Annotated in this window: 101 protein-coding genes (2 of these 101 only partly in view); 48 read left to right on the forward strand and 53 right to left on the reverse strand. The window is 74.3% G+C overall.

Annotated elements, in window-relative coordinates; translation table 11 throughout:
* The 3 genes in view from ACY34I_RS04255 to ACY34I_RS04265 are tightly spaced (at most 14 nt apart) and all read right to left on the reverse strand, a layout consistent with a single transcriptional unit that may run on beyond the window.
* Positions 1 to 196, reverse strand: partial view of an alkaline phosphatase family protein gene (locus ACY34I_RS04255; RefSeq protein ID WP_462752636.1) — the 5' end (the start) only. It extends 968 nt beyond the left edge of the window; only the first 196 of its 1,164 coding nucleotides appear in the window; its start codon is at positions 194 to 196; its stop codon lies beyond the left edge, outside the window.
* On the reverse strand, positions 193 to 942 hold the full coding sequence (locus tag ACY34I_RS04260) for a methyltransferase domain-containing protein (protein WP_462752638.1): 750 nt from the start codon (positions 940 to 942) through the stop codon (positions 193 to 195). The genes ACY34I_RS04255 and ACY34I_RS04260 overlap by 4 nt, the downstream gene beginning before the upstream one ends.
* A 14-nt stretch (positions 943 to 956) precedes the next feature.
* Positions 957 to 1,133 carry a hypothetical protein gene (locus tag ACY34I_RS04265; RefSeq protein ID WP_187413461.1) on the reverse strand — a complete coding sequence of 59 codons (177 nt, stop codon included), beginning with the start codon at positions 1,131 to 1,133 and terminating at the stop codon, positions 957 to 959.
* A 179-nt stretch (positions 1,134 to 1,312) separates the two neighbouring features.
* Here ACY34I_RS04265 and ACY34I_RS04270 point away from each other — a divergent pair, with 179 nt between their 5' ends.
* The gene (locus tag ACY34I_RS04270) at positions 1,313 to 2,032 is read left to right on the forward strand and encodes a sulfite exporter TauE/SafE family protein (protein ID WP_187413460.1); all 720 of its coding nucleotides are present in this window, start codon (positions 1,313 to 1,315) and stop codon (positions 2,030 to 2,032) included.
* Positions 2,033 to 2,083: 51 nt separating this feature from the next.
* Here the strand turns inward: ACY34I_RS04270 and ACY34I_RS04275 are convergent, their stop codons facing one another.
* From ACY34I_RS04275 to ACY34I_RS04290, 4 genes are all read right to left on the reverse strand, one after another.
* Positions 2,084 to 5,485 carry an error-prone DNA polymerase gene (locus ACY34I_RS04275; protein WP_462752641.1) on the reverse strand — a complete coding sequence of 1,134 codons (3,402 nt, stop codon included), beginning with the start codon at positions 5,483 to 5,485 and terminating at the stop codon, positions 2,084 to 2,086.
* Positions 5,486 to 5,836: 351 nt separating this feature from the next.
* The gene (locus tag ACY34I_RS04280) at positions 5,837 to 7,507 is read right to left on the reverse strand and encodes a DNA polymerase Y family protein (RefSeq protein ID WP_462752643.1); all 1,671 of its coding nucleotides are present in this window, start codon (positions 7,505 to 7,507) and stop codon (positions 5,837 to 5,839) included.
* A 22-nt stretch (positions 7,508 to 7,529) separates the two neighbouring features.
* Positions 7,530 to 8,294: a hypothetical protein gene (locus ACY34I_RS04285; protein WP_462752645.1), complete on the reverse strand. Its 765-nt coding sequence runs from the start codon at positions 8,292 to 8,294 to the stop codon at positions 7,530 to 7,532.
* Positions 8,295 to 8,437: 143 nt separating this feature from the next.
* Positions 8,438 to 8,941: an SAV_6107 family HEPN domain-containing protein gene (locus ACY34I_RS04290; RefSeq protein ID WP_462752647.1), complete on the reverse strand. Its 504-nt coding sequence runs from the start codon at positions 8,939 to 8,941 to the stop codon at positions 8,438 to 8,440.
* A gap of 546 nt (positions 8,942 to 9,487) precedes the next feature.
* On the opposite strand from ACY34I_RS04290, the gene ACY34I_RS04295 reads away from it, so the two are divergent.
* The 3 genes from ACY34I_RS04295 to ACY34I_RS04305 are packed head-to-tail and all read left to right on the forward strand — an operon-like array spanning position 9,488 to position 12,260.
* Positions 9,488 to 10,885 (forward strand): ferredoxin reductase family protein, encoded by a 1,398-nt coding sequence (locus ACY34I_RS04295; protein ID WP_462752649.1) that lies wholly within the window; start codon positions 9,488 to 9,490, stop codon positions 10,883 to 10,885.
* A 20-nt stretch (positions 10,886 to 10,905) separates the two neighbouring features.
* The gene (locus ACY34I_RS04300; RefSeq protein ID WP_462752651.1) at positions 10,906 to 11,433 is read left to right on the forward strand and encodes an FMN-binding protein; all 528 of its coding nucleotides are present in this window, start codon (positions 10,906 to 10,908) and stop codon (positions 11,431 to 11,433) included.
* 14 nt (positions 11,434 to 11,447) lie between these two features.
* Positions 11,448 to 12,260, forward strand: a complete 813-nt coding sequence (locus ACY34I_RS04305) for an FAD:protein FMN transferase (protein ID WP_462752653.1) — start codon at positions 11,448 to 11,450, stop codon at positions 12,258 to 12,260.
* Here ACY34I_RS04305 and ACY34I_RS04310 read toward each other — a convergent pair.
* Entirely contained in the window at positions 12,242 to 13,468 is a 1,227-nt protein-coding gene (locus tag ACY34I_RS04310; RefSeq protein WP_462752655.1) for an FAD-dependent monooxygenase, read from the reverse strand. The two genes, ACY34I_RS04305 and ACY34I_RS04310, sit on opposite strands and share 19 nt — an antisense overlap.
* Before the next feature lie 63 nt (positions 13,469 to 13,531).
* On the opposite strand from ACY34I_RS04310, the gene ACY34I_RS04315 reads away from it, so the two are divergent.
* The 7 genes from ACY34I_RS04315 (at position 13,532) to ACY34I_RS04345 (ending at position 19,846) form a co-directional block, all read left to right on the forward strand.
* A complete protein-coding gene (locus ACY34I_RS04315) occupies positions 13,532 to 14,254 on the forward strand; it encodes a TetR/AcrR family transcriptional regulator C-terminal domain-containing protein (RefSeq protein ID WP_462752657.1) in 723 nt (240 codons plus the stop codon).
* Positions 14,255 to 14,364: 110 nt separating this feature from the next.
* The gene (locus ACY34I_RS04320; protein ID WP_148796505.1) at positions 14,365 to 14,853 is read left to right on the forward strand and encodes a YbaK/EbsC family protein; all 489 of its coding nucleotides are present in this window, start codon (positions 14,365 to 14,367) and stop codon (positions 14,851 to 14,853) included.
* Between the two features lie 85 nt (positions 14,854 to 14,938).
* On the forward strand, positions 14,939 to 15,670 hold the full coding sequence (locus ACY34I_RS04325) for a monooxygenase (RefSeq protein WP_462752659.1): 732 nt from the start codon (positions 14,939 to 14,941) through the stop codon (positions 15,668 to 15,670).
* Positions 15,667 to 16,245 carry a GNAT family N-acetyltransferase gene (locus ACY34I_RS04330; protein WP_462752661.1) on the forward strand — a complete coding sequence of 193 codons (579 nt, stop codon included), beginning with the start codon at positions 15,667 to 15,669 and terminating at the stop codon, positions 16,243 to 16,245. The genes ACY34I_RS04325 and ACY34I_RS04330 overlap by 4 nt, the downstream gene beginning before the upstream one ends.
* Positions 16,242 to 17,060: a carotenoid biosynthesis protein gene (locus tag ACY34I_RS04335; protein ID WP_462752663.1), complete on the forward strand. Its 819-nt coding sequence runs from the start codon at positions 16,242 to 16,244 to the stop codon at positions 17,058 to 17,060. The genes ACY34I_RS04330 and ACY34I_RS04335 overlap by 4 nt, the downstream gene beginning before the upstream one ends.
* A gap of 156 nt (positions 17,061 to 17,216) precedes the next feature.
* A complete protein-coding gene (locus ACY34I_RS04340) occupies positions 17,217 to 18,350 on the forward strand; it encodes a glycosyltransferase family 2 protein (protein WP_462752665.1) in 1,134 nt (377 codons plus the stop codon).
* Positions 18,351 to 18,361: 11 nt separating this feature from the next.
* On the forward strand, positions 18,362 to 19,846 hold the full coding sequence (locus ACY34I_RS04345) for a phytoene desaturase family protein (protein WP_462752667.1): 1,485 nt from the start codon (positions 18,362 to 18,364) through the stop codon (positions 19,844 to 19,846).
* Positions 19,847 to 20,083: 237 nt separating this feature from the next.
* On the opposite strand, the gene ACY34I_RS04350 is transcribed toward ACY34I_RS04345, so the two are convergent.
* The 3 genes from ACY34I_RS04350 to ACY34I_RS04360 all read right to left on the reverse strand — a co-directional run bounded on the left by ACY34I_RS04350 (position 20,084) and on the right by ACY34I_RS04360 (position 22,877).
* Positions 20,084 to 20,773 carry a CDP-alcohol phosphatidyltransferase family protein gene (locus tag ACY34I_RS04350; protein WP_462752669.1) on the reverse strand — a complete coding sequence of 230 codons (690 nt, stop codon included), beginning with the start codon at positions 20,771 to 20,773 and terminating at the stop codon, positions 20,084 to 20,086.
* Between the two features lie 45 nt (positions 20,774 to 20,818).
* Positions 20,819 to 21,736, reverse strand: a complete 918-nt coding sequence (gene metF, locus ACY34I_RS04355; protein ID WP_148801382.1) for a methylenetetrahydrofolate reductase [NAD(P)H] — start codon at positions 21,734 to 21,736, stop codon at positions 20,819 to 20,821.
* Positions 21,737 to 22,019: 283 nt separating this feature from the next.
* Positions 22,020 to 22,877 carry a hypothetical protein gene (locus tag ACY34I_RS04360; protein ID WP_462752672.1) on the reverse strand — a complete coding sequence of 286 codons (858 nt, stop codon included), beginning with the start codon at positions 22,875 to 22,877 and terminating at the stop codon, positions 22,020 to 22,022.
* A gap of 307 nt (positions 22,878 to 23,184) precedes the next feature.
* On the opposite strand from ACY34I_RS04360, the gene ACY34I_RS04365 reads away from it, so the two are divergent.
* Positions 23,185 to 24,267, forward strand: a complete 1,083-nt coding sequence (locus tag ACY34I_RS04365; protein WP_462752674.1) for a polyprenyl synthetase family protein — start codon at positions 23,185 to 23,187, stop codon at positions 24,265 to 24,267.
* A gap of 140 nt (positions 24,268 to 24,407) precedes the next feature.
* Here ACY34I_RS04365 and ACY34I_RS04370 read toward each other — a convergent pair whose 3' ends face one another.
* A complete protein-coding gene (locus ACY34I_RS04370; protein ID WP_148801379.1) occupies positions 24,408 to 24,788 on the reverse strand; it encodes an Rv2175c family DNA-binding protein in 381 nt (126 codons plus the stop codon).
* Positions 24,789 to 24,953: 165 nt separating this feature from the next.
* Between ACY34I_RS04370 and pknB the strand changes: the two genes are divergently transcribed.
* Both pknB and ACY34I_RS04380 read left to right on the forward strand, forming a co-directional pair.
* Positions 24,954 to 26,936 carry a Stk1 family PASTA domain-containing Ser/Thr kinase gene (gene pknB, locus ACY34I_RS04375; protein ID WP_462752677.1) on the forward strand — a complete coding sequence of 661 codons (1,983 nt, stop codon included), beginning with the start codon at positions 24,954 to 24,956 and terminating at the stop codon, positions 26,934 to 26,936.
* Positions 26,937 to 27,052: 116 nt separating this feature from the next.
* A complete protein-coding gene (locus ACY34I_RS04380; RefSeq protein ID WP_462752679.1) occupies positions 27,053 to 27,913 on the forward strand; it encodes a deoxyribonuclease IV in 861 nt (286 codons plus the stop codon).
* 109 nt (positions 27,914 to 28,022) lie between these two features.
* On the opposite strand, the gene ACY34I_RS04385 is transcribed toward ACY34I_RS04380, so the two are convergent.
* From ACY34I_RS04385 to ACY34I_RS04395, 3 genes are all read right to left on the reverse strand, one after another.
* The gene (locus ACY34I_RS04385) at positions 28,023 to 29,051 is read right to left on the reverse strand and encodes a threonine aldolase family protein (protein WP_462752681.1); all 1,029 of its coding nucleotides are present in this window, start codon (positions 29,049 to 29,051) and stop codon (positions 28,023 to 28,025) included.
* Positions 29,052 to 29,101: 50 nt separating this feature from the next.
* Complete coding sequence (locus tag ACY34I_RS04390; RefSeq protein ID WP_462752683.1) at positions 29,102 to 30,508, reverse strand: class II 3-deoxy-7-phosphoheptulonate synthase; 1,407 nt, start codon at positions 30,506 to 30,508, stop codon at positions 29,102 to 29,104.
* A gap of 114 nt (positions 30,509 to 30,622) precedes the next feature.
* Positions 30,623 to 31,117 (reverse strand): hypothetical protein, encoded by a 495-nt coding sequence (locus tag ACY34I_RS04395; protein ID WP_462752685.1) that lies wholly within the window; start codon positions 31,115 to 31,117, stop codon positions 30,623 to 30,625.
* A gap of 260 nt (positions 31,118 to 31,377) precedes the next feature.
* Here ACY34I_RS04395 and ACY34I_RS04400 point away from each other — a divergent pair, with 260 nt between their 5' ends.
* Positions 31,378 to 32,352: an AraC-like ligand-binding domain-containing protein gene (locus ACY34I_RS04400; RefSeq protein ID WP_462752687.1), complete on the forward strand. Its 975-nt coding sequence runs from the start codon at positions 31,378 to 31,380 to the stop codon at positions 32,350 to 32,352.
* Between the two features lie 66 nt (positions 32,353 to 32,418).
* On the opposite strand, the gene ACY34I_RS04405 is transcribed toward ACY34I_RS04400, so the two are convergent.
* Entirely contained in the window at positions 32,419 to 34,044 is a 1,626-nt protein-coding gene (locus ACY34I_RS04405) for a glycosyl hydrolase family 18 protein (RefSeq protein WP_462752689.1), read from the reverse strand.
* Positions 34,045 to 34,185: 141 nt separating this feature from the next.
* Here ACY34I_RS04405 and ACY34I_RS04410 point away from each other — a divergent pair, with 141 nt between their 5' ends.
* On the forward strand, positions 34,186 to 34,674 hold the full coding sequence (locus ACY34I_RS04410) for a glutathione peroxidase (RefSeq protein ID WP_462752691.1): 489 nt from the start codon (positions 34,186 to 34,188) through the stop codon (positions 34,672 to 34,674).
* A gap of 215 nt (positions 34,675 to 34,889) precedes the next feature.
* On the opposite strand, the gene ACY34I_RS04415 is transcribed toward ACY34I_RS04410, so the two are convergent.
* A complete protein-coding gene (locus ACY34I_RS04415; protein WP_462752693.1) occupies positions 34,890 to 35,693 on the reverse strand; it encodes an SGNH/GDSL hydrolase family protein in 804 nt (267 codons plus the stop codon).
* A 246-nt stretch (positions 35,694 to 35,939) separates the two neighbouring features.
* Here ACY34I_RS04415 and ACY34I_RS04420 point away from each other — a divergent pair, with 246 nt between their 5' ends.
* Positions 35,940 to 36,629, forward strand: a complete 690-nt coding sequence (locus ACY34I_RS04420; protein ID WP_462752695.1) for an NADPH-dependent F420 reductase — start codon at positions 35,940 to 35,942, stop codon at positions 36,627 to 36,629.
* Between the two features lie 76 nt (positions 36,630 to 36,705).
* Here ACY34I_RS04420 and ACY34I_RS04425 read toward each other — a convergent pair whose 3' ends face one another.
* From ACY34I_RS04425 to ACY34I_RS04440, 4 genes are all read right to left on the reverse strand, one after another.
* Entirely contained in the window at positions 36,706 to 37,188 is a 483-nt protein-coding gene (locus ACY34I_RS04425; protein WP_462752697.1) for a GNAT family N-acetyltransferase, read from the reverse strand.
* Between the two features lie 186 nt (positions 37,189 to 37,374).
* Positions 37,375 to 38,193, reverse strand: coding sequence for a pyrroline-5-carboxylate reductase (gene proC, locus ACY34I_RS04430; protein ID WP_462752699.1), 819 nt, complete (start codon positions 38,191 to 38,193; stop codon positions 37,375 to 37,377).
* A gap of 72 nt (positions 38,194 to 38,265) precedes the next feature.
* Complete coding sequence (locus ACY34I_RS04435; protein ID WP_148803288.1) at positions 38,266 to 39,294, reverse strand: 6-phosphofructokinase; 1,029 nt, start codon at positions 39,292 to 39,294, stop codon at positions 38,266 to 38,268.
* 247 nt (positions 39,295 to 39,541) lie between these two features.
* Positions 39,542 to 40,039, reverse strand: coding sequence for a polyadenylate-specific 3'-exoribonuclease AS (locus ACY34I_RS04440; RefSeq protein WP_462752988.1), 498 nt, complete (start codon positions 40,037 to 40,039; stop codon positions 39,542 to 39,544).
* A gap of 247 nt (positions 40,040 to 40,286) precedes the next feature.
* Here ACY34I_RS04440 and ACY34I_RS04445 point away from each other — a divergent pair, with 247 nt between their 5' ends.
* Positions 40,287 to 40,979: a Crp/Fnr family transcriptional regulator gene (locus ACY34I_RS04445; protein WP_148803276.1), complete on the forward strand. Its 693-nt coding sequence runs from the start codon at positions 40,287 to 40,289 to the stop codon at positions 40,977 to 40,979.
* A 390-nt stretch (positions 40,980 to 41,369) separates the two neighbouring features.
* Here the strand turns inward: ACY34I_RS04445 and ACY34I_RS04450 are convergent, their stop codons facing one another.
* Positions 41,370 to 41,531 (reverse strand): hypothetical protein, encoded by a 162-nt coding sequence (locus tag ACY34I_RS04450; RefSeq protein ID WP_187413879.1) that lies wholly within the window; start codon positions 41,529 to 41,531, stop codon positions 41,370 to 41,372.
* A 201-nt stretch (positions 41,532 to 41,732) separates the two neighbouring features.
* On the opposite strand from ACY34I_RS04450, the gene ACY34I_RS04455 reads away from it, so the two are divergent.
* Together ACY34I_RS04455 and ACY34I_RS04460 are read left to right on the forward strand one after the other, a co-directional pair.
* Positions 41,733 to 42,947 (forward strand): MFS transporter, encoded by a 1,215-nt coding sequence (locus ACY34I_RS04455; RefSeq protein WP_462752701.1) that lies wholly within the window; start codon positions 41,733 to 41,735, stop codon positions 42,945 to 42,947.
* Positions 42,948 to 43,344: 397 nt separating this feature from the next.
* Positions 43,345 to 46,851, forward strand: coding sequence for an ATP-binding protein (locus ACY34I_RS04460; protein WP_462752703.1), 3,507 nt, complete (start codon positions 43,345 to 43,347; stop codon positions 46,849 to 46,851).
* A 92-nt stretch (positions 46,852 to 46,943) separates the two neighbouring features.
* Here ACY34I_RS04460 and ACY34I_RS04465 read toward each other — a convergent pair whose 3' ends face one another.
* Positions 46,944 to 47,636 carry a lysophospholipid acyltransferase family protein gene (locus tag ACY34I_RS04465; protein ID WP_148803270.1) on the reverse strand — a complete coding sequence of 231 codons (693 nt, stop codon included), beginning with the start codon at positions 47,634 to 47,636 and terminating at the stop codon, positions 46,944 to 46,946.
* Between the two features lie 357 nt (positions 47,637 to 47,993).
* On the opposite strand from ACY34I_RS04465, the gene ACY34I_RS04470 reads away from it, so the two are divergent.
* A complete protein-coding gene (locus ACY34I_RS04470) occupies positions 47,994 to 48,836 on the forward strand; it encodes a DUF308 domain-containing protein (protein WP_462752705.1) in 843 nt (280 codons plus the stop codon).
* A gap of 173 nt (positions 48,837 to 49,009) precedes the next feature.
* The gene (locus tag ACY34I_RS04475; RefSeq protein WP_462752707.1) at positions 49,010 to 50,428 is read left to right on the forward strand and encodes an alpha,alpha-trehalose-phosphate synthase (UDP-forming); all 1,419 of its coding nucleotides are present in this window, start codon (positions 49,010 to 49,012) and stop codon (positions 50,426 to 50,428) included.
* 12 nt (positions 50,429 to 50,440) lie between these two features.
* Here ACY34I_RS04475 and ACY34I_RS04480 read toward each other — a convergent pair whose 3' ends face one another.
* The 6 genes from ACY34I_RS04480 to ACY34I_RS04505 all read right to left on the reverse strand — a co-directional run bounded on the left by ACY34I_RS04480 (position 50,441) and on the right by ACY34I_RS04505 (position 55,719).
* The gene (locus ACY34I_RS04480) at positions 50,441 to 51,262 is read right to left on the reverse strand and encodes an alpha/beta hydrolase (RefSeq protein WP_148803264.1); all 822 of its coding nucleotides are present in this window, start codon (positions 51,260 to 51,262) and stop codon (positions 50,441 to 50,443) included.
* Positions 51,263 to 51,338: 76 nt separating this feature from the next.
* Positions 51,339 to 52,742, reverse strand: a complete 1,404-nt coding sequence (locus ACY34I_RS04485; protein WP_462752710.1) for a flavin-containing monooxygenase — start codon at positions 52,740 to 52,742, stop codon at positions 51,339 to 51,341.
* A gap of 104 nt (positions 52,743 to 52,846) precedes the next feature.
* Entirely contained in the window at positions 52,847 to 53,518 is a 672-nt protein-coding gene (locus tag ACY34I_RS04490) for an endonuclease/exonuclease/phosphatase family protein (RefSeq protein ID WP_462752990.1), read from the reverse strand.
* A gap of 31 nt (positions 53,519 to 53,549) precedes the next feature.
* Entirely contained in the window at positions 53,550 to 54,506 is a 957-nt protein-coding gene (locus ACY34I_RS04495; RefSeq protein ID WP_462752712.1) for an ROK family glucokinase, read from the reverse strand.
* 63 nt (positions 54,507 to 54,569) lie between these two features.
* Entirely contained in the window at positions 54,570 to 55,223 is a 654-nt protein-coding gene (locus ACY34I_RS04500) for a hypothetical protein (protein WP_462752714.1), read from the reverse strand.
* A 40-nt stretch (positions 55,224 to 55,263) separates the two neighbouring features.
* Complete coding sequence (locus ACY34I_RS04505; protein WP_148803254.1) at positions 55,264 to 55,719, reverse strand: SRPBCC family protein; 456 nt, start codon at positions 55,717 to 55,719, stop codon at positions 55,264 to 55,266.
* 190 nt (positions 55,720 to 55,909) lie between these two features.
* Here ACY34I_RS04505 and ACY34I_RS04510 point away from each other — a divergent pair, with 190 nt between their 5' ends.
* The 5 genes from ACY34I_RS04510 (at position 55,910) to ACY34I_RS04530 (ending at position 62,866) form a co-directional block, all read left to right on the forward strand.
* Entirely contained in the window at positions 55,910 to 57,712 is a 1,803-nt protein-coding gene (locus ACY34I_RS04510; RefSeq protein WP_462752717.1) for an AMP-dependent synthetase/ligase, read from the forward strand.
* Between the two features lie 14 nt (positions 57,713 to 57,726).
* Entirely contained in the window at positions 57,727 to 59,418 is a 1,692-nt protein-coding gene (locus ACY34I_RS04515) for a GAF domain-containing sensor histidine kinase (protein WP_462752719.1), read from the forward strand.
* Between the two features lie 7 nt (positions 59,419 to 59,425).
* A complete protein-coding gene (locus ACY34I_RS04520) occupies positions 59,426 to 60,094 on the forward strand; it encodes a response regulator transcription factor (RefSeq protein ID WP_007072219.1) in 669 nt (222 codons plus the stop codon).
* 206 nt (positions 60,095 to 60,300) lie between these two features.
* Positions 60,301 to 61,113 (forward strand): SAM-dependent methyltransferase, encoded by an 813-nt coding sequence (locus tag ACY34I_RS04525; RefSeq protein WP_462752721.1) that lies wholly within the window; start codon positions 60,301 to 60,303, stop codon positions 61,111 to 61,113.
* Positions 61,114 to 61,198: 85 nt separating this feature from the next.
* The gene (locus ACY34I_RS04530) at positions 61,199 to 62,866 is read left to right on the forward strand and encodes a putative bifunctional diguanylate cyclase/phosphodiesterase (RefSeq protein ID WP_462752992.1); all 1,668 of its coding nucleotides are present in this window, start codon (positions 61,199 to 61,201) and stop codon (positions 62,864 to 62,866) included.
* 556 nt (positions 62,867 to 63,422) lie between these two features.
* Here ACY34I_RS04530 and ACY34I_RS04535 read toward each other — a convergent pair.
* The 5 genes from ACY34I_RS04535 to ACY34I_RS04555 form a co-directional block, all read right to left on the reverse strand.
* Entirely contained in the window at positions 63,423 to 64,547 is a 1,125-nt protein-coding gene (locus tag ACY34I_RS04535; RefSeq protein WP_462752723.1) for a glycosyltransferase family 4 protein, read from the reverse strand.
* Positions 64,544 to 65,803 (reverse strand): M48 family metallopeptidase, encoded by a 1,260-nt coding sequence (locus ACY34I_RS04540; RefSeq protein WP_462752725.1) that lies wholly within the window; start codon positions 65,801 to 65,803, stop codon positions 64,544 to 64,546. The genes ACY34I_RS04535 and ACY34I_RS04540 overlap by 4 nt, the downstream gene beginning before the upstream one ends.
* A 348-nt stretch (positions 65,804 to 66,151) precedes the next feature.
* On the reverse strand, positions 66,152 to 67,471 hold the full coding sequence (locus ACY34I_RS04545) for a hypothetical protein (protein WP_462752727.1): 1,320 nt from the start codon (positions 67,469 to 67,471) through the stop codon (positions 66,152 to 66,154).
* A gap of 131 nt (positions 67,472 to 67,602) precedes the next feature.
* Positions 67,603 to 67,815: a hypothetical protein gene (locus ACY34I_RS04550; protein WP_462752729.1), complete on the reverse strand. Its 213-nt coding sequence runs from the start codon at positions 67,813 to 67,815 to the stop codon at positions 67,603 to 67,605.
* Between the two features lie 145 nt (positions 67,816 to 67,960).
* Positions 67,961 to 69,412, reverse strand: coding sequence for an NYN domain-containing protein (locus ACY34I_RS04555; RefSeq protein WP_462752731.1), 1,452 nt, complete (start codon positions 69,410 to 69,412; stop codon positions 67,961 to 67,963).
* Between the two features lie 128 nt (positions 69,413 to 69,540).
* Here ACY34I_RS04555 and ACY34I_RS04560 point away from each other — a divergent pair, with 128 nt between their 5' ends.
* The 5 genes from ACY34I_RS04560 to ACY34I_RS04580 all read left to right on the forward strand — a co-directional run bounded on the left by ACY34I_RS04560 (position 69,541) and on the right by ACY34I_RS04580 (position 75,076).
* Positions 69,541 to 71,298 carry a DEDD exonuclease domain-containing protein gene (locus tag ACY34I_RS04560; protein ID WP_462752733.1) on the forward strand — a complete coding sequence of 586 codons (1,758 nt, stop codon included), beginning with the start codon at positions 69,541 to 69,543 and terminating at the stop codon, positions 71,296 to 71,298.
* Positions 71,299 to 71,425: 127 nt separating this feature from the next.
* Entirely contained in the window at positions 71,426 to 73,216 is a 1,791-nt protein-coding gene (locus tag ACY34I_RS04565) for a RelA/SpoT family protein (RefSeq protein ID WP_462752735.1), read from the forward strand.
* Between the two features lie 48 nt (positions 73,217 to 73,264).
* Positions 73,265 to 73,804: an NUDIX hydrolase gene (locus tag ACY34I_RS04570; protein WP_462752737.1), complete on the forward strand. Its 540-nt coding sequence runs from the start codon at positions 73,265 to 73,267 to the stop codon at positions 73,802 to 73,804.
* 71 nt (positions 73,805 to 73,875) lie between these two features.
* Entirely contained in the window at positions 73,876 to 74,736 is an 861-nt protein-coding gene (locus tag ACY34I_RS04575; RefSeq protein WP_462752994.1) for a nucleotidyltransferase family protein, read from the forward strand.
* Positions 74,737 to 74,788: 52 nt separating this feature from the next.
* The gene (locus ACY34I_RS04580; RefSeq protein WP_091122500.1) at positions 74,789 to 75,076 is read left to right on the forward strand and encodes an Lrp/AsnC family transcriptional regulator; all 288 of its coding nucleotides are present in this window, start codon (positions 74,789 to 74,791) and stop codon (positions 75,074 to 75,076) included.
* Between the two features lie 64 nt (positions 75,077 to 75,140).
* Here ACY34I_RS04580 and ACY34I_RS04585 read toward each other — a convergent pair whose 3' ends face one another.
* The 5 genes from ACY34I_RS04585 to ctaE form a co-directional block, all read right to left on the reverse strand.
* Positions 75,141 to 75,839: a DUF4142 domain-containing protein gene (locus ACY34I_RS04585; protein WP_462752739.1), complete on the reverse strand. Its 699-nt coding sequence runs from the start codon at positions 75,837 to 75,839 to the stop codon at positions 75,141 to 75,143.
* Positions 75,840 to 76,046: 207 nt separating this feature from the next.
* The gene (qcrB, locus tag ACY34I_RS04590; RefSeq protein WP_462752741.1) at positions 76,047 to 77,672 is read right to left on the reverse strand and encodes a cytochrome bc1 complex cytochrome b subunit; all 1,626 of its coding nucleotides are present in this window, start codon (positions 77,670 to 77,672) and stop codon (positions 76,047 to 76,049) included.
* Complete coding sequence (qcrA, locus tag ACY34I_RS04595) at positions 77,669 to 78,754, reverse strand: cytochrome bc1 complex Rieske iron-sulfur subunit (RefSeq protein WP_462752743.1); 1,086 nt, start codon at positions 78,752 to 78,754, stop codon at positions 77,669 to 77,671. Before qcrA ends, qcrB begins: the two co-directional genes overlap by 4 nt.
* Positions 78,755 to 78,821: 67 nt before the next feature.
* The gene (gene qcrC, locus ACY34I_RS04600) at positions 78,822 to 79,655 is read right to left on the reverse strand and encodes a cytochrome bc1 complex diheme cytochrome c subunit (protein ID WP_462752745.1); all 834 of its coding nucleotides are present in this window, start codon (positions 79,653 to 79,655) and stop codon (positions 78,822 to 78,824) included.
* A 72-nt stretch (positions 79,656 to 79,727) separates the two neighbouring features.
* Positions 79,728 to 80,327, reverse strand: coding sequence for an aa3-type cytochrome oxidase subunit III (ctaE, locus tag ACY34I_RS04605; protein ID WP_148802134.1), 600 nt, complete (start codon positions 80,325 to 80,327; stop codon positions 79,728 to 79,730).
* 108 nt (positions 80,328 to 80,435) lie between these two features.
* Between ctaE and ACY34I_RS04610 the strand changes: the two genes are divergently transcribed.
* From ACY34I_RS04610 to ACY34I_RS04625, 4 genes are all read left to right on the forward strand, one after another.
* Positions 80,436 to 81,389 (forward strand): cytochrome c oxidase assembly protein, encoded by a 954-nt coding sequence (locus ACY34I_RS04610; protein WP_462752748.1) that lies wholly within the window; start codon positions 80,436 to 80,438, stop codon positions 81,387 to 81,389.
* Between the two features lie 200 nt (positions 81,390 to 81,589).
* Entirely contained in the window at positions 81,590 to 81,988 is a 399-nt protein-coding gene (locus tag ACY34I_RS04615) for a hypothetical protein (protein ID WP_462752750.1), read from the forward strand.
* A gap of 76 nt (positions 81,989 to 82,064) precedes the next feature.
* On the forward strand, positions 82,065 to 83,111 hold the full coding sequence (gene trpD, locus ACY34I_RS04620) for an anthranilate phosphoribosyltransferase (RefSeq protein WP_462752752.1): 1,047 nt from the start codon (positions 82,065 to 82,067) through the stop codon (positions 83,109 to 83,111).
* Positions 83,112 to 83,296: 185 nt separating this feature from the next.
* Positions 83,297 to 83,506 (forward strand): hypothetical protein, encoded by a 210-nt coding sequence (locus ACY34I_RS04625; protein ID WP_462752754.1) that lies wholly within the window; start codon positions 83,297 to 83,299, stop codon positions 83,504 to 83,506.
* A gap of 292 nt (positions 83,507 to 83,798) precedes the next feature.
* Here ACY34I_RS04625 and ACY34I_RS04630 read toward each other — a convergent pair whose 3' ends face one another.
* Complete coding sequence (locus tag ACY34I_RS04630; RefSeq protein WP_462752756.1) at positions 83,799 to 84,224, reverse strand: cytochrome c oxidase subunit 4; 426 nt, start codon at positions 84,222 to 84,224, stop codon at positions 83,799 to 83,801.
* A 10-nt stretch (positions 84,225 to 84,234) separates the two neighbouring features.
* Positions 84,235 to 85,206 (reverse strand): aa3-type cytochrome oxidase subunit II, encoded by a 972-nt coding sequence (ctaC, locus tag ACY34I_RS04635; protein WP_264998388.1) that lies wholly within the window; start codon positions 85,204 to 85,206, stop codon positions 84,235 to 84,237.
* Positions 85,207 to 85,449: 243 nt separating this feature from the next.
* Between ctaC and ACY34I_RS04640 the strand changes: the two genes are divergently transcribed.
* Positions 85,450 to 86,601 (forward strand): cysteine desulfurase family protein, encoded by a 1,152-nt coding sequence (locus ACY34I_RS04640; RefSeq protein WP_462752758.1) that lies wholly within the window; start codon positions 85,450 to 85,452, stop codon positions 86,599 to 86,601.
* The gene (locus ACY34I_RS04645) at positions 86,598 to 86,834 is read left to right on the forward strand and encodes a sulfurtransferase TusA family protein (RefSeq protein WP_462752760.1); all 237 of its coding nucleotides are present in this window, start codon (positions 86,598 to 86,600) and stop codon (positions 86,832 to 86,834) included. Before ACY34I_RS04640 ends, ACY34I_RS04645 begins: the two co-directional genes overlap by 4 nt.
* A 72-nt stretch (positions 86,835 to 86,906) precedes the next feature.
* Here the strand turns inward: ACY34I_RS04645 and ACY34I_RS04650 are convergent, their stop codons facing one another.
* On the reverse strand, positions 86,907 to 87,779 hold the full coding sequence (locus tag ACY34I_RS04650) for a M23 family metallopeptidase (RefSeq protein WP_148802152.1): 873 nt from the start codon (positions 87,777 to 87,779) through the stop codon (positions 86,907 to 86,909).
* Positions 87,780 to 87,865: 86 nt separating this feature from the next.
* Here ACY34I_RS04650 and ACY34I_RS04655 point away from each other — a divergent pair, with 86 nt between their 5' ends.
* Complete coding sequence (locus ACY34I_RS04655; RefSeq protein WP_462752762.1) at positions 87,866 to 89,920, forward strand: AfsR/SARP family transcriptional regulator; 2,055 nt, start codon at positions 87,866 to 87,868, stop codon at positions 89,918 to 89,920.
* Between the two features lie 60 nt (positions 89,921 to 89,980).
* On the opposite strand, the gene ACY34I_RS04660 is transcribed toward ACY34I_RS04655, so the two are convergent.
* The 4 genes from ACY34I_RS04660 to ACY34I_RS04675 form a co-directional block, all read right to left on the reverse strand.
* Positions 89,981 to 90,541 (reverse strand): P-loop nucleotide/nucleoside kinase family protein, encoded by a 561-nt coding sequence (locus ACY34I_RS04660; protein ID WP_462752764.1) that lies wholly within the window; start codon positions 90,539 to 90,541, stop codon positions 89,981 to 89,983.
* Positions 90,538 to 91,515, reverse strand: a complete 978-nt coding sequence (locus ACY34I_RS04665; protein WP_462752766.1) for a carbohydrate kinase family protein — start codon at positions 91,513 to 91,515, stop codon at positions 90,538 to 90,540. Before ACY34I_RS04665 ends, ACY34I_RS04660 begins: the two co-directional genes overlap by 4 nt.
* Positions 91,516 to 91,735: 220 nt before the next feature.
* Positions 91,736 to 92,104 carry an iron-sulfur cluster insertion protein ErpA gene (erpA, locus tag ACY34I_RS04670; protein ID WP_265008005.1) on the reverse strand — a complete coding sequence of 123 codons (369 nt, stop codon included), beginning with the start codon at positions 92,102 to 92,104 and terminating at the stop codon, positions 91,736 to 91,738.
* Positions 92,105 to 92,269: 165 nt separating this feature from the next.
* Positions 92,270 to 93,406, reverse strand: a complete 1,137-nt coding sequence (locus tag ACY34I_RS04675) for a glycerate kinase family protein (protein WP_462752768.1) — start codon at positions 93,404 to 93,406, stop codon at positions 92,270 to 92,272.
* Between the two features lie 68 nt (positions 93,407 to 93,474).
* Between ACY34I_RS04675 and nadA the strand changes: the two genes are divergently transcribed.
* The 3 genes from nadA (at position 93,475) to ACY34I_RS04690 (ending at position 96,904) form a co-directional block, all read left to right on the forward strand.
* A complete protein-coding gene (nadA, locus tag ACY34I_RS04680; protein ID WP_462752770.1) occupies positions 93,475 to 94,650 on the forward strand; it encodes a quinolinate synthase NadA in 1,176 nt (391 codons plus the stop codon).
* Positions 94,651 to 94,807: 157 nt separating this feature from the next.
* Positions 94,808 to 96,220: a UDP-N-acetylglucosamine 1-carboxyvinyltransferase gene (gene murA / locus ACY34I_RS04685; RefSeq protein ID WP_255472519.1), complete on the forward strand. Its 1,413-nt coding sequence runs from the start codon at positions 94,808 to 94,810 to the stop codon at positions 96,218 to 96,220.
* A 75-nt stretch (positions 96,221 to 96,295) separates the two neighbouring features.
* Complete coding sequence (locus ACY34I_RS04690) at positions 96,296 to 96,904, forward strand: DUF3043 domain-containing protein (protein ID WP_148802164.1); 609 nt, start codon at positions 96,296 to 96,298, stop codon at positions 96,902 to 96,904.
* A 42-nt stretch (positions 96,905 to 96,946) separates the two neighbouring features.
* Here the strand turns inward: ACY34I_RS04690 and ACY34I_RS04695 are convergent, their stop codons facing one another.
* Both ACY34I_RS04695 and ACY34I_RS04700 read right to left on the reverse strand, forming a co-directional pair.
* On the reverse strand, positions 96,947 to 97,255 hold the full coding sequence (locus ACY34I_RS04695) for an AzlD domain-containing protein (RefSeq protein WP_148802166.1): 309 nt from the start codon (positions 97,253 to 97,255) through the stop codon (positions 96,947 to 96,949).
* Positions 97,249 to 98,040, reverse strand: coding sequence for an AzlC family ABC transporter permease (locus ACY34I_RS04700; protein ID WP_462752773.1), 792 nt, complete (start codon positions 98,038 to 98,040; stop codon positions 97,249 to 97,251). The genes ACY34I_RS04695 and ACY34I_RS04700 overlap by 7 nt, the downstream gene beginning before the upstream one ends.
* A 66-nt stretch (positions 98,041 to 98,106) precedes the next feature.
* Here ACY34I_RS04700 and ACY34I_RS04705 point away from each other — a divergent pair, with 66 nt between their 5' ends.
* Positions 98,107 to 98,667: a helix-turn-helix domain-containing protein gene (locus tag ACY34I_RS04705; RefSeq protein WP_462752775.1), complete on the forward strand. Its 561-nt coding sequence runs from the start codon at positions 98,107 to 98,109 to the stop codon at positions 98,665 to 98,667.
* A gap of 28 nt (positions 98,668 to 98,695) precedes the next feature.
* Here the strand turns inward: ACY34I_RS04705 and ACY34I_RS04710 are convergent, their stop codons facing one another.
* Positions 98,696 to 99,664, reverse strand: a complete 969-nt coding sequence (locus ACY34I_RS04710; RefSeq protein WP_462752777.1) for an ABC transporter ATP-binding protein — start codon at positions 99,662 to 99,664, stop codon at positions 98,696 to 98,698.
* A gap of 98 nt (positions 99,665 to 99,762) precedes the next feature.
* Between ACY34I_RS04710 and ACY34I_RS04715 the strand changes: the two genes are divergently transcribed.
* Entirely contained in the window at positions 99,763 to 100,917 is a 1,155-nt protein-coding gene (locus ACY34I_RS04715; RefSeq protein ID WP_462752779.1) for an RNA-guided endonuclease InsQ/TnpB family protein, read from the forward strand.
* Between the two features lie 98 nt (positions 100,918 to 101,015).
* Here the strand turns inward: ACY34I_RS04715 and ACY34I_RS04720 are convergent, their stop codons facing one another.
* Positions 101,016 to 101,828 carry an ABC transporter permease gene (locus ACY34I_RS04720; protein ID WP_462752781.1) on the reverse strand — a complete coding sequence of 271 codons (813 nt, stop codon included), beginning with the start codon at positions 101,826 to 101,828 and terminating at the stop codon, positions 101,016 to 101,018.
* Positions 101,821 to 102,672, reverse strand: a complete 852-nt coding sequence (locus ACY34I_RS04725) for an ABC transporter permease (RefSeq protein WP_462752783.1) — start codon at positions 102,670 to 102,672, stop codon at positions 101,821 to 101,823. Before ACY34I_RS04725 ends, ACY34I_RS04720 begins: the two co-directional genes overlap by 8 nt.
* Before the next feature lie 161 nt (positions 102,673 to 102,833).
* On the opposite strand from ACY34I_RS04725, the gene ACY34I_RS04730 reads away from it, so the two are divergent.
* Together ACY34I_RS04730 and ACY34I_RS04735 are read left to right on the forward strand one after the other, a co-directional pair.
* Complete coding sequence (locus ACY34I_RS04730) at positions 102,834 to 107,873, forward strand: WG repeat-containing protein (RefSeq protein WP_462752785.1); 5,040 nt, start codon at positions 102,834 to 102,836, stop codon at positions 107,871 to 107,873.
* Between the two features lie 127 nt (positions 107,874 to 108,000).
* A complete protein-coding gene (locus ACY34I_RS04735) occupies positions 108,001 to 108,999 on the forward strand; it encodes an aldo/keto reductase family protein (RefSeq protein WP_462752787.1) in 999 nt (332 codons plus the stop codon).
* Positions 109,000 to 109,102: 103 nt separating this feature from the next.
* On the opposite strand, the gene ACY34I_RS04740 is transcribed toward ACY34I_RS04735, so the two are convergent.
* Positions 109,103 to 109,900, reverse strand: a complete 798-nt coding sequence (locus ACY34I_RS04740) for a site-2 protease family protein (RefSeq protein ID WP_462752789.1) — start codon at positions 109,898 to 109,900, stop codon at positions 109,103 to 109,105.
* Entirely contained in the window at positions 109,897 to 110,097 is a 201-nt protein-coding gene (locus tag ACY34I_RS04745) for a hypothetical protein (RefSeq protein WP_462752791.1), read from the reverse strand. The genes ACY34I_RS04740 and ACY34I_RS04745 overlap by 4 nt, the downstream gene beginning before the upstream one ends.
* Before the next feature lie 146 nt (positions 110,098 to 110,243).
* Here ACY34I_RS04745 and ACY34I_RS04750 point away from each other — a divergent pair, with 146 nt between their 5' ends.
* Both ACY34I_RS04750 and ACY34I_RS04755 read left to right on the forward strand, forming a co-directional pair.
* On the forward strand, positions 110,244 to 112,442 hold the full coding sequence (locus ACY34I_RS04750; RefSeq protein ID WP_462752793.1) for a serine/threonine-protein kinase: 2,199 nt from the start codon (positions 110,244 to 110,246) through the stop codon (positions 112,440 to 112,442).
* Positions 112,443 to 112,525: 83 nt separating this feature from the next.
* Positions 112,526 to 113,515 carry the 5' portion of a bifunctional adenosylcobinamide kinase/adenosylcobinamide-phosphate guanylyltransferase gene (locus ACY34I_RS04755; protein WP_462752795.1) on the forward strand. 972 nt of this gene lie beyond the right edge of the window, so 990 of the gene's 1,962 nt are visible here — the first part of the coding sequence; the start codon lies at positions 112,526 to 112,528; its stop codon lies off the right edge, out of view.

The raw sequence follows: 113,515 nt of genomic DNA on the forward strand, positions 1-113,515 counted from the left end.
GCTGGTGCCAGCCGAGCCCGTCGACGAGCAGGACGGCGATCCGGCGTACCCCGGCCAGCCGGGACGTCAGTCCGAGCAGGTCGGCCGCGCCGGGCACGCCGAGCACCGCGAGCGCGCTGGGCAGCACGTCGGCGAGGCTGCCGCCGCCGTAGCGGGGGGCGACCGGGGCGAGCGGATCCACCGCCGGGTCGGTCATGCCGGGCGGCGGGCGAACAGGTGCAGCTGGGCGGCGATGTCCCGGTACGGCGGCCGGGCCGCCAGGGCCCGCTCCAGCTCGACCAGCGCGGCCGGCCCACCGTCCGCCACGGCGGCGGGCAGCAGGTCGGCCAGGACGCGTACGCCGTGGATCTCCTCGACGGTGAGGCCGGCGGCCGTGAGCAGGGCGGCCGCCCCGTCGGCGTCGTACCGCCGGTGCAGGGTGTCCCGCGGGCCGGCGCTGCCGTCCGGGTCGGCGGCGAGCGCGGCGGCGACGTCGAGGTGGCCGTTCATCGCGCGGCCGAGCACGGCGGCGGCCCGTCCGGCGACCAGGACGCTGGCGGCGCCGCCCCGGCGCAGCGCGCCCACCAGCGCCGACATCACCGACGCCGGTTCGTCGACGACCTCCAGCACGGAGTGGCAGAGCACCAGGTCCATGCTGGCCGGCGGGACCAACGCCGAGAGCGCGTCGCCGTCGCCCTGCACCGCGCGTACCCGATCGGCGACCCCGGCCTCGGCGGCCCGGCGGGTCAGCGCGGCGAGCGCGTCGGGGCTGGCGTCGACCACCGTGACGTGGTGGCCGGCCTCGGCGAGCGGGACGGCGAAGCCGCCGGTGCCGCCGCCGACGTCGAGCACGGTGAGCCGCTCGCCGGCGCGGCGGTCCAGCTCGGCCCGGAGCACCGCCCAGATCACGGCGGTACGGGGGGTCTGGGTTCGGGTCTGCTCCACCCCGCCGAGCCTAGTCACCCGCGCCAGCGGGGTCAGGACTCGCCGCCTCCGGCCGGGTCCTCCTCGGCGCGGGAGCGGTGGGCGTTGGCCACCGGCCCGTCGGTCACCGGGTATTCGTGCACCTCGGTGTCGTGCGCCGGGACCCAGTCCGCGCCGAGTCGGGTCCGTCGGGCGTTCGCGACGCCGCGGTAGGAGTTGCTCCCCGTCATCGTTCTCCACCTTTCCTGCGTGGGCCGCTCTGCCCACGCCGGCGGACCGTATCTCCGGCCCGTCGGTCCATGAAACGGGGTTGTGGCCGACGCCATGCCCGCTGCCGGGCCGGTGTGGCGAAGATCTCCACGGCGTGGGCCTGTTGCCGACCCACCGTCGACCGGATCAGGCTGACCAGATGGTCGTCCTGCTCTGCGCCTTCGGCATCGTGCTGCTCGGGGCGTTCGCGCAGGCGGTGAGCGGCTTCGGGTACGCGCTGCTGACCGTGCCGCTGCTGGCTGCCGCGATCGACCCCCGCAGCGCGGTCGTGCTCTCCGCGTTGACCGGCATCGGGCTGACCCTCACGGTGGCGGTCCGGGAGCGCGGGTACGCCCGGTGGCGGGTGGCGGCGGCGCTCAACGCGACCGCCCTGCTCGGTCTGCCGGCCGGCCTGCTGGTGCTCGCGTACGCGCCGGACCGGCTGCTCAACGGGCTGATCGCGGTGGTGGTGCTCGGCTGCGTCGCGCTGGTCGCCCGCGGTGCCCGGATCCGCACCGGCCGGGTCGGGCTCGGCGCGATCGGCGTGCTGGTCGGCGTGCTCACGGCGGCCACCGGCACCAACGGGCCGCCGCTGGTCGCCGCGTTCCACTCGCTCGGCTACGACCCGCGTACCTTCCGGGCGACGCTCGCCGCGACCTTCTCCGGCACCGGGCTCGTCGGGCTGGTGGGGTTCCTGCTCGCCGGTCAGGTGCACGCCGACCTGGTGCGGATCGCCCTCGTGGCGCTCCCCGCCGTGCCGCTCGGCTGGTGGCTGGGCAACCGGCTGTTCCACCGGATCGACCCGGTGGTGTTCCGGCGGATCGTGCTGGTCGGGCTGCTCGGCAGCGCTGGCGCCGCCCTCGCCGCCCTCGCCGGCTGAGCCGGTCGTCCGCCGGCCGCGCCCGGCATCCTCCAGGTCCTCGCCGGCCCGTCAGCGGAAGTCGCGGGAGGCCGGGGTGACCGGCGGGTCGATCGCGTCCAGCCGGTCCGCGGTGAGGCTGGTGACGCCCTCGTGCCGCTGCAGCCGGCCCCGCACCACCAGCGCCCCGCTGGTGCGGGCGATCCGCCGGTAGCGCTGCCAGAGCCCGGGCGAGCAGGTGACGTTGAGCATCCCGGTCTCGTCCTCGAGGTTGAGGAAGGTGACCCCGCCCGCGGTCGCCGGCCGCTGCCGGTGGGTGACGATCCCGCCGACCCGGATCCGCTGGCCGGGCTCCACCCGGCCGAGCCGGGCGATCGGCACCGCGCCCAGGGCGTCCAGCCGATCCCGGATGAACCGGGCCGGGTGGCTCTCCGGGGACAGGCCGGTGGCCCAGACGTCGGCGACCAGCCGGTCCACCGCCTCCATCCCGGGCAGGGTGGGCGGGGTCGCGCCGGTCACCGTGCCGGGCAGCCGGCCCGGCCGGTCCTGGGCCGCCGCGCCGGCGGCCCAGAGGGCCTGCCGCCGGGTCAGCCCGAAACAGGCGAAGGCGTCCGCGGTGGCCAGCGCCTCCAGCTGCGCGGCGGTGAGCCCGACCCGGCGGGCCAGGTCGGGCATGTCCCGGTACGGCCCGTGCGCCGCCCGCTCCGCCTCGATCCGCTCGGCCACGTCGTCACCGAGGGTGCGTACGCTGCCCAGCCCGAGCCGGACCACCGGGCCGCCCAGCCCCCAGGCGTGCGGCGGCTCCCCCGGCTGGCTCCCCCACCGGGTCTCCGGCGTGGACTCCAGCACCGCCTTGGCGCCGCTGGCGTTGATGTCCGGCCGGCGCACCTCGACGCCGTGCCGGCGGGCGTCGTCGACCAGGGTCTGCGGCGAGTAGAAGCCCATCGGCTGGGCGTTGAGCAGGGCGGCCAGGAACGGGCCCGGGTGGTAGCGCTTGAGCCAGGAGCTGGCGTACACCAGGTAGGCGAAGCTCATCGCGTGGCTCTCCGGGAAGCCGTAGCTGGCGAAGGCGGTGAGCTTGCGGTAGACGTCGTCGGCCAGCTCCCCCGTGATGCCCCGCTCGGCCATTCCGGCGTACAGCCGGTCGGCGATCTGCGCCATCCGTTCCACCGAGCGCTTCGCCCCCATTGCCCGGCGCAGCTGGTCGGCCCCGGCCGCGTCGAAGCCGGCCAGGTCGATGGCGAGCTGCATGAGCTGCTCCTGGAACAGCGGCACGCCGAGGGTCTTCTCCAGCGCGTTGCGCATCAGCGGATGCGGGAACGTCACCGGCTCCTGGCCGTTCTTGCGCCGGATGTACGGGTGCACCGAGCCGCCCTGGATCGGGCCGGGCCGGATCAGCGCCACCTCCACCACCAGGTCGTAGAAGGCGCGGGGCTTGAGCCGGGGCAGGGTGGCCATCTGGGCCCGGCTCTCCACCTGGAACACCCCGACCGAGTCGGCCCGGCAGAGCATGTCGTAGACCTCGGGGTCGTCCAGGGTCATGTCGCCCAGGTCGAGGCTCATCCCGATCATGTCGTAGCCGTAGTGCAGCGCGGAGAGCATGCCGAGGCCCAGCAGGTCGAACTTGACCAGGCTGACCGAGGCGCAGTCGTCCTTGTCCCACTGCAGGACGCTGCGGCCGGGCATCCGCCCCCACTCCACCGGGCAGACCTCGATCACCGGCCGGTCGCAGATCACCATGCCGCCGGAGTGGATGCCCAGGTGCCGGGGAAAGGTCTGCAGCTCGTTGGCGTACTCGATGACCTGCTCGGGGATGTCCGCCACGTCGACCGCGGCGACCGAGCCCCACCGGTCGATCTGCTTGCTCCAGGCGTCCTGCTGCCCGGGCGAGAAGCCGAACGCCTTGGCCACGTCCCGCACCGCCGACCGGGGCCGGTACGAGATGACGTTGGCGACCTGGGCGGTGTGCTCCCGGCCGTACCGGGCGTAGACGTGCTGGATCACCTCCTCCCGGCGGTCGGACTCGATGTCCACGTCGATGTCGGGCGGGCCGTCGCGTTCCGGGGCGAGGAAGCGCTCGAAGAGCAGCCGGTGCCGCACCGCGTCCACGTTGGTGATCCGCAGCGCGTAGCAGACCGCCGAGTTGGCCGCCGAGCCCCGGCCCTGGCAGTAGATGTCCTGCTCGCGGCAGAACGCGACGATGTCGTAGACCACCAGGAAGTAGCCGGGGAAGCCCAGGTCCTCGATCATCCGCAGCTCGTGCTCCAGCTGCGCGTACGCCTCCGGGTGCGCCTCGGGCGGGCCGTAGCGTTCCCGGGCGCCGTCCATGGTCAGCCGGCGCAGCCAGCTCATCTCGGTGTGCCCGGGCGGCACCGGGTATGCCGGCAGCTTCGGCGCGACCAGTTGCAGGTCGAAGGCGAGTTCCGCGCCGAACTCGGCGGCCCGGGCCACCGCGCCCGGGTACGCGGCGAACCGCGCGGCCATCTCGGCGCCGCTGCGCAGGTGGGCGGTGGCGGCGGCGGGCAGCCAGCCGTCGATCTCGTCCAGGCTGCGCCGGGCGCGCACCGCGGCCAGGGTGGTGGCCAGCCGACGCCGTCCCGGGGTGGCGTAGTGCACGTTGTTCGTGGCGACCGTGGGCAGCCCCGCTGCGGCGGCCAGCTCGGCCAGGGCGTCGTTGCGGTCGGCGTCGACCGGGTGGCCGTGGTCGGTCAGCTCCACCGCCACCGTCTCGGGGCCGAAGAGCTGGGTGAGCCGGTCCAGCTCCCGGGCGGCGGCGTCGACGCCCTCGGTGAGCAGGGCGCCGGGCACGTGCCCCTTGCGGCAGCCGGTGAGCACCAGCACGTGGTCGCGCAGTTCCGCCGCGACCTCCTCCAGCTCGCCGTAGACCGGGCGGCCCTTCTCGCCGCCGCGCAGCTGGGCGCGGGAGATGACGGTCGCCAGCCGGGCGTACCCCTCGTGGCCGTGGGCGAGCACCAGCAGGTGCGACCCGTGCGGGTCGGGCTCGCCGTTCTGCGGGCCGGGCAGCCCGAGGGAGAGTTCCGCGCCGAAGACCGTCGGCAGGTGCAGCGCGCGGGCCGCCTCGGCGAACCGCACCACGCCGTAGAAACCGTCGTGGTCGGTGACGGCGAGCGCGGTGAGCCCCAGCCGGGCGGCCTCCTCGGCCAGCTCCTCGGGGTGGCTCGCGCCGTCGAGGAAGCTGAAGTTGGAGTGCGCGTGCAGCTCCGCGTAGGGCACCGGATCGTCCGGGCGGGGCAGCTCGGGCGGCTCGTACTGCTGCCGCTTGCGGCTCCACGCTGGGGAGTCGCCGCCGTCGGCGTCGACCGCCAGGGGGTCCACCACGTGCAGGTGCCGCTCGTCCCGGGACCGTCCGTCCCGGGACCGTCCCCTGCCGGACCGCCCGCCACCGTCGCCGGGCCGCCCGGAGAGCACCTGTTCCAGCTCCGACCAGGGCATCTTCGGGTTGTGGAAGCTCACCGCTCCACCCCTCGCTCGCTCCCTCGTCGGTGCCAGGAGGGCGCCGAGATCTTGGCAGGATCGGGCCCCTCCAGGGGCCGCAATCTTCCAAGATCCGATCCGACCCTGGCCGTTCGAACCGCAGGGCGAATGGCCAGTGGGCGCCTACGAACTTGATGACGCAGATGAATCAGGTGGCCGGGGCCGGGGCCGGGGCCGAGCGGCGATTCGTTCACGTCATCAAGTTCGTAGCGTCCGAGGAGTCGGGCCCGGGACGGCACAGCCACGCGGCACCCGACGAGCCGGGCCCGGGACGGCACAGCCACACGGCGCCCGACCAGCCAGGCCCGGGACGGCACAGCCACGCGGCGCTCAGTCATAGATCGCCTCCACCAGCCACTGGCCGCCCTCGACCGCGAGCAGCAGGGCGCCACCGTCGGCCAGGCAGACCTGGAACCGAGCCCGGCGTCGGGCCTCGGCCGGCGCCCACCAGCGCTCGTCCACCGGCCACGGACCGGCCCAGCCGACGATCTCGGCCGGCCGGCCGGTGCCGACGACCAGCCGGGCCGGCGCGGCGCTCACCGCCAGCCGGGCGCTGACCACGACCGGCTCCCCGGCGGCGTCGTACACGGTGGCGAGGAGCGGGGTAGGCAGCACCACGGCCGGCGCGGGCGGCGGCAGCCGTCCCGGCCACGGCGGGACCGCCACCCCACCCGACCGCGCCACCCCGCCGGATTGCCCCGCCCCACCAGAGCGCGCCGCCCCGGTCGGCGGCGGCCCGCCCGCCGGGTCGGCCGGCAGGGGTGGCTCGCCGGGGCGGGCGGGCAGTCGTTCGTCGCCCCACGGGACCAGGCGTACCTGGTCGGCCGGGGAGCGCCCGCCGCCGAGCACCGGGGTGACCACCGCCTCGGGGCCGAGGATGCCCTGCACCCGGCTCAGCGCGCGGTGCGCCCGCTCCCGCTCCTCGCCGGTCTCCCCCCACAGCCCGGGCTGCAGGCCGGCCTGGGCGAGCACCCCGTCCGGCACCAGCCGCAGCCGGATGATGCCGGCGGTGGGGCGGGCCGGACGGGCCCCGCCCCGCCCGTTGCTGCCAGAGAGCCAGCCGTCCAACTGCCAGCGGACCCGATCGGCGATGGCTGCGGCGGTGAGCAGCCCGTCGTGCCGCCAGACCCGGTGCAGCTCCTGGCCGTGCGCGGTGACCGCCTCGATGCCGAGCCGGGTGCAGGCCAGCCCGTACGCCGCGAGCCGCTCGTGCAGCTGCTCGGCCAGCATCCGGGCGGCGAACGCCGCGGCGTCGACCCGGTCGATCGGCTCGTCGTACTCGGCGGTGACGGCCAGGTCGGCCGGCGGCTGCCGGACCGCGAGCGGCCGGTGGTCCCGGCCGGCGGCGAGCCGGTGGGCCAGCGCCCCGTCTAAGCCGAACCGGGCCAGCACGTCACCGGCGGGCAGCGCGGCAAAGTCCCCGAGGGTACGCACTCCCAGCCGGCGCAGCAGATCGGTCAGGGCCGGCCGGCCGAGCGCCTCGACGGGCAGGGCGGCCAGGAACTCCGGGGTCCCGCCGGGCGGCACGATGCGCCCGTCCCGGGCGGCCAGCCCGGCGGCGAAGACCCCGTCGGCGATGCCGACCTGGCTCTCCACCGCGCAGGTCTGGGCGACGTGCTCGACGATCCGCTCGGCCGCCGCCTCCTCCCCGCCGAGGTAGCGGCTCGGCCCCCGGGCGGCCAGCGCGCAGGCCCCGGGGCGGGTCACCTCGACCCCGGCGGCCACTTCCTCGACGGCGGCCACCACCGACTCGAACGCCCGGGCGTCCCGGCCGGGATCGTGCTCGACGACGGTGAGCTGCGGGCAGCGCCCCTGCGCCTCCCGCTTGCGCAGCCCCCGGCGTACGCCCTCGGCGCGGGCCCGCTCGGAGCAGGCGACCACCCGGTTGGCGTGCAGCACCGCGACCGGGTCGGTGGCGGGCACCCCGTCGACGATCTCGGCGGCGAGGACCGGCCAGTCCGGGCACCAGAGCAGCAGGGTCCGCACCGGCGCAACGCTCATGCGGCCGCCTCGCTGCGCTCGCTCATGCCGACCCGACCACGGTGAGGGACCGGGCGGTCGGGGCGGGCGGCGCCACCACGCGGAGCCGGGGCGGGACGGTGCGGGCGGCGACACCGGTCGCCCGCGGGATGACCCGGGTCAGCTCGTCGCCGGGCAGCCAGACCTTGATCTCCTTGGGGCGGGCGGCCGCACCCCGCCCACGGGCCGAGACGGTCACCTCCCGGCGGCGCAGCCGCCCCCGGCCCGGGCCGAGCCCCTCCCAGACCCCCCGGACCACCTGGAGCGTGACGTCCGCGCCGTCCCACCGGCCGTACGGGACGAGCACGCTGCCGCGCTGCCGGGCCCGGGCGGCCAGCCGGTTGGCGACGGAGGCGGAGACCGTGGCCGGCACGGCGGTGACCACCACGTCGACCCCGTCGATGAGCGCGGCGACCACGGTGGGCCACTCGGGCCCGGGGTGCGGCACCAGGGCGAGCCGGTCCAGGGCGATCCCGGCCTCGGCCGCCGCGCCGGCCCCGAAGGTGGGCACGCCGACCACGGCGCACCACGAGCCGGCCCGGGACGCCTCGGCCAGCAGGGCGAGGATCAGCGACGTCCCGCCGCTGCGCCGGGGCTGCCCAACGCCGATCGCGATGGTGCTGCCGCGGCGCAGCCCACGGTTGGGCAGCAGCCCGGTGAGTTCGGGCCGGACGGGCAGCACCCGGTGGCCGCCCGCCGGGTCGGGGGCGCTCGCCGGGCGCACCAGCTCGGCCAGCGCGGCGGAACCGACCACCATGCGGCCCGCCATCGGCCCTACCCCCTGTCATGTGTCGCCCACGGATAGGACCCGTGGTGGTGCTGCTGGATCTCCCACTGCGGCCGACGCCGCCGGACCGGGCACGGCGACGTCCGGCCACCCGCCTCCCCGTCGGGTGGCCGGACGTCGCCTGGTCAGGCGGCGGCTGCTCCGGGTCGCGGCGCGGCGTCGGACACGCCGAGCCGGAGTGGCCGGTGCGGATCGTCGAGCGCCGGCTGGTGCGCCAGGCCGAGCGCGGTCTCCACCACGGCCACGAACTCCTCGGCGGCGCGGAGCAGGTCGTCGGCCTCCCGGGCGGTGACCACCCGGGGGATGCCGGCCTCGGCGGCGGCCCGCTTGCTCGCCCCGGCGGCGAAGTAGCCGGCCCACTCGTCGAGCTCGGGGGCGACGGTGGAGAGCAGGATCCAGACGCTGGTGATCCGGTTGCGCCGGGTGGGCGCGGGACGGGCGCGGGCGGCCAGCAGCGCGGCGGCGGCGCGCAGCGCCGCGAGGTGGGCGGCGGCGTACCGGAGGCCGTCGGGGCGGGTCCGGGCGGCCTCGGCCAGCCCGTGGCGGGCCACCGCGAGCAACTGGGCGGGGGTGCGGTGCGGCAGCACGTGCGCGGGCACCGTCGGGGCCTGGGCCGGACTGGTCGGCATGGTCTCTCCTCCGCGTGGACCGGGGCGGGCGGGCGCGCGACGGATCGGATCCGCCGGCGGGGACGCCCGGAGCGGGCGGTGCGGAGGAAGACGCACCAGGTGGGGGCCGGCCGGGTGTGGACGCTTCCCCACACCACACCCGGCCGGCGTACCGGCGGGTCCGTCGCCCGCCGCCCGGGGGTCGTGGGCGGCGGGCGACGATCCTGCCTGACGGGTCCGGACTCGCGACTGTCCGGAGCCCGGTGCGGTCCGCGGAACCGCACCTCCCGGGAGCCGGCGCCGCGAAACACCTCTCCCAGGCGTTGGAACGAGCGTACGAGCGAATCGAACATTCGTTCTAACTGCTCTGACAGTACACCCCCCCTCCGACAAAAATGCAACGTGTGCGCGCCCGGCGTGCCGATCGCCTCCCGGCCCGGCGCGTCGCCCGGGACACGCGGAGGCGAGCCGGATTCTCAGCCGGCCCACAGCATCGGCAAAGGGCGCGCCGAGTTCCCCGGCCCAGAGTTGACTCATGAACGTGAGCCGGACCGAAGAAACTCACTCGTGACCGCCGCCGTCGCCGACCGGCGGAGCGTGCGCCGTACCCTGCCGGCGGTCCCCGCCTGGTGGGCCGACGTCGCCGGCACCGCCGCGGTGCTCAGCCTGCTGGTCGTCACCGCCCTCTGGACCGCCGACCGCGGGGTGCAGGAGCTGCTCGGCGGCCTCGCCACCGGTCTTACCTCGCTCGGCCGGCTCGCCGGTCTGGTCAGCGCCGACCTGATGCTCATTCAGGTGGTGCTGATGGCCCGGGTACCGCTGATCGAGCGGCGCTTCGGTCAGGACCGGATCGCCCGCTGGCACCGGCTCGCCGGCTTCACCTCCTTCCACCTGCTGCTCGCCCACATGGTGCTGACCACCCTGGGGTACGCCGGCACCGCCCGGCGGGGCGTGCTGGCCGAGACCTGGGAGCTGGTCGTCACGTACCCGGGGATGCTGCTGGCCACCGCGGCGCTGGCCCTGCTGGTGCTGGTGGTGGTGACCTCGGTCCGGGCGGCCCGGCGCCGGCTGCGCTACGAGTCCTGGCACCTGCTGCACCTGTACGCGTACCTCGGCGTCGCGCTGGCGCTGCCGCACCAGCTCTGGGCCGGCGCCGACTTCGTCGGCTCGGCGGCGGCCCGCGGCTACTGGTGGACGGTCTACCTGCTGGCGCTGGCCAGCGTGCTGGTCTACCGGCTCGGGCTGCCCGCCTGGCGCTCGCTGCGGCACCGGATCGAGGTGGCCGCGGTGGTCCCCGAGGCGCCCGGGGTCACCTCGGTCTGGCTGCGCGGACGCGAGTTGCACCGGCTGCCCGTCCGGGCCGGGCAGTTCCTCCTCTGGCGGTTCCTGGACGGTCCCGGCTGGTCCCGGGCGCACCCGTACTCACTGTCGGCGCCGCCGAACGGGGACCTGATGCGGATCACCGTCAAGGACCTGGGTGACGACACCGCCCGGGTGGCCACCCTGCGCCCCGGCACCAGGGTGCTGGTCGAGGGGCCGTACGGGCGGCTGACCGGGGAGCACTGGCGCGGCGGCGGGATCACCATGTTCGCCTGCGGGGTCGGGATCACCCCGCTGCTGGCGCTGCTCTGGGAGCTGCCGTACGCCCCCGGCGAGGCGGTGCTGCTCTACCGCGCGCGTACCCCGGACGACCTGGCCTTCCGGGCGGAGCTGGAGCAACTCGCCACCGAGCGCGGGTTGGTGGTGCACTACCTGATCGGCCCGCGGGCGCCGCGCCCGGCGTGGCTGCCCGGGTACGCCGAGGGGCTGTCCGACGCGGAGGCGCTGCGCCGGCTCTCCCCCGGCATCGCCGGTCACGACGTCTTCCTCTGCGGACCGGACGGCTGGGTCGACGCCGCCCGCGCCGCGACCCGTGCGGCGGGGGTCCCCGACGCGCACACCCATCACGAACGTTTCGCCTGGTGACAGGCGCGAAAGGAGGATCCGTGCGACGGATCACCCTCTGGCTGCTCGCCACGGTGGCCACCGTGGTGCTGCTGATCAGCTACAAGACCAGCACCATGGGCGCGGGCGGGGACACCAGCGCGATCGCCTCCGGCTCGGACGGCTCGGCCGGCAGTTCCTGGACCGGCACGGACGACGGCTCCACCGGATCCGGTTCGTCGAGCGGCGACACGTCGGGCGGCAGCGGCGGCACGTCGAGCGGCGGGGGTGGCACGTCGGGCGGCGGCGGCAACGGCACGGCCACCGGGGCGGTGGCCCAGACCCGGTGGGGGCCGGTGCAGGTCCGGATCACCGTCTCCGGCGGGAAGATCACCGACGTCACCGCGGTGCAGGTGCCGGACGGCAACCACCGGGACCAGGAGATCAACGACTACGCGGTGCCGGTCCTGCGGCAGGAGGCCCTGGCCGCGCAGAGCGCCCGGATCGACAGCGTCTCCGGGGCCACCGTCACCAGCAACGGCTACCGCGAGTCCCTCCAGTCCGCGATCGACGCGGCGCACCTGAAGTGAACGGGGTGGCGACGATGAACCTGACGACGGAACTGGACCGACGGGCCTGGGTGGTGCAGGTGATGGGGCTGCCGGTCAGCGTCCACCTGCGCGGGCCGGAGGTGCACACCGACGCGGTGGCGGAGCGGGTGGAGCGGGTCTTCGCCGAACTGGGCGAGATGGACGTGGTGTTCAGCACGTACCGGCCGGAGAGCGTGCTGGGCCGGCTCGGCGGCGCCGTGCCCGACCCGGCCACCGCCGCGCCCGTGGTGCGCGAGGTGGTGGAGCTCTGCGAGCTGGCCCGCGCCCGCACCGGCGGGTGGTTCGACGCCCGGCGCCTGCCGCTGCCCGGCGGCGGCACCGGCTTCGACCCCTCCGGCCTGGTCAAGGGGTGGGCGGTGGAGCGGGCCGCGCGCCACCTCGCCGACCTGCCCGAGCACGACCTCTGCCTCAACGCCGGCGGGGACGTGCTGCTGCGCACCGCGCCGGGCCGGCCGGCCTGGCGGGTCGGGATCGAGGACCCCGACCGCCCCGAACGGATGCTCGACGTGGTCGAGCGGGCGGGCGGCGCGGTCGCCACCTCGGGCACCGCGCGGCGCGGGGCGCACCTCCTGGACCCGCACACCGGCCGGCCCGCCGAGGTCGTCCGGTCGGTCACCGTGGTCGGCCCCGAGCTGCTCTGGGCCGACGTGTACGCGACCGCGGCCGCCGCCCGGGGCGCGGACGCGCTCGACTGGCTGGCCACGCTGGACGGCTACGCGGCCCTGGTGGTGGACGCCGCCGGCCGGGTCCGGGCCACCTCGAACTGGCCCGGCACCCGGGCGGGGACTCAGACCCGCGCCGCGTAGTCGGGCAGGCCCGCGTCGGTGGCCAGCGAGCCGGTGCTGCGGACCAGCATCGCCTGGACCGGGCGGGCGGAGAGCAGCCGGTCGCGCAGCCACAGTCCCCACCCGGTGGCCGGGGCGAGAAAGTGGCCGGGGCTGGCGCCGCGCTGCCAGCGGGAGGCGTACCCGCGCATCTGCCGCTCGTACGCGGGCAGGGCCACCCGGGGATCCCCGCCGGCCAGGGCCAGCTCGCCGGCGAGCACGTACGCCCCGACCACGCCGGTGCCGACCCCCATCCCGCCGAGGGTGACCCCCCACGCCGCGTCGCCGAGCAGCACGGTCCGGTCGGTGTGCCAGCGGGGTACGCGTACCTTGGCGATGGCGTCGAAGTAGAGCTCCGGCGCGGCGCGCAGGCTGGCCAGCAGGTGCGGCACGTGCCAGCCCAATCCGGCGAAGGCGTCGGCGATCACCGCCTTCTGCCGGCCGAGGTCGAGCCGGTCCTGGTCCAGCCGGGGCGAGGCGAAGACGACGAAGGCGCCCGCCCGGTGCGGGTCGCGCTGGTCGGCGGCGACGCTGGCCATCCGCCCAGGCACGTTGTAGTGCCGGGGTACGGCATCGAAGCCGCGGTCGTTGGGCAGATCCCAGCCGGCCAGGTGGTAGCCGAGGTGGGTGACGTACGCCGACTCCGGGCCGAGGACGAGCCGGCGTACGCCCGAGTGCAGCCCGTCGGCGCCGACCACCAGGTCGACGGTGCGGGAGCCGGCCCGGGCGAGTTCGACGTGCACTCCGTCGGCGGTCTCAGTGAGCGCGGTGATCCGGTCGCCGAACAGGTACTCCACCCGGTCGGCGCCGTGTTCGAACAGGATCCGGGACAGGTCCCGGCGGAGCACCTCCAGCTCGCCGCCCGCGAACTCGGCCGGCAGCCGGAAGATCTCCCGGCCCTGCTCGTCCACCCGGCTCATCGCGCCGGCGTGGGTCTGCACCGCGCGCAGTTCTTCGAGCACGCCCATGGCGGCCAGCACGCCCAGGTGGGTCGGCCCGCGGAAGTCGACCGCGAAGCCGCTGGTCCGCAGCGCCGGGGCGGCCTCGACGACGGTGACCTCGGCCCCGTAGCGGGCCAGCCACCAGGCCACGGCCGGGCCGGCCACTCCGGCGCCGGAGACGAGCACGCGCGAACCGCGCAACGGAAGGGTGTGGGACATGGGTTCCCCCGCATTCAAAACTGTGTCCATCGGATACAGAGTATCGTAGACACAGTTTTCGGTCCCGGACAAGGCCGCTCGGAGGGATGCCCCGTGGAAACCGGTACCGCCGACATGCGGCGGCTGTACGAGCTGCTCTGGGTCACGCCCAGCGGGCCCCGGCGCGGGCCCCGCCCCACCCTCACGCTGGCCGCGATCGCCCGGGCCGGCATCGCCATCGCCGACGCCGACGGGCTCGACGGGCTGACCATGCAGCGGGTCGCCGAGTCGCTGGACGTCACCAAGATGGCGCTCTACCGGTACGTGCCCGGCAAGGCGGAGCTGGTCGCCCTGATGCTGGAGGCGGCGATGGGCGAGCCGCCCCCGCCCCGGGCGGGCGCGGACTGGCGCGGCCAGCTCGACGACTGGACCCGGCAGATGTTCGACCGGTTCCGCCACCACCCCTGGGCCAACGCGGCGACCATCGGCCCCCGGCTGCCCGGCCCCAACGAGCTGGCCTGGCTGGAACGGGTGGTCGCCGCCCTGACCGGCACCGGGCTGACCGGCGGCGAACAGCTCGACGTCGCGGTGCTCCTGATCGGACACGCCCGCAACCTGGCCCAGCACTCGGCGGCGAGCACCGCCGAGACGCCCGGACAGGCGTGGGAGGCCGGGTTCGCCACGCTGCTGCGGGGCCGGGAGGAACGCTTCCCGGCGCTGGACGTCGCGCTCCGCTCGGCCGCCGCCGAGGCCGCCGGCGACCAGGCCCTCGACTTCGGCCTCGCCCGCATCCTCGACGGCATTGAGGCCCTCATCACCACCCGCACCGCTCGTTGATCATGAAGTTGTTGTCGCGACACGCCGAGGACGAGGGCAACAACTTCATGATCGACGCGCCAGGGTGGGGCGAGGGCAGCTGAGGGGACGCGGCAGGGAGAATGACCGGCATGCAGCCACACCCGAACGTGCAGACGGTGCAGCGGACGCTCGACGACGCGGGCGCCCGCGACGGCTCCGGCGGACCGAGCCAGGTCCGCCTGCTCCCCGAGGCGGTGCACACCGCTGCGGCGGCGGCCGAGGCGCTCGGCGTCGGCGTCGGCGCCATCGCCAACTCGCTCATCTTCGACGCGGACGAAGAGCCGCTGCTGGTGCTCACCTCGGGCGCGCACCGGGTGGACACCGCCGGGCTGGCCGCGTCCCTCGGGGTCACCCGGCTGCGCCGGGCCACCCCGGAGTTCGTCAAGCGGCACACCGGTCAGGTGATCGGCGGGGTCGCCCCGGTCGGCCACCCCCGGCCGCTGCGCACCCTGGTCGACACCGCCCTGCAGGCGTACGACGAGGTGTGGGCGGCCGGCGGCGTGCCGCAGGCGGTCTTCCCCACCACGTACGCGGAGCTGCTGCGGATCACCTCCGGCGCCCCCGCCGACGTGGCGTGAGCGAGCGAAGCGAGCGAAGCGAGCGAACCATCAAGCTCAGCGGCGCGGCGGCTCACGCCGGCGCGGCGCGAAGCGGAGCGGTGGCGTGAGCCCGCCCGAACTCGTCACGCTGCACGTGTGGCGGATCCCTCGGGCCGCGGTGCCCGGCGCGCTGGTCCGGATGGCCGTCCACCCGCCGCGGCTGCGCCGGACCGCTGGCGTCCGGTTCGCCAAGCTGCTCGGCACCGGGACCGGCACGGGCTTCGGCCCCGGCGACGCCGACCCGACGCGGTGGGCCGCGCTGGTGGCCTGGGACTCCCCGGCCGCGGCGGCCGGCTTCGACGCCTCCCCGGTCGGCCGGTCCTGGGCCCGGATCGCCCGCTCCTCGGTCCGGCTGGAGCTGCGCCCGTTGACCAGCCGGGGCGCGTGGTCCGGCCGGCGGCCGTTCGGCGAGCCGTCCGGCGGCCCGGTCGGTGGGCCGGTGCTGGCGCTGACCCGGGCCCGGCTGCGGACCCGCCGGGCGGTCGCCTTCTGGCGGGCGGTCCCGCCGGTCGCCGCCGCGCTGCACGCCGCGCCCGGGCTGCTCGTGCGGTTCGGCGTCGGCGAGGCCCCGCTGGGCTGGCAGGGCACGGTGAGTGTGTGGCGCGACGCGGCGGACCTGGTCGCGTTCGCGTACCGTCAGCCCGAGCACCGGGCCGCGATCACGCGTACCCCGACCGAGGGCTGGTACGCGGAGGAGCTGTTCGCCCGGTTCGCGGTGGGCGACGTGGTCGGCGACCGGGCGGTGCTGGGGTGGGCCGCCGAGGGCGACCCGGAAACGGCGAGAGGACGCGCATGAGGTTGGTGCGGTGGACGCCGGACGATCTGGTCCGGCGGCTGGACGACGTGGTGGCCGTCTACGGCGAGGCGATGGGCTACCGCGCCGACCTGCTGGAGGCCCGGCGCGGCTACATCGCCACCCACGTCCGCCGCCCCGGCTTCCGCGCCGTCGCCAGCCTCACCAGCGAGGGGCACCTGGCCGGCTTCGGGTACGGCTACCTCGGCGCCGCCGGCCAGTGGTGGCACGACCAGGTGCACCGGGCGCTGGACACCGAGGCCCGGCAGCGCTGGCTGACCCACTGCTTCGAGGTGGTGGAACTGCACGTCCGCCCGCCCGCGCAGGGGCACGGCCTCGGCGCCGGCCAGCTGCGCGCCCTGCTCACCATGGCGGAGGGGACGACCACCCTGCTGTCCACGCCCGAGGCCGACGAGCAGCAGTCCCGGGCCTGGCGGCTGTACCGGCGGTTCGGCTTCGTCGACATCCTGCGCAACTTCCACTTTCCCGGCGACGAGCGACCGTTCGGCGTGCTCGGCCGGGACCTGCCGCTGGCCTCGCCGGCCCCCGGCGGCGGCCCCGCCCCCGCCGCGCCGTGATCCGGAGCCGGCTGCCCTGGGCGCTGCTGGCCGGCCTGGTCCTCGCCCAGATCGGCTACCCGCTCACCGCCGGCACCACCCGGGCGGGGCTGACCGTGGCCACGGTCGGACTCGGGTACCTGCTCTCCGTCGGGCACGCGCTGCTCACCCGGGGTACGCGTACCGGGGTCGCGCTGGTCGCGGTGGCCACCGGCGGCGGGTTCGCCGTGGAGGCGCTCGGGGTGGCGACGGGCTTCCCGTTCGGCAGCTACGACTACTCCGGGGAGCTGGGCCCGAAGCTGGCCGGGGTGCCGCTGATCATCCCCCTGGCCTGGACCTGGATGGCCTGGCCGGCCTGGCTCACCGCGGTCCGGCTCACCGCGTCCCGGCCCGGCCGGATCGCGCTGGCCGCGGTCGGGCTGGCGGCCTGGGACCTCTTCCTCGACCCGCAGATGGTGGCCGAGGGCTACTGGGTCTGGCGGGACCCCACCCCGGCCCTGCCCGGCCTGCCCGGCGTCCCGGCCGGCAACTACCTCGGCTGGCTGCTCTTCGCGGTGCTGCTGACGAGTGCGCTGCGCCCGCTCGCCGGGCCGGCCGTCGACCGCACCGACCGGCGGGACGCGCCGATGTTCGCGCTCTACCTGTGGACCTACGGCTCCAGCGTGCTGGCGCACGCGGTCTTCCTCCGCCTGCCCGCCTCGGCGGCCTGGGGTGCGCTCGGCATGGCGGTGGCCGCCGTGCCGCTGGCGGTGACGCTGCTCCGCGCCCGCCGCCCCGCCGCCGACCGCCGGGAGGTGGACGCGGCCGCCCGCCCCGGCGTCGACGCGCCAGCATGAGCGAGCGTCAGCGAGCGAATCATCAGCACAGCGCCGTGGTGCCTCATGACGGCACGGAGCGAAGCGGAGTGCTGTCATGAGCGAGCGTCAGCGAGCGAATCATCAGTGCAGCGCCGTGGTGCCTCATGACGGCACGAAGCGCAGCGGAGTGCCGGCATGAGCGCAGTCCTCGTCCTCGCCCTGGTCGTCGCGGTCGCCGCGCTCACCGCACACACCTGGGTCAACGCCACCCGCTGGCTGCGCCGCCCCGCCGCTGGCCCGGTCGAGGTGACCGAGGCGGTGGCGGTGCTGCTGCCGCTGCGCGACGAGGCCGACCGGGTAGGCCCCTCCCTGCGCGCGCTGCTCGCCCAGCGCGGCGTGCCCGACCTGCGCATCGTGGTACTCGATGACGGCTCCACCGACGGCACCGCCGACGTGGTCCGCGCGGTGGCCGGCGACGACCCGCGGCTCACCCTGCTCACCGGGGCCGCCCCGCCGCCGGGTTGGCTGGGCAAGCCGCACGCCTGCTGGCAACTCGCCACCCGGACCGGACCGGCCCCGACCGTGCTGGCCTTCGTCGACGCGGACGTGGTGCTCACCCCGTACGCCGTCGCGGCGGCGGTGACCGAGCTGCGCGCGGCGGGCGCGACGCTGCTGTCGCCGTACCCCCGGATCGTGGTGCGGACGGCGGCCGACCGCCTGGTGCAGCCGCTGCTGCAGTGGTTGTGGCTGACCTTCCTGCCGCTGCGCGCGATGGAACGCTCGCCGCGGCCGTCGCTGGCCGCGGCGGGCGGGCAGTTCCTGGTGGTGGACCGGGCCGGCTACCTGCGGGCCGGCGGGCACGCCGCGGTCGCCGGCCGGGTCCTGGAGGACATCGAGATGGCCCGGGCGGTGAAGCGCGCGGGCGGCCGGATCGCCCTGGCAGACGGCTCCCGGCTGGCCGCCTGCCGGATGTACGAGACCTGGCCGCAGCTGCGCGACGGCTACACCAAGTCGCTCTGGGCCTCGTTCGGGCACCCGTCCGCGGCCGCGCTGGTGGTGGCGCTGCTGCTCCTGCTCTGGACCGCGCCCCCGCTGCTCGCGGTGGGTGCGCTGGCGGCCGGCGCGCCGGCGGTGGCCGGGCTCGCGTTCCTGGCCTATCTGCTGGGCGTCGCCGGGCGGGTGCTCAGCGCCCGGGCCACCGGCGGGCGGGCCTGGCCCGACGCGCTGACACACCCCGTGTCGGTCGTGGTCCTCGGTTGGCTGACCCTGCGGTCGTACCATCTGCGGAAGCGACGCCGGCTCACCTGGCGGGGTCGCCCGGTCGGCTAGGGGGGCGGGGCATGGCGCGGATCGTGGTCATCGGCGCCGGGGTCGGCGGGCTGGCCGCCGCCGCTCGGCTGGCGGTCACCGGGCACGAGGTCACCGTCTTCGAGCGCGCCGACACGGTCGGCGGCAAGCTCGGCCGGTACGTCCACGGCACGCCCGAGGGGTCGTACCGCTTCGACACCGGGCCGAGCCTGGTCACCCTGCCGCAGGTCTTCCACGACCTGTTCGAGGCGACCGGCGCGAAGCTCGACGAGTATCTCGACCTGGTGCCGCTGGACCCGATCGTCCGGCACGTGTTCCCCGACGGCGGCACCCTGGACTCCTGCGCCGACCCGGCCGAGTTCGCCGCCCGGATCGGCGCGGCGTTCGGGGACCGGGCCGCCGCCGACTGGCAGCGCCTCTGGCGGCGGGCCACCCGAGTCTGGGCGGCGTCGCACCGGGACGTCCTGCGCCGCGCCATCGACTCTCCCCGGGACCTGGCCGCGCTGGCCTGGCGGCTCGGCGACCTCGCCGCGATCGCCCCCGGCCGCAGCCTGCGCGGGCTCGGCCGCCGCCACCTGTCCGACCTGCGGCTGCGGATGCTGCTCGACCGGTACGCCACCTACACCGGCGCCGACCCGCGCCACGCCCCGGCCGCGCTGGTCGCCGTCCCCTACGCCGAGCTGGCGTACGGCGGCTGGTACCTGCGGGGCGGGCTGGGCAGCCTCGCCGACGCGCTGCTGTCCCGCTGCCTGGACCTGGGCGTGGTGGTGCAGACCGGGACCGCGGTCACCCGGATCGACGCGGCCGGCGGCCGGGTGCACGGGGTACGCCTCGCCGGGGTGGCCGCCCCGGTCCCCGCCGACGTGGTGGTGGCCAACGTGGACGCGCTCACCCTCTACCGGGACCTGCTGCCCACCCCGCGCCGGCTGGCCGGGCTCACCGACCGCAGCCTGGCCGGCTTCGTGCTGCTGCTCGGCGTACGCGGCGACTCCGGGCTGGCGCACCACACCGTCTTCTTCCCCCGCGACCACGACGCCGAGTTCGACGCGGTCTTCGGCGACCCGGGGCGGGGGATCCGGGCCCGGCCGGCGCTCGACCCGACGGTCTTCGTCACCGTGGCCGACGACCCGACCGTCCGCCCGGACCGGCACGAGGCGTGGTTCGTTCTGGTCAACGCCGCCCGCCACGGCACCGCCGCGGGCGCGGTCGACTGGCGGCGGCCGGGGCTGGCCGAGGCGTACGCCGACCGGATCCTCGACGTGCTCGCCGAGCGGGGCGTGGACGTCCGGGACCGGCTGGTGTTCCGCGAGATCCGTACGCCGGCCGACCTGGACGCGGCGACCGGCGCGCCGGGCGGGTCGATCTACGGCACCGCGGGTGGCCTGCTGCGTCCGGCCAACCGGGGTCCGGCGGCCGGGTTGTGGCTGGTCGGCGGCTCCACCCACCCCGGCGGTGGCCTCCCGATGGTCACCCTGTCGGCCCAGATCGTCGCCGACGAGATCGGCCCGGCCTGGTAGCCCGCCGCTCGCCGGCCCCTGGCGGGCCGTTCCCGCCACCTCGGCTATCTCGCGGGCCGTTCCCGCCACCTCGCCGACCTGGCGGGCGTTCCCGCCACCTCGCCGACCTGGCGGGAACGCGGCGGGCGGAGACCGCCGGATCGGCGATCTCGCGCGAAACGGGACGGGCGGATACCGCCGGATCGGCGATCCCGCGGCGCGCGACCGGCGGCGGACCGAGCGGGGCCGAGGCGGCGGTCAGCCGGCGTCGACGAGGGCGCGGCGGACGGCGGCGAGGAGCTGCCCGAGGCCGTAGCCGGCCAGCAGCACCCAGACCGTGGCGGCCATGGTGATGGTGCCGGCGGCCACGTCGGCGTCGATCAGCCCGGTGAGCCCGGCGACCAGCAGCCCGACCAGGGCCACGCAGACCCGGGTGGGTCGCTCCCCCACGGTCACCACGCCGATCTCCCGCATCCCGGCGGCGACCGCCCGGGCCCGGACGTACTCGTGCAGCCAGGAGAGGCCACCGGCCGCGGCGACCAGCGCGCCCGGCGCACCGAGCAGCCAGAACGCGGTCAGCCAGGCGGCCTCACCGAGCCGGTCGGCGACGGAGTCGTAGACGTAGCCGAGCCGGGTGGTGCGGTTGGTGGTCACCGCGACGGCACCGTCGACGCTGTCCGCCACCGCGGCGAGCAGCACGAACAGCGCGCCGAGGAACGGCCCGTCACCCGGCCGCCCGACCAGCAGCGGTACGCAGGCGCAGAGCAGCACCCCGACCACGGTCACCGGGGTCGGGCCGACCCGCAGCCGGCCCAGCACGTATCCCAGGTGGTAGGCGAACCGCAGCCAGGCACGGACCACCGGCGCGGCGACGCGGGGGTCGAAGCCGCCGTGCAGCCGCGCCCACGCGGTCGCGTACTGGTCCCAGTTCAGCTGCGTGCCCGCCACGGGATCAACCGTAGAAGGGCGGGGCGGCTGACGTGGGTCGGCCGGTCAGACCCGTGCCGCGGCCTGGAGCTGCTGCCAGACCTCGCGGGTGGCGGTGGACCGGTTGAGGGTGATGAAGTGGATCCCCGGCACGCCCTCGTCCAGCAGCTTCGCGCACATCTCGCTGGCCTGCTCGATGCCGAGCCGACGGACCGCCTCCGGATCGTCGGCCACCCGGGCGAACCGCTCGGCCAGGGCCGGCGGGAACGGCGCGCCGGAGAGCTGCACGGAGCGCTCGATGGTGCCCATCTGGGTCACCGGCATCACGCCGGCCAGGATCGGGGTGTCGCAGCCGGCGGCCGCCACCCGGTCCCGCAGCCGCAGGTAGTCGTCGGCGTCGAAGAACATCTGGGTGATGGCGAACTCGGCCCCCGCCCGGCACTTGCGGACGAAGTACTTCGTGTCGCTGGCCACGTCGGATGAGCGCGGGTGCTTGTACGGGAAGGCCGCCACCCCGACGCTGAAGTCGCCCGCGTCGCGGACCAGCCGGACCAGCTCCTCGGCGTACTCCACGCCCTCCGGGTGCCGGACCCACTCGCCGCCCGGGTTGCCCGGCGGGTCGCCCCGCACGGCCAGCACGTTGCGGACGCCGACGGAGGCCAGCCGGCCGATGACGTGCCGCAGCTCGGCGACCGAGTGGTTCACCGCGGTCAGGTGCGCCATCGGCAGCAGGGTGGTCTCGGTGGCGATCCGCTCGGTCACCGCGACGGTGGTGTCCCGGGTCGAGCCGCCCGCGCCGTAGGTGATCGAGACGAACGACGGGCGCAGCGACTCCAGCTCGCGGATGGCCTGCCAGAGCAGGCGCTCGCCCTGCGGGGTCTTCGGCGGGAAGAACTCGAACGAGAAGGTCGGCTGGCCGTCGCGGATCAGCTCCCCGATGGCCGGCTGAGGGTTCGGGAAGACCGAGGGAAGACCGAGCGCCACGTCCCGACTGTAACCGGCGCGTCCCGTCGTACCCAGGTCTTCCCACCCCGCGAACAGCGCCGGACAAAGCGTCGCACCCACGGAGTAGGAAAGGGCAAGCGCGGTGGGCGCCGGCCGGTGGCCGGCCCCGGGGGCCCGCGTGGGGGTCAGCACGCCCGGCGACCCGCCGGTCCGGCACCGCCGGTCCGCGTCGCCATCCGCGCCGACGCCCTCCGGAGGACCGATGATCCCGATCCCGCCACCCGGTCCGCACCTGTTCGGGCCGCTCTTGGCCGAGCTGCGGTCAGCGCGCGGCTGGAGCCAGCAGCGGATGGCCGCCGAGCTCTGTGCCGCCGCCGGCGTGCCGACCCTGACCCGGCACGAGGTCTCCCGGTGGGAACGGCAGCGCCGCCTGCCCGGCGACTTCTGGCTGGGTTGGCTGGCCGTGGTCCTCGGGGCGCCGGGCGAGCTGCTCGCCGAGGCCGCAGCGCGCAGCAGTCGGCTCGGCGCCGTGCCGGCGGCGGTCGACCGGGCCGGCTCCCGGGCCCGGCTGGCCCTGCTCACCCTGGCGCGCCGCTGGTCGGCCGACCCGTCCAGGGTGTCGTTGGGCGGTCCGCTCGCCGGCCCCGTCCTGACCGGGCCGTCCGGCGGGGCGGCGGGCCCGGGCCGGGAGACCGGGCCGGTCCCGGTGCCGGGCGGGCCGGCGGACCCGGTGACCAGCGGGCCGGCGGACCCGGTGGCGGGCGGGCCGGCGGCCCCCGGCGGCGACCTGGCCGAGCTGCGGCGCTGGGACGACCTGCTGGGCGGGGCCGACCTGGCCGGCCACGGCGCCCACCGGCTGCGCCGCGCGGCCCGGGCGCTCACCGTCGCCGGGCCGGCCGGCCGCCGCCGGCTGCTGCCCGTGCTGGCCGAGTCGGCCCAGCTCGCCGGCTGGCTCGCGGCCGATGCCGGGGACCTGACCGGCGGCCTGGACGCCTACCGGCTGGCGCTGCGCGCGGCGGTGGCCGCCGGCGACCCGGCGCTCGCCGGGCACGTCCTCGGGTCGGCCAGCCACCTGCTGGCCGGGGCCGGGGACCCGGTGGGCGCGCTGACGCTGGCCCGGATCGGCTATTCCGGCGCCCGCGACGCCGCCTCCCCCGGGCTGCGGGCGCTGCTGCTGCACCGGGTGGCGTTCGCCGCCGCGCTGGCCGGCCGGTCGCGCGCCGCTCGGCCGGCCCTCGATGCCGCCGAGCGGACCGGCGGGCCCGAACCGGGTCGGGAGCCACCGTGGCTGTACTGGCTCGACGAGACCGAACTGGCCGCGTTGACCGGCCGCACCCTGGTGGCGCTGGGTCGCCCGGGGCCCGCCGTGCCGCTGCTCGGGCCGGTGGCGCGGGGGCGGGACCGGCGCGGCGGGATCCCGTCGACCACCGTCGAAACCTCGCCATGGCGGCACGACGCGACCGCCGGGGACCGGCTAGCGTTCTGGCGTGACTCACGCTGCTCCCGTATCCCCCGTCGACCGCGCCGGCCTGCGTCAGCGGATCGACAAGGCCCTCACCGAGTTCCTCGCCGGCCAGCGCGGCTGGCTGACCGCCGTCGACGACGGCCTGGTGCCGGTCGCCGAGGCGATCGAGGCGTTCGTGCTGGGAGGCGGGAAGCGGCTGCGCCCGGCCTTCGCGTACTGGGGCTACCGGGGTGCCGGCGGGCTCGACTCCGACCAGGTGGTGGCCGCCCTGGCCGCGCTGGAGTTCGTGCAGGCCAGCGCCCTGATCCACGACGACCTGATGGACCGCTCCGACACCCGCCGCGGGGAGCCGGCTGTGCACCGGCGGTTCGCGGCCCGGCACCGGGCGGCCAGCTGGAGCGGCGACCCGGACGGCTTCGGGGACGCCGCCGCGATCCTGCTGGGCGACCTCTGCCTGGTCTGGTCGGACGAGCTGCTGCACTCCGCCGGCCTCGAGCCGCGCACGGTGGCCCGGGCCCGGCCGGTCTTCGACGAGATGCGCACCGAGGTGACCGTCGGGCAGTACCTCGACGTGCTGACCCAGGCCACCGGGGACACCTCGCGGGAGCGGGCGGGCAAGGTGGCCCGCTACAAGTCGGCGAAGTACACGGTCGAGCGGCCGCTGCTGCTGGGCGCCGCGCTGGCCGACGCCCCGGCCGAGGTGCACGCGGCGTACTCGGCGTACGGGCTGCCGCTGGGCGAGGCGTTCCAGCTGCGCGACGACGTGCTGGGGGTCTTCGGGGACCCGGAGCGCACCGGCAAGCCGGCCGGCGACGACCTGCGCGAGGGCAAGCGGACGTACCTGGTGGCGGCGGCCCTGGAGGCGGTCGACGACGCCGGCCGGGAGCTGCTGCTCGGCGGGCTCGGCGACCCGGGGCTGGACGCCGCCGGGGTGACCCGGCTGCGTGAGCTGATCACGGCGAGCGGGGCGCTGGAGCGTACCGAGGGGCGGATCGCCGCGCTGACCGAGAGCGCGCTGGCCGCCCTCACCACGGTCGACCTGGACACCGAGGCCCGGCAGGCCCTGGTCGACCTGGCCATCGCCGCCACCCGCCGCACCGACTAACCCACCCCACCCCGCCCCCACCCCCACCCAGGGCCCTGGTTGATCATGAAGTTATTGCCGCGCTCCTCGGCGTGTCATGGCAACAACTTCATGGTCAACAGGGAGACGGGGTGGGTGGACGGGTGGGGTGGGTGGGTGGGTCAGAAGCCGAGGGCTTGGGCGCGGCGTTTGACCTCGCGGGCCTGGTCGCCGCCGAGGGCGGCGGCCGGCGTGCCGGGGAGGGTGGGGTCCTCCTCGTAGAGCCAGCGCAGCGCCTCCTCGTCGTCGTACCCCGCGTCGGCGAGCAGGTTGAGCACGCCGGGCAGGTGCTTGAGCACGGTGCGGTTGGCCACCAGGTCGGCCGGTACGCGGCGGACGCCGTCGCGGCGTACCGCGATCAGCTCCCGGTCGCGGATCATCTGGTGCACCTTGCTGATCGACAGGTCGAGACGCTCGGCCACGTCCGGCAGGGTCAGCCAGGCGGCCGGGTCGGCCGGTCCGGGCAGGTCGGCGCCGGTGGCGGCGGGTACGGATTCGGTCACCCGACCACCCTGCCACGGGCCGGGACGGCCCGGGCCGGCGGCACCCCGTCGGGCACCTCCGGATGCGGCACGACCAGCCCGGACGCGCGTGGCGGGAGCGTTGTCGGCCCCCGGCTGTAGCATCCTGTTCAACCTTCACCCTCCCGACACATAGACTGCCTGCCGATGGACACACAGGTCGCCGACACGTTGCTGGGCTCGCTGATCGACGGGCGCTACCGCATTCGCGGTCGCGTGGCCCGTGGCGGCATGGCGACCGTGTACACCGCCACCGACGAGCGCCTGGAGCGCACCGTGGCGGTCAAGATCATTCACCCGACCCAGGCTCCCGAGGCCCGGGCCCGGATGGCCGGCTTCGTGGAGCGGTTCACCGACGAGGCGAAGACCATCGCCCGGCTGACCCACCCGAACGTGGTGGCGGTCTACGACCAGGGCACCCACGCCGGCCTCCCCTACCTGGTGATGGAGTACGTCCGGGGCCGCACCCTGCGCGATGTCCTCGCCGAACGGCGCCGGCTCAACCCGGACGAGGCCCTGGCGATCGCCGAGCAGATGCTCGCGGCGATCGCCGCCGCGCACCGCGCCGGCCTGGTGCACCGCGACGTCAAGCCGGAGAACGTGCTGGTCGCCGAGGCGCCCACCGGCGGCACCGCCAACCTGGTGGACAGCGTGGTCAAGGTGGCCGACTTCGGGCTGGCCCGCGCGGTCGAGGCGAGCGCCGAGGAGAACGGCAACCAGCTCATGGCCACCGTGGCGTACGTCGCGCCGGAGCTGGTCACCGAGGGCCACGCGGATCCGCGCACCGACGTCTACTCCGCCGGCATCGTGCTGTTCGAGATGCTCACCGGCCGGGTGCCATACGACGGCGACCGCCCGGTGGACGTCGCCTGGCAGCACGTCGACCGGGACGTGCCGCCCCCGTCGACCCTGGTCCCGAGCCTGCCGAAGGTCCTCGACGACCTGGTCGGCCGGGCCACCCGGCGCGATCCGGGCGCCCGCCCCACCGACGCCGGCGCCCTGCTGGCCGAGGTGCAGGTGGCCCGGGACGACCTGGGCAACGCCAACTCGCACACCACGGTGCTGCGGCAGCTGTCCGACGGGAACAGCCCGATGGCCCAGCCGACCATGGTGGTGGCGGCGGTCCGCCCGGCCGAGCGTCCCGCCTGGGCCCGGCTGCCCGAGGGTGGCGGGCAGCGCCCGCACCGCCGCCGGGCCGCCGCTGAGGGCGGCAACCTGGGCGGTCGGCTGACCGAGCTGCGTACCCGGGTGATGGGCTCGCCCCGGGGCCGGCTGGCGGTCGCCGCGGCGGCCGTGGTGCTCGGCCTGGTGGCCGCGGTCGGCGGCTGGTGGTTCGGGGTGGGGCGCTACACGGTCGCCCCACAGCTGGTGAGCCTCACCAAGGCCGACGCGGAGGCGCAGGCCACCCGGGGCGGCTTCACCGTGAAGTACGCCGATCCCCGCTATGACGAGAAGGTGCCGAAGGACAGCGTGCTGGGGCAGAACCCGGCCTCCGCGGCCCGGATCCTCAAGGGCGGCACAATCACGCTGACCCTGTCGCTCGGTCCGGAGCAGTTGCCGGTGCCGGACGTGGTGGGCAAGGACTTCGAGCTGGCCCAGGCCGAGCTGACCGACGCCAAGCTGGTGGTGGTCAAGGGCTCCGCCCGGTACGACGACGAACTGCCCGCCGGGGTGGTGGTGGCCACCGACCCGAAGGTGGGCACGGTGGTCAAGCCGGGCACGAAGGTGACGGTGATGCTGAGCAAGGGCCGTGCCCCGGTCAGCGTGCCGAACCTGGTGGGCAAGAACCTCAACGACGCCCGGGGCATCCTCGCCCAGCTCGGGCTGACCCCGGTGGAGTCGTACAAGGACTCGGACAAGCCGAAGGACGAGATCCTCGGCCAGAGCCCGGCCGACGGCACCGGGGTGGAGAAGGGCGCCCAGGTCAAGCTGGAGATCAGCAAGGGGCCGCCGCAGGTGCCCGTGCCCCGGGTGATCGACCTGCCCTGCCAGCAGGCGAAGCAGGTGCTGGAGAGCCAGGGCTTCCCGGCCAACCTCCAGCTCAACCCCAACGGCGTGGCCCGCTTCCAGAACCCGCCAGAGAACACACCGGTGCCGCCGGGCACCACCGTCACGGTGACGTGCCTGTGAGCGCGCGGAGTGAGTCGGGCATGCGAGCCCCGCAGCCGCGAACGAAAGACGTGCCGGTGAGCGCGCGGAGTGAGTCGGGCCGGCGAGCCCCGCAGTCGCGAACGAAGGATGGTCCGGTGAGCGTGCGGCGGCCGGTCGGCTCGCACACCCCCACCTCAGGTGGCCTGGCGAGGGCGGCGCTGCCGTACGTCGACGCGGCCGCCGCCGAGGTGGTGCAGGTCTACGTCTCCAACTCTCGGGGCTGGGCCCTGCCGGCGGGCGACCCGGCGCAGGACGCGCTGTTCCGGGACGGCTGCGGCGAGCGGGGCGTGCCGGTCTTCATCCACGCGTCGCTGCTGGTCAACCTGGGCTCCCCTACCCCGGCCACGGTCGAACGGTCGGCGCAGACCTTGGCGCACGCGCTGCGCCGGGGCCGGGCGATCGGCGCCGAGGGTGTGGTGTTCCACGCCGGCAGCGCGGTGGACGCGGGGCACGCCGAGGCGGCGATGCGCCAGGTACGCGAGGCCCTGCTGCCGCTGCTGGACGAGGCGGCGACCAGCGGCGGGCCGATGCTGCTGGTGGAGCCGAGCGCCGGGGGCGGCCGGTCGTTGGCCTCCCGGGTGGAGCACCTGGGCCCCTACCTGGACGCGGTGGACCACCACCCGATGATGGGGGTCTGCTTCGACACCTGCCATGCCTGGGCGGCGGGGCACGACCTGGCCGCCGAGGGCGGGATGACCGCGACGCTGGACGCCCTGGTCGTCGCCGTCGGGGCGGACCGGCTGAAGCTGGTGCACGCGAACGACTCGAAGGACCTGTGCGGCTCGACCCGGGACCGGCACGAGAACATCGGCAAGGGCACCATCGGCGAGCCGGCGTTCGCCGAGCTGATGCGGCACCCGGCCACCGCGGGCATCCCGGTGGTGGTGGAGACCCCGACGGAGAAGCACGTCGGTCACGCCGCCGACATCGCCACCCTCAAACGCCTCCACCCCTGAACGCCCCCCCCGCGCGGCCCCTGCCCGACCCCCGGCCGGCGTTGACCAAGAAGTTTGCGTCGGAAAACGCCCGGCGGACGCAAACTCCTTGATCAACAAGGCGGGGCGGTCAGGCGCGGAGGATGCGGGTGAAGATCTCCGCGGCGCGGTCGATGGCGGCGTCGGCGACGTCCAGGTGGGTGACCAGGCGGGCGGTACGCGGGCCGAGCACCGAGACCAGCACGCCCTCCGCCCGGGCGGCGGCCGCGAGGGCCTTCGCGTCGAGCGGGTGCTTGGTCAGGTCGAGCGGGACGATGTTGGTCCGCACCGGCATGGCGAGCACGCCGTAGGGGGCGATGGCCTCGGCCAGCCGCGCCGCCTTGGCGTGGTCCTCGGCGAGCCGCTCGACGTGGTGGGCCAGGGCGTACCGGCCGGCGGCGGCCAGGATGCCGACCTGCCGCATGCCGCCACCCATCCGCTTGCGGATCCACCGGGCCCGTTCGATCTTCTCGGCGCTGCCCAACACCAGCGAGCCGACCGGCGCGCCGAGGCCCTTGGAAAGGCAGACGGACATGGTGTCGAAAAGGGCACCGTAATCCGCCAGCGGCACCTGGTCGGCGACGTGCGCGTGCCAGATCCGGGCGCCGTCGCAGTGCAGGGCGAGCCCGTGGTCGTCGGCGACCCGGCGCAGCTCACGCAGGGTGGCGAGCGGGATCACCCCGCCGCCGCCCCGGTTGTGGGTCTGCTCGACGGCGATCGCCCGGGTCGGCACCGCGAAGTAACCGTCGGGCCGGACCATCCCGGCCACCACGTCCGGGTCGATCTCCGCGCCGACCGCCGGCCAGGTCCGCGACGAGATTCCGCCGTACGCGGCCGCCGCGCCGATCTCGTACGTGACGACGTGCGCGTCGGCGTCGCAGAGCAGCTCCTCGCCGTGCGGCACGACGAGCTGGAGCGCGATCTGGTTGGCCATCGAGCCGCTCGGGGCGAACAGCGCCGCCTCGTGCCCGAAGCGGGCGGCGACCTCGGCCTCCAGCGCGGCGACGGTGGGGTCCTCGCCGTACACGTCGTCGCCGACCTCGGCGGAGGCCATCGCCTCCCGCATCCCGGCGGTGGGCCGGGTCACCGTGTCGGAACGAAGATCAATGAAGTCAGCCACAGTGATCCTTTCGGCTGCCGGCTGCGGGGCTCGTAAGCTCACTCCTCGCGTCAGCCACGCAGCATCTCCGCCACCAGGAAGGCCAGCTCCAGCGACTGCTGGGTGTTCAGTCGCGGGTCGCAGGCGGTCTCGTACCGATCGGGCAGGTCGAGGTCCTCGATGCCCTGAGCGCCGCCGAGGCACTCGGTGACATCCTCGCCGGTCAGCTCGACGTGCAGGCCGCCCGGGTGGGTGTCCAGGCCGCGGTGCACCTCGAAGTAGCCGAGCACCTCGTCGACGATCCGGTCGAAGTGCCGGGTCTTGTAGCCGTTCGAGGACTCGTGGGTGTTGCCGTGCATCGGGTCGCACTGCCAGACCACCTTGGCGCCGGCCGCGGTGACCTTGGCGACGATCGGCGGCAGGGCGTCCCGGACCCGGTGGTTGCCCATCCGGCTGATCAGGGTGAGCCGGCCGGGGATGTTGTCCGGGTTGAGCTTCTCGCAGAGCTCGATGGCCTCGTCCGGGGTGGTGGTCGGGCCGAGCTTGACGCCGATCGGGTTGGCGATCCGGGAGATGAAGTCGAGGTGCGCCCCGTCGAGCTGCCGGGTCCGCTCGCCGACCCACAGGAAGTGCCCGGACAGTCCGTACGCCCGGCTGCCGGAGATCCGGGTGAGCGCCCGGTCGTACTCCAGCGCCAGCGCCTCGTGGGAGCAGTAGAGGGTGACCGTGCGCAGTGCTTCGTCGTCGGTCATCCCGCAGGCCCGGATGAAGGCCAGCGCCCGGTCGATCTCGCGGGCGATCGCCTCGTAGCGCTCGCCGGCCGGCGACTGCTTGACGAAGTCCTTGTTCCAGTCGTGCACCGCGTGCAGGTCGGCGAGCCCGCCGGCCAGGTACGCCCGGAGCATGTTCATCGCGGCGGCCGAGTTGGCGTACGCCCGGATCATGCGCTGCGGGTCGGCGACCCGCGCCTCCGGCGTGGCCTCCAGCGAGTTGATCATGTCCCCGCGGTACGCCGGCAGGCCTCGGGCGTCCGTCGGCAGCGACCGGGGCTTGGTGTACTGCCCGGCGACCCGGGCCACCTTGACCACCGGCAGCGATGCGCCGTACGTCAGCACGATCGCCATCTGGAGCAGGGTGCGGGCGTTGGCCAGCAGGTGGCTCTCGGTGTTGTCGGCGAAGGTCTCCGCGCAGTCGCCGCCCTGGAGCAGGAACGCCTTGCCCTCGCAGACCAGCGCGAGGCGCTGCCGGAGTTGGTCGACCTCGTACGGCGCGACCACCGAGGGCACCGTGTCGAGCACCTTGCAGACCTCGGCGACCCGGGCCGGGTCCGGCCACGGCGGGGTCTGCGCGCGGGGAAGCTCCCGCCAGCGGTCCAGGCCGAGGGCCGCGTCCTCGGCGGAGTCGGCGGTCGGGCGACTGGTCTGGAGTCCCGGGCTGCCCACCGCGGGGTGGGTCAACTGGTGCCACTCATGGCGCATGACAGAAAGCGTACGGCGACCGCCGGGGCGACCCGCCGGCGAGGGGGACGGTTCCGGCAGTTGGGAGATCAGCGCCACACCCCGGCCGACCGCAGGTCAGCCCGGCTGGACGGGTCAGGGGGTGATCGACGGTTCGGGGGTGTGGCCGCCGGGCGCCTCGCTCGAGATGCACCAGTCCGCGCCGCTGCGGGTGACCGTGAACAGCAGCGGCCGGGTGGCCTTGCGCGAGCCGACGGCGACGGTGACGGAGGTGCTGACCTCCTGGCCGTTCGGGCCGGACCGGACGTCGGTGATGGTGGCCTGGGGCACCGTGAAGTGGTCGGCGAAGTCGCCGTTGGGGCCGGTGGCGGCGGCGTCGAAGGCGGCCTGCACGGGGGCGCAGAACTGGCTGCGGCCCGCGTCGACGTCCTTGCCGGCCATCGCGTCGAGGTACGCCTGGACCCGCTCGCGGCTCTTGGCCGCCGCCTCCTCGGCCGGTGCCCGCTGCGCCCCGCCGTCGGGGGCGTCCTGGGCCTCGTCGTCCCCGCCGAGACCGCAGCCGGCCAGGCTCAGCGGCAGGAGCGCGAGCAGCACCACCCCGGTCGCCACCCTCGGGTGCGTCAGGCCCATCGGTCCCTCCCATCGGCGCGGGCATCGAGACATGCCGAGCGGCGAGTCTGTCACATCGGCGTTCGCGCACACCCGTCGCGGTCGCGCGCCGCCCGGCGGACCGCGGATGCGGACCCGGACCGGCGGCCGCACCCATCCTCGCCTCTCCCGGCCCGGGCGGCCAGGTCGGCACGCGGCGTGCGGCCGATCCGGGCGGCTGGTTAGATCCGGGAAGCGCGGCGCCGGGCCGCGCGCTCAGGAGGTGACCGGTCATCCTCGACGTGGCGTCGATCGACACCGCGTGGCTGCCTGAGGCGGAGCGGTTCGACTTCTGGCAGGACCTGGTCGCCCGCGAGTCGGCGGCGGCCCGGATCAGCAGTGCTCACGCGGACGACTTCATCGCCTCGGCGCGGGCGATCGACCTCGGCGTGGTACGGCTCGGGTCGTGGCGCTACCCGTCGCTGGAGCTGGCCCGTACGCCACGGCTGATCCGCAGCTCCGACCCGGAGCTCTACCAGCTCGCCCTGCCTCTCTCCGGGCACGGCACGATGTTCCAGCAGCGCCGGGCGGGGCCGCTCGATCCGTCCAGCTTCGCCTTGATCGACACGGTCCGCCCGCACGGGTCCCGGCACGCGCCGGACCCGACGGAGGCCGCACCGCTGGAGACGCTGACCGTCCTGGTGCCGCACGGGGCGCTGCCGCTGCCCGCACGCCGGGTGGAGGCGCTGCTCGCCGCCGACATCCCGGCCGACCGCGGGATGGGCGCGCTGCTCGCCGCCTTCCTGCGGCAAGTCGTGGCGCACCCGGAGGAGTACGCGGCGGACGACGCGCCCCAGCTGGGCCGGATCGCCCTGGACCTGATCTCGGGCACCCTGGCCGGCCGGCTCGACGTCGAGCGGGAGCTGCCCGTCGAGGTCCGGGAGACCGGCCTGCGAGCCCGGGTCGAGGTGTTCGTCCGGCGGCATCTGTCCGACCCGGCGCTCACCCCGGCGACCGTGGCGGCGGCGCACCACATGTCGCTGCGGTCGCTGCACCGGCTCTTCGAGGGCACCGGCACGACCGTCGGGGCCATGATCCGCACCGAGCGGTTGGCCGGCTGCTTCCGGGATCTGGCCGACCCGCGCCTGCGCCACCAGGCCGTCCACCAGGTGGCCGCCCGCTGGGGCTTCCGGGACCGGGCACACTTCAGCCGGGCGTTCCGGTCCGCGTACGGGCTCTCGCCCCGGGAGCACCGCGAGCGCGGCCCACTGGGCTGAGCAACCGAACGGGGAGGGGCCGGTGTGGCCCCTCCCCGCCGGGTGGGTGACGCGTCGGCCGTCGGCTCAGCCGAGACCGCCCTTGATGGCGCCGATCAGCTCGCCGTTGCTGGTGTCACCGGAGAGCTCCCAGAAGAACGCGCCACCGAGGCCCTGGTTCTTCACGTAGGTCATCTTGCCGCCGATGGTGGCCGGGGTGTCGTAGCTCCACCAGTTGCTGCCGCACTTGGCGTACGCCGTGCCACCCACGGTGCCGGTCGCCGGGCAGCTGTTCTTGAGCACCTTGTAGTCCTCGATGCCCTGCTCGTAGGTGCCGGGCGCCGGGCCGGTGGCGGTGCCGCCGGGGGCGGACTGGGTGACCCCGGTCCAGCCGCGCCCGTAGAAGCCGATGCCGAGCAGCAGCTTGTCGGACGGGATGCCCTTGCCCTTGAGCTTCTGGATCGCCGCGTCCGACCAGAAGCCCTGCTGCGGGATGCCGGTGTACGAGGTGAGCGGCGAGTGCGGCGCGGTCGGGCCCTGGGCCGCCCAGGCGCCGAAGTAGTCGTACGTCATCGGCATGATCCAGTTGAGGTACGGCGCAGCGCCGGCGTAGTCGGCCGCGTCGATCTTGCCGCCGCTGCTGCCGTCGGCGGTGATCGCCGCGGTGATCAGGAAGCTGGAGCCGAACTTGCCGCGCAGGGCGCTCACCACGTTCTTGAAGGCGTTCGGGCCGCTGCTGTCGCACTGGAGACCGCAGGCGTTCGGGTACTCCCAGTCGATGTCGATGCCGTCGAAGACGTCCGCCCAACGCGGGTCCTTCACCAGCGCGTAGCAGGAGTCGGCGAACGCGGCCGGGTTCTGCGCGGCCTGGGTGAAGCCGGCCGACCAGGTCCAGCCGCCGAAGGACCAGAGCACCTTGAGGTTCGGGTACATCCGCTTGAGCTTGCGGAGCTGATTGAAGTTGCCGCGCAGCGGCTGGTCCCAGGTGTCCGCCACGCCGTCGACACTGTCCGCGGCGGTGTACGCCTTGTCGTAGTCGGCGTAGCTGTCACCGATGCTGCACCGGCCGCCGCTGGTGTTGCCGAAGGCGTACAGGATGTGGGTGAGCTTGGCCGCGGACCCGCTGGTGTGGACGTTCTTGACGTGGTAGTTGCGGGCGTAGACGCCCCACTCGGCGAAGTAGCCGACGACCTTCTTGCCTCCGGTCGGCGGCGGCGTCGTGGGCGGTGGGGTGGTCGGCGGCGGCGTGGTCGGCGGAGCCGTGGTGGGCGGGGTCGTCGTCGGCGGGGTCGTGGTGGGCGGCGGGGTGCCGCCGGAGCAGGAGGCGCCGTTGACGGTGCAGTTCAGCGGGGCTTTGTACCCCCCGGTGCCGTTGTAGCCCCAGCTGAAGCTGGCACCCGGGGCGAGCGGGCCGGCCCAGCTCTTCTTCACCGCGACGTAGTGGTTGCCGCTGCTGGTGACGTCGGCGTCCCAGAACGTGCTGATCGTGGTGCCCGCGGGCAGGTCGAACTCGATGCGCCAGGTGTCCACGCTGGCACTGGTGCCGTTGGTGACGGTCACCTTCGTCTCGTGACCGGTCCCCCAGTCCTGCACCTTGGCGAAGGTGGCGGTCACGCTGCCCGCGGCGGACGCGGTCGCCATCGGTACCGCCGCGACCGCCAGCGCGACCACGGCACCGGTGGCCCAGAGGGCCCGGCGGAGCGATCTCTCCATACGGCGTCTCCCTAAACAGTTAGGAAACTTTCCAGATTGATGCTGAGACGCTACTCACGCGCCAACACTTCGTCAAGATGTAGATGCATCGATTTATCGTGTCCGCGTCGACCGGCCCCCGCGGACGCGTAGCCTCGCCCCATGACGGTTTTCGACGTGCAGATCGACGCCCTCACCGGCGGCTCCGCCGACCTCGCGCGGTATCACGGCCGCGCGCTGCTGGTGGTCAACGTGGCCTCGCGGTGCGGCCTCACCCCGCAGTACGCCGGCCTCCAGTCCCTCGCCGACGAGTACGCCGACCGGGGCCTGACCGTGCTCGGCGTGCCCTGCAACCAGTTCGCCGGCCAGGAGCCCGGCACGGCCGTGGAGATCGAAGAGTTCTGCCAGGTCAACTACGGCGTGACCTTCCCGCTGACGGAGAAGGTCGACGTCAACGGGCCGGACCGGCACCCGCTCTACGCCGCGCTGGTGTCCACCCCGGACGCCGAGGGGCACACCGGCGACGTGCGGTGGAACTTCGAGAAGTTCCTGGTCGCCCCGGACGGCACGGTGGCCGCCCGATTCGCCCCGCAGGTCACCCCGGACTCCCCCGAACTGCGGGCCGCGATCGAGAAGGTGCTGCCGGCCTGACCCGACAGCGGCGGGCCCGGGGCGCACCGCGCCCCGGGCCCGCCGTTGGGACCGGTCAGCTCAGCCCGCGGGCCCCGCGGGTCGGCGGCCAGGTTGCTGGCGCCGGTGCGGACGGTGCCGCGGGTCGCCGCGTTCCCGCAGCACCCGCGACCCGGCAGCCGGATGTGGCGGGCCGCGCCGACCCTCGGGATCAGGATCGGCGCGGCGCTGGACGGTCAGCCCGCGACGGAGCGGAAGACCGGGTAGTAGCCGCCGGACTGCCCCGCGGCGGTGGGGTGGTACGAGACGGTCAGGTTGAGGTAGTTCAACGCGTGCAGCCACTTCTCGCCGTAGCTGCACAACTGGTGGCCGACGAAGATCGACCGGACGTCGGCGAACTTGAAGCCGGCCGAGGTCGCCGCCGTCCTGGTGATGTCGTCGAGAAGGTTGATGCCCTCGTTGATCTTCGCTCGGGAGGTCGCGCTGAGCCCGACGCAGACGGTGCCGAGCTGATAGAAGACCGGGTAGCCGACGACCACCACGCGGGCCGAGGGCGCCCGGCTCTTGATGCCGTTGTAGACGTTGGCGAGCTTGCCGGGCAGCTCGGTCCGGGCCTTGTCCTCGGCCGCCTGCACGGCCGCCACGCACTGGCTCTCCCCCTGCAGGACACAGGTGGTCATGATGTTGGCGAAGCCGACGTCGTTGCCGCCGACGGTGATGCTGACCAGCGTGGTGGTCGACGACAGCGCCGAGAGCTGGCTGTTGATGACGTCCGTCGTGGTCGCGCCCGAGCAGGCCACCGAGCGGTACGCGGCCGGCCTGATGTTGGTGTTGTAGAGCGCGGGATAGGCGTTGGTGCTGCGCATGCAGGACCCGCTCTCGGACGTGTAGCTGTCGGCGCCGACGCCGGAGGCGTACGAGTCGCCGAGCGCGACGTACCGGTCGGTGGCGGCGGCCTGGGCGGGGGTGCCCAGCGCCAGCGTGACACCGAGCGTCGACGCCAGGGTCAGGGCGAGGGTGGCAAGACGGGATCTCCGCACGTCGCACTCCTGGGGTTGGAAGTGGTGGTGGGAGATAGATATCAATAGATCGGACCCGGGCGGAAGGTCAAGGATTCGCACCCGCAGCCGATAGACCCTTATAGATACAAATCATTACCAAACCGATCTTCATCACTGAAGGTTTTCGCCGGGTCGACGCGTGGACACCGACCGGATGGCGGGCTGCCAAATAACCGACCACCTTGGTCGGGAATGCCGGCCCCCAGCGAGTGGTTGGCAACGGACATGACAACTGTGGGACTGATCGGCAGCGGCAACATCGGCGGCACCGTGGCCCGGCTGGCGATGGCCGCCGGTCACGACGTGGTACTCAGCAACTCCCGCGGCCCGGAGACGCTCAAGGAGCTGGTGGACGAGTTGGGCCCTCGGGCCCGCGCCGCCACCCCGGCCGAGGCGGCGGCGGCCGGCGACCTCGTGGTGATCACCATCCCGCTGCGGGCCTACCGGTCGGTGCCGGCCGAACCGCTCGCCGGCAAGATCGTGATCGACACCAACAACTACTACCCGGAGCGGGACGGGCGGTTCCCGGAGCTGGACGACGAGTCGACCACCACCAGCGAACTTCTCCAGCGGCACCTGCCCCAGTCGCGGGTGGTCAAGGGCTTCAACAACATCTACTTCAAGCACCTGCTCGCTCTGGCCCGGCCAGCCGGCGCGGCGGACCGCACCGCCCTGCCGATCGCCGGCGACGACCCGGCCGCCAAGAGCACCGTCGTCGCGTTCCTCGACTCCCTCGGCTACGACGCGGTCGACGTGGGCCCGCTCGCCGAGGGCTGGCGGTTCCAGCGCGACACCACCGCGTACGCGGCCCTCTACTCGGCCGACCCGGCCAACGACTGGGAGCGGCCGGCGCCGGTCGATGCGGACAAGCTGCGCACCGCCCTCGCCGCCGCCCGCCGCTACGCCGACAGCTGACCCTCACGTCCGTCCGGAGGGTGGGGAGCTCCCCGCCCTCCGGGCACCGTCGGCGCCACCCCGATTTCCGGGTGCGTCAGACCGCCTGCGGCGGGAGGCTGAGGCGCATGGCCGGGTCGCGGGTCTCCTGGAAGCCGAGCGAGCGGTAGAGCGGCTGCCCCGCCGCGGAGGCCCGCAGGTCGATCCGCCGCACGCCCCGCTCGCGGAACCAGCCCAGCAGCGCCACCAGGCAGGCACGAGAATGGCCGCGCCGGCGGTGGGCGGGATCGGTGCTGACGTTGAAGACGTACCCGACCAGGCCGTTCGGGTTGTCCGGGCCGCCGAGCCGGCGCTCGATCGTGCCGACCGCGCAGGCGGCCAGCGTCCCGTCCGGCCCGTCGACCACGAAGGCCGCCAGCGACGGCTCCGGCTCGGCCAGCCACTCCCGCAGCTGCGCCCGCGCGACGTCCTGCCACGGGCCCGGCTGCGGATCCGTGCCGCGCACCGCGGCGAGCATCAGCCCACGCAACCGGACCAGCTCGGCGGCGTCATCCGGCGTCGCCGGGCGTGCGTCGACCATGAACGGCACCGTACCCGGCCAGCGCCGGCAGGGGGCGCCCGGTCCGGGCGGGTGGCCGGCCGCAGCGGGCCGGTCCGCTGCCAGGTCGCCGACGTGGGGGTGTCCCCGCCGCCGGACACCCCGACATCGACGACCTGGAGTGGATCAACCGGCCGGCCCGAGCCCGGGCGGCCATGGGTCCGCGCCTCAGTCGGCCTGGGCGGCCAGTTCCCGGGCGCGGTCGCGGGCGGCCTCCAGCGCCGCCAGCATGGCCGCGCGTACGCCGTGGTTCTCCAGCTCACGGATGGCGGAGATGGTGGTGCCGGCCGGCGAGGTGACCGCCTCGCGGAGCTTGACCGGGTGCTCCCCGGAGTCGCGGAGCATCACCGCCGAGCCGATGGCGGTCTGCACGATCAGCTCGTGCGCCACCTGCCGGGGCAGGCCGAGCAGGATGCCGGCGTCGATCATGGCCTCGACCAGCAGGTAGAAGTAGGCGGGACCGGAGCCGGAGAGGGCGGTCACCGCGTCCTGCTGGGACTCGGGCACCCGGATGGTGGCGCCGAGCGGCTTGAACATCTCCTCGGCGAGGGCCAGGTGCGCGCCGTTGGCGTGCTCGCCGGCGGAGATGGCGCTCATCGCCTCGTCCACCAGCGCCGGGGTGTTCGTCATCACCCGGATCACCGGGGTGCCCTCCGGCAGCCGGCGGCTGAAGAACGTGGTGGGCAGGCCGGCGCAGAGCGAGATGACCAGCTTGTCGGCCGGCACCTTCGGGCCGATCTCGTCGAGCAGCGCCGCCGCGTCCTGCGGCTTGACCGAGATGGCGAGCACCTCCGCCTCGTCCACCGCGACGAGGTTGTCCACCACCCGTACGCCGTACCGGGCGGTCAGCTCCTGGGCGCGGCTGGGTCGCCGGGCGGTGGCGAGCAGCCGTTCGACCGGCCAGCCGGAGCGGAGCAGGCCGGAGAGCATCAGCTCGCCGATCTTGCCGGCGCCGATCACGGCGACGGTGTGCACCTTGGGTGCCATGGGCCGTACCCCTCTCGGTCGAGGCGGGGCGCGGCGGACCCGGCCCGGGCCCGCCGCGCCGCACCGCGTCGATCAGCTGCCGAAGAAGACCTCGGCCTCGGCGTACCGCTCCAGCGGCACGGTCTTCAGCTCCCGGGTGGCCTCGGCCAGCGGGACGCGGATGATGTCCGTGCTCTTCATCGCGACCATCTTGCCCCAGTCGCCCTCGTGCGCCGCGTCGATCGCGTGCAGGCCGAGCCGGGTGGCGAGCACCCGGTCGAAGGCGGTCGGGGTGCCGCCACGCTGGATGTGGCCGAGCACCACGGTGCGGGCCTCCTTGCCGGTCTTCGCCTCCAACTGCTCGGCGAGCCACTGGCCGATGCCGCCGAGCCGGACGTGACCGAACGAGTCCAGCTCCTTGTTGTGCAGGACCATCTGGCCCTCCAGCGGGTGCGCGCCCTCGGCCACCACGACGATCGGGGCGTACTGGTGCTGGAAGCGCTTCTCGACGTACCCGGCGACCTGGTCCACGTCGAACTGCCGCTCGGGCAGCAGGATCACGTTGGCGCCGCCGGCGAGGCCGGCGTGCAGGGCGATCCAGCCGGCGTGCCGGCCCATCACCTCGACGACCAGGGTGCGGTGGTGGCTCTCCGCGGTGGTGTGCAGCCGGTCGATCGCCTCCATGGCGATGTTGACGGCGGTGTCGAAGCCGAAGGTGTAGTCGGTGGCACCCAGGTCGTTGTCGATGGTCTTCGGCACGCCGACGACCTTGACGTCCAGTTCGTGCAGCTTGGTGGCGACGCCGAGGGTGTCCTCACCGCCGATGGCGATCAGCGCGTCCACGCCCTGGGCGGCGAGGTTCTCCTTGATCCGCTCGACGCCGTTCTCGATCTTGAACGGGTTGGTCCGGGACGAGCCGAGGATGGTGCCGCCGCGCGGCAGGATGCCGCGGACCTCCGCGATGCCCAGCGGCCTGGACAGGCCCTCCAGCGGGCCCTTCCAGCCGTCCCGGAAGCCCACGAACTCGTGACCGTAGGTGGCGACGCCCTTGCGGACCACCGCCCGAATCACCGCGTTGAGACCAGGGCAGTCGCCGCCGCCGGTGAGCACGCCGATACGCATGATCTGCTCATCCTCCTGGAGCATCAGGTGAAGCCCGGATAAGCCCCAGGATAGGTGTCAGATCAGACCATCGGCGCCGTTGCCGGCCCGGGGCGGGCCGTCAGTGCGCACTGTAGTCGGCGTGGGGGTGCGGCGACACCGCGCCCCGGCCCCTACCCGCCCGCCGGACGGGCTACGGGCCATCCGGCTCACGCGAACCGCGCCCCGGACAGAACTGGTCAAACCTCCACCACGCCGCCCGCGCCGGTCACCGCCGCGTCATCGCCCGCCAGCGCGCCAGGTTGTGCCGGGCGTCGACCAGGGCGTCGTGCCGGTCCGCGTCGGCGTCCGGCAGCCTCGGCCGGCCCCGCTCGTCCCAGAGCTGGCGCAGCTCCTTGGTGAACCGCGGGATCTCCCGGGGCAGCGCCGGCATCGCGCCCCACAACTGGGCCAGGACCACGTGGTCGTACGCCGCGTACCAGGCCCAGAGCTCCAACTGCTCGCCCGGGCGGTCCCGGACCGGCTCCAGCAGGAACTCGTAGAGGTCGTCCCGGATCCGCTCCCGGGACCGCCACGCCCGGTCGGCGGGCGAGGGGAGCTTGTCCAGCACGTTGCGGCGCACCCAGGGCACCGCCCGGGAGTCGTCGAACTCGGTGGAGACCGCGTAGAACTCGCGGCCGTACTCGTCGACGACGCCGATCGACACCAGGTCGACGACCCGGCCGTCCTCGATGAACTCGCAGTCGTAGAAGTAGCGGTAGACCATCCCCGCCATCCTCGCCCACCGCCGCGGCCGGCCCGTCGCCGGGGCGTCCGCCGAGGTCGGCGCCGTTTCGGACAGGCAGGTCAGGAGTGTCACGGAAGTGTCTCCAGGGGTGTACACCGCGCGACCGGAGCGTCATGATCTGATGTGTACCGCTACCGGACGCCGAACCGGTTCAGATGCCTCGTACCGGGATGTCAGGGCCACCCGGTGAGCGAGTTGTGGTCCTTGACCGGGGAGGGGTTGGGCCGTGGAGGTTCGCCTGCCGGAGCCGGGTGACGCGCTCACTGGCGTGGAGATGTTCGCCGGGCTCGAGCCGGAGGTGCGGCAGCGGGTCATCGCCGCTGCGGTGCCGCGCACCTACCGCAAGGGTCAGTTGCTCTTCGTGGAGAACGATCCGGGTGAGTCGCTGATCGTGCTGCGCAGGGGGGCGGTGGCGGTGTTCCGCACCGCGCCGACGGGCGAGCGCGCCGTGCTGTCGGTGATCCGTCCGCCGGACGTGCTGGGCGAGGTCTCCCTGCTGGACGCCTCCACCCGGTCCGCCTCGGCCGAGGCGATCGAGGACTGCACCGCGCTGGCGCTGTCCCGGCCGGCCTTCATGGAGCTGGTGCACTCCAACCCGCGCATCCTCGACGCGGTGATGCGCTCCCTCGGCGGGCTGATCCGCCGGCTCACCGAGCAGAACGCCGACCACGTCTTCCTCGACCTGCCCGGCCGGGTGGCCAAGACGCTGGTCCGGCTGGCCGGCGAGAGCCAGGCGCCGATGATCACCATCGAGCTCAACCAGAGCCAGCTCGCCGAGATGGCCGGCGGCTCCCGGCAGAGCGTCAACCAGGCGATCGGCTCGTTCGCCAGCCGGGGCTGGCTGCGCACTGAGGGACGCCGGATCGTGGTGACGGATGTGGCCGCGCTGCGCCGCCGCGCCGGGATGAACGATCGTTGAGCCATCCCGGCCGGTGACCGCAGCGGCCCCAGCCCGGCCGGCAACGGCGGGCGGTGCCCCCGTGGGGCGGCGATCCGCCCACTCCGGGCGATGGCCCGGTCCTGCCGAGCGGCGACCGGCGACGAAGCGTCGGTCGAGCTGAATCGCCGGTGACCTCGCGACCCGCCGCGCCGAGGCCCGCGCGGAGCAGGGGTGCCGGGGCGGCGGGGCGTCGGGGCGGGGCGTCCATGAGGTCAGCTCCACGGCGGGCCGGCGTCGGCCCGCGGCCGCGCCACAAGGACGCGTATCCGACCGGGGCTGCGGTGGTGGCGCGGGCGCGCCGTCCCGCCCCGGTCTCCGCACACGGGTAGGCCGGCTGCCGAGGCAGCCGGCCTACCCGTGATGCGCGGTTCAGCGGGTCGGACCCACCCAGTAGCCGGGACCGGCCCAGCGGCGGGTCGGGCCCATCCAGCCACGGCCCGGGCCCGCCCAGTAGCCCGGGCCCGCCCAGTAGCCCGGCCCGGCCCAACCGGTGGTCGTCGTACCGGCCGTGGTGTTCGTCGAGGTGGACATCATGCCTCCTGGCTGTCGTCGTGGTTGCTGGCGCAGAACAGACGCTACGAGAAGGAGGGTCAGGGCAAAATAGACATATCTCCATAAATCACTGCCTGAAGGGCCCTTGTCCTGCCCCCTCGCCCACCGCCAAGGTTGCTCGGCACGCCCCTGCCGTGGGGCCCCACCGGACAGACCTGCCGAAGCAAGGAGTTGACGGGCATGTCACTGATCCGCGGCAATATGGCCTTTCGTCGTTACTGGTCCGCACGGCTGGTCTCGTACGCCGGAGACCAGCTGGCGCGTACCGCCCTGCTGATCGCCACGTTCGACGCGCACGGCGGGACAGCCGTCGCCCTGCTGCTGTTGGCCACCACCGCGCCGAGGCTGCTCGGCCCCCTGCTGGGCGCGCTCGCCGACCGCTTCGACCAGCGCCGGCTGATCGTCTGCTGCGACGTCGCCCAGGCGCTGCTCTACCTGGCGGTGGCGCTGCTCATGCCGCCGCTGCCGGTGCTGCTCGCGGCGGTCACCGCGGCGACGGTGGCGGCCACCGCCTTCACCCCGGCCGGTCGCAGCCTGCTGCCCCGCCTCGTCGACCCCGACCGGCTGCCGGCGGCGAACGCACAACTCGCGGTCGGCATGAACATCGGCTTCGCGGCCGGTCCCGCCATCGGCGGCGTGCTCCTGGCCACCACCGGGCTATCCACGACGCTGCTGCTCGACGCGGCCACCTTCGTCCTGTCCGCGCTGCTGATCGGCGGGGTACGGCCGCTGTCCGCACCGGCGACGTCCCGGACCGAACCGCTCCGTCAGGTGCTCGGCGCCGGGCTGCGCGTCGTGCGCGGCAACGGGGTGGTGCGTGCGGTGTCGGTCGGGTTCCTGGTGCTGGTGACGTTCGCGGCCCTGGACAACCTCGCGGTGGTGCCCCTGGGCCGGACCGAACTCGCCGCCAACGAGGTCATGATCGGCCTGCTCGGCACCGCCTACGGCGTCGGCATGGTGCTGGGGCCGGCGCTGCTGACCCGGACCGGCCGACGGACCAGGATGGATCTGGTGCTCTACGCGGCCCTGCTCGCCCTCGGTGTGGGGACGCTGGCCACCGGCGTGGGCCCGGTGATCGGGGTCGTCCTGCTCGGGCAGGCGCTGGCCGGGGCGGGAGCCGGTTGGCACCATGTGGCGGCGGACACGCTCATCCAGCAGAACGTGCCGACCGAACGGTTGGGTGTGGTCTTCGGGACCGTCTACATGTTCCCGTACGCGGCCGAGGTGCTGGCCTACCTCGCCGGGGCCTCGTTGCTCGGCGCGCTCGGCCCGCGCTGGCTGCTGGTCGTCTCCGCGGTCGGCATCCTGGGCACCCTGGCGGTGGTCGCACCCCTGCTCTCCCGGGCTCTCGGCCTCCGCGCGCGGCGCCGGGCCGACGTTGCGGCGGTCGGCTGAGACGGACTCCGGACGTCCGGTGGGGCCGGCGGGACAACCGCCGGCCCCACCGGACGGTCACTTCTCGGTGTCGTCGGCCGGGGGCGACGTCGGGCCCGGGCCGATCTTCTGCGGGTCGGTGGTCGTGGTCGTCGTGGTCGAGCTGCTGCTCTTGCCCCCGGACTGCTCTGCCATGCCCCTAATCCTCCCGTTTCGACGGGCGAGGGCGGCGACGCCCGCCCGGACCCGGACCGTCCCTGATGGCCGGACCGGCACGTCCGGCGGCCGCACCTCGCGGCCCTCTCCCTGCCAGTGAATCTCTCTGGTACGGAAGACTAGACCCGGCCGGTCGGCGGTAAGGGCCGCCCGCCCGTCGGGTACCCGACTGTCCGGCCGGGCGGGACACTGGGGACACCTCATGCGTACGGAGCTGGACATCGACCTCACCTGTGGACACTGCTCCCGGGCAGCCGGGCCGGACGACCGCTTCTGCGGCGGATGCGGGCGCCCCCTGGCGGCGATCTGCCCGGGCTGCGGCCATGCCAACAGCGCCGAACAGAACTTCTGCACCAAGTGCGGGCAGCCGCTGCGCGACCACGGCGTCGCGGTGCAGGAGGACCGCCGCCAGGTCAGCGTGCTCTTCATCGACATGGTGGACTTCACCGCCTACGCCGAGCGCGCCGACCCGGAGCAGGCCCGCAACCTCCAGCAGGCGTACTTCGCCACGGTCCGCCGGCTGGTGCACCAGTACGGCGGGGTGGTCGAGAAGTACATCGGCGACGCGGTGATGGCGCTGTTCGGGGCGCCGGTGGCCACCGACAACGACGCACTGCGCTGCGTGCGGGCGGGGCTCGAACTCCAGCGCAGCCTGGCCCGGCAGCCGAGCGGTCCGCACCCGCCGCTGGGCTTCCGGGTGGGCATCGCCACCGGCGAAGCCCTGGTCGACCTCTCCGCCGCCCGCGACGGCGGGCAGGCGTTCGTCACCGGCGACGTGGTCAACACCGCCGCCCGGTTGCAGGCGCTGGCCCCGTCCGGCGGCGTGGTGGTGGACGAGAGCACCTGGGCCGCCACCCGGCACGAGCTGGAGTACGCCGACCAGCCACCGGTGACCCTGCGCGGACGCTCAGCGGTCAGCCGGATCTGGCTCGCGCTGCGTGCCCGGCCCGCCCGGGACGCGCACGCGGCCGAACTGACCCCGATGATCAATCGCGACCACGAGCGCGGGCTGCTGGTCAGCGCGCTGCACCGCACCGTCACCGAGCGCACCTCGCAGCTGCTGACCGTGTTCGGGCCAGCCGGGGTGGGCAAGAGCCGGCTGCTGCGCGAGCTGGCCCGGCACGCGGCAAACCTGCCGGGCGCCCGGGTCACCTGGCTGACCGGCCACTGCCCACCGTTCGGCGAGAACGTCACCTACGCGGCGCTGGCCGACATCGTGAAGGCGTGGACGGGCCCGCCGGACTCCGGCGACCCGGCCGCGATGCGCGAGCACCTGCGGGACCGGCTGGGCCGGCTCGCCGACCCGCACGCCGTGCGGCTGGCCGAGGCGCTCGGCCCGCTGGTCGGCGTGCCCGGCGAGCGGCTCACCTCGGCCGAGACCGAGGCGGCGTGGCGACGTTTCCTGATCGCCCTGGCCGCCACCGGCCCGACGGTCCTGGTCTTCGAGGACATGCACTGGGCCGACGCCGCCATGCTCTCCTTCGTCGAGCAGCTCGGGGCCGCCGCCCGGGGCGTGCCGCTGCTGGTCCTCGCGACCGCCCGCCCTGAACTACGCGAGCGGCACCCGGCCTGGACCGGCACGATCAGCGGCGCCATGTCGATCTCGGTGCCGCCGATGCACGACACCGACATCGACGCCCTCTACTCGCTGCTGCTCGGGCAGGCCACCCTGCCCGCGGCGGCCCGGGAGCCGCTGATCGAGTTCGCCGACGGCAACCCGCTCTACGCCCAGGAGTACGCCCGGATGCTGCTCGACGGCGGGCTCGCCGACGCGGCGGCCAGCGCACTGCGGTTCGACGCGGCCACCGGGCCCGGGATGCCCCGCACCGTGCAGGCGGTGATCGCCAATCGGCTCGACCTGCTCGACCCGGCCGACCGTGCGGTCCTGCAGGCCGCCTCGGTGGTGGGGGTGCAGTTCTGGCCGGCGCCGGTGGCTCTGGCGCTGGGCCGGCCGACGGAGTGGGTCGAGCGCGCGCTGAACCGGCTCCAGCGCCGGGACCTGGTCTACGAGCTGGCCACCTCGACCATGCCGGGCCAGCCCGAGTACCGGTTCCGGCACGTGCTGGTCCGCGACGTGTGCTACCGGCGGCTGCCCCGGGCGGAGCGGGTGGCGCGGCACCAGGGCACCGCGGACTGGCTGGAGCAGGTCGCCGGCGGCCGGCACCACGACCTGGCCGAGGTGCTGGCCAACCACCGGTGGACGGCGTACGAACTCGCCCGCGGCGTGGGCCTGGACCCGACCCCGTACGCCTCGGCCACCCGCGCCGCGCTGCACCGCGCCGCGCGCCGGGCGTACGAGCTGCACGCCCTGGCGACCGCCGCCACGCTGGTCGAGCGGGCGCTCGCCGTGGACTGCGGGCCGGACCCGACGCTGGAGCTGTTCGAGGCGGAGCTGGCGTTCTACCGGGACAGCGACGGATTCCTGGTGGGCGGCGGTACGGAGACGCTCACCGGGCTGGCGGAGCGGCTGACCGAGGCGGGCGACCAGGCGGGCGCGGCCAAGGCGTGGACCCTGCTGTCCACCGCTGCCTGGAGCCGTGCCGACCGGGCGGAGACGCTGCGTTGCCTGGACCAGGCGATCCGGCTGCACGCCGCGCTGCCGGACAGCCAGGACAAGGCGGGCGCGCTGCTCGAACTGGGCCGGGTGCACATGCTCAACGCGGAGACCGAGCCGGCCTGCACGGCAGCCCAGGCGGCGGCCGAGCTCGCCGAGCGGCTGGAGCTGCGCGAGGTGCGAGCGAACGCCCGGATCACCCTGGCGGTGGCCCGCTACATGGCCGGTGTCGAGGCGGCGTACGCGGAGCTGGCCGAGGTCACCGAGGACTGCCGGGTGGAGCGGCTGAGCTGCCGCCGTCGCGCCGTGGGCAACCTGGCCTGGGTGCTCCAGGAGGAGGGCGACCTGACCGGCTCGGCCCGCCTGGTCGACGAGCAGCACTCGCTGGACCTGGCCGGCGAGCACGGGCTGACGATCAGCTTCGCCGACCAGTGGAGCCGCTCGTACTACGCCGGCGACTGGCCGGCGGCGCTGGCCATGGCCGAGGGCTCGACCCGACAGCCGACCGCCGAGTGGGACCTGCACATCGTGGCGGTGTCCGGCTGGATCCGCGTGCTGGGCGAGCCGGCGACGCCGGACGACGGGCGCGGCGGGGCGGACGGCGGTGGGCCGGACCTGGTGGACCAGGCGCTGGCCGCGGCCCGGCGCAGCGGGTTCCACCGGGTGCTGCGCTCGACGGTGGCGCACGCCGCGCTGTGCCGGGCGGTGGAGGGCCGCCGGGACGAGGCGCTGGCCCTCCTGGCCGAGCTGGACGAGGACTGGCGGCAGACCCGGATGATCCCGTTCGCCGAGTGGGTGCCGGCGGTCGGGCACGTCGCCGGGATCCTCGGCGAGGAGGGGGCCCGGCTGGTCCGGGACTTGCTCGCGTACTCCCCTAGGACGACCCGGTGGGCGGAGGCGGCCGGGTGCTCCGCGGACGCGGCGCTGGCCTGGCGGGACGGCGACGCCCGGCGCGCTGCCGACCTGTTCGCCGCGGCGGCCCGCAGCTACGCCGGGATGGCCGACGTCACCGATCAGATGATCGCGTCGGCCCTGCTGGTCGGACCGCTGGCCGAGGTGGATCCGCCCGCCGCGGCCGAGGCCCTGGACCGGGTCCGCACGTTCGCCGCCCGGAGCGGGGCGCCGGGCCTGCTCCGCCTGGCCGCCCCGCGCTGACGGCACTCGTGCCGCCGGCTCGCTCCGGCCGGCCGACGGCGCGGGGCGCCGGGGCGAGGCGCCGGGGCGGCTGCGCCGGATGATTCGCACGCTCAGGCCGGGACCGGCTCGGGGGACTGGTTCTTGGCCTTCTGCGCGTACATGTCGACGTACTCGCGGCCGGAGAGTTCCATCACCTCGTACATGATCTCGTCGGTGATCGCCCGCTCGACGAACCGGTCGCCGGCCATCCCGGCGTAGCGGGAGAAGTCCAGCGGCGTGCCGAAGCGGATCCGGACCCGCTTGATCGTGGGGATGAGCTGGCCGGGCGGCTGGATCTCGTCGGCGTTGAGCATCGCCATCGGGACCACCGGGGCGCCGCTCTCCAGGGCGAGCCGGGCCACCCCGGTCTTGCCCCGGTAGAGCCGCCCGTCGGGCGAGCGGGTCCCCTCGGGATAGATGCCGGCGATCCCGCCCGCCCGCAGCACCTTGAGCTGAGTGTCCAGCGCGGCCCGGGCCGCCTGGCCGCCGGACCGGTCGACCGGGATGGTGCCGGAGCCGACGAAGAACATCTTCGTCAGCCAGCCCTTGATCCCCTTACCGGTGAAGTACTCCGCTTTGGCGATGAATGTGACTTTTCGCTTGACGATGAGCGGCGTGAAGATCGAGTCCGAGAAGGAGAGGTGGTTGCTCGCCAGGATGACCGGCCCGGTCTCCGGGACGTGCTCGAGCCCTTCCACCTGCGGGCGGAAGATCAGCCTCAGCAGCGGGCCGAGGACGATGTACTTCAACAGCCAGTACAGCACCGGGGTCCTTCCAGGCGGGGGTGGCGGCACCCTACGACGGCTCCAGCTCGGCTGGCGGCCACAGTTCGACCCCCACGCCGCCAGGCGGCGCTCCGGACCGAAGGAGGGCCGGTTCGACGCCGCGCAGCGACCTGGAGCCGTCGTCGCCGGGGAGCCCGGAACGGGCCGCCGGGACGCCGCCCGGGACCGCGCCCGGGGCGCCGTCGGCGAGCGGGACTGTCCGGGAAGAGCCTACGAACCGGGAGCGGCACGCCACAACGCACTCCCGGAACCGGGTCCCGACGTGTCACGATTCAGGGCACGGCGTACGGGGCGCCGGGTCGGGACGCACCGAGGTGCGGCGAGGAGGGGTGTCCGGTGTCAGCGGGTGGGCCCCGCCGGGGACGGCGGGACAACGGGCTCGACGCGGCCGAGTACGCGGTCGCGGGCGACGTCGATCCGCGGATCGGGGAACATCTGCTCGACGTGCTCGCCGCCGGCGGGATCGCCGCCTACCTCCAGCCCTCCGCCGACCTCAACCCGATCACCCGCACCACCACGGTCCCGTCCCGCCCGGTCGACCGGCTCTACGTCGACCGGTCGCACCTGACCACCGCCCGGGACTACCTCACCCAGCTCACCGACGAGGGGGGCCGTGAGCCGGCCCGGGGCGACGAGCCGGACATCGAGGCGGAGTGGGCGAAGATCGTCGCCGGGTTCGACGCCCCGACCGCGGGCAGCCACCCGTGGCCCGCCGCCGAGGACGTGGACGACGACTCCGTCGACCCGTCCGGGCCGGCCGGGGGCGCCGGGGGGCGGGCCGAGGAGACCGGCGGTCCGACCGCCACCGACGTCCGGCGCCTGCCGTACGCGGCGGACGTCTCCGGCATCTCGGTGAGCCGGGACCGGCCCGACGAGCCGTCGCTGCTGGACGGCCTGGACACCTTCGGCGCCGACCTGCCCGACGACCAGGACGAGCACTACACCCCGCCCCCGCCGCCCCCGCTGCCGCGCTTCTCCAAGTACGCGGTGATCGGCGTGCTCTGCATCGTGGCCGGGTTCGTGCTCTTCCTGTCCCCCACCGTGCTCCCGGTCACCGACCCGTCCGTGGTGACGCTGCTCGGCTTCACCGGGATCCTGGCCGGTTTCGTGATGCTGATCTGGCGGCTGCGGCCCGGCGACTCCGACGAGCAGGACCCGGACGACGGCGCGGTGGTCTGACCGCTCCGCCCCGGCCGTCGCCCGGATACCGGGACGCCTGTCGCCCCGGCCGCACTCGCGTAACAAGGGTGTAACTTACGGTCAGTAGGAATACCGTACGTCACGTCCCGCACCGGCTGTCCGGTTTGTTCCTCGCTCCGGTCGCCGGCCCTCTGCTGAGCGGATTGCCCGAGATGCGACCGAGTCCCCTCGTGGTGGTGGCCAACCGCCTTCCCGTCGACGACAGCGTGGCGCCGGACGGCGCCTGCGAGTGGCGCCGCAGCCCCGGCGGCCTGGTGAGCGCCCTGCACCCCCTGCTCCGGCACACCCCGGCCACCTGGGTCGGCTGGGCCGGCGGCACCGGCCCGGCGCCGCACCTGCCCGAGGTGGACGGCGTCCGGATGCACACCGTCCCGCTGACCGCCGACGACCTGCGCGACCACTACGAGGGCTTCGCCAACGCGACCCTCTGGCCGCTCTACCACGACGCCGTCGAGCAGCCCGAGTACCACCGCCGCTGGTGGGAGGCGTACCAGCGGGTCAACCAGCGGTTCGCCGACGCCGCGGCCGAGGTGGCGGAGCCGGGCGGCCTGGTCTGGGTGCAGGACTACCACCTCCAGCTCGTCCCGGGGCTGCTCCGGCGGCTCCGCCCCGACCTGCGGATCGGCTTCTTCCTGCACGTCCCGTTCCCGCCGCCGGAGCTGTTCATGCAGCTCCCCCGCCGGGCCGAACTGCTGCGCGGCATGCTCGGCGCCGACCTGATCGGCTTCCAGCGGGCGCACGCCGCGCACAACTTCGCCCAACTGGTGGCCAGGGTGCTCGACCTGCCCGCCACCGACCGGCGGGTCGAGGTCGGCGACCGGACGGTCCGGGTCGGCGCCTTCCCCGTCTCCATCGACACTGCCGAGATGGCCGCGCTCGCCGCCCGGCCCGAGGTCGCCGACCGGGCCCACCGGCTGCGCAAGGACCTCGGTGACCCGGAGCAGGTCATCCTCAGCGTGGACCGGATGGACTACACCAAGGGCATCGAGCAGCGGCTCAAGGCGTACCGCGAGCTGCTGGCCAGCGGGGACGTCAAGGTCCGGGACACGGTGCTGATCCAGGTCGCGGTGCCCAGCCGGGAACGCGTCGCCCAGTACCAGATCCTCCGCGACCGGGTGGAGCACCAGGTCGGCCGGATCAACGGCGAGTTCGGCCGGGTCGGCGAGCCGGCGATCCACTACCTGAGCCAGCCCTTCGACCGCACCGAACTGGTCGCCCTCTACCGGATCGCCGACGTGATGGCGGTGACCCCGCTGCGCGACGGGATGAACCTGGTCGCCAAGGAGTACGTGGCCGCCCGGGTGGACGGCACCGGCGCGCTGCTGCTCAGCGAGTTCGCCGGCGCCGCCGAGGAGCTGACCCAGGCGTACCTGGTCAACCCGCACGACCTGGACGGGCTCAAACAGGCGCTGCGCAGCGCGCTGCGGGCCGGACCCGATGACGTCTCGGCCCGGATGCGCGCGATGCGGGCGCACCTGCGCCGCAACGACATCCACGCCTGGGCCCAGTCGTACCTGAGCGCCCTGGACGAGAGCGGCTCGCTGCTGCGCCGGCTCGCCGCGACCGACTGACCGGTGCCGGTGTCACCCGCGGGCGGGCGCCGGGTCCTTCTCCAGCCAGTCGAGGATCGCGTCGAGCGGCTCCCGCCAGCGGGCGTCGAGCATCAGGTCGTGGCCCATGCCCGGGAAGAGCAGCGGGGCCGAGGCGTACCGGCGCGCGGCCCGGGCCAGCGCGGCCGACGGCACCACCCGGTCGTCCGGACTGCCCAGCACCAGCACCGGCGGGCGGCCCACCGCCGGCTCCGGCTGCCGGCCGGTGAGCAGCTGCCACTGCGCCCGCCGGCCGGCCCGGCCGAGCCGCGCGACGTGCCGGCGGGCCTCGCCGTCCGGCAGCTCCCGGCTGAACAGCTGCCGGCGGTTGAGTCGCAGGCGGCCACCGAAGACCGCCGGCAGGGTGCCCACCGGGTTGCGCCGCAACGCCGTACCGAACGTCCCCCAGCCGCCGAACACCGGCGCCACCAGCACCGCCGCCCGAGCCGGGTAGCGGGCCAGCGCGTGCGCCACCACCCGGGCACCGGCGCCGTGCCCCACCAGCACCGCCTGCCGCGGCAGGCCCGCCGCCGCCTGGACCACGTCATGGGTGTACGACCGCAGCGTCGCCGCCGGCGCCGGCTCGCTGCCCCCGTGCCCGCGCAAGCTCAGCGCGTACGCGGGGAAGCCGCGGGACGCGGCGTGCGACAGCCAGTGCTCGGCGAACGCCCACGCCCCGTGCCCGAACCCGGGTACGAACAGCAGCGGCGGCTTCCCCTCCTCCAACTCCGGCACCACGGACAGCACCTCCCGGCGGGCCGGGCGCTCCGGGCGGGCCCACTCCCAGGCCCGGACGATCCGCACCCGCTCGCTCACGCCGCCGCCTCGCTTCGCTCCCCGGCGGCGCGAGGCGCCACGCTGCTGAACCGAATGGTTCGCTCGCTCCGCTCGCTCACTTGCCCTCCAGCTCGTCCAGGGCGCGCTGGAGCGCCCGCAGGTAGTCGGCGTGCCCGACCTCGAACCAGTGCCGGCTGCTGTCCTTGACCTTCGGCGAGTACCGCTCGCCGAGGCCGGCGGCGACCTTACGGCCGAACGCGGCGGCCCGGTCCGGCCGGGCGGTACGCAGGGCGAGCAGCCGGGCGAACAGCACGCTCTGCCAGTGCGCGATGGTGAACACGCCGGAGTCCGGCTGCACCAGGCCGACCACGGCCAGCGTGGGGTGCCCGGCGGCGAAGGCGTTCAGCCACAGGCGCGGCCGGCCCGACCCGTCGGCGTCGCCGAGCACCGCGCCGTCGAGGAACTCGAAGCGCGGCAGGTAGCCGGTGGCGAAGATGACCAGCTCCGGGTCGATCTCCCGCTCGTCGCTGAGCGCCACCGTGCGGTCGTGGAACCGGGTCAGGTCCGGCACCGGGGTGACCTCTCCGTGGCCCACGTAGTAGATCAGCTGGCTGTTGGCGATCGGGTGGGTCTCGTAGACCCGGTGGTCCGGTCTGGGCAGGCCGAACCGGGTCAGGTCGCCGACGGTCAGCCGCAGCGTCCGGTGGTAGAGCCACTGGCGTACCCGCAGCGGCACCCGCAGCGCGAGCAGGGTGTCGTTGACCTGGTCGGCGGGGCGGCCGAAGACGTACTTCGGGGCGTACCAGTAGCCGCGGCGGGTGGAGTGCCAGCAGTGGGAGGCCTGCTGGGCCGCCTCGACCGCGATGTCGCAACCGGTGTTGCCGCCGCCCACCACCAGCACCCGCTTGCCGCGCAGCTGCGCCGGGTCCTTGTAGGACGAGGCGTGCATGACCTCGCCCCGGAACTGCTCCAGGCCCTCGTAGCGGGGCAGCTTCGGCGACCAGTTGTGCCCGTTGGCGAGCACCACGGCGGCGTACCGGGAGGTGCGCTCCGGGCCGTAGCCGCCGGTGCTGCGGGTGGTGACGTCCCACCGGTCTCCCTCGACCGGCTCCACCCGGACCACCTCGGTGCCGAACCAGATGTGCTGGCGCAGGTCGAAGTGGTCGGCGTAGCGCTCGAAATAGGACAGCAGCTGGGCGTGGTGCGGGTAGTCCGGCCAGTCGTCCGGCATCGGGAAGTCGGGGAACTGGGTGAACGGCCGGGACGAGATGAGGTGGGTGCTGGCGTACACCGGGCTGCGGTCGTGCCGCCAGTTCCACGCTCCGCCGATGCCGGTCTCCCGCTCGTAGCAGTCGACGCCGAAGCCGTGCTCGCGGAGGTTCTTCACGGCGGTGAGGCCGCTGGCCCCGGAGCCGATGACGCAGACGGTGTCGCCGCGGTCGGAGACCGGGCGGCCGTCCCGGGTCAGGGCGATCGTCGGGTCCGGATCGGGGCGGCCGAGGTCGGTGGAGGAGGGCACCGGGGAATTCTCCTTTGTGCGGCACGAGTGCCGGTCGGTGCGAAATCCTGCCGACAATGCCCGCGGTTGTCCAGCCCGCCCGATGTTCCCGGCGGGCCGCCGGTTCAGCCGTCGGCGGGCAGCAGCAGGTCGACCAGCAGGGGGAAGTGGTCGCTGGCCCGGCGGGTGCGCGGGGTGTCCACCACGTCGTAGTCCACCACGGTGATCCGCGGGTCGACGAAGAGGGCGTCGATCCGCCGGTGCGGGTGGGCGCAGGAGAACGTGTGCCGGTCCGCCCGGTCCGCGGCCACCGCGGCGTCGGTCAGGCCCGCCGCCACCGTCCGCCACGCCGGCCCGTCCGGCTCCTCGTTGAGGTCGGCGCCGGCCACCACCGGCAGCGTCGCGGCGGCCAGTTCCCGCTTGAACGCGGCCGCCTGCGCCGGCCGCTCCGCCGGGTCGGTGGCGAGGTGGGATCCGGCCAGCAGGAACCGGCTCCCACCCACCAGGCACTCGGCGTACGCGGCGCCGCGCAGGTGCCGTCCGGGGGTCAGCGGGTAGCGCTGGCAGCGGGTGGCCAGCACCCGCACCCGCAGGCTGGTCAGCAGCAGGTTGCCCAGCGCCGGCAGGCCGCCGGCCGCCACGACCAGGCCGAACGAGTCGGCCAGCGAGGCGCACTTCTGCCGCCACCGGAACCGGCGCGGCCCCTCCTGGACGATCACCACGTCCGGCGCGGCCGCCCGGACCACCTCGGCCAGCGCGGCGGTGTCGTCCCGCTGGCTGTGCACGTTGTACGACATCACCCGCAGCGGCACGCCCGGGCCGGGCACCTCAGATCCGCCGGGCCAGGTCGGCGGCGCCGATGACGCCGGCGGTGTTGCCCAGCTCGGCCGGGCGGATCTCGGCCACCGGCAGCCGGCTGCGCTGGGCGAGGGCCTGGCTGTACGACCGGCGGGTCGGGCCCATCAGCAGGTCACCGGCCTCGACCACGCCGCCCCCGACGACCAGCACCTGCGGGTCGAGGATCTGTGCCATGTCGGCGAGGCTGGTGCCCAGCCACCGGCCGACCTGGGCGAACGCCTCGGCGGAGACCGGGTCGCCGCCCTGCGCGGCGGCGGTCACCATCGGCCCGGTGATCGCGTCGGCCTCGCCACCGGCCAGCTCCAGCAGGGCGGCGGCCCGGTGCGGTTCCTGGCGGGCGGCGGCGCGGGCGAAGCGGACCAGGGCGCTGCCGCTGGCGTACTGCTCGATGCAGCCCAGCCGGCCGCAGCCGCACTGGTGACCGTCCGGCACGGTGAGCATGTGCCCTAGCTCGGCCGCGATGCCGTTGGCGCCGCGGAGCAGCTCGCCGCCGAGCACGATGCCGCCGCCGACGCCGGTGCCGATGGTGAACATGACCATCGAGTCGTCGGCGGCCCGGGCCGCGCCGTAGCGGAACTCCGCCCAGGCGGCCACGTTCCCGTCGTTCTCCACGATCACCGGCACCCCGATGGCGTTGCTGACGTACTCGCGCAGCGGCTCGTCCCGCCAGGCCAGGTTGGGGGCGAAGAGCACGGTGGAGCGGGAGGCGTCGATCCAGCCGGCCGCGCCGATGCCGACCGCCTCGACCGGGTAGCCGGTGGCCAGCTCGGTGACCACCTCGATGATGGTGTCCCGGGTCTTGGCCACGTCCTCGGCGGGGGTGTCCCGTCGGGCCTGCACGAGAACCTTGCCGGTGTCGTCCACGACACCGCCGGCCACCTTGGTGCCACCGACGTCGACTCCGATGGTCAGCGTCACCGCCGCCACTCCCCTCTGCTGTGCTCCCTGACCTCGTCCGGCGCGGCCGGGTGAGGTCGGGATGTCCGGTGGTCAGGCCCCGTCGCCTGGTGCCTCCTCGGCCACCTCGCCGGACGCCCGGGCGACGGGCACCACGGGACGGCCGGCCGGCGGCCGGTGGGACACCGGCACGTCCGGCCCGGCGGCGTCGGCGGGCGGCACGGCGGCACCCGGGTCGGCCACGCCCTCCCCCCGGGTCGCGGCGGACCAGACGTCCTGCTCGGGTGCCGGCTGAGAATCATGCCCGGTGCGGGTGGCCGCGCGCCAGACGTGATCTCCGGTCGGGCTCCCGGCGGCCGGCTCGTCGGCCCCGGCGGGGCGGGCCGGCTCGGCCGGGGCGAACGCGCGCAGCAGGCTGGCCACGCCGGCGGCCAGGTCGCCGGCGCCGGTGGCGAGCCGCTCGGCGAATTCCGGGCTCGGGTCCCGCAGCGCGGCGATACCTCGACAGATCGGGCAGACACTGCACTCCGGCGAGCCGGTGGCGAAACCGCCGCCACCGGCCGAGGCGGTCCGGTCGCCGGAGCTGGCGCCGTCCGAGGTGTGACCGAGGACACCCGACAGGATCCCGCCGAGCGGGCCCCACTGGCCGCCCCCGGGCGTGGCGGCGGCCAGCCGGGCGGCGGCCAGGAACATGGCGACGAGGCGTTCCGCCTCCTCCCGGGCCGAACCGGGATCAGTGGTGGCCATGGGTCGGCTCCTCTACCGTGACGACCGGACGCCGGTCGGGTCAGTGGGCCGCACCGAGTGCTTCTACCCGGCGCTTGAGTTGCTTCAACGCCGCATCCATGATCATTTTCTCGGCCTTGCGGCGAAACATGCCGAGCATGGCCACGGAGAGCTCCACCTCGAGCGTGTAGGTCACCGTGGTGGTCCCGTCCGGGTTACCGGTCACGTCGTACGACCCCCGCTGGGCCTTCTGCATCTTCGAGGGCGCCACCAGGTGCCACTCGATCCGGGAGACGTCCTCGGCGTACTCGTAGGCCAGCACGTACTCGTCGGCCATCACGCCGGCGTCGATGGTGAACCGGACCTGGCTGGCGTAACCGTCCTCGTACTCCTCGATCACCTCCGCCCGCCGTACCGCCTCGGCCCATTCCGGGTAGCGGGGGAAGTCGCAGATGACCGCCGCCACCCGGTCCGGTGACGCGCCGACGAGGATCGACTGGGTGGAGGAGTCCGCCATGGGGGGAGGCTACCCGGCGGCGGGTCCGGGCGCGCCGCTCCACCCCGGCGGGCGCGGCACGGTGGGCCCGAACCGGGTGTGTCCGGCCCGCCGGGCGGGCAACCTCCCCACCTCACCTTCGCGAACGGGCGGGTAGGTTTCGACAGAGCCGACCCGGTCGGTCGGCCGGTGTGAGCACGAGGGAGTGCCTGTGCGCGAGTTCTCCGTACCGCCGATCGTCACCGTCGGCGACGCGGCCAACCTGACCGACCCGGTCTGGGACAACGCCGAGGTCGCCCCCGACGCGGTGCAGTTCGTCCGGCGTGCCGGCGCCGACGGCCGCTGGACGGACGTGACCTGCCGGCAGTTCCGCGACGAGGTCGTGGCGGTGGCCCGGGGCCTGGTCGCCGCCGGCATCTCCCCCGGTGACCGGGTCGCGCTGATGAGCCGCACCCGCTACGAGTGGACCCTGCTCGACTACGCCATCTGGACCGTCGGCGCGGTCACCGTGCCGATCTACGAGACGTCCAGCGCCGAGCAGGCCGCCTGGATCCTCGCCGACTCCGGCGCGGTCGCCGCCCTGGTGGAGACCGCCGCGCACGCCGAAGTGGTCGCCGGGGTCGGCGACCGGCTGCCCGAGCTGCGCCAGGTCTGGCAGATCGAGAGCGGCGCGGTGGACGAGCTGGTCAGCGCCGGCGGGTCCGTCGACCCGGCCGACGTCGAGGTACGCCGCTCGACCGTCAAGGCCGACGACATCGCCACCATCATCTACACCAGCGGCACCACCGGCCGCCCCAAGGGCTGCGTGCTGACCCACCGCAACATGTACGCCGACATCGCCAACGCCGTGCCGGTGCTGCCGAACCTGTTCCGGCAGAGCGCCTCCACCCTGCTCTTCCTGCCGCTCGCGCACGCCTTCGCCCGGCTCATCCAGATCGGCGTGGTGCACGCCCGGGCCACCATGGCCCACACCGCGGACACCAAGAACCTGGTCGCCGAGCTCCAGGAGTTCAAGCCGACCTTCGTGCTCTCCGTGCCCCGGGTCTTCGAGAAGGTGTACAACGGCGCCCGGCAGAAGGCCGAGGCCGAGGGCAAGGGGAAGATCTTCGACCGGGCCGAGAAGGTGGCCATCGCCTACAGCGAGGCGCTGGAGAACCCGGACGGCCCGGGCCTGGGGCTGCGCGCCCAGCACGCGCTCTTCGAGAAGCTGGTCTACCGCAAGCTGCGGGCGGCGCTGGGCGGCCGGTGCCGGGACGCGATCTCCGGGGGCGCCCCGCTCGGCGCCCGGCTCGGGCACTTCTTCCGCGGCGTCGGGGTGAACGTCGCCGAGGGCTACGGCCTCACCGAGACCGCCCCCGCCGCCGCCGCGAACCTGCCCAGCGCCACCAGGATCGGCACCGTGGGCCGCCCGCTGCCTGGCGTGACCATCCGGATCGAGGACGACGGCGAGATCCTGATCTCCGGCGAGCTGGTCTTCCGGGGCTACTGGCACAACGAGGCGGCGACCGCCGAGGCGCTCAGCACCGACGGCTGGTTCCGCACCGGCGACCTGGGCCAGCTCGACGAGGACGGCTACCTGAGCATCACCGGCCGCAAGAAGGAGATCATTGTGACCGCCGGCGGCAAGAACGTGGCCCCGGCGGTGCTGGAGGACCAGGTGCGGGCCCACCCGCTGATCAGCCAGTGCGTGGTGGTCGGCGACCGGCAGCCGTTCATCGGGGCGCTGGTCACCATCGACGAGGAGGCGCTGCCGAGGTGGCTGGCCGCCCAGGGCCGGCCGGAGACGACCAGCGTCGCCGATCTGCGCGACGACGAGGCGCTGCGGGCCGAGGTCCAGGGCGCGATCGACGAGGCCAACCGGTCGGTCTCCAAGCCCGAGGCGATCAAGGTGTTCCGGATCCTGCCGCACGACTTCACCGAGGACACCGGCGAGCTGACCCCCTCGCTCAAGGTGAAGCGGCAGGTCGTGCACAAGACGTACGCGGCGGAGATCGCGGACATCTACCAACGCTGACTACGATCCGTCACGTGCCCGCCTCGACACCCAGCCAGCCACCGACGCAGCCCCTCGCCGCGCTCGCGCGGGCGGTCCTGCTCGCCCTGGTCGCCGTCCTGACCCTGTTCGCCACAGGGGACGTCACCCAGCTCTGGTGGATCGCCCTGCTGGGCCTCGCCGGGCTGCCCGCCGTGCTGGCCCCGCAGCACCCGCTGCTCGGGCCGCTCAGCCGGTTCGCCGAGGTGGTCGTCCTCGGCCTGGCCGCTAGCAAGATCGCCGCCGACACCCACCTGACCGGGGTGACCGGCGGGCTGGGCGCCTCGGCGGTGCTGCCGTACCTCGCCGTGCCGGTCACCGTGACGGCGCTGCGCCGCCGGTTCCACGAGGGCGCGGCGCTGCTCGCCGTGGCGGCCGCCACCCTGCTGGTCAGCGCGGCCTTCACCGCGGTCGGCGGCGGGCGGCAGCTCGGCCAGGTCGGCTACCTCGCGGTCTGCGCGCAGTGGCTGATCCTGGCCGCGCTCGGCCTCTACACGGCCGGCACACTCCAGCGGGTGATGCGGGTGCGCGGCGAGGGCAAGCCCCAGCCGTACGCGGAGGCCACCCGGCTGCTGACCCAGCTGCGCACCGTCGCCCGTCAACTGCCCGGCGCCACGCTCGACCCGGGCGGCATCTCCGAGCACCTGCTGGAGGAGCTGCGGGTGGTGGCGAAGACCGACCGGGGCGCGGTGCTGTCCGCCAGCGGCGGCGGCCGGCTGGTGGTGCTCGCGCAGATCGGCGCGGACCGGGTGGACTGGGAGACCACGCTCGACGCGGACTCGGCGATCGCCGACGCCTGGGCCAGCCAGCAGCCGCAGACCGCGGCCCGTTCGCAGGCCCGCTCCCAGCAGTCCGGCGAGGTGTCGGCGCTGATCGTGCCGCTGGTGGCCGGGGTACGCACGGTCGGCCTGGTGGTCATCGAGGCGGACACCGCACACGCGTACCCGCCGCCGGTGGTGTCCCGGGTGACCGCGCTGACCGGCCCGGCGGCGCTGCGACTGGAGGCCGCGCTGCTCTTCGACGAGGTGCGGTCGCTGGCCACCAACGAGGAGCGGCAGCGGCTGGCCCGGGAGATCCACGACGGGGTCGCCCAGGAGCTGGTGATGGTCGGGTACGGCATCGACAACGCCCTGGCCACCGTGCACGAGGACGCCGAGGAGACCGCCGACTCGCTGCGTACCCTGCGGCAGGAGGTCACCCGGGTGATCACCGAGCTGCGGCTGAGCCTGTTCGAGCTGCGCAGCGAGGTGGACCGGCACGGCGGCCTGGCCGCCGCGATCGCCGAGTACGCCCGCACCGTCGGCGCGTCCGGCGGGCTGCGGGTGCACCTGTCGCTGGACGAGTCGACCGCCCGGCTGCCCGCCGCAACCGAGGCCGAGTTGCTGCGCATCGCGCAGGAGGCGGTCACCAACGCGCGCAAGCACGCCGGGGCGGCGAACCTGTGGGTCACGTGCGCGGTGGACCCCCCGTACGCCCAGATCGAAGTGTCGGATGACGGTCACGGCATCGGTGACCAGCGGCCTGACGGGCACTACGGGCTTGCGATCATGGCCGAGAGGGCGGAACGTATCCGGGGCCGGCTGGAGATCAGACCGCGGCAGCCCAGCGGCACGACCGTGGCGGTGGTGATCGGCTCCTCGCCCCGGCGCGATAAGGTGCGCGGCAGCGCAGCAGCAGAAGGGGAGTAACCCGAGGATGACCACTAGCCCGACACCGGCCACCCGTACCAAGGTTCTCCTTGTCGACGATCACGACCTGATCCGCAAGGGACTGCGGCACGCCTTCGAGCGGGACCGGCAGTTCGAGGTCGTGGGCGAGGCCGCCACCGCCGCCGAGGGCGTGCGGCAGGCCGGCGCGCTCCAGCCCGACGTGGTGATCATGGACCTGCGGCTGCCCGACGGCAGCGGCCTGGAGGCCACCCGAGCCCTCCGCAAGTCCAGCGCGTCGATGGGCATCGTCGTGCTGACCATGTACGCCGGTGACGACCAGCTGTTCGGAGCGCTGGAGGCGGGGGCCAGCGCCTTCGTGCCGAAGACCGCCCCGGCCGACGAGGTGGTGGCGGCCGCCCGGCACGCCGCCTCGTCGCCCAGCGCGTTCACCGCCGCCGACCTGGCCGAGGCGATGAAGCGCCGGCTGGCCCCCTCCGGCCCGCAGCTCTCCCCGCGGGAGGGCCAGGTGCTGCGGCTGCTGGCCGACGGCATGAGCGTGGCCGGCATCGCCAAGCAGCTGTTCGTCAGCGAGTCGACCGCCAAGACGCACATCTCGAAGCTCTACGAGAAGCTGGGCGCCGCCAACCGGGCCCAGGCGCTGATGACGGCGCTGCGGCTCGGCCTGCTGGAGGCCCCGGACGCGCCCAAGTTCTGAGGCGTCCCGTCCATCGGCCGAGAGGCCCGCGTCCGTGCTGCGGATGCGGGCCTCTCGGGCATTCCGGGCGCCTGCTGAACGCGTACGGTGAGGGGCCGATCGCGCAGCGACGGCGGTCTTTGCACCGCGACAGCGGGCGGGCAGAATACCCGGGTGGTCCGTGCGGGTGACGACCCGCGCGTTGTTGACACAAAAGGGGCAGGGGCATGCAGCGGCCGGACTGGGCACCTGACACGATCGACATCGAGCGCCCCAGCGTGGCCCGCATGTACGACTACTACCTCGGTGGCTCGCACAACTTCGCGGCCGACCGGGCGGCCGCCCGGGCGATGGTGGAGGCCGTGCCCGAGGCCCCGCTGATGGCCCAGGCCAACCGGGCCTTCCTCCGCCGGGCGGTGCAGTTCCTGGCCGATTCCGGGATACGCCAGTTCCTCGATCTCGGCTCCGGCATCCCGACGGTGGGCAACGTGCACGAGATCGCCCAGCGGGCCGACCCGGCGTGCCGGGTGGTCTACGTCGACGTCGACCCGGTCGCGGTCGCGCACAGCACGGAGATCCTGGCCGGCAACGACCGGGCCACGGTGATCCAGGAGGACCTGCGCCGGCCGGCCGCGATCCTCGGCCACCCCGAGGTCTCCCGGCTGCTGGACTTCTCCCAGCCGGTCGCCGTGCTGGTCGTGGCGGTGCTGCACTTCATCCCGCCCGCCGACCGGCCCGAGGAGATCCTGCGGACGCTGCGGTCCGCGCTGGTGCCCGGCAGCCATCTGGTGCTGTCGCAGGCCAGCGACGACGGCCGCCGCGAAACCGGCGAGCGGGCCGAGGCCGAGCGGGTCTACCGCCGCACCGACAACCAGCTCTGGATCCGCAGCCGAGCCGAACTGGTCACACTCTTCGACGGGTTCGAGCTGGTCGACCCGGGCGTGGTCTGGGTGCCGCAGTGGCGTCCGGAGTCGCCGGAGCAGGCGGAGGACGCGGAGCGGTCGGTCTTCCTCGGCGGCGTCGGGCGGCTCGGTGGGTGACGGAGCCGCCGCCACGATCCGCTCCCGCCCCGGCACCTTCGCCCGGGCGTGGGCCAAGGCGGTCTCCGGCACCAGCTACCTGCCGATGACCCAGGCGCAGCTGGAGGCGCTGCTGCAACGGCTCGCCGAGCGGCTGGCCGTGGCGATCCGGTCCGAGCCGTTCGACCTGCGCATCGGCCAGCAGGTCGGGGCGGAGCTGGTGCAGGCGCACATCGCCTCCGCCGAAGGGCTGGGCCGCACCATCGAGGTGATCCAGCTCCGCCTGGTACGCGACCTCGGGCTGGTCGTCGACGACGTCGAGGACCGGATGGCGCGGCTGCTGGCCACGGTCGCCACCGGGTACGCCCGCGCCCTGCGCGACCGCACCCTGGACGAGCAGGAGTCGATCCGGCGGGCCGCGATGATGGCCCGGGCGCAGGCCGAACGGGCGCTACGGGAGAGCGAGGCGCGGTTCCGCTACCAGGCCACCCACGACCCGCTGACCGACCTGCCCAACCGGATCCTGTTCACCGAGCGGCTCACCGCCGCGATCGACGATCCGGGCCGGGGTGCCGCCCGGATCGGGCTCTGCTTCCTCGACCTGGACCGCTTCAAGGTGGTCAACGACTCGCTCGGCCACCAGGTCGGCGACGCACTGCTGGTGGCGGTGGCGCGACGGCTGCGCCGGGCCCTCGGCGAGCACCTGGTGGCCCGCCTCGGCGGCGACGAGTTCGTCATCCTGATCGAGCGCACCGCCTGCATCGAGGACGTGGTCAAGGTCGCCGAGGCGGCCCTCGCGGCGGTGAGCGAGCCGGCTCTCGTGGAGGGGCACGAGCTGACCGTGTCGGCCAGCATCGGGATCGTGGAGCGGCAGGTGGCCGGCACCACGCCGATGGAGTTGATGCGGGCCGCGGACAGCACCCTGCACTGGGCCAAGGCGGCCGGCGGGGCCCGCTGGTCGGTCTTCGATGCCGACCGCAACCGCCGGGAGCTGGCCCGGTACGCCCTCTCCGCGGCCATCCCCACCGCCCTGAACCGGGGCGAGTTCTACCTCGACTACCAGCCGCTGACGTCGCTGCGCGACGGCCGAGTGCTCGGCATGGAGGCGCTGGTCCGCTGGCGCCACCCGGAGCTGGGGGTGCTCCGGCCGGACAGCTTCATCGGGCTGGCCGAGGAGACCGGGCTGATCGTCCGGCTCGGCAGCTGGGTGCTCGCCGAGGCCTGCCGGGAGGCGCAGAGCTGGTCGGCGGGGCATCCCGACGCCCCGTTCGTCAGCGTCAACCTGGCCGTCCGTCAGCTGCACCGGCCCGGCCTGGTGCAGGAGGTGGAGGCCGTGCTGAGGCGGACCGGGCTGCCCCCGGACCGACTCCAGCTGGAGGTCACCGAGAGCACCATGATGAGCACCGTCGCCGAGCCGGTCCGCGCCCTGCGGGTGCTCAAGGAGCTCGGGGTCCGGATCGCCATCGACGACTTCGGCACCGGCTACTGCAACCTGGCGTACCTGCGGGACCTGCCGGTCACCGAGCTGAAGGTGGCCGGCGAGTTCGTGGCCGGGCTGCGCGCCCCGGCCGACGACCCGGGCAGCCGGACCGACGAGCGGATCCTCGCCTCGCTGGTGTCCCTCGCGCACGCCCTCGGCCTGACCGTCACCGCCGAGGGCGTGGAGACCGCCGAGCAGGCGGACCGGCTGCGGGCGATCGGCTGCGACGCCGGCCAGGGCTGGCACTTCGGCCGCCCCGCCCCCGCCGGCCAGTTCCTCGCCCACCCGGCCTGAGCCCCGCGCCCCGCGAGAGTCGTTGCCGCTATCAGCTCCACAGCACCCCAACGAACCATCACCGCCACCCACGACGAGACGACCCAGCCCCGCCTACAAACTTGATGACGCAGACGACTCAGCACCAGACGCCCGACCCAACCACACCACCCCACCCCGACCTGAATCGTTCACGCCATCAAGTTCGTAGCGTCCAAAAGAGACCCGCGGCCGCCGGGGACGCGAAGGGCCCGGGTGTGGGAAAGCGCGAGGCGCGAAGGCACGAGGCACGAGGCGCGCAAACACGAGGCGCAAAAACACGAGGCACGAAAGCACGACGCGCGCAAACACGAGGCGCGAAGGCCCGGGGCGCGAAGGCGCGGGATGCGAAGCCGCAGGGTGCGTGGGCGCGAAGGCGCGGGGTCCGAAGGCCGGGGTCAGGGCAAGGCGGACCAGCAGCGCCGCGACCTCCGTGGCCGTAGCCGCGGGCGGCTGCCCGCGGGAACTCGGCCGTCGCCGGCGGACAATCCCGGCCCCAGGCCGACGCCGACCCACTCCTGGTCGCGCCTCGACCGGGTCAGCTGGCGAGGAGGGCAGCCATCCGTTCCGCCTGGGCCTCCCAGCGCCACTCCTTCTCCACCCAGGCACGGCCGGCGCCACCGAGCTGCCGGGCCAGGTCCCGGTCGGCGAGCAGCGTCGCCACCCGGTCGGCGAGCTGGGCCACGTCCCGGCCCCGGACCACGTACCCGGTCTCCCCCTCCCGGACGGCGTCCGGCGCGCCGCCGGAGTCGCCGGCCACCACCGGCAGCCCGGTCGCGCTGGCCTCCAGGTAGACGATTCCCAGCCCTTCGACGTCCAGGCCACGGTTGCGGGTCCGGCAGGGCATGGCGTACACGTCACCGGCGGCGTAGTGGGCGGGCAGCTCGGCCGACGGCACCGAGCCGGTGAAGACCACCTCGCGTTCCACCCCGGTTTGTCGTGCCAGCTTCTCCAGTGTCGCCCGGTAGGGCCCGCCGCCGACGATCAGCAGGGCCGCGTCCGGCACCCGGCGGCGGATCTCCGGCATCGCCCGGATGAGCATGTCCTGCCCCTTGCGCGGCACCAGGCGCGAGACGCACACCACCACCGGGCGGTCGGCCAGGCCCAGCCGCAGCCGTACCCGCTCCCCGTCGACGGACGGGTGGTAGGTCTCGACGTCGACGCCCGGTGCGAGCCGGCGCAGCTCGGTCACCCCGTCCAGCACCCGGGCCAGCCGGACCCGGGTGTATTCCCCCAGGTAGGTGGTGACGTCCACGCCCCGCCCGATCCGGCGCAGCGCGGACCGGGCGCCGGGCAGTGCAGCCCAGCCGGCCTCATGGCCGTGGGTCAACGCCACCGCCCGCCGGATCCCGGTCCGTCGGCGCAGCCTCGCCGCGAGCAGCCCCAGCGGGGCCGCCGCGCCGAACCACACCGTGTCGCAGTCGTACGCCCGGGCCAGCTTCGCCGCGCGGCGGGCGATCAGCGGGGTGGGCAGCAGCACCTTGGTGCGTTCCCGGATCACCTCGAAGGGCTGGTCGGCGTCGAACTTGGCGGCACCCCGCCAGCTCGACGCATACACCACCAGGGAGCCCGGGGGCTGGCGGACGGCGAGGTTGTGCACGAAGGACTGGATGCCACCCGGCCGGGGCGGGAAGTCGTTGGTGATCAGCAAGGTCCGGCTCATCTGCCGATCTCCCTGGCGTAGGCGCGGGCGGCGGCCATCCGCTCCACGGTGGACGGGTGGGACGCCGACCAGAGGTACTCCCAGCGGGGCGGGTCGGGGTCGGCGAGGTTCACCCCGGCCAGGCGGCGCTGCATCGCCTCGAAGGTGGCCGGGTCGCCGGTCAACGCGAGCGCGTGCGCGTCGGCCCGGGCCTCCACCCGCCGCGACACCAACGCCTGCGCCGGGGTGGCCACCAGCCCGGCCAGCGTGATCAGCGCGATCAGCAGCGGGAACGCGCGAGGTTGGGCGACCGAGTCGACCCCGGCCAGCCGCAGCAGCGGCGGCCAGGAGCCGATCAGATAGAGGGCCACCACCGCGGCGGCGGCGCCGAGCGCCCCGAGCAGGGTGCCGATCCACACGTCTCGGTCCCGCGCGTGCCCCAGCTCGTGCGCGACCACGCTGGTCACCTCCGCGGGGGTCGCCTCGCGCAGCAGGGTGTCGTAGACCACCACCCGCCGGGTCGGCCCGAGCCCTGAGACGTAGGCATTGACCGCCCGGGTCCGCCGGGAGGCGTCGGCCACCAGCACGTCGCGGACCGGCACCCCGTCGCGGGCGGCCAGGCTCATCAGCTCGGTACGCAGCGGGCCGGGCTCCATCGGGGTGAACCGGTTGAACACCGGCTCCACCAGCACCGGCAGCACGAACGACAGCAGCACCACCAGCGCGGCGGCGCCGGCCGCGCCGAACGCCCACCACCAGCGCGGGGCGAGCCGGACGACCGCGTAGAAGCCGAGCAGGGCGAGCGCGCCGATGACCGCACTGACCGCGTACGACTTGAGCAGGTCCACCGCCCAGCCGCCCCAACCCTGGGTGCTCAGCCCGTACCGGGTCAGCACGGTGTGCCGCCAGGCGGCGAAGGGCAGGGTGAGCAGGTCGGCGAGGAGCATCACGGCCAGCCCGCCGAGCACCGCCTGGGCGATCCAGTGCCCGCCGAACGGCCGGCCGGCGAACTCCACCAGGCGACCACCGACCGGGGTGAGCCCGAGCACCAGGGCCACCGCCAGGCCGACGACGAGCGCCGACCAGCCGGCGGGCCGCAGCGCGCCGTGGAACGCCCGCCCGCGGGCCACCTGCTCGACCGGGAGCGCCCGCAACGCGGCCAACTGGTCGGCGCGGGGCGCCGGTGGCCGGTGCCACGGAATCAGCAGCGCCGCGGTGACGGCCAGCACGACGGCCAGCCCGGCGAGGGTGAGCACGGCCCACCCGCGCGGCGTCACCGCGTCGCCCCGGTACCGGTGGCAAGCAAACCGCCGGGGGCACGCCACGGGCGGGCCACGAGCACGCCACGCGCGCCGCCGTCACGTCGTACCCGTGGCATCTGTCCCTCCTGCCCTGCCTGCCCGTGACCGCTCATCCGGTGACTCCTCTGATGCCTGAGGGCGTCAGCTTCTCAGACCGCAGCCGCAGCCTGACGGGCGAGGCCCACCCGGAGGATGTTGATGGCGCCGACCGGACCGGGATTAATGCCCGATATCGGGCTGTCCGCCCATATCTCTACCTGGCGGGAGCCCTGGGGGTGACCTCTTCTCGGGCGCAAGGATGAGGCGGCCGGGCCCCCGTCTGCTTCAGGCCGGGTTCTTGACGTCGGCGACGTAGACCGCCCCGCCCAGGCAGTCCTTGACCTCGTAACGCGGCGCCACCGTCCCGGTCCAGCGCAGGAATCCGCTCGTGCCGGTCGCGGCGGCCATGTTGATGAACCGGCAGCCCTCGTAGAAGATCTTGCCCGCGGTTGTCGGAGCCGATCCGGTCGCCACCGAGTGCGAGCCCATCAACTGGCAGTCGAGGTAGCGCACCATCGGCCCGCGATTGCCGTTGGCGTTGAACGCATAGACGTGTGGAACCGCGCTGGCGGCCCAACTCTTGAACGAATGCGCGGTGTCGTCGCAGGAGACGAAGGTGATCGTGCCCTTGTACCAGTTGGAGTCGATCACCTTGTGGCCCGTCCCGCGCACTTCGAAGCGGATTCCCTGGGCGTACAGGCGCATCACCGAATCCGCCCGGCTGGTTGCGTCCGCGGTGAGCTGGAAGAAGGTCCCGGCCGCCGCGGCGTCGGTCAGGATGTACGAGCCGCCGGTGAAGTTCATCGAGCCGCCCCGGATGTTCTTCACGAACACTCCGGACTGGAACTCGATCTTGCAGTCTCGGAACCAGAAGTTGAGGAACTGGTCCTGCTGGCTCGCGCTCGATGTCATGCCGATGACCAGGAAGGCGTCGGAGTAGGTGCCGCCCACCTGGCAGTGATCCCAGCCCATCTCACTGTTGAGGTTGGAGGTGGTGGTCGGGCCGTCCAGCCCGATGCCACGCTTCCACGATCCGCGCCACTCCACGTCGGTGTACCAGGTGTCCTGCACGCCGTAGGAGGCCGAGGAGTACGCGTAGCAGAAGCTCGATGTCGCGTTGGTGCTGGTGAACGTGAGGCCCGAAATGCGCACGTTCTTGTAGCGCTGGTAGTTCGTCCACAACGTCGTGTCATTGGTCGACGGCGAGTAGACGATACGGGACAGCCGCTTGCCGTACCCGGTGATCGCGATGCCGTCGATGATGCCGCCGTTGCCCGCGCCGTCCACGCTCGGCAGCAACGAGTCGGGCTGGGTCAGCAAGTATGTGCCCGGCGGGATGACCAGCACCTTCTTCGGGATCGCGCCGGAAATCGGGGCCGCTTGGAAGGAGGCGAGGACATCGGCGGCGGCCGCCCGGAACGCGGTGTCGCTCGGGGTTGCGCCGGTGGGGTCCGCGCCCTTGCTGATGACGTCGACGCTGTACGGATCGTCGCCCGCCCCGGCCGCGTACGCCGGGCCGCCGGCCGCCAGCGCGCCGGCCGTGACACCCGCCCCGACCGTCGCGGCCCCGCGTAGCAGTGATCGTCGGTCGTGTCCGCCTGGCATCGCACATACCTCCCCCGGTGCCCCCTGTAAACGATTTCAAATCCGACCATAAATCCGATGTGGACGCAATGGCGGCACTAGTCCGGCCGGGGTAAGCAGTCAGCGTACGTAGTCTGGGCCCACGATGTGCCCTAGGCGACGCGACGGCCAGCGGTGCGCGGCCGGGCGGCCGGCTCAGCCGGCAGCACCTCGACGTCGAACCCGGCCCGGGCGAACACCTCGATCGCCCGCCGCTCGGCGGCACCGAGGGCTGCTCCGGCCGGGTCGGCCTCGAGCAGCGCGGTCACCAGGCAGCCGGCGCAGCCCGCGCCGCGAATCCGGCATCTGTCGCAGTCGATCAGCATCCGTCCTCCTGACGCGCGGCGTCGGCGGCGGGCGGGGGACGTCACCGTCGCCCACCGGCCACCTTCGGTCACCGTGACGCTACGGCAGGGGTGTGACAGAACCGGACAACGAGGCAGCAGCCGCCTCGAACCCGATCATCAAGCGTCAGGACCGGGCGAGTCGCCGCAGCAGCGAGTCGGCGCCCAGCGGGTACGCACCGTGCCGGCGTACCCCGTCGGCGACCTCGCGGTCGGAGGAGACCACCACCACCGGCCGGCCCGGCGGCTCGGCGCGGACCAGCCGGCGGATCAGCTCGTCCGCGGTCTCCCCCTTGCGGGAGAAGAGCACCCGCACCCCGCGCGGCGCCGGCGGCAGCCCGTGGATCCGCTCCGCGCCGTCGAAGACCACGGTGACCTCGTCCCCGGTCTGCGCGGCGATCCCGCCCAGCCCGCTGATCAACCGCTTGCGCTGCTGCTCCAGTGACATCTCGCCGAAGCCGCGCTTGGTGACGTTGTAGCCGTCCACCACGAGGTGCGCCTTGGGCAGAGCGAGCAACTGGTCCAGCCGGGCCGGGTCGTCGGTGTCCCGGGCGCGGGCCGCCGCACCGGCCGGGGTGGCCGCCGCCTGGTCGGCGAAGGCGTCCGCGACGAAGTCCGCGGGCAGCTTGTCCACCGGGTCGAGGGCCAGCTCGCGCCGCAGCCCGACCGCCGCCTGCCCGATGGTCTCCAGCAGCAGCCACAGCTTCGCGTCGTCGACCGAACGGGCCTCCTTGGCGGTGGCCCTGGCCACCCCCGCCGCGGCCTCCGCCTCGGCCAGCCGGGCCCGAACCCGACGCAGCTCGGCGTCCGCGTCGGCCGCCGCCCGGGCCGCCCGGCCCCGCTCGGTGGCGAGCAGCTCGCTGGCCCTGCGTTCCCGGGCCTGGGTCTCCCGCAGCGCCCGGGCCAGCTGGCGGGCCTCCTCGCGGAGCTGCCCCAGCTCCTCGCGGACCCGGGCGAGCTCGTCGCGCAGCTTCTCCGCCTCCACCCGGGCCACGGCCCGGTCGTGCTCGGCGCGGGTGGCCCGCTGCTCGGCCTCCCGGACCAGCTCGGCCACCACCGCGCTGTCCGCCTCGGCGCGCACCGCCGCGCCGCTCGCCTCGATCAGGTCCCGCCAGCCGCGCGGCCGGGCCAGGTAGGCCAGGGCGGCCACCTCGACCGGGTCGGCGGCGGCCGGGGCGGTCCCCTCCACCACGGCCGTGCCGAGATCGCCGGCGTCGGCCAGCACCCGCGCGGTGACCCGCTGCCGGAACAGCGGGTCGGCGGTGAGCTGGGCGGCGATGGCCGGGGCGCCCAGGCGGGCCCGCCGGTTGGGGGCGAACTTGGCGATCCGGCGCAGCGGGACGGGCACCTCGTCGGCAGGCAGCCCGGGCAGCACGGCGGCGGTGAGCGCCACAATCCGCTGCCGGACCGGCTCGGGCAGGCTGGGCTCCGGCTCGGGCGGTGCCCCCTGACCGGCGTGGGCCCCGCCGACGTCCGCGGTGGCCGGGTCCGGCGCGTCCGGGTCCTCACCGGCGGCGTGCACGGCGGCCACCAGCTCCTCCTCGGAGGAGTGGTCGTCGTACGGCTCGGTGAGGGGCATGTGGCAAGTCTCCCACCGCGGACGGGCTCACCGCCCGGTGAGTGAGCCGATCTCTCATCCTAAGCCCCGTGGTGACGCCTGGGGCCGGAGGGACGGGAGTGTCGGACCCGGCCGCTAGCGTGCCCCGGGTGACGCGAGCGGAGTACGTCCAGGAGGCGCTGGCCGGCCTGGACCGGGCGGCGGGCTCGGGGGTCGACCCCGCGCTGCCGCTCTACGCGACCACCTTCGTGGTGGTCGACCTGGAGACCACCGGCGGCGCGCCGGACGGCGGCGGGATCACCGAGATCGGCGCGGTGAAGGTCCGCGGCGGCGAGGAGCTGGGTGTGCTCGCCACCCTGGTCAACCCGGGGGCGCCGATCCCGCCGTTCATCACCGTGCTGACCGGCATCACCCAGGCCATGGTGCTCCCCGCCCCGCCGATCGAGCAGGTGCTGCCGAGCTTCCTGGAGTTCATCTCCGACGCCGTGCTGGTCGCCCACAACGCCCCGTACGACGTCGGCTTCCTCAAGGCGGCCTGCGCGAAGCACGGCTACCGCTGGCCCAACCCGCGGGTGCTGGACACCGCGGCGCTGGCCCGGCGGGTGCTCACCCGCGACGAGGTGCCCAACCGCAGGCTGGGCACCCTCGCGGCCTACTTCCGCACCGCCACCCAGCCGACCCACCGCGCACTGGACGACGCCAAGGCCACCGTCGACGTGCTGCACGGGCTGATCGGGCGGCTCGGCGGGCACCGGGTCGACACCATCGGCGAGGCGATCGAGTTCGCCCGGGCGGTCACCCCCACCCAGCGCCGCAAGCGGCACCTCGCCGACGGGCTGCCGAAGGTGCCCGGGGTCTACATCTTCCGGGCCGCCGACGACCGGCCGCTCTACGTCGGCACCTCCGGCGACATCGCCACCCGGGTCCGCAGCTACTTCACCGCCGCCGAGAAGCGGGCCCGGATCTCCGAGATGCTGGCCGCCGCCGAGCGGGTCGAGGCCGTGGAGTGCGCCCACTCGCTGGAGGCCGAGGTCCGCGAGCTGCGGCTGATCGCCGCGCACGCGCCGCCGTACAACCGGCGCTCGAAGTACCCGGAACGGCAGGTCTGGCTGAAGCTCACCGACGAGGCGTACCCCCGGCTGTCCATCGTGCGCGACCTCGCCCCCACCGACACCGCCTACCTGGGCCCCTTCCGCTCGAAGCAGGCCGCCGAGCTGGCCGCCGCCGGCTTCCACGACGCCGTGCCGCTGCGCCAGTGCACGCACCGGCTCTCCCGGCGCACCACCATGCCGGCCTGCGCGCTGGCCGAGCTGGGTCGCTGCCCGGCACCCTGCGAGCACCGGATCACCCCGGAGGAATACGACCACCGCGCCGCCACCCCGTTCCGGACCGCCACCACCAGCGACCCGCAGGTGGTGGTGGACGCCCTGCTCGCCCGGATCGAGGTTCTCTCCCGTGCCCAGCGATACGAGGAGGCCGCAGTGGTCCGCGGCCGGCTGACCGCGGTGCTGCGCGCGGCGGTACGGATGCAACGCCTGGCCGCGCTGACCGGCATCACCGAGCTGGCCGCCGCCCGCCCGGCCGCCCGCGGCGGCTGGGAGCTGGCCCTGGTCCGGTACGGCCGGCTCGCCGGCGCCGGCGTCTCCCCGCCGGGTGTCCATCCGCGACCGACCATCAACACGATCCGGGCCACCGCCGAGACCGTCCTGCCCGGCCACGGTCCGGTGCCCCGGGCCTCCGCCGAGGAGACCGAACGCATCCTGTCCTGGTTGGAGCGACCGGAGACCCGGCTGGTGGAAATCTCCTCCGGCTGGGCGTCACCGATCACCGGCGCGGGCCGGTTCCGTGACCTGCTGACCAAGGCGGAGAACGGGGCATCCCATCAACTCTCGACCGAACGCCCATGACCAACTGTCCGATCGGATGACGTCACCTCCCTTAGTCTGTTAGAGAAGTGCAGTCCTGCCCGTTTCGCGGGCCTGCTCCCGGTCGCCGGTCCCGGCGACCCGGGGCCGGGGTGAGGAGGTGTCCCAGGTGGACGTCGACGCCGGACACGGCGCCGCCCTGGGCGGCGCGCTTCCGACCCAGCCCGGGGAGCTGCCGCTGACCCGCCGGCTGCGCTCCCTGCTCACCTGGCCCACCACCGACAGCGACCCGGTCACCGCGCTGGTCCGCGCCCATCGCGGCATCCACGCCAGCGCCGACGCCTCGGTGCTCCGGCGGGCGTACACCATCGCCGAGAACATGCACCGCGGCCAGTTCCGCAAGAGCGGCGAGCCGTACATCACCCATCCGCTGGCGGTCGCCCAGATCTGCGCGGACCTCGGGATGGACACCATCACCCTGGTCGCCTCGCTGCTGCACGACACCGTGGAGGACACCCGCTACACCCTCCAGGCGCTGCAGGAGGACTTCGGCCGCGAGGTGGCCCACCTGGTCGACGGGGTGACCAAGTTCGACAAGGCGTTCTACGGCAAGGCCGCCGAGGCGGAGACGGTCCGCAAGATGATCGTCGCGGCCGGCAAGGACGTCCGGGTGCTGATCATCAAGCTGGCCGACCGGCTGCACAACATGCGCACCCTCGGCGTACGCTCCGCCGCCTCCCGGGAACGCATCGCCCGCAAGACCCAGGAGGTGCTCGTCCCGCTCTGCGACCGGCTGGGCATCCAGACCCTCAAACGCGAGCTGGACGACGTGGTGCTGCTGCATCTGCAGCCGGAGGAGCACGCCCGGATCGCCCGGCACGTGCACGACCGGCCGGGCTGGGACGCGTACCTCGACGACGTGGTGGCGAAGACCAGGGTCGCGTTGCGCCGCAGCCGGGTCGACGCGGAGGTCTCCCCCCGCCCCCGGCACCTCTACTCGATCTGGAAGGACACCGTGGCCGGCGGCCACACCGCCCCGTACGACCTGCCCCGCATCGCCATCGTGGTGGACGGCCCGGCCACCGACTGTTACGCGGCGCTCGGCGCGGTGCACGGGCTCTGGCGGCCGGTGCCGGGCCGCTTCAAGGACTTCATCGCCTCCCCCAAGAACAACCTCTACCGCTCGCTGCACACCAGCGTCTGCGGCCCGCAGGACCGGACGGTCGAGGTGCTGATCCGCACCGCGGAGATGCACCGCTCCGCCGAGTACGGCATCGCCGCCCACTACCGCTTCCCCCGGGCCACCGGGCGCGCCGCCGACCGGGCGGACGAGCTGGCCTGGCTGCGCCGGGTGCTCGACTGGGAGCAGGAGACGGTCGACCCGATGCAGTTCATGGAGTCGTTGCGCTGCGACCTGGCGGAGGCGCAGATCCAGGTGGTCGCCGACGGGCGGCAGATCGTCCTGCCGGCCGGCGCCAGCCCGGTCGACCTCGCGTACGAGCTGGGCCGGGAGCGGGGCGACCACTGCCTGGCCGCGCGGATCAACGGACGGCTGGCCCCGCTCTCCTCCGAGCTGGAGGACGGCGACGTCGTGGAGATCTTCACCGAGAGCGACGCGGAGAGCGGCTTCGAGGCCGACGTCGCGCCGCGCGGACCGCGCCGGGAGTGGCTGCGCTTCGTGAAGTCGCCGCACGCCCAGATGCAGATCAGCCGCTGGTTCGCCGAGCACACCGAGCCGGGCATCTCGATCGCCGACAAGGTACGCCTCGGCCGGGCCAGCATCGGCCTGGCGCTGCGCCAGCACGACCGGGGGCTGGCCAGCGACCTGCCGCTGCTGCGACTCTCCGAGGAACTGGGCTACCCCGACCTGGAGACCATGCTGGTGGCGGTCTTCGACCGGGCCGTCGAGCCGGACACGGTGGTCCAGCAACTCATCGATCTGGTCGACCACCGGCAGTAGGTGAACGCCGCTCATCCGGCGGGGCCGCCCGGCCACTAGCCTGGAGGCATGATCCCCCGCGCGCGTGCCACCGGACGGGCCATCGGCTACCAGCTCTTCTATCGTCTCCCCGTCCCGCTGCGCCGTCGGCTGGTACGTCTCGCCGTGCCGAAATACATCGTCGGTGCCGTCACGCTGGTCCGGGACGCCGAGGCCGACGGCGTGGGGCGGATCCTGCTGCTGCGCCAGCCGCCCGGCTACAGCTGGACCCTCCCGGCGGGCCTGCTACAGCGCGGCGAGGCTCCGGTGGTCGGCGCGGCCCGCGAGCTGTACGAGGAGTCGGGCATCCGGCTCTCCCCCGACCGGCTCCGCCCCGCCGTCCCGAACGCCGTGGTGCACGCCAAGGGCTGGGTGGACGTGGTCTTCGAGACCGAGGTGCCGGCCTCGACCACGGAGCTGACCGTGGACGGGGCCGAGGTCTTCGAGGCGGCCTGGCACCCGCTGGACGACCTGCCGCGGCTGAGCCGCGCGACCGCCAACCTGCTCGGCCACTACGGCATCGGCCCGCGTGCCGGCGAGGTCCCGCCGGCGGCGCCGCCGGCCGCGTGACCGGCCCGCGTCCCGGCCCCACCGGGGCGGCCGCTCCGACCGGCGCGACGGGTGCCGGCTGGCGTGCCGCGGTGGACGTCTGCGCGGTGGTGCTCGCCGCGGGTGAGGGCACCCGGCTGCGCCCGCTCACCGAGCGGCTGCCCAAGGCGCTCTGCCCGGTCGGCAACGTGCCGCTGCTGGACCGAGCCCTCGACCGGCTGGCCGCGCTGGGCCTGGCCGGCCCGGAGCGGGTCGCGGTGAACGCCTGCTACCTGGGCGACCAGGTGGTCGCGCACGTGGGCGGGCGGGCGCACCTGTCGGTCGAGCCGGGCGCCCCGCTGGGCACCGCGGGTGGGCTGGGCCGGCTGCGGGACTGGATCGCCGGGCGGGGCGTGCTGGTCGGCAACGCCGACGCGTACCTGGCCGACCCGGACGCCCCGCCGGGGCCGGACGTCGCGGCGCTGCTGGACGGCTGGGACGGGCGGAGCGTACGCCTGCTCGGCCAGCCCGCCGCGGACCCGGCGGCCCCCGGCACGTTCAGCGGCCACGTGTTCGTCGGGTTCTCGCTGCTGCCTTGGCGGCTGGTCCGCGACCTGCCGGCCACCTTCGGGGACCTGGTCCGGGCCGTGTGGCGGCCGGCGGAGGCCGCCGGCGCGCTGACCGTGGTGCCCTACCGGGGCACCTTCTACGACACCGGCACCCCGGCCGACTACCTGGCGGCGAACCTGCACGCGGCCGGCGACGGCAGCCTGCTCGACCCGAGCGCCACGGTCACCGGGCGGGTGGTGCGGTCGGTGGTCGGCCCGGGCGCGGTGGTCCGGGGCACGGCCACCCGGGCGGTGGTCTGGCCCGGGGCGACGGTCGGCCCGGACGAACGGCTCACCGAGGCGATCCGCGCCGGCACGGACCTGACCGTCCCGGCCGGCGGGATCCCCGAGCCGGGGACGGCCTGACCGGACGAGCCTCTAGCATGGGCCACGACGTCGACGAACGGAGAAATGTCCCGTGATCACCGCGATCGTGCTGATCGACTGCGCCACCGACTCCATTCCCGAGGTGGCCGAGACCCTGGCCAACCTCCCCGGCGTCAGCGAGGTCTACTCGGTGGCCGGCCACGTCGACCTGATCGCCATGGTCCGGGTCCGCGAGTTCGAGCAGATCGCCCAGGTCATCGCGGGCAGCATCTCCAAGGTTCCCGGGGTGATCAACACCGAGTCGCACATCGCGTTCCGGGCGTACTCCCAGCACGACCTGGAGGAGGCGTTCGCGATCGGCCTGGCGAACGCCGACTAGGGCCCGTACGCCGGGTGGCCGGCCCACCCCGTGGGGCGGACCGGCCACCGTCGGCCGTACGGCGTCAGCTGGTGCCGGGCGCCGGGGTTTCCGTGGTGCCCGGGGCCGGGGTCTCCGTGGTGCCCGGGGCCGGCGTCTCGGTGCTCGTGCCGCCCGGAGCCGGGGACTCGGTGCCACCCGGACCCGTCGTCGCGCTGCCGCCCGGGCTGGGCGTGCCGCTGGCGCTGGTCTGCGGGACCGGGATGCCCAGGGTCTGGGCCAGGGCCGTCAGCGCGTCGAGGTGCGCCTGGAGCACCGGCAGCGCGTCCTGGGCCACGGTGATCACCGACTGCTCGGACCCCTGCGAGATCTCGGTCTGGGTCGCCTGGATGGCCTGGACGTGGCCGGCCAGCTCGGCGGTCACCCACGCCTTGTCGAACGCGGCGCCGCTGAGCGTGTTCAGGTGGTCGAGGACCTTCTGCTGGTCGGCGGTCGGGTTGTTCGGCAGCTGCACGTTCAGCTGCTGCGCGGTGGATTTCACCGTCTGGTCCAGCTGGGTGTGGTCCGTCACGAACTGCTTGCCCAGGTCCTTGACCTGCGCGTTCTGGCCCTTCTGCTGGGCCAGGTTGCCCGAGGTGATCTCGAACAGGTTGACCTGGTGCAGCGCCTGCAGGTACTGGGTGTCCTGCGTCGACGGCTGCGCCGCGGCCTGCGCCGCCGCCGCGGGCGCCAGCCCGACCACCACCATGGCGGCGAGCAGTCCGAGGCGTTTGATACCCAACATGTTTCCCCCCCTTTTTCGTTGGACCGCACGGATACCCGGCTGACCGGGGTTATTCCTGCGATTCCACCCGTCCGTGTCAGGGGGTGGCGGGCCGCCGGAGCGGGAGCGTCCGGCACGCGGCGGGCGGGACGGGACGCCCGGCCCGGAAACGGCCGTGGCGCCCGCCGGGAATCCGGCGGGCGCCACGGTCAGTCGTGCGCGGGCGGGTCAGCGGCGGCTCTCGCCGCTGGTGATCTCCTCCCGCTCCGGTCGGGTCTCGACCGGCGGGTGCCCGGGCGAGACCGGTGCCTCGGCCGGCCTCTCGATCGGGTAGAAGAAGCCCCGGATGGCCGGGCCCAGGGCACCGAGCCGGTTCATCTTCTTCGGGACCACCCAGCCGACGTAGTCCAGCGCGCCGTGTCCGTCGTGGTCGGCCTCGCTGAGCGGCTGGTGCACCTCGACGAACCGGCCGTCCGGCAGCCGCTTGATGATGCCGGTCTCCACGCCGTGGGCCAGCACCTCCCGGTCGTGCTGCTGGAGGCCCAGGCAGATCCGGTAGGTGAAGTAGTAGGCCAGCGGCGGGAGGATCAGCAGACCGACCCGGCCCGCCCAGGTCATCGCGTTCAAGCTGATGTGGAACTTGTCGGCGATGACGTCGTTGCCGCCGGAGAGGGTCAGCACGATGAAGAAGGCCACGGCCATCGCGCCCGCCGCGGTCCGGGCCGGTACGTCCCGGGGCCGCTGGAGCAGGTTGTGGTGACGGTAGTCCTTCAGGCGGCGGGCCTCCAGGAACGGGTACAGGAGCGACAGGGCCACCAGGATGCCGGGCAGGACGACCGTCGGCCAGAACAGCGGCGGGATGACGTACCCGTCGCCGATCGGGATGTTGATCTCCCAGGCCGGCATCAGTCGGGTCGAGCCGTCGAGGAACATGACGTACCAGTCGGGCTGGCTGGCGGCCGAGACCACCCACGCCTCGTACGGGCCGAAGTACCAGATCGGGTTGATCTGGAACAGACCACCCATCAGCGCGATCACGCCGAAGACGACCATGAAGAAGCCGCCCTGCTTGAGCGCGTAGCGCGGGAACATCCGCTCGCCGACCACGTTCTCGTTGGTCCGGCCGGGGCCGGGCCACTGGGTGTGCTTCTGCTTGAAGACCAGGCCCAGGTGGGCGCTGATCAGGGCCAGCAGCAGACCCGGGATGAGCAGCACGTGGGCGATGAAGAACCGGCTGATGATGATGGTGCCGGGGAACTCCCCGCCGAAGATCGACGAGGTGACCCAGGAGCCGATCACCGGAATCGACAGCATGATGCCGGAGGCGATCCGCAGACCGGTGCCGGAGAGGCCGTCGTCCGGCAGCGAGTAGCCGGTGAAGCCGGCCAGGAAGCCGACCCAGAACAGCAGCGAGCCGATGATCCAGTTCGTCTCACGCGGCTTGCGGAACGCGCCGGTGAAGAAGACCCGCAGCATGTGCACCACGATCGAGGCCATGAACAGCAGGGCCGCCCAGTGGTGCATCTGCCGCATGATCAGGCCGCCCCGAACGTCGAACGACAGGTTCAGGCTGGAGGCGTACGCGGCCGACATCGGGGTGCCCCGCAGCGGGGCGTAGCTGCCGTTGTAGATGACCTCGGTCATCGCCGGCTCGAAGAAGAAGGTCAGGAAGACACCGGTCAGGATCAGGATGATGAACGAGAAGAGCGCGATCTCGCCCAGCAGGAACGACCAGTGGTCCGGGAAGACCTTGTTCAGCAGCTTCCGCAGCGGGGTGGCCGCCTGGAAGCGGTCGTCCAGCGCGCCCGCGGTCTTGGCGGGCACCGCGGCTACGTCAAACTTTCGGCGCTTCATGGCCGCTCCCAGAAGTCGGGACCGATGGTTTCGGTGTAGTCGGACCTCGCCACGAAGAAGCCCTCCCCGTCCACCTCGATCGGCAGCTGCGGCAGCCGCCGGCTGGCCGGCCCGAAGACCGGCTTGGCGTTGTCGGTGATGAGGAACTGCGACTGGTGGCACGGGCAGAGCAGCCGGTTGGTCTGCTGCTCGTAGAGGCTGGCCGGGCAACCGGCGTGCGTGCAGATCTTGGAGAACGCCGCGTAGTTGCCCCACATGAAGTCGCCGTGGCCGATCCGCGCGTTGTTGGCCCGCGACTTCTGCGCGTCCTCCTCACGCAGGTGGATCAGCAGGGTCGGCGAGTCGGCGTGCTTGTTGCTCACGCCGCCGTCGATGCCCGGGAAGACGGTGAGCTGGCCACCGGCGCTGATGTCCGCCGGGCGGATCGGCCGGCCGTCCTCGCGGACCAGCCGGATCTTCTTCCCGTTCTCCGGCTTGAAGCCGGTGGTGAACATCTGGTTGTTCTTGTGCGGGTCGGAGATCAGGCCACCGACCAGCGGCGCCGCGGCGACCGCGCCGACCGGCACCAGGCCGGCGAGCAGCGAGACGCCGAGCAGCGGCCGGCGCCGGACACCCATCTCGTCGGCCATGTAGAGCATCGTCTCGCCGGTGATCCGGCGATCCTCGGGCGAACCCGGCTGGTCGTGCCGGTCCTGGATCGAGACTTCCTTGGGCAGCAGCTTCTTGCCCCAGGTGAGGATGCCGAAGCCGATGCCGAGGAGCGCGATGCCGAGGGTCAGGCCGAGCAGCGGGGTGAAGTACTTGTCGCCGCCGCGGCCCGGCTCCCACTTCCAGGGCCATGCGATGTAGACCACGAGGAAGGTGACGCCGGCCACGAAGGTGATCCAGAACATCGTGGCGACCGTACGGGTCAGCCGGCGCTCCGCCTTGCTGCCGGGGACCACCTGCGGCTCGTAGTGGACGATCTCGATGTCGTCCCGCCGCGCGCCCTCCTGGACGATGTCGAACCGGGAGAGCCGCGGGTCGTTCACGTCGAGCGGCTCCCGGCCTGCCGGGGCCTGGTGCTCGGTGTGGGTGCTCATGCCGTCACCTCGCTACGGGTGGCGCCGGGGGTCGACGCCACAGCACTGAAACGAATGGTCCGCTCGGTCACGACTTGCCCGCAATCCACAGGCTCGTGAAGACCAGCGCGACGATGCCGACCAGGAAGGCCGCCAGACCCTCGGTCGACGGGCCGTACCGGCCCAGGTTGAAACCGCCCTGGTCCTGGGTGCCCTTCAGGTTCTCCTGGATGTAGGCGATGATGTCCGCCTTCTCCTGCGGGGAGATCTGGTTGTCCCCGAACACCGGCATGTTCTGCGGGCCGCTCAGCATCGCGGCGTAGATCTGCCGGTCGGTGGCCGGGTACAGGCTCGGCGCGTACTTGCCGGACGAGAGGGCACCGCCGCCGGCGCTGAACGCGTGGCACTGCGAGCAGTTGATCCGGAACAGCTCGCCGCCGGCGGCGAGGTCGGCGCCCTCGCGCAGGTTGCCCTGCGGGACCTCCGGACCGCCGCCCAGCTCCTGGATGTACTGGCCGAGCTGGCGCACCTGCTCGTCGGTGAACTGCGGCTTCTTCCGCGGGGCCTGGGCCTCCTGCCGGGCCATCGGCATCCGACCGCTGCTCACCTGGAACTCGACCGAGGCCGAACCGACGCCGACCAGGCTCGGACCACGCCCCGCGACGCCCTGGGCGTTGCGACCGTGACAGGTCACACAGCTCACGTCGAACAGCGCCTTGCCCTCGTTGGCGGCGGCGCTCAGGGGCGGGTTTTCCTGCGCCTGCACGCCCGGGGCGAAGAGGGTGTAGGCACCGCCGGCCAGCATCAGCGCGGCGGCCAGCCGGACCGCGGCACCCAGCCGGCGGCGGCCCCTGCTGCGCGCTACGGGCCGCCCGCGCAGCCGCGCGAGCAGACCGCGTCGGCGGTCGTTGTCAGAAGTCATGACCTGTGTCCTTAACCGGTTGGACCTTGTCTCAGGGGACGGAGCAGCGGCGCGGTACGTGACGCGCCAAGATCACTGAAGCCAGTAGATCATGGCGTAGAGCCCGATCCACACCACGTCGACGAAGTGCCAGTAGTAGGACACGACGATGGCCGACGTGGCCTGCGCCGGGGTGAACCGGCCCATGGTGGTGCGGATCATGAAAATGATGAAGGCGATCAGACCGCCGGTCACGTGCAGACCGTGGAAGCCGGTGGTCAGGTAGAACATCGACCCGTACCCGTCTGCGTTGATCTTGACGCCCTCGTGCACCAGGTTGCGGTACTCGTTCGCCTGGCCGAGCACGAAGATCAGGCCCATCACGAAGGTGATGGTGAACCACCGGCGGAGGGCGTGGACGTCACCCTTCTCGGCCGCGAAGACACCGAGCTGGCAGGTCACCGAGGACAACACCAGGATCACCGTGAAGGTGGTCGCGTAGGGGATGTTGAGAATCTCGGTGTGCTTCTCCCACTGCTCCGGCGCTGCCGCGCGGATCGAGAAGTACATCGCGAACAGCGCCGCGAAGAACATGAGTTCGCTGGAGAGCCACACGATCGTCCCGACACTGACCATGTTGGGGCGCGTCAGGGAGTGGATCCGGCTCTTGTCAATGGCTGGGGCCGCAGTCACGCGGTCATTATTGCCCTTGACCGGGACCGACGATCAGCGGGGTGGCAAACCTGTGCCATCAGTGGCCCGATCGAGGTCGTCCGCTTCGCCTGACCTACCCTGAAAAGCGTGCTGCACGTCGATCCGATCTTCGCCGCCACCTCGGGCGCTTCGTCGACCCTGGCCGCCGGGGGCGAGGGCGTACCGCCGCCCTTCACCGTCGCGCGGGTGTTCACCGAGACCCGGCTGGACAACTGGCTCGCCGTCGGGCTGGTGCTGGCCGCCGGCCTCTACCTCTACGGCGTATACCGGCTGCGGCTGCGCGGCGACCACTGGCCGGTGCTCCGCACGGTCTTCTTCCTCGGCCCGGGGCTGGGCGGCATCGCGGCGGTGACGGTCAGCGGGCTGGGGGCGTACGACACCACGCTGCTGTCGGTGCACATGGTGCAGCACATGGTGCTGTCCATGGTCGCGCCGATCTTCCTGGCGCTGGGCGCCCCGGTGACGCTCGCCCTGCGTACGCTGCCGGTGCGCCCGCGCAAGCGGCTGCTGGCGATCGTGCACAGCCGGATCGCGCGGATCTACACCTTCCCGCTGGTGGCGTTCGCCATCTTCGTGGTGAACCCGTTCGCGCTCTACTTCACCGACCTCTACCACTACACCCTGCAGCACGAGTGGGCGCACGAGCTGACCCACGCGCACTTCATCGCCACCGGGTGCGTGTTCTTCTGGCCGCTGCTCGGCCTCGACCCGCTGCCCGGCCGCTGGCCGCACCCGGCCCGGGCGCTGCTGATGCTGCTCTCCGTGCCGTTCCACACCGTGCTCGGGCTCACCATCATGCAGAGCACCACGCTGCTCGGCGGCGACTGGTACCCGTCGCTGCACCTGGCCTGGTCGGATCCGCGGAACGACCAGGTGGTCGCCGGCGGCGTCCTGTGGGCCGGCGGCGAGTTCGTCAGCGTCACCATGCTGGCCGTGCTGGTCGTCCAGTGGATCAAGCACTCCGAGCGCGAGGCCCGCCGGCTGGACCGCGAGCTCGACCGCCAGGAGGCCCGCGAGCGGGCCGCGGAGGCCACCGCCTGACTGCCCCGGCGGCAACTCCAGCGCGGCTGACGGCCATAATTCGGCCTCCGCGCCGCCAGGCGGCGCTCCGGACCGAATGAAGGCCGGCCCGACGCCGCGCCGGGACCGGGAGCCGTCGGCGGTACGCCCCCAAGGGCGGGCCGACCGGCCGGATGTGACGCCCGCTACGATCAGCGGGCAGCTACGAGGTGGGAGCCAGCGTGAGCGATCGTCTTTGCACCGTCCTGCTCTACAGCGACGACCCGAAGGTCCGTGACCGGATGCGACTCGCCGTCGGCACCCGGCCCGCGCCCGGGCTCGAGATCGAGTTCGTGGAGGCCGCCGACTACGCCGGGTGCGTCCGGCTGGTCGACGACTACGAGATCGACCTGCTTCTGCTGGACGGCGAGGCCACCCCGGGCGGCGGCCTCGGCATCGCCCGCCAGATCAGGGACGACCGGGACGACGCCCCGCCGACCTGCGTGGTGCTGGCCCGCGCCGCCGACCGCTGGCTGGCCGCGTACGCCGAGGTCGACGCCACGCTGACCCACCCGCTCGACCCGGTGACCACCGGCACCACCGTCGCCGAGCTGCTGCGGCGTACGCACGCCGCGGCCTGAGCGACCCTGCGGCGCCACGGCGACGAGGCCGTGGCGTCGTTCCATACCCGCTCTCACCCCGCACGGGAGGGCCGCCATGGGCGAACGCACCTGGCCGCTGCTGCTCAACGCGCTGCTGCGCGGCGAGGAGCTCTCCACCGCCGACACCGCCTGGGCGATGGACGAGATCATGACCGGCTCGGCCAGCCCCGCCCAGGTGGCCGGCTTCGTGGTGGCGCTGCGCGCCAAGGGTGAGACCCCCGCCGAGCTGGCCGGCCTGGTGCAGGCGATGCTCGGCCGGTCGGTCGAGGTCGAGCTCCCCGAGGAGATCCGGGCGACCGCCCTGGACGTGGTCGGCACCGGCGGCGACCTCGCGCACACGGTGAACATCTCCACGATGACCGCGCTGGTGGTGGCCGGGGCCGGCGTCCGGGTGGTCAAGCACGGCAACCGCGCCGCCTCCTCCTCGTGCGGCACCGCCGATCTGCTGGAGTACCTGGGCGTACCGCTGGACCTGGCCCCCGAGCAGGTGGCCCGGTGCGTGACCGAGGCCGGCATCGGCTTCTGCTTCGCGGGCCGCTTCCACCCGGGCATGCGCCACGCCGGCCCGGTACGCCGGGAGATCGGCGTGCCGACCGCGTTCAACTTCCTCGGCCCGCTGACCAACCCGGCCCGTCCCCGGGCCGGCGCGGTCGGCTGCTTCGACCTGCGGATGGCGCCGGTGATGGCGGCCGTCTTCGCGGCCCGCGGCGACTCGGTGGTGGTGATGCGCGGCGAGGACGGGCTGGACGAGTTCACCACCGCCGCGCCGACCCGCGTCTGGGTGGCCCAGCAGGGCACCGTCAGGGAGGCGCTGCTGGACGCGGCGGAGCTGGGGGTACCCCGGTCCACCCTGGCCGATCTGCGGGGCGGGGACGCCACGTACAACGCCGGGGTGGCCCGGCGGCTGCTGGCTGGCGAGACCGGCCCGGTCCGGGACGCGGTGCTGGTGAACGCCGCGGTGGCGCTGGCCACCCAGGGCCCGCTCGACGGCGACCTGCACGAGGCGCTGCGGGCCGGGATGGCCCGGGCGGCGGAGTCCGTCGACTCGGGTGCCGCCGCCGGCGTTTTGGACCGCTGGCTCGCGGTGGCCCGCTCCCTCTGACGCCCGGAATCCCGGGGGTTGTCGGACCCCGCTGGTACGCCTGGAGGCGTCCCGGGCCGGCACGCCGGGGCGGGCCCACGCCCGGAAGTGTCAGACCGGCGTGCCAAACTACACGGGAGTAATTTTCCGTTTTCCGCCCATGCGGGCACCGCCCCCGGCGGGCACCGGAACGAGAGGAGACGCCCGTGTCGGACCGCGAGCTCTACTGCGACATCTGCGAGGGCGTTGCGCTGTTCGAGGCTCCGCCCTGCGTCGACGCCCACGGCGCCGACTGCCCTGAGCTGGTGTGCACCGACTGCGGCGCGGCCGTGCTGATCGCCACGTTCGCCTTCCGCGCCCCGCGGCTGGAGCACCGCCGCCGCGGCTCCCGCCCGATCCACCGCCGCGCCGCCTGACCCGACGGCGGCTCCCTCGGCGCCAGGTCGCCGACGTGAGGATCCCGGGTGGCTGGACCCGCCAGGTCGGCGCAGCGGAGTCGATCAAGCACCGAGACTCGATGCTGGCGCAGCCGAACGGCAGCGCGCCCGGCACCCGGGCCGACCCCTACAGCGCGGACGGCGGGGAGACGCAGCCGGCGACCCCCGCCCACCGGGCTCGGTCCCGGGCGGGACCCGCCCGCACACCCCTGGACCTATGCGCCGAGGCCCGCGTCCCAACGGGACGCGGGCCTCGGGACGAGCCGTGAACTCAGTGCTCGGCGGTCCGCCGGGTGCCGGAGTAGTACTCGAAGAGCAGGCCGCAGGCGGCGAAGATCACCGCGACCAGGCCCACGCCCAGCAGCCACATCTGCCAGTAGACCAGCCCCAGGCCGGCGATCGACGCGGCCAGGGCCAGGCCGAACGGCCAGTAGCTGCCCGGGCTGAAGAAGCCGACCTCACCCGCGCCGTCGGCGACCTCCGCGTCCGGCCGGTCCTCGGGGCGCAGGTCGATCCGGCGGGAGACGAACCAGAAGAAGCCACCGCACATCGAGCAGAGCAGGAACGACAGCAGCAGCGCCACCGTGCCGACCCACTCGACCCGACCGCCCGTGCCGTTGGTCCAGGCACCGTAGAGGATGCTGACGCCGAGGAGGAACGCCCCGACGGTCAGGAAGATCTTCCACTCGGTCTTCATGCCGGCCCTCTCACCTTCTCGTGCCGGCGGTCTCGCCGCTCGGGTTGAAGTTGTTCTTGTCGCGCCGGGTGTCGAACGGCTCGGTCGTCTCGGCGTACGGCTTCTGGCCGATGGCCTGCAGCGCCTCCTGGGTCGACTTGCCGGCCTTCTTGGCCGCCAGGAACTGCTCGTACTTGTCGGGCGAGACGACCCGCAGCTCGAAGTTCATGAAGGCGTGGTAGGTGCCGCACAGCTCGGCGCAGCGGCCCACGTACGCGCCCTCCTGGTCGAGGCTGCTGACCTCGAAGACGTTCCGGACGTTGCCCGGGAAGACGTCCCGCTTGAACAGCAGCTCCGGCACCCAGAAGGAGTGCACGACGTCGCGGCTCTGCTCCTCGAACCGGATCGACTTGCCGGTCGGCAGCACCAGCACCGGGATGACCTCGCTGGTGCCGAGGACCGAGGCGACGGTGTTGGCGTCGCGGCCCTGGCCGTCGCGGTAGTTGAACTGCCAGTTCCACTTGAAGGCGACGACCTCGACCGTGACGTCCGGGTTCTTCGACGTCTTGTCCACGTCGGTCTGCACGATCGCCGTGTAGTAGAAGAGCACCGAGACGACCAGGATCGGCGCGATCGTGTAGAGGAACTCCATCGGCATGTTGTAGCGGGTCTGCACCGGCAGCGCGTTGCCCCGCTTCCGGTAGCGGATCACGCACCAGAAGATCAGGCCCCAGACGAAGACGCCGACCGCCAGGGCCGCGATGCAGGACGCGATCCACAGGTCGTACATCCGGTGCGACTCGGGGGTGATACCGCCCTGCGGCCACCCGAAGCCGGCGAACGTCTTGCCGACGTCGCAGCCGGTGAGCAGCACCAGCAGCGCGGCTCCGCCGAGACCGAGCCCGGCGAGCCGACCAGCACCACGCCGCCGGTGCCCACCGGCTCCCGGGGAAGCGCTGTGCCGTACGGCCGACGACCGTACCTCCGAACTCCTTGCGACCACCTGGTCCTGCCTCCCTAGCGCGCCGCGGTGGGGGTTTCTCTCCATACCGACGGCAAAGGCGTCACCGACGGTCGCAGATTACTCGACCATGACGGGCCTGACCGTGTTGGGGTCACTGTCCGCCCCCATCGGGGGGGTCCGGGGACGGGGCGGCACGATAGCGTCGGCAGTCGTGAGCGAGCGAACCATCAGGCTCAGGAGCGCGGCGCCTCGCGCCGCCGCGGAGCGGAGCGGGGCGGCGACGTGAGCACGTCCCCGGTCTACCTGGACGCGGCCACCGCCGCCCCGCTGCACCCGGTCGCGCGGCAGGCGTTGCTGGCCGCGCTCGACGACGGCTGGGCCGACCCCGGCAAGCTCTACACGCAGGCCCGCCGGGCCCGCCAGCTCCTCGACGCCGCCCGCGAGGCCGCCGCGCAGACCCTCGGCGTCCGCGCCGACGAGCTCTCCTTCACCCCCAGCGGTACGACCGCCGCCCACGCGGCCGTGCTGGGCGGCCTGGCCGGGCGGCGCCGGGCCGGGGCGACCCTGGTGCACTCCGCGATCGAGCACTCGGCGGTGCTGCACGCCGCGGAGCGGCACGTGGCGGCCGGCGGCGACGCGGTGCCCGTACCGGTGGACCGGCTCGGCCGGCTGGACCTGGACGCCTGGTCGGCGGCGGTGGCCGCGCCGGGGGTGGCCCTCGCGGCCCTGATCGCGGCCAGTCACGAGGTGGGCACCGTGCAGCCGGTGCCGGCGGCGGCCGAGGCGTGCGCGCAGGCGGGGGTGCCGCTGTACGTCGACGCGGCGCAGCTGGTCGGTCGGGCGCCGCTGCCGGCCGGCTGGTCGGTGCTGAGCGCCAGCGCGCACAAGTGGGGCGGGCCGCCCGGCGTCGGGCTGCTGGTGGTCCGCAAGGGCACCCGATGGGAGTCGCCGTTCCCGGCCGACGAGCGGGAGTCGGGGCGTACCCCTGGGGTGGTGAACCTGCCCGCGGTGGTGGCCGCGGTGGCGAGCCTGCGCGCGGCGGCGGCCGAGGCGGCGGCCGAGACGGCCCGGCTGGCGCCGCTGGTGGACCGGATCCGGGCCCGGGTGGCGGCCGAGGTGCCGGACGTGGAGGTGGTCGGCGACCCGGTGGACCGGCTCCCCCACCTGGTCACCTTCTCCTGCCTGTACGTGGACGGCGAGGCGCTGCTGCACGCGCTGGACCGGCGGGGCTTCGCGGTCTCCTCCGGCTCCTCCTGCACCTCGTCCACGCTCCGGCCGTCGCACGTGCTGGAGGCGATGGGGGTGCTGTCGCACGGCAACGTCCGGGTGTCGCTGCACCGGGACACCACGGCGGCGGACGTGGACCGCTTCCTCGCCGAGCTGCCCGGGATCGTCGCCGACCTGCGTGCCGAGGCGGGGGTCAGCGGGCTGTGAGCGAGCGGAGCGAGCCGGACGAGGTGCTCGACTGCCGGGGCCAGCGCTGCCCGCTGCCCGTGATCAACCTGGCCCGCCGGTTGCCCGAGCTGCCGGTCGGGGCGGTGGTCCGGGTGCTCGCCGACGACCCGGCCGCCGCCGTGGACATCCCCGCCTGGTGCCGGATGCGCGGCCAGGAGTTCCTGGCCGCGCACCCCGACTCCCCCGCCTACGACGTCCGCCGCATCCGCTGACGGCCCGTCACCCCGTCGACCAGGAGGTCCACGTCACAGGCGGCATGCCGCGAACAACACGGGGCGTCCGTGCTACCCGCAGTGCTCGAAGGGGGAGGTGTAGCTGGCGCCACCGGTGCTGCCGCCCCACTTCACGCAGCCCGGCGCGGTGCGGATGACCGGCCCGGCGTAGTACGAGTAGTTGCCGGAGTCCGTTGATCTCGTGCTGCCCTCCGGTTCGAGGAAGGCGCTCGTGGCGGTGGCCGTGCCGACGTTCGCCATCTTCAGGGTGACCACGCAGTTCTGGCTGGTGGAGCCGTTCCACAGCAGGTTGGTGGTGCCGGCCGAACCGAGCGGCTTCGAGTCGGTGACCTCGAAGCCGCCGCCGCACACCGCCGCCGGGTCGTACGAGGTGGCACAGTTCCTGCTGGTCACCGAGGCGTCCGGGTAGCCGAAGGTGGCGCCGTTGAAGACGGCCTTGATGATGTGCGACTGGGAACGGTCCGGGTAGCGCACCTCGTAGTGCAGGTGCGGGGAGATGTTGTTGCCCGACCTACTGGTGTTGCCGACGGCCCCGATGGCCTGGCCGCGCAGCACGGACTCGCCGGCGAGCACCGCCCGCTTGTCGAGGTGCGCGTAGTAGGTGTAGTACCCACCGCCGTGGTTGATCACGATCAGGTTGCCGTACCCGTTGGTCTCGCCCTGGTGCGCGGAGACCTCGACCGTGCCGGCGGCCGCGGCCACCACGGTGTCGCCGAGGTCCGCGGACGCGGTGGACCCGCGGTTGAAGTCGATCTCCCAGGACACGTGGGCGCTGCTGTTGCTGCTGTTGCCCTGCCAGGTCTGCCCGCACGGGAAGGGCAGCTGGAACGCCGGCGCGGCCTGCGCCGGGTTCGCGATCAGCAGGGTCCCCGCGATGCCGATGACCAAGGCGCTCACGGCCCGCAGCAGGTGGCGTAGTCGCATCTGGCCGTCCTTTCCGTAGGTGCTGTAGGCCCTCCAGGGTGGGCGGGGCTCCTCCAGGCCGACTCCACATTTCCTACAATCGATCGATGTCCGACCGGCCGTCGCCCCTGCCAGAAGGACTCGAGCTGCGCATCCTCGGTCCGGTGGAGTTGCTGCGCGACGGCATTCCCGTCCCGCTGGCCGGGGTCAAGCCCCGCCAACTGCTCGCCACGCTCGCCCTCCGCAACCAGCGCACGGTCGGGGTGGAGCACCTGATCGAGGTGCTCTGGCCGCAGGACCCGCCCCGCTCGGCGGTGGCCAACGTGCACACGTACGTCCACGCCCTGCGCAGCCACCTCGGCGTGGCCCGGCTGCGCCGGCAACCGCCCGGCTACCGGCTGCTGCTGGGCCCCGCCGAACTCGACGTAGCCCGCTTCGACGAGGACGAGCGGGCCACCGACCCGGCCCGGCTGGACGCGGCGCTGGCGCTGTGGCGGGGCGACCCGATGGAGAACCTGCCGCACTCGGCACTGTGGCGGCCCGAGGTGGAGCGCCTGGTCGAACGCTGGCGGCGGCTGCGGGAGCAGCGGGCCCGGGTACGCATCGAGTCCGGCGATCCGGCCGGGGCGGTCGCCGACCTGCGGGCGCTGGTGACCGAGGACCCGTTGCGGGAGGAGGCCTGGCGACTGCTGGTCACCGCGCTGGAGGCGACCGGCCGGCGGGCGGAGGCGCTGTCGACGTACTCCAGCGCCCGCCGCTTCCTGCTGGAGGAGTTGGGCATCGAGCCCAGCGAACCGCTCCGCCGGTTGCACCGCAGCCTGCTGACCGGTGGTGCGCCCGCGGCCCGGGCCGAGTCGCCCCGGTTGGACGGTGTCGCGGCCACCATGCTGCGGGGGTTCGCCCTGCTCAACCTCGGGCCGGCACCCGGCTGGGTGGCGGCGGCCCTGGTGGACCGGGACGACGCCCAGGCCGTAGTGGACAATCTGGAGCTCGGCCGGCTGGTCCGCCGGGTCGGCCGGGACGAGCTGGGGCAACCGCGGTTCCGGCTGTCGATCGCGGCCAGCCTGCTGGCACCGGAGCTGCCCGAGCCGGCCGACGAGGCGATGCTGTGCCGGGTGCTCGGCGGCTACCTCGACCTGGCCGGGCGGGCCGCGCGGGGCCTGCCGGCCCAGGTCTTCGGCCCCGGGGTGAGCGTCGCGGCCCGCTGGCCGGTGCCGGCCGCCGCGGAGCTGACCAAGGACCCGGTCGCCTGGTTCACCGTCGAACGGCAGGCCCTGCTCGCCGCCGTCGACCTCGCCGCCCGGCTGGGCCGCTCCGCACTGGCCTGGGAGTTCGCGCACGCCATGCTGCCCTGGTGCGACCTCGGCGGCCACAGCGCCGAGTGGGAGCAGAGCCATCGCACCGCGCTCGACGTCTGCCGGCGCACCGGGGACCTGCTCGGCGAGGCGGTGAGCCTGCGCGGTCTCGGGCAGCTGCACCTCTACCGCGACCATTACGGCGCCGCCGCCGAGGCGTTCAGCCGGGCCCGGCTGGCGTACGCCCGGCTGGGCAACACGTACGGCGAGGCGGGGGCCCTGGCCGGGCTGGGCTCCGTGCACCGGCTGCGCGGCGACCACGACACCGCGTACGACTGCTACCAGCAGGCGCTGGCGTCCTACCTGGCGGTCGGCGATCAGCACGGCCAGGCGTACGTGCAGGGCGCGCTGGCCCAGGTGTGGCTGGCCCGCCGGAACCCGGCCGAAGCGCTCCGCGCGCTGAACGCCGGCCTGCCGCTGGCCACCGAACTGGACGACCAGCACCGGGTGGCGCACCTGTTGCACCGGCTCGGGCTGGTCCGGGTGGCGCTCGACGAGACGGTGGCCGCCCGCGACTGTTTCACCGCCGCGCTCGACCGGTTCACCGCCCTCGGCGACACGCACGGCCAGGCGTACTGCCTCAGCGACCTGGCCGAACTGGAGCACGGTGACGCGGCGATCGCCGGCCTCGGCCGGGCACTGGAGATCTTCGAGCAGATCGGCGACCGCCGCGGTCAGGAGCAGACCGCTCGGCGCCTCGGTGAACTGCACCACGACGCCGGGCGGGGACGGCTCGGCGACGCCTACCTGGCCGAGGCTCGCCGGCTGCGCTCCATCGTCGAGGACGAGATGACCCGCGCCGGCTGAGCGGCCCCTTCGCAACGCCACGGGCAGAGCAGGGGCATCTTGTTGACACCCGCGGCGGGGTCAGCGGAGGTAGGCGAGGATGCCCGGCAGGGGGTCGGTGTCGACGGCGGTGTCCACCACCAGGCGGGGGCCGATGATCGGCTCGTACTCGGCCCGGCTGACCAGGGTCTGCTCCCAGCTGGGCAGGTGCTCGTCGGGCAGCCGGGCCTCGACCCGGCGGCGGTGCTCCGCCTCGTCCCCGCAGTGCACCTCGATCATCCGCAGCGGCACGCCGGACCGCTCGGCCAGGTCGTGCCAGATTCCCCGGGCGCTGGCCACCGGGTTCACCGCGTCCACCACCACGCTCAGCCCGAGCCCGAGCTGCACCTCGGCCAGCCCGGCGACCGCGCCGTACACGGCCAGCTCGGGGACGTCGCCGACCAGCCCGTAGCGCTGCAGGGCCCGCTCCACCGGCTCGACCGGCAGGACCGGGGCGTGCAGGGCGGCACCGACCCGGACGGCGAGGGTGGTCTTGCCCACGCCCGGCAGCCCGGCGAAGGCGACCAGCACCGGGCCGCCCACACCCGGGCGGACCGCGTCGGGGGCGACCCCGCCGTCCGGGCCGGGTACGCCGGAGGTCACGGCAGCAGGTGCGGCCGGACGTCGTCGGCGGCCGCGTCCCCGTACGACTCGGCGAGCCGCTTGACGAACAGGTCAGGGCGAACCTGGTACTCCTGCGTGCCGACGGTCTCCAGCACGAGGGTGGCCAGCAGCGAGCCGACCTGGGCGGACCGCTCCAGGCCCAGCCCCCAGGAAAGGGCGGCGAAGAACCCGGCCCGGAAACCGTCGCCGACGCCGGTCGGGTCGACCGCCTCGATCTCCCGGGCGATCGGCACGTGGATGGTCTCGAAGTCCCGGCCGGCGATCTCCGCGCCGTCCTTGCCCAGCGTGGTGACCCGGACCTTCACCCGGTCCAGCAGCTGCGCGTCGGTCAGGCCCGCCTTGCTCAGCAGCAGCGACTTCTCGTAGTCGTTGGTCATCAGGTAGTCGGCGCCGTCGATCAGCCCGAGCACGTGCTCGCCCTCCATCCGGGCGAGCTGCTGGGACGGGTCGGCGACGAACGGGTAGCCGCGCTCCCGGCACTCGGCCGAGTGGCGGATCATCGCCTCCGGGTCGTTGGCGCCGACCAGCACCAGGTCCAGGCCGTTGAGGCGCTCCGCCACCGGGGCCAGCTCGATGTTGCGGGCCTCGCTCATCGCGCCGGCATAGAACGAGGCGATCTGGCACATGTCGGTGTCGGTGGTGCAGACGAACCGGGCGGTGTGCGCCACCTCGCTGATGTGCACCGACTCGCAGTCCACGCCGTGCCGCTCGAGCCAGGAACGGTAGTCGGCGAAGTCGGCGCCGACCGCGCCGAGCAGCACCGGGCGCAGCCCGAGCTGGGCCATGCCGAAGGCGATGTTCGCGGCCACCCCGCCGCGGCGCAGCACCAGGTCGTCCACGAGGAACGACAGCGACACCTTGTGCAGCTGGTCGGCGATCAGCTGCTCGGCGAACCGGCCCGGGAAGCTCATCAGGTGGTCGGTCGCGATCGAGCCGGTCACGGCGATCTTCATGTCAACCCTCGGGGTCGGGAGCACGGCGCGGGTCAGCCTACCGGTCGCTCCGCCGGGGCGGACGGGGGTCGGTCGACAACCGGCCATACTCCGCACGTACGAAGGTCACCGCGCGGACACGTGCCGGCGGGAAAGACAGCACGGCGGGACCACCCGGTGAGGGGCGGTCCCGCCGTGTCCGTATGTCATCCGGCGGCCCGTGGGGCCGGCCGGCGTCGACTCAGCTGAACGAGTCGCCGCAGGCGCAGGAGTTGCCGGCGTTCGGGTTGTCGATGGTGAAGCCCTGGGCGTCGATCCGGTCGGCGAAGTCGATGGTCGCGCCGGCCAGGTAGGGGGCGCTCATCCGGTCGACGACGACCTCGACACCGTCGTAGTCGGTGACGATGTCACCGTCGAGCGACCGCTCGTCGAAGAAGAGCTGGTACCGCAGGCCGGAGCAGCCGCCCGGCTGCACCGCGATCCGGAGCCGCAGGTCGTCGCGGCCCTCCTGCTCGATCAGGGCCTTGACCTTCTGCGCCGCGACGTCGGTGAGGACGACGGTGCTGGGGGCCTTGGCCTCGGTCGACTCGGTCTGCGCTGGCGTGGTCACGTGGAAATCTCCCTGCGCGCTATGGGTCCGGACGCACTGGCCAACATTTCCTGTCGCCCAGTCATTCCCGGTGTGGTCCAGATCCGATCGTACGCCGCCCCGCGGTGCGTCACCTCCGGTGGCGTGATCCCTGCCGGGTGAGCCGCGCCGCAGGCCAGACAGCGGTCACCGGCTCCACTGGCGGGCGAGTCGGGCGCCGAGCGCGCGCAGCCCCTCGGCGGGGCGGTCCATCGCCGCCGCCACCCCGCCGCGCTCCTCGCCGCCGAAGTGCTCCACCAGGCTGTACGTCTCGGTCACGCCCGCCGCGGCGGCCTCCCGCCGCCCGGTGCTCACCCGTCCCGCCAGCACCACGCACGGCACGCCCCGGTCCCGGGCGGCGTTGGCCACCCCGGCGACCACCTTGCCGCGCAGCGACTGGTGGTCGAAGGAGCCCTCCCCCGTGACCACCAGGTCGGCCGCGTCCAGCGCGGCGTCCAGCCCGATGGCCCGGGAGACCAGCCCGATGCCGGACTCACACCGGCCGCCGAGGGCGAGCACCGCCGCGCCGAGCCCGCCGGCCGCCCCGGCGCCGGGCAGCCCGGCGAACCCCGGCGGGCAGCCGGGCAACTCGCGTTCCAGCACCCCGGCCCAGCGCTCCAGCGCGGCGTCCAGCAGCAGGACGTCCTCCCGGGTGGCGCCCTTCTGCGGGCCGTAGACGTTGCTGGCGCCGTGCAGCCCGAGCAGCGGGTTGTCCACGTCGGTGGCGGCGACCAGGGTGACGCCGCGGACCCGGGGCGCGCCGTCCAGCGCGGCCACCGCGCTCAGCGCCGCTCCGCCGTACGGCAGGGCCCGGCCCGCCTCGTCCAGTGCGGTGACGCCGAGCGGGATCAGCATCCCGGCGCCCCCGTCGTTGGTGGCGGAACCGCCCAGCCCGATCACCAGGGTCCGCGCCCCCGCCTCGACCGCCGCGGCCACCAGCAGCCCCAGCCCGTACGAGGTGGTCGCCTTCGGGTCGCGCTCGGCGGCCGACAGCAGGTGCAGCCCGCACGCCTGGGCGCTCTCCAGGTAGGCGGTGCCGTCGTCGGTGAGCAGGATCTCACCGGCGGCGGGACGGCCGAGCGGGTCGACGGTCGGCACCGGCAGCCGCCGCCCGCCGAGCGCCTCGGCGAGCACGGCGACGAACCCGGGCCCGCCGTCGGCGAGCGGCCGGAGCAGCACCTCGTCGTCGGGCGCCACCGACCGCCAGCCCTCGGCCACCGCGGCGGCCACCTCCTGGGCCGGCAGCGTGCCGGCGAACTTGTCGGGGCAGAGCAGCACGCGCATGCCGAGCAGTGTGGCAGGCCACACCGACGGCGGCCGTACGCCGGTGGCGCTGTGGGAGCATGGGGGGCGTGACTTCGACCTGGGTTGAGCCCTCCAACACCGCCACTGCGCTGCTGCTCCTCGGCCGCGGCAGCGACCCCGCCACCGAACGTGGCGTGGAGTGTCCGGGTGACCTCCCCGCGCCGAGCGACCCGGACCTGGTGGCCCGGGCGGCGGCGGCCAAGGCCGCGCTCGGCACGAAGGTCTTCGTCCTCGGCCACCACTACCAGCGCGACGAGGTGATCCAGTTCGCCGACGTGACCGGCGACTCGTTCAAGCTGGCCCGGGAGGCGGCGGCCCGCCCGGACGCGGAATACATCGTCTTCTGCGGCGTGCACTTCATGGCCGAGAGCGCGGACATTCTCACCTCGGACCGCCAGCGAGTGATCCTGCCCGACCTCGCCGCCGGCTGCTCGATGGCCGACATGGCGGTGCTGTCGCAGGTCGAGACGGCCTGGGACGTGCTGACCGAGCTGGGCGTGGCGCAGGACACCGTCCCGGTGACCTACATGAACTCCTCGGCGGACATCAAGGGCTTCGTCGGCCGGCACGGCGGCGTGGTCTGCACCTCGTCGAACGCGAAGCGGGCGCTGGACTGGGCGTACCAGCAGGGGTCGAAGGTGCTCTTCCTCCCCGACCAGCACCTGGGCCGCAACACCGCCGTGCTGGAGATGGGCTTCTCGCTGGACGACTGCGTCCTCTACGACCCGCACAAGCCGAACGGCGGGCTGACCCCGGAGCAGCTCCGCGACGCGAAGATGATCCTGTGGCGCGGGCACTGCTCGGTGCACGGCCGGTTCACGCTGGACAGCGTCAACGACGTCCGGGAGCGGGTGCCGGGGGTCAACGTGCTGGTCCACCCGGAGTGCCGGCACGAAGTGGTCACGGCCGCCGACTTCGTGGGCTCGACGGAGTACATCATCAAGACCATCGAGGCGGCCCCGGCCGGCACGGCGTGGGCGGTCGGCACCGAGCTGAACCTGGTCCGCCGGCTGGCGCTGGCCCACCCGGACAAGCAGATCATGTTCCTGGACCGGGCGGTCTGCTACTGCTCGACGATGAACCGGATCGACCTGCCGCACCTGGTGTGGGCCCTGGAGGAGCTGGTGGCCGGCCGGGTGGTCAACCAGATCACGGTCGACCCGGACACCGCGCACCACGCCCGGGCCGCGCTCGACCAGATGCTGGCGCTCCCCGGCGCTTGATCACCCTCGGTCACATCACTGGCACGGAAACGCACGGGACACCCCGGTTCGTGCCCTCGCTGGTGATGTGACCGATTCCATTTTCGTCACGGAGGGCTATGCTGCCGGGGCGACGACACACGCGGGCGGTTTTCCCGTGGCCGCATTGCGGGTAGCGATGCACATCGTGAGCCCCGACCATCTGCACGGCAGTACCAACGCGCTGGAGGTTGCGTTGACCGACGACGTCCTGGTCGTTCACGGAGGCACTCCGCTGGAAGGGCGGATCCGCGTGCGCGGCGCGAAGAACCTCGTATCCAAGGCGATGGTCGCCGCCCTCCTGGGTGACACCCCCAGCCGGCTGTTCGACGTGCCGCGGATCCGGGACGTCGAGGTGGTCCGCGGGCTGCTCGGCCTGCACGGGGTCAAGGTCAGTGACGGCGAGGAGGACGGCGAGCTCGTCTTCGACCCGTCCAACGTCGAGAGCGCCAGCACCGACCAGATCAACGTGCACGCCGGCTCCAGCCGGATCCCGATCCTGTTCTGCGGCCCGCTGCTGCACCGGCTCGGCCACGCGTTCATCCCGGACCTGGGCGGCTGCCACATCGGTCCGCGCCCGATCGACTTCCACCTCCAGGCCCTGCGCGAGTTCGGCGCGACGGTCGACAAGCGGCCCGAAGGGCTGCACCTGTCCGCCCCGAACGGGCTGCACGGCACGAAGTTCGCCCTGCCGTACCCGAGCGTCGGCGCCACCGAGCAGGTGCTGCTCACCGCGGTGATGGCCGAGGGCGTCACCGAGCTGCGCAACGCCGCCGTGGAGCCGGAGATCATCGACCTGATCTGCGTGCTGCAGAAGATGGGCGCGATCATCAAGGTGCACACCGACCGGGTGATCGAGATCCAGGGCGTGCCGAAGCTGCACGGCTACACCCACCGGCCGATCCCGGACCGGATCGAGGCGGCGAGCTGGGCCGCTGCGGCGCTGGCCACCCGCGGCCACGTCGAGGTGCTGGGCGCCCAGCAGGCCGACATGATGACCTTCCTGAACATCTTCCGCTCGGTCGGCGGCGAGTACGAGGTGACCGACCTCCGGCCGCCGCGGGCCGGGCAGCCGGGCCAGGAGGGCGGAATCCGGTTCTGGCACCCCGGCGGCGAGCTGAAGTCCGTCGCCCTCGAGACCGACGTGCACCCGGGCTTCATGACCGACTGGCAGCAGCCGCTCGTGGTCGCGCTGACCCAGGCCCGCGGGCTGTCGATCGTCCACGAGACGGTATACGAGCAGCGGCTCGGCTACACCACGGCACTCAACTCGATGGGCGCCAACATCCAGGTCTACCGGGACTGCCTGGGCGGCACCCCGTGCCGCTTCGGCCGCCGCAACTTCAAGCACTCCGCGGTGATCGCCGGCCCGAGCAAGCTGCACGCGGCCGACCTGGTCATCCCGGACCTGCGGGCCGGTTTCAGCCACCTGATCGCGGCCCTCGCCGCCGAGGGCACCTCCCGGGTGTACGGCGTCGACCTGATCAACCGGGGCTACGAGGACTTCGAGGCCAAGCTGGCGGACCTGGGCGCACACGTCGAGCGTCCGTAACATCACACCGTCTTTCTTCGCGCCCGGTGCACCCGCGATGTGCACCGGGCGCGGCCGTTTGGCTACCCTTCACGAGTGCCGTCGCTGTTTCGTCGTAAGCCCGCCGACCTCGTCGAGGAGTCCGTCACCACGGTGACGACCGACGAGGCACCCGCCGCTGCCCGTTCCCGGGGCTACACCCCGAGCAAGAAGGAGCTGGGCGTGGCCACGCCGAAGCGGCCCACCGCCGGCCGCCGGCCGGGCGCGCCGACCAAGCCGCTGACCAAGGAGGAGGCGCGGGAGCAGCGCCGGGCGGCCCGCGCCGAGGCGGCGGCCGAGTTCCGTCGCGAGGGCGGCCCGCGCGACCGGGGCCCGGAGCGGCTGCTGGCCCGCAACGTGGTGGACTCCCGGCGTACCGTCGGCACCTGGTTCTTCGGCGGCGCGCTGATCGTGCTGCTCGGCTCCAACCAGGCCATGCCGCCGATCGTGCGGCTGATCTCCAACCTGCTGTGGGGCGCGCTGGCGCTCGGCCTGGTGATCGACTCGATCCTGATCTCCCGCAAGATCAAGAAGCTGGTCCGCGAGCGCTACCCGAAGAGCACCGAGAAGCTCGGCTCGCTCTACTTCTACGCGATCATGCGGTCGATCACCTTCCGCAAGATGCGTGCCCCCGCGCCCCAGGTGAACATCGGCGACAAGATCTGACCCGTCCCGGCCCCTTTCCCGCTCAGGCGGGGAGGGGCCGTGTCATGCCACCCCGAGCAGGCGCAACAGCGCGGTCGTGCCGGCCGCCGCGACCACGACCAGCACGAAGGGTGCTCGCCGCCAGGCGAGCGCCAGCCCGACCAGCACCCCCGCGGGCCGGGCGTAGCCGGCGAAGCCGCCGGCCTCGGTCAGCGCCGCGGTCGCGGCGAGGGCGGCCAGCAGGGCGGCGGCGCCGACCGGCAGCAACTGCCGGGACCACTCGGGCAACTCCAGCCGGTCGCGCAGCAGCACCCCGGTGACCCGGAAGCCGTACGTGCCGACGGCCAGGGCGAGGATCACGGCGATCAGCACGACGCCTCCCCGGCCCGGACGACCTGCCCGGCGTCGTCGGCGCCGCTCGGCGCGACCCCGTCCGTCCCCGAACCCGCCGAGGCCGTCCCGTCGGGCACCGAGTCGGCGCCGGCTGCACGGCGGCTGCGGAGCGCCGGCACGACCACGGCGGCGAGCGCGAGCAGCACCGGCATCCCGGCCGGCAGCAGCGGAGTGGCCAGCACCGCCAGCCCGGCGCCGGCCAGCGCGACCCGGCGGGTGTCCCGGTCGCGCAGGCTCGGCAGCAGCAGGGCGGCCAGCCCGGCCGGGAAGGCGGCGTCGAGGCCCAGGGCGCCGGGGTCGCCCACCGCGCCACCGGCGAGCACGCCGAGCAGGGTGCCCACGTTCCAGGCCAGGAAGAGCAGCGCCCCGGCGAGCCAGAACGCCCGGCGTCGCCCGGGTCCGGCCGGTCGGGCCAGGGCGAAGGCGGTCGCCTCGTCGGTCATCAGGTGGCTGCCGAGCAGCCGCTGCCAGCGCCGCTGGCCGAGGGTGCCGCCGAGGGCCAGGCCGAACGGCAGGTGCCGGGCGTTGAGCAGCAGGCCGGCGAGGACCGCAGCGAGCGGGCTGCCGGCGGCGACCAGGCCCACCGCCATGAACTGTGCGCCCCCGGCGTAGAGGAACACCGACATGGCGAGGGCCGCCCAGACCGGCAGGCCGGCGGCCACCGCCACGGCGCCGAACGAGGCGCCCACGGCGAAAATGGCCGCCCCGATGGCGGCGACGTCGCGGAGCACGCCCCGATCGCCCGTTCGATTTGCCGTACGCATGTCCATTATCCTGAACGGGACCGCACGCGTTCGTCAAACCGAACAAACCGACCTCTGGAGCGAACAATGGCCGTCGACCCCGCTCCCCCGCTGGCCACCATCGCAGCCGCCCTGCGTCGCGAGCGCGACCGGGCCGGGATCTCACTGACCGAACTCGCCCGCCGGGCCGGCATCGCCAAGTCCACCCTGTCGCAGCTGGAGTCCGGGGTCGGCAACCCGAGCGTCGAGACGCTGTGGGCGCTGGGCGTGGCGCTGGGCGTACCTTTCAGCCGGCTGGTCGAGCCACCCACCGCCGCCGTCCGGGTGATCCGCGCCGGCGAGGGTCCGCGGATCCGCTCCGAGCACGCCGACTTCTCCGCCACGCTGCTCGCCGCCGGCGCCCCGCACGCCCGCCGCGACGTCTACGTGATGGAACTGGAGCCCGGGGCGGTCCGGGTGGCCGAGCCGCACACCCCGCGCAGCGTCGAGCACGTCGTGGTCGCCGCCGGGCGGATGCGCGTCGGCCCGGAGTCCGACCTGGTCGAGCTGGGGCCGGGCGACTACGCCACGTTCCCCGGCGACGCGCCGCACCGGTACGAGGCCCTGGCCCCGGGGACCTTCGCGGTGCTGGTGATGGAGCACCCGTGAGGCGGTGGTGGCCCGGTCACCATGGCCGTCAGCCGACCTCAGCGGGGGCGCGGTAGAGCCGGGCCACGACCTCCTCGATGTCCGGCTCGACGATCGCGATGTCGCGCAGCGCTGCCAGGCCGGCCAGCCCGGCCACCACCTCGGCGACGGTCGCCGACTCCAGCGCGAACACCAGCCGGTGCCCGTCCGCCTCCACCCGCTGCAGCGGCGCGCCGGGCAGCGCCGGCGGCTCGGGCAGCGCGGTGTCCAGCTCGGCGACGACCATGCGGCGGGAGCCGTACCGGCTGTGCAGGGCGGCGATCGAGCCGTCGTGCACCACCCGGCCGTGATCGATCACCACGAGGCGCCGGCAGAGCCGCTCGATGTCGGCCAGGTCGTGGGTGGTGAGCACCAGCGTGGTGTCGCCGGCCCGGCCCAGCTCGGCCAGGAAGCCCCGAACCGCCTGTTTGCTCACCACGTCCAGCCCGATGGTCGGCTCGTCGAGGAAGAGCACCTCCGGGCCGTGCAGCAGCGCGGCGGTCAGCTCGCCGCGCATCCGTTGGCCGAGGGAGAGCTGCCGGACCGGGGTGTCCAGGAACTCGTCGAGGTCGAGCAGGCTCCGGCACCGGGCCAGCCGGGCCGCGTGCTCGCCCGCGGGCACCCGGTAGACGTGCCGGAGCAGCTCGAACGAGTCGCGCAGCGGCAGGTCCCACCAGAGCTGCGAGCGCTGGCCGAAGACCACGCCGATGCGCAGCGCCAGCCGGGTCCGCTCGGCCACCGGGCGCAGCCCGCACACCCGGGCCTCCCCCGCCGACGGCATCAGCACGCCGGTGAGCATCTTCAGCGTGGTCGACTTCCCCGCGCCGTTCGGGCCGATGTAGCCGAGCATCTCGCCGCGCTCGACCCGCAGGTCGACCCCGTCGACCGCGGTGACCGTCCGCCGCTCCCGGCGCAGCCGCCCGACCTTCACCCGGACGGTGAACTCCTTGCGCAGCCCACTCATCTCGATGACGCTCATCAGAATTGCGGCGTGTAGACCCGACCCTTTAGGGCCGGGAGGAAACGCCGCTCCCTCCGTTCCCATGGTTGTCTTACGTGGACGGTAAATTGTGAGGCGTGGGTGATGTGGTGAAGCGGGCGTACAAGTACCGCTTCTACCCGTCCCCTGAACAGGCTGGTCAGCTGAACCGCACCTTCGGGTGCGTGCGTCTGGTGTACAACCGGGCGCTGGAAGCCCGTACCCGGGCGTGGGCGGTTGACCGCCGCCGCACCGCGTACGTGCAGTCCTCGGCGTGGCTGACCGAGTGGAAGCGCACGCAGGAGTTGGCGTTCCTGAACGAGGTGTCGTCGGTGCCGTTGCAGCAGACGTTGCGGCACTTGCAAGCCGGGTTCGCGGCGTTCTGGGACAAGCGGGCCCGGTACCCGAGGTTCAAGTCCAAGCGCAAATCTAGGGCGTCGGCCGAATACACCCGCTCCGCATTCCGCTGGCGTGACGGCCGGCTCACTCTAGCCAAGATGACCACCCCGCTGGACATCGTGTGGTCGCGGCCCCTGCCCGCCGGGGTGGAGCCCTCCACGGTCACCGTGTCCCGCGATGCTGCGGGCCGCTGGTTCGTGTCCCTGCTGGTGGAGGACCAGACGGTGCAGCCGCTGCCGCCGGTCGCGGGGGAGGTGGGTGTGGACGCAGGTATCACCAGCCTGCTCACCCTGTCCCACCCGATCAGCGGGGTAAGCGACGAGCAGGGCAAGGTGGCTAACCCGCGTTACGGGCAGGCCGACCGGCGGAAGCTGGCCAAGGCGCAGCGGAACCTGGCCCGCAAACAGGAGGGCTCCCACAACCGGGCGAAGGCCCGATTGAAGGTGGCCCGGATTCATGCCCGTATCGCCGACCGGCGTCGGGACCACTTGCACCAGCTGACCACTCGACTCGTCCGTGAGACCCAAACGGTCGCGATCGAAGACCTCAGCATGCGCAACATGCTCCGCAACCGCCGCCTGGCCCGCGTCATCTCTGATGCGGCCTGGGGTCAGTTCCGCAGCATGCTGGAGTACAAAGCCCAGTGGTACGGGCGTAAGGTCATCCCCGTCAACCGGTGGCTGCCCACGTCCAAAACCTGCTCGACCTGTGGTCGGATCAACACCACACCCTCAACGAGCGCGTCTGGACGTGCCCGGGTTGCACAGCCGAGCACGACCGGGACATCAACGCTGCGCGCAACATCCTCGCCGCCGGGCTGGCGGAGAGGTAAAACGCCTGCGGAGCTGATGTAAGACCTCAAGGGAAAATCCTCCCGGAAAGGCAGTCGGCGATGAAACAGGAAACCTCACGGGTGACCGTGAGAATCCCGACCTCCAGGGCCGGGAGGATGTCAAGACCCCGTACTCCGGTAGTGGCGGATCCCGACGCGCCAGGCCAGGGTGGCGATCGCCGCGGCGACCAGCGCGACGCCCGGCGCGGCCCAGCCGACCCAGGCCGGCAGGCCGAGCGGGTCGGCCCGGCCGAGCAGCGCCAGCGCCGGGTGGTAGCTGACGAAGGCGAACCCCATCCCGTACGCGAAGAGCGCGCGGAACCAGCCGCCGTAGACGGTGATCGGGTACGAGGTGAAGTCGCGCCCGCCGTAGGTGACCGAGTTGGCCAGCTCGCCCGAGTCGACCCAGTAGAACGACACAGTGGCCGTGGTGACGAAGACCGCGCCGAAGAAGACCACGGCGGCCAACGGGGCGACCACCGCCAACGCCGCCCGCCCCGGCGTCCACTGGATACCGGCCGAGGCGAGCGCCACCACGAGCACGGCCAGCCCGAAGACCGCCCGTGACACCTTGCGCAGCGGGAGGTCCATCAGCAGCAGTTGGGGCAGCGCGGCCAGCGGGCGGACCAGCACGGCGTCGAAGAGGCCGGTGCGGACGTACCGGGGCAGCCGCTCGATGTTGCCGACCAGCAGATCCGCGGTGGCGAACGCGAACGACGACTGGCCGACGATCACCAGCGTCTCGCGGAGCGTGAAGCCGCCCAGCTCGCGGGTGACCCCGAAGAGCACCAGCACGGTGACCACGTCGAACACGGTCGCCCCGACGTTGCCGACCAGGTCCACCACGAACGACGTTCGGTACGCGGCCTGCGACCGGGCCTGCGCGCCGAGCAGCGCCCGGTATGCCTGCACCACCTGCCGGTGTTCACCCACCCTGCACCACCATCCGGTGCTCGGCCAGGCGCTGCACTAGGCGGCACAGGGCGAGCAGCGCGACGGCCCAACCCAGCTGCACCCCGACGAGGCCGAGCTGCGTCGGCGGCGGATCCCGCTCGACCAGCACGTCGAGCGGGATCTGGAGCAGGCTCGGGAACGGGGTGCCGTAGCGCAGCGTGGCCTCCAGCCAGCCGGGCAGGAAGCCGAGCGGGAAGTAGAGGCCGGCGAGCACGCCGGAGCAGAGCGTCCAGAGGATCAGCGGGCCCCGGACGTCCTGCAACCAGTACGCGGTGGCGTTGACCAGGTAACGGCAGCCGAAGCAGACCACCACGGCGAGCAGCACGGAGAGCGCGAACAGCGGCAGGGTGGCCCAGCGGCGCGGCAGGTACACGTCGAAGAAGAGCAGACCGATCAGCACCGGCGGGAGCAGCCGGGACAGCGAGGCGAACCCGGCGCGGCCCAGGTCGGTGGCGAGGTAGCTGGTCACCGGGTGGACCGGGCGGAGCAGGTCGGCGGCGATCTCCCCGGTCCGGATCCGGTCGGCCAGCTCGGTCCAGCCCCAGATGGCGACCACCGCCAGCAGCCCCTGGCCGGCCCAGACGAAGGTGGCGAGCTGGGCCCGGTCGTAGCCGGCGACCTGGCCCGCCGCGCCGGCCGCCGCGAGGAAGATGTAGTAGCGGAGGAAGCCGAAGACGCTGTTGGTGACCACACCTGCCACGGCGGCCTGGCGGTAGGTGGCGTGACGCCGAAACCCAGATCCCACTATGGCGCTGAATGTCCGAAACCATCGGGTAACGTTTGAGTCCGTGGGCGGTGCCACAGTGGCGGTGACAGAGCCCACGCCGCTACCCTCCTTCCGCAGCCACGACGTGCCGGACCGGGCGACTCTACCGGCGCGTCGGGCGCCCAGCGCGACAATTTCCAACGAGGTGACATCGCCGTGAGCGAGCGACGCGAGCCGGCCCCGGGGCCGCGCCGCGCGGGCGGCGACAGGATCTCGCGATGAGCGGCTGGGACCGCTGGCGCGAGCCGGCCGAGCCGTCCTGGGCCGCCGAACCCACCCACGAGTGGCGTCCGCAGTTCCCGGGGCAGCGCTACCCCGGTGACATCGGCGTCGAGTACCTGACCTCACCCGCGCCACGCGGCCGGGCCGTCGTCGGCCGGGCCGAGGTGCCGGTCAGCCCCGCGCCCGCCGAGGACCCGTACCCGGTCAGCCCGGCAGGCCCCGACGGCCGGCGCGGCGCGTACCCGGTGAGCCCGGCCCCGGCGGACCGGCCCGGCGGCCGCCCGGCGGACCGGGACCAGCGACCCGGCGGCCACCCGGTCAGCCCGGCAGGCCCGGACGGGCGGCGCGGCGCGTACCCGGTGAGCCCGGCCGGTCCGGACGAGCGGCGCGGGGGCTACCCGGGACCGCGCGGTCCGGGCGAGCAGCGCGGGTACCCGGACGGGCGCGGCGCGGGGGAGCCACACCCGGACGGGCGGCGGCCCTGGGCGGACCGGCGCGCGCCCGGCGACGGACCCCGGCGCGGCCCCGCCCCGCAGCCGGGCGAGCGGTACGACCCGCACGAGCGGACGCCGGAGCACGCCGCGGGCCGGCCGGACGACCGGTACGACCAGCGCTGGGTACGCCCTGAGCCGGGACGGCGGCCGCCGGAGGCGCACCGGCCGATCTCCCCCGCCCCCGAACCCGGCTGGCTCCCGGAGCCCGACGAGTTCCCGCACCGCCCTCAGCCGCGACCGCCCTGGTCCGACCAGCGCCGAGGCACGGCGGACGGGCGGCCCGCCGCCGCCCCGCCCGGCCCGGTGGACCGGCGGCAGCCGGCCTACGACGGACCGGCCGACCGCCGGGAGCGCGGCTTCGAGCGCCCGGCGGACCGGCGCGACCCCGGTTTCGAGCCGCCCGCCGACGGGCGCGGGCACGGCTTCGACGGCCGGGGCGAGCGGCGCGAGTCCGACGTCGAGCGCCGCAACCCCAGCTTCGGACCACCGGCGGAGCGGCGCGACCCGGGCTTCGGGCACCCGGCGGACCGGCGCGACCCGGGCTTCGACGGCCCGCGCCGCCAGCCGGACCCACGCCGGGAGGCCGCCGCGCGGGCCGAGACGTACCGCGACGCGCCGGTTACGCCGGACGGCCCGCGCCGACCCGTGGATCCGTACCGCCCGGAGCCCGGCCGGTACGGCGAACCGCGTCCCGCCGCCTTCGGCCCCGGCGACCGGTGGGACGGCCAGCGTCCGCCGGGCGCCCCCGCGCGCCCGCACGCCGAGGAGTGGCCGGTCGTCGAGCGGCGGCCCCGGACCGAGCCGGCCGCGTACCGGCCCGACGAGCGGCACCGCCCACCGACCTCCCCCGACCGACCCCGCCCGGACGGACCGCCGCCGCGCCCCGGCGAGGAGACGCGGTACGACGCTCGCCGTCCCAATCCGGCCGCCCCCCGGTACGACGGTCCGCGCCCCGATCCGGCCACACCCCGGTACGACGGTCCCCGTCCGGAATCGGTCGGCCCCCAGTACGACGGTCCGCGTCCGGAACCGGTCGGCCCCCACGCCGAGGACGGGCCGGCGTTCCGTCGGCACCCGGAGCCGCGGCAGGGCCGCCCGGCCGAGCCCGGTCCGGCCCGCCCCGGCGACGGCTGGCGTCCACCGGCCGAGCCGGCCGCCCGTACCCGTCCGGACGACGTGCGGGAAGAACCGACGGCGGCACCGGCTCGCCCGGACGAGCCGCGGGACCGCCCCACCCCGCCGGTGCCCGCCGACGACGGACGGCAGCCGTCCGTGCCGCCCGCCCCATCCCGGCCGGCCCCGCAACCCGGACCAGTGACGGGCGCGCCCGCGCACCCGGCCCCACCGCCCTCGGCGTCCACGCCCGCGCAGTCGGCACCGATTTCCGCGCCACCGGCTCGTCCGGCCCCGGTCTCGCCTGCGGCACACCCGGCGACCTCCGCCGCACCGAACCAGGTGTCAGGTGTGGCCGAGCCGGCGCAGGCCATGTCGCCCACCCCGGCGCTGCCGCCCGCCGAGGCTCCGGTCTCCAGCGCGCCCGGCGGCACTCCGGCCGCCGGCCCCACCGCCTCGCCCGGCGGCGCAGCGACACGTCCGCCCACACCCGTGTCGGCGCCACCTGTCTCCCCGGCGCCCCCACCGGGCGGGCCCGGCACCGCTACGCCTCCGACTGTTGACCTGCCCCCGTCGGTCGACGTAGCCGCGCAACCGGCACCGAGCGCCGGTCCGTCCGGACAGCCGGCACCCACCGCGGCTCCTCGCCCTGGCGCCCCGGTGGCCTCGGCGTCTGCGCCGCCGACGGGCGGGGTGGCCCCGACGCCCGCCACGGTGGCGGCCGAGCTGACCCCGGGGCCCGCCCCGGTGGAGACCGGCGGCCGCCCCGAGGCGACGGGGCCAACCCGGTCGGACCACGACGCGGCGAGCGCACCCGCCACCGGCCGGCCGGTCGAGGAGGCGGACGGCTGGTTCCGGCCGAGCCACCCCGTACCGCCCCCGGCCGCCCCGGTGGGCGAGGCTCCCCCGGCGCGCCCGGACGCACCCGAGTCCGTACCGCCGGCCCGGCAGGTCGAGCCGGAGGCCGCACGGCCGGTCAGCGGGCCGGTGGCGCCGGCCCAGGCGGTCGACCCACAGGCCGCGCGGCCGGTCAGCGCGCCGGTGCCGCCCCCGCCCTCGACCCGCGCCAACCCGGCCGACGTCGACTCGGCCGACGTCGACTCGACGCCGGACGGGCCTGCCGGCGAGTCCGTCCTGCCGGACCACTCCCCCGCCTCGGCCCAGTCCCCCGCCGGCCCGGTGCCGCCCGACGGCCGGGTGCCGCCCGACGGCCGGGTGCCGCCCGACGGCCGGGTGCCGCCCGACGACCGGGTGCCGCCGGCCGACCGGGTGCCCGCCGCCGCCCGCCCCGCCCCGGAGGCGTCCGCGCCGGCCGGGTCCGGAGCCCCCGCCGCCCCCGCGCCGCCCGAGTTCACGGCCCCTGCCGCCGCGTCGCCCACGCCGGAACCAACGGCTCCCGAGGACGCCCCGGCCTCGCCCGCGTCGGCACCGAACGCTCCCGCTCAGCCCCGGTCGGGGAGCCCCACGCCGTCCCCGGCCGCCAGCGCTGCCGCCCCGGCCGGTGCGGAAGGCCCCGCGCCCTCGGTGCGGCCCGAGTCAGGCCCGCCCGCCGAGTGGGTCTCGCCGCCGGTGTCGGCGCCAGCGGCCCAGGTGTCCGCGCCCCCCGCGTGGGCACCTCCGGCCGAGGCGCCCAGGCCAGTCTCCGCACCACCGGCTCAGATCTCCGCGCCGCCGGCCCAGATCTCCGCCCCGCCGGCCCAGGTATCCGCACCACCGGCTCAGACCTCCGCGCCACCGGCGCAGGCCTCCGCACCGCCGGCGCAGGCCTCCACACCGCCAGCACAGGTGCCCGCACCACCGGCCCAGGTGTCCGCGCCGCCGGCCCAGGCCTCCGCACCACCGGCCCAGGTATCCGCACCACCGGCCCAGGTGCCCGCACCACCGGCCCAGGTGCCCGCACCACCGGCCCAGGTATCCGCGCCGCCGGCCCAGGTATCCGCGCCACCGGCCCAGGTATCCGCGCCACCGGCGCAGGTGTCCGCGCCGCCGGCGCAGGTATCCGCGCCACCGGCGCAGGCCGCCACAGCGCCAGCACAGGTATCCGCACCGCCGGCACAGGTCGCCGTCGAGGCGGCGGCGGAGCAGCCGGTGGCGGAGAGCGAACGGCGGGAGGTACGTCCGGCGGACCCGGAGCAGGCGCTGGCCGCCTTCCGGTGGCGGCTGCACCCGGAGACGCTCCGCGAGGAGGCTCCCGATCCGGAGGCGCTGCGCGAGGTCCGGGAGGGACTCACCACCAAGCTCGGCAGCGCGCTGGACAATCGCAGCCGGGCCCGGTTGCTGAGCCTGCGGTCGGTGGCGTCCCGGATCCTCGGCGAGCTGGAGGACGCCGTCGCCGACGGCCGGCTCGCCCTCACGTACGCGGAGGCCACCGGCGAGTTGCGGCGGACCGCGCTGGCCCGCGCGCGGCTGGCCGAGGTGCTGCGCTGGCGGGGTGAGCACGCGGAGGCCGACCGGCTCTTCGCCGAGGCCAACTCGCCGGAGCTGCCCGACCGGCTGCGCGCGGCGCTGCACGAGCACGCCGGCCGGTCCTGCTACGACCAGGGCCGGCTGACCGAGGCGTGCCTGCACTTCGAGCGGGCCCTGGACCTGCGCCAGGACGAGGACACCGAGCTGAACGCGCGTACCGCGGTGGCCCTGGACGCGGTCACCGCGCGGGCCGCGACCGACGGCTTCGGGCCGAAGCCGCGCAGCCGGGAGGCGCTCCTGGGCCGCGAGCGGTACCCGGTGCCGACCTTCGACGAGGAGCAGCAGCTCTGGGGGTACGCGGACGACGAGGGCGAGCTGGTGGTCGAGCACCGGTACGCCGAGGTGCAGCCGTTCCACGAGGGCGTGGCCTGGGTACGCCGCCCGGAGGCGTCCCGCTGGGCGCTGATCGACACCGCGGGCGCGGCGCTGATCGAGGCGAACAACGGCTACCGGGCGGTGGGCTCCTTCTCGGAGGGGCTGGCCTGGGTGTCGATGGACGGCAAGAGCAGATGGATGGCGGTCGACCCGACCAACATCGTGAAGGTCCCGCCGGGGTTCGAGGAGGTCCGACCGTTCCGGGGCGGGCTGGCGGCGGTCCGGCAGAACGGCGGCTGGGGCGCGGTCGACCGGACCGGCCAGGTCGTGGTGCCGACCCGCTACCACGGCTTCACCACCGCGCTGGCCGACGGCCGGCAGGTGGAAGGCTTCACCGAGGAGGGCTTGGCCGTGGTGGAGTTGGCCGGTCGCCGGGGGGTGGTGGACCGCAGCGGCCGGGTGCTGGTCGCGCCGGCGTACCCGGCGCTGGTCGTGCACCCGGTCGCCTTCCTGGTCGGGGACGCGTCGGGCCGCTGGGGCGCACTCGACCGGCGGGGCGAGCCGCTGATCGACCCGGTGCACCCCGGACGCGCGGCGGTGATCGCCGAGATCGACCGGCTGCTCGCCGACACCACCCCGGTGCTCTGATCCGGCAGCGGTGCGGCTGGGCTGAGGAGGAGTGGCCGGCCGCCCGTACGCGACGCCCTCGCTGAGCATCGTCACACCCGCGTCGTGCCTCGCCGTGACCATGATCCGGCGGGTCTAGGGTCGAGGTATGGAATTCCGACACCTAGGCCGCTCGGGCCTGATGGTCAGCGAGATCTCGTACGGCAACTGGATCACCCACGGTTCGCAGGTCGAGGAGCAGGCCGCGGCCGCCTGTGTGCGGGCCGCCCTGGACACCGGCATCACCACCTTCGACACCGCCGACGTGTACGCCGGCACCCGGGCCGAGGAGGTGCTCGGCCGCGCGCTGAAGGGCGAGCGTCGCGAGGGGCTGGAGATCTTCACCAAGGTCTTCTGGCCGACCGGTCCGGGGCGCAACGACCGCGGGCTGTCCCGCAAGCACATCATGGAGTCGATCAACGGCTCGCTGCGCCGCCTGCAGACCGACTACGTGGACCTCTACCAGGCCCACCGCTACGACTACAGCACCCCGCTGGAGGAGACGATGGAGGCGTTCGCCGACGTCGTGCACTCCGGCAAGGCGCACTACATCGGCGTCTCGGAGTGGAAGGCGTCGCAGATCCGCGAGGCCCACCAGCTCGCCCGCGAGCTGCGTATCCCGCTGGTCTCCAGCCAGCCGCAGTACTCGATGCTGTGGCGGGTCATCGAGACCGAGGTGATCCCCACCTGCGAGGAGCTGGGCGTCGGCCAGATTGTCTGGTCGCCGATGGCCCAGGGCGTGCTGTCCGGCAAGTACCTGCCGGGCCAGCCGGCGCCGGCCGGTTCCCGGGCCACCGACGAGAAGTCCGGTGCCGGGTTCATCGCCAAGTGGCTCGGCGACGAGGTGCTCACCCGGGTGCAGCGGCTCAAGCCGCTGGCCGAGCAGGCCGGGCTGACCATGCCGCAGCTCGCCGTCGCCTGGGTGCTGCAGAACCCGAACGTCTCCTCGGCGATCGTCGGGGCGTCCCGGCCGGAGCAGGTGCACGACAACGTCAAGGCGGCGGGCGTGAAGCTCGACGCCGACCTGCTCAAGGCGATCGACGAGATCGTCGAGCCGATCACCGAGCGGGACCCGGCGAAGACCGAGAGCCCGGCGCAGCGCCCGTGACGCTCTCCCCGGGCCGGCGCGGCCGCCGCGCCGGCCCGGGCCCCTTCCCGGGTACGCCGAGGCGTGGGCGCCCCGCCGCTGCGCGGCGGCTCCCGCCGCCCGGTCAGCCCCGCCAGAAGCGGATCAGCTCGAACCCGAGGGCGTAGAGGTGGGGCGGCAGCCCGAGGAAGTCCGCCACGCCGAAGACCGCGCCGAAGAACCAGCCGTTGATCCGCGGGCTCCACAGCAGCGCGAACAGCAGGATGAAGCCGTACGGGGCGAACAGGTCGTACATCCGGCGGTACTGCGGGCTGAGCCACGGCTGGATCATGTTGCCGCCGTCCAGCCCGGGCACCGGCAGCAGGTTGAGCACGCTGGCGGTGAGCTGAAGGAACGCCAACAGGCCCACCCCGGCCCAGAACGGCAGCGGGCCGACGGTGCCGTACCCGAGCCACAGCGCCGCCAGCAGGACCAGGGTGAACAGCACGTTGATGGCCGGGCCGGCCAGGCTGACCAGGCTGTGTCGCAGCCGGCCGGGGATGGCGTGCCGGTCCACCCAGACCGCGCCGCCGGGCAGGCCGATGCCGCCGAGCAGCACCACCAGCACCGGCAGCACGATCGACAGCAACGGGTGGGTGTACTTCAGCGGGTTGAGCGTCAGGTAGCCCCGGTGGGCGATGTCCCGGTCCCCGCTCCGGTACGCGACCACCGCGTGGCCGTACTCGTGCAGGCAGAGCGAGACCAGCCAGCCCGAGACCACGAAGAGGAAGACGTTGAACCGGACGTTGCCGTACCCGTTCCAGGTCATCACGCCGCTGGTCGCGAAGAGCGCGACCAGGGCGAGGAAGATCGGGCTGGGCCGGAACGCCGCGCGGGGCACCCCGAGCACCAGCGGTTCGCCCGGGCGGTCGTAGCCCATCATTCGGCGGGGGGCAGCAGGCTCATCCGGTACTCCACCCGGTCGTCCTCGACGAGCGCGACGGAGGTGACGCCGGACGCCGCGAGCTCCCGCCAGGTCTGGCCGATCCACGACTCGGCGTCCGCCTGGCTGCCGAACGACTCGGTCGGCCCGTCGACCGACTCGCCGTTCGCGCCCTCGTACCGCCAGCTCCACGCCATGCCGCGTCTCCCCTCGCCGCCGTCGTCCCTGGGACGGAACCCCCGCAAGCGTAGTCGGCCGGACGCGCAACGGCTCCGGGCACCACGTGCCGGACGCGGCCCCCGCTGGATCATGCCGGGTACCGGCCGGCCGGTACGGTGGCGCGGTGCTCACTGAAGGAGTCGTGCTCAGCGACCGCTATCGGCTGAACGAACGCATCGCGACCGGCGGCATGGGGGCCGTCTGGAAGTGCACGGACACCCTGCTGGGCCGCGAGGTCGCGGTGAAGGTGCTGCTGCCGTCGCTGGTCGCCGACCCCGAGTTCACCACCCGCTTCCAGGCTGAGGCTCGGATGCTGGCCGCGCTGCGGCACCCCGGCATCGTGCAGGTGCACGACGCCGGCTCCGCCACCCTCGCCGACGGCAGCCGGGTCAGCTACCTGGTGATGGAGTACGTCGACGGCGAGCCGCTGGTGACCTGGATCCGCCGGGCCGGCCGGCTCGACCCGGCGTCCACCATGTCGGTGGTGGCGCAGGCCGCCCACGCGCTGCACGCCGCCCACCTCGCCGGGATCGTGCACCGGGACGTCAAACCGGGGAACCTGCTGGTCAAGCGGGACGGCACGGTGGTGCTGGTCGACTTCGGCATCGCCCGGGCCAACACCATGGCGGGGATCACCGCCGCGCACATGGTGCTCGGCACCGCCTCGTACATGTCGCCGGAGCAGGCCACCGGCCAGGCCGTCTCGGCCGCCACCGACGTGTACGCGCTCGGCGCGGTCGCCTACTACTGCCTTGCCGGCCGGCCGCCCTTCGAGGGCGACAACCCGCTCCAGGTGGCGCTGCGGCACGCCCAGGACGAGCCGGCGCCGCTGCCGGCGGGCACGCCCCCGGCGGTGGTGGAGGTGGTCCGCCGGGCGCTGGCGAAGCGCCCCGGCGACCGGTACCCGACCGGGGCCGCCCTGGCCGAGGCCGCCCAGGACGCCCGGGACGCCACGATGGCCAGGATGGCCGTCCCGCCCCGCCCGCCGTGGGCGGTGGCCGGCCCGGCCGTGCCGGGGCCCGCCGTGCTCCCGACGCCGGACGCCACGGCCGGTTCCGCCGCCACCCCGGGCCTCGCCGGGGGTACGCCATCGGGCGGCCACGCCCAGGCCGGGTCCCCCACCGGTCCTGGTCCGGTGCCCGGTGCCACCGCCGACGCGGGCAGCGCCCGCCCCGGTCCCGCGTCCGGTGCCGGAACCGCCGCCCCGACCTTCGCCCCGGATGCCGCCGGCCAGGGGCGTTCCGGCCCGGTCGCGGGAGCCGGTCCGGCCCAGCCCGGCCCGGTCGCGGGAGTCGGCCCGGTCCAGCCCGGCCCGGTCCCCGGGGTCGGCCCGGCCGCCGGCGTCTCCCCGGGGCCGGGACAGCCCGGCCCGGTCGGGGGTGTCAGCTGGGCCGCCGGTGTCGCCCCCGGCGCGGGCGCCGGTTCCGGCGGCCCGTCCGGGCCGCACGCCCACCCCACCGCCGGGCGGCCCGGCGGCGCCGGGCCCGCGGGTCCGCCCCCGGCCGGCCCCGCCTGGTCGATCGGGGTCGCACAACCCGGTCCGCGCCCCGGCGGGTACGGCCCGGAGCAGGACCGGCACGCCGGCTCGGGCGTACCGCCGACGCTGGAGGAGCCGACGGGGCGCCGGGGGCGGGGACGGATCCTCGCCCTGGCCGGGGCGGCCGGCGTCGTCCTCGTCGCGCTGGCGACCACCATGGCGGTGGCGGCGCTGCGCTCCGGTGACGAGGACCCACCGGCGGGCGGCCCGACCGCGCTGACCGGCGAGTCGACGCTCGCCGATCCCGGGCAGTCGGAGGTGCCGGCCACCGGGGAGGCGTCCGCATCGGCGGCGAGCCCCACCGGGCGGCCGAGCCGGTCACCCTCGGCCGGCCCGAGTCACGCCGCGCCGGGTGCCGCCACCCCGTCGGCCGGCGCCTCGGCTGGACCGACCGCCGGCGGCACCGGGGCACCGAGGCCGACGAGCACGACGACCGCCCCGCAGAAGTCCAACCCGTACACCGCCGGGCAGGCGTGCGGCAGCGGCTACCAGGTGATCGACTCGGCGACGCTGACCGCGGGCGGCGTCCGCAAGGGTCGGGTCTACCTGCTCTACAACACGTCCAGCGGGGCCAACTGCGTGGTCACGCTCAAGGACACCGACGTCGGCCGGGCGAGCGCGGTGTCTGCGTACCTGGAGGTGCAGGGGAAGACCCGCGAGACCGACAGCGGGGCGTTCGAGTACTACGCCGGGCCGGTCCGGGCCGGCGCCGCGAAGGCCTGCGTGAAGTGGGGCGGGTCGGTCGGCGGGGCCAGCTACGGCAGTCCCTTCGAACACTGCGGCTGACGCCGCCCGGCGCCGGGGGCGGCACTTGGGAACCCGCCCGGGCCGGCAGGCGGTGACCGGCCGGCCGGCCGTAAGGTACGGGCATGTCCGTTGACGGGTGGAACACACTCCTGGTGCTCGGCGGTATCCGGTCCGGCAAGTCCGAGTTCGCGGAATCGCTGGTCGCCGACGCGCCCACGGTCCGCTACGTGGCCACCGCCCCCGAGGGGGATCCGGAGGACACCGAGTGGGCGACCCGCCTGGCGGCGCACCGGGCCCGCCGGCCGGGGAGCTGGACGACCGAGGAGACCGCCGCGGACCCGGGCCGGCTGGCCGAGGTGATCGCGGCGGCCGGGCCGAACGAGACGCTGCTCGTCGACGACCTGGGCGGCTGGGTGACCGTGCTGCTCGACCCGGCCCACCAGCCCGCCGACGACTCCGCCACCATCGCCGAGCTGGCCGCGGCGGTCCGGGCCAGCGCCGCCCGGCTGGTGCTGGTCAGCCCGGAGGTGGGGCTCTCCCTGGTGCCGACCACCCCGCTGGGCCGGGCGTTCACCGACGCGCTCGGCACGACCAACCGGGCGGTCGCCGACGCCTGCGACGCCGTGGTGCTGGTGGTGGCCGGTCAGGCCGCGTGGCTGAAGCCGGCCGGCGCGCCGCACGCCACCGTCCCGGCGCAGGCCGGCCCCGGCCAGGCGGGTGCCCCCGCCGCGCCGGGCGTCGCGCCAGACGAGGCGCTGCCCGAGGTGCTCACCCCGGCCGCGCCGCCCGCGCCGGCCCCCGCGCCGGTGGCGGAGCACGCCGCCTGGGCCGCCCCCACCATGGCGCTGCCGATGGTCGCCACCGGCCTGGCCATCCAGCCCGGCATGGAACTGCCGATGCCCGACGAGTACGCGGGCCCGCAGGCGGTCGACCGGCTCGCCACCCTGGACCTGCCCGGCGCCGGGCTGGGCGTGCTGGACCGGGTGGTCAGCTTCGCCGCCGCCACCCAGGGCACCTCGACCCCCGCGCCGTGGAGCTCGGTGCGCGTACTGCTGCTGCACGGTGACCACGCCGGCGGCGCGTCGGCCGGGGTGGCGCCCGGCGAGTCGGCC

Source organism: Micromonospora sp. RTBAU3-60 (assembly GCF_054963695.1).

Bases quoted from the DNA above. Each gene is read 5' to 3' on its own strand.
- ACY34I_RS04265 (WP_187413461.1), bottom strand. From the start codon at position 1,133: ATGACGGGGAGCAACTCCTACCGCGGCGTCGCGAACGCCCGACGGACC.
- ACY34I_RS04270 (WP_187413460.1), top strand. From the start codon at position 1,313: ATGGTCGTCCTGCTCTGCGCCTTCGGCATCGTGCTGCTCGGGGCGTTC.
- ACY34I_RS04280 (WP_462752643.1), bottom strand. From the start codon at position 7,507: ATGAGCGTTGCGCCGGTGCGGACCCTGCTGCTCTGGTGCCCGGACTGG.
- ACY34I_RS04285 (WP_462752645.1), bottom strand. From the start codon at position 8,294: ATGGCGGGCCGCATGGTGGTCGGTTCCGCCGCGCTGGCCGAGCTGGTG.
- ACY34I_RS04290 (WP_462752647.1), bottom strand. From the start codon at position 8,941: ATGCCGACCAGTCCGGCCCAGGCCCCGACGGTGCCCGCGCACGTGCTG.
- ACY34I_RS04305 (WP_462752653.1), top strand. From the start codon at position 11,448: ATGAACCTGACGACGGAACTGGACCGACGGGCCTGGGTGGTGCAGGTG.
- ACY34I_RS04310 (WP_462752655.1), bottom strand. From the start codon at position 13,468: ATGGACACAGTTTTGAATGCGGGGGAACCCATGTCCCACACCCTTCCG.
- ACY34I_RS04320 (WP_148796505.1), top strand. From the start codon at position 14,365: ATGCAGCCACACCCGAACGTGCAGACGGTGCAGCGGACGCTCGACGAC.
- ACY34I_RS04330 (WP_462752661.1), top strand. From the start codon at position 15,667: ATGAGGTTGGTGCGGTGGACGCCGGACGATCTGGTCCGGCGGCTGGAC.
- ACY34I_RS04340 (WP_462752665.1), top strand. From the start codon at position 17,217: ATGAGCGCAGTCCTCGTCCTCGCCCTGGTCGTCGCGGTCGCCGCGCTC.
- ACY34I_RS04345 (WP_462752667.1), top strand. From the start codon at position 18,362: ATGGCGCGGATCGTGGTCATCGGCGCCGGGGTCGGCGGGCTGGCCGCC.
- pknB (WP_462752677.1), top strand. From the start codon at position 24,954: ATGGACACACAGGTCGCCGACACGTTGCTGGGCTCGCTGATCGACGGG.
- ACY34I_RS04390 (WP_462752683.1), bottom strand. From the start codon at position 30,508: ATGCGCCATGAGTGGCACCAGTTGACCCACCCCGCGGTGGGCAGCCCG.
- ACY34I_RS04395 (WP_462752685.1), bottom strand. From the start codon at position 31,117: ATGGGCCTGACGCACCCGAGGGTGGCGACCGGGGTGGTGCTGCTCGCG.
- ACY34I_RS04405 (WP_462752689.1), bottom strand. From the start codon at position 34,044: ATGGAGAGATCGCTCCGCCGGGCCCTCTGGGCCACCGGTGCCGTGGTC.
- ACY34I_RS04410 (WP_462752691.1), top strand. From the start codon at position 34,186: ATGACGGTTTTCGACGTGCAGATCGACGCCCTCACCGGCGGCTCCGCC.
- ACY34I_RS04420 (WP_462752695.1), top strand. From the start codon at position 35,940: ATGACAACTGTGGGACTGATCGGCAGCGGCAACATCGGCGGCACCGTG.
- ACY34I_RS04425 (WP_462752697.1), bottom strand. From the start codon at position 37,188: ATGGTCGACGCACGCCCGGCGACGCCGGATGACGCCGCCGAGCTGGTC.
- proC (WP_462752699.1), bottom strand. From the start codon at position 38,193: ATGGCACCCAAGGTGCACACCGTCGCCGTGATCGGCGCCGGCAAGATC.
- ACY34I_RS04435 (WP_148803288.1), bottom strand. From the start codon at position 39,294: ATGCGTATCGGCGTGCTCACCGGCGGCGGCGACTGCCCTGGTCTCAAC.
- ACY34I_RS04440 (WP_462752988.1), bottom strand. From the start codon at position 40,039: ATGGTCTACCGCTACTTCTACGACTGCGAGTTCATCGAGGACGGCCGG.
- ACY34I_RS04450 (WP_187413879.1), bottom strand. From the start codon at position 41,531: ATGTCCACCTCGACGAACACCACGGCCGGTACGACGACCACCGGTTGG.
- ACY34I_RS04455 (WP_462752701.1), top strand. From the start codon at position 41,733: ATGTCACTGATCCGCGGCAATATGGCCTTTCGTCGTTACTGGTCCGCA.
- ACY34I_RS04460 (WP_462752703.1), top strand. From the start codon at position 43,345: ATGCGTACGGAGCTGGACATCGACCTCACCTGTGGACACTGCTCCCGG.
- ACY34I_RS04475 (WP_462752707.1), top strand. From the start codon at position 49,010: ATGCGACCGAGTCCCCTCGTGGTGGTGGCCAACCGCCTTCCCGTCGAC.
- ACY34I_RS04490 (WP_462752990.1), bottom strand. From the start codon at position 53,518: ATGTCGTACAACGTGCACAGCCAGCGGGACGACACCGCCGCGCTGGCC.
- ACY34I_RS04500 (WP_462752714.1), bottom strand. From the start codon at position 55,223: ATGGCCACCACTGATCCCGGTTCGGCCCGGGAGGAGGCGGAACGCCTC.
- ACY34I_RS04505 (WP_148803254.1), bottom strand. From the start codon at position 55,719: ATGGCGGACTCCTCCACCCAGTCGATCCTCGTCGGCGCGTCACCGGAC.
- ACY34I_RS04520 (WP_007072219.1), top strand. From the start codon at position 59,426: ATGACCACTAGCCCGACACCGGCCACCCGTACCAAGGTTCTCCTTGTC.
- ACY34I_RS04525 (WP_462752721.1), top strand. From the start codon at position 60,301: ATGCAGCGGCCGGACTGGGCACCTGACACGATCGACATCGAGCGCCCC.
- ACY34I_RS04530 (WP_462752992.1), top strand. From the start codon at position 61,199: ATGACCCAGGCGCAGCTGGAGGCGCTGCTGCAACGGCTCGCCGAGCGG.
- ACY34I_RS04535 (WP_462752723.1), bottom strand. From the start codon at position 64,547: ATGAGCCGGACCTTGCTGATCACCAACGACTTCCCGCCCCGGCCGGGT.
- ACY34I_RS04545 (WP_462752727.1), bottom strand. From the start codon at position 67,471: ATGCCAGGCGGACACGACCGACGATCACTGCTACGCGGGGCCGCGACG.
- ACY34I_RS04550 (WP_462752729.1), bottom strand. From the start codon at position 67,815: ATGCTGATCGACTGCGACAGATGCCGGATTCGCGGCGCGGGCTGCGCC.
- ACY34I_RS04555 (WP_462752731.1), bottom strand. From the start codon at position 69,412: ATGCCCCTCACCGAGCCGTACGACGACCACTCCTCCGAGGAGGAGCTG.
- ACY34I_RS04570 (WP_462752737.1), top strand. From the start codon at position 73,265: ATGATCCCCCGCGCGCGTGCCACCGGACGGGCCATCGGCTACCAGCTC.
- ACY34I_RS04585 (WP_462752739.1), bottom strand. From the start codon at position 75,839: ATGTTGGGTATCAAACGCCTCGGACTGCTCGCCGCCATGGTGGTGGTC.
- qcrB (WP_462752741.1), bottom strand. From the start codon at position 77,672: ATGAAGCGCCGAAAGTTTGACGTAGCCGCGGTGCCCGCCAAGACCGCG.
- qcrA (WP_462752743.1), bottom strand. From the start codon at position 78,754: ATGAGCACCCACACCGAGCACCAGGCCCCGGCAGGCCGGGAGCCGCTC.
- qcrC (WP_462752745.1), bottom strand. From the start codon at position 79,655: ATGACTTCTGACAACGACCGCCGACGCGGTCTGCTCGCGCGGCTGCGC.
- trpD (WP_462752752.1), top strand. From the start codon at position 82,065: ATGGGCGAACGCACCTGGCCGCTGCTGCTCAACGCGCTGCTGCGCGGC.
- ACY34I_RS04630 (WP_462752756.1), bottom strand. From the start codon at position 84,224: ATGAAGACCGAGTGGAAGATCTTCCTGACCGTCGGGGCGTTCCTCCTC.
- ACY34I_RS04650 (WP_148802152.1), bottom strand. From the start codon at position 87,779: ATGCGACTACGCCACCTGCTGCGGGCCGTGAGCGCCTTGGTCATCGGC.
- ACY34I_RS04655 (WP_462752762.1), top strand. From the start codon at position 87,866: ATGTCCGACCGGCCGTCGCCCCTGCCAGAAGGACTCGAGCTGCGCATC.
- ACY34I_RS04665 (WP_462752766.1), bottom strand. From the start codon at position 91,515: ATGAAGATCGCCGTGACCGGCTCGATCGCGACCGACCACCTGATGAGC.
- ACY34I_RS04675 (WP_462752768.1), bottom strand. From the start codon at position 93,406: ATGCGCGTGCTGCTCTGCCCCGACAAGTTCGCCGGCACGCTGCCGGCC.
- murA (WP_255472519.1), top strand. From the start codon at position 94,808: ATGCACATCGTGAGCCCCGACCATCTGCACGGCAGTACCAACGCGCTG.
- ACY34I_RS04700 (WP_462752773.1), bottom strand. From the start codon at position 98,040: ATGCGTACGGCAAATCGAACGGGCGATCGGGGCGTGCTCCGCGACGTC.
- ACY34I_RS04705 (WP_462752775.1), top strand. From the start codon at position 98,107: ATGGCCGTCGACCCCGCTCCCCCGCTGGCCACCATCGCAGCCGCCCTG.
- ACY34I_RS04710 (WP_462752777.1), bottom strand. From the start codon at position 99,664: ATGAGCGTCATCGAGATGAGTGGGCTGCGCAAGGAGTTCACCGTCCGG.
- ACY34I_RS04730 (WP_462752785.1), top strand. From the start codon at position 102,834: ATGAGCGGCTGGGACCGCTGGCGCGAGCCGGCCGAGCCGTCCTGGGCC.
- ACY34I_RS04735 (WP_462752787.1), top strand. From the start codon at position 108,001: ATGGAATTCCGACACCTAGGCCGCTCGGGCCTGATGGTCAGCGAGATC.
- ACY34I_RS04740 (WP_462752789.1), bottom strand. From the start codon at position 109,900: ATGATGGGCTACGACCGCCCGGGCGAACCGCTGGTGCTCGGGGTGCCC.
- ACY34I_RS04745 (WP_462752791.1), bottom strand. From the start codon at position 110,097: ATGGCGTGGAGCTGGCGGTACGAGGGCGCGAACGGCGAGTCGGTCGAC.